Genomic DNA, 114,835 nt, shown 5'->3' on the forward strand with positions numbered 1-114,835 from the left:
CGCGCGGCTGGCCCGAGAGCACACCCGCTCTCACTCTGGGCACCCTGGCGCCCGACGACGCGGTCGCCCTGCTGTGCGCCCTGGTCCTCGGGGACATCACGCCCAGCCCTCGCCAGGTGGCCCAAGCCCACGCGCTGGCCACCACCCTGGGACATCTGCCGCTGGCCCTGAAGCAGGCCGGCGCCTACCTGGCCCAGAACCCCGGCATCACGATCGACGCCTACCACCGCACCCTGGGCACCCATCTCGGCAAGGGCGCCGACGGCCTCGACGACCAGCACACCATCACCGGCATCTGGCAGGTGACCCTCCAGACCCTGGCGCAGCGCAATCCCCTGGCGGTGGACGTCCTGTACACGGCGGCGTGGCTCGCGCCCGACGACATCCCCCACGCCCTGCTCCTCCCGCCCTCCACCACCCCCGAGGCCCTCGCCCGGGCACTCGGCACCGTGGCCGCCTACAGCATGGCCGCCGTCGGCGACACCACCATCAGCGTCCACCGCCTCGTCCAGACCGTCCTGCGCACCCCCACCCGCGCGCGCCTGTCGCTCCGCGCGGACCGCCGCCCCCGAGCAGGACGCAAACGAGCCGAACAAGCCGTCCTGCGCGCCCTCACCCCGCTCCCCGGCCAGGACGCCGCCTCAGCAGCACAGTGGGACGCTCTCATCCCCCACCTGATCGCCCTCGCCGCCACCACCCCGCCCGGACACCGCGACGACCCACTCGGCGACCGGTACGACGCCGCCGCTCAGCGCATGCACGAACAGGGGCACTCGGCCCGCACCATTCCCCTGTACGAGGCCATGCTCCAGCACCGCAGGCGCGTACTCGGCAAGACTCACCCCGACACCCTGCTCAGCCAGAGCGACCTCGCCGCAGCCTACGAGCAGGCAGGGGATCTACGACGGGCCATCCCGCTGCACGAGATCACACTCGCCCAACATGAACGGACCCTCGGCGACACCCACGCCGACACCCTGATCAGCCGAAGCAGCCTCGCCCTCGCCTACCAGGCGGCGGGGAATCTGGGGCAGGCCATCCTCCTGCACGAGACGACTCTCGCCCAGTGCGAACGGTTCCTCGGCGATACCGATCCCGCCACCCTCACCTGCCGGAGCAACCTCGCCACCGCCTACCTGGAGGCAGGGGATCTACAACGCGCCATCCTCCTGCAGGAGACAGTCCTCGACCAGTGCGAAGAAGTCCTCGGCGACATGGATTTCCGTACGCTGGCCAGCCGGAGCGACCTCGCTGCCGCCTACCTGGTGGCAGGAGATCTGGGACGCGCCATCCCCCTGCACGAGACTGTCCTCGCCCAGTGCGAAGAAAGCCTCAGCGACAACCACCCCAACACCCTGGTCAGCCGGAGCAACCTCGCCACCGCCTACCTGGAGGCGGGGGATCTACAACGCGCCATCCCCCTGCACAAGACCACACTCGCCCAACGCGAACGGATCCTCGGCGACACCCACCCCGACACCCTGCACAGCCGCAGCAACCTCGCCTGGGCCCACCATGCGGCGGGAGACCTGAGGTTGGCCATCTCCCTGCACGAGACCACACTCGCCCAACGCGAACGGATCCTCGGCGACACCCACCCCCACACCCTGGCCAGCCGGAGTGACCTCGCCACCGCCTACCTGGAGGCGGGGGATCTGCGACGCGCCATCCCTCTGCACGAGACCACACTCGCCCAACGCGAACAGATCCTCGGCGACACCCACCCCGAGACGCTGCGAAGCCGGAGCAACCTCGCCGCCGCCTACCTGGAGGCGGGGGATCTGCTGCGGGCCGTCCCGCTGGGCGAGGCGGTGCACGCCCTGCGCGAACGGATTCTCGGCGACACCCACCCCGACACGCTGGTCAGTCTGGGCAACCTCGCCGGGATCTACCTCACGGCGGGAGATCCGGGGCGGGCTATCCCCCTGTATGAGACGGCTCTCGCCCGACGCGAACGGACCCACGGCCACACGCACCCCTCTACGCTGGACGGCCACAACTCCCTCGCCTGGGCCTATGTAACGTCAGGAAACCTCGAACGGGGCCTCCCGCTGGCCGAGGCCACCCTCGCCCAGTTCGAACGCGTCCTCGGTGAGACTCATCCCGACACCCTGAGGAGCCGCGACACCCTCGCCTGGGCTTACGTCACGGCAGGAAACCGCGAACGGGGCATCCCGCTGGCCGTGGCGTGCCTCGCCCAACGCGAACAGATCCTCGGCGACACCCACCCCGAGACACTGCACAGCCGCACCACCCTCGCCTACGCCTACCGGGCGGCGGGCGACCTGGGCCGGGCGGTCCCGCTGTACGAGACGACCCTCGCCCAGCGCCAGCAGCTCCTCGGCGACACCCACCCCGACACCCTGCACAGCCGCGACCAACTGGCCCTGGCCTACATGACCGCGGGGACTCCGGAACGGGCCGTCCCGCTGTACGAGACGACCGTCGCCCAGCGCGAGCGGATCCTCGGCGACACCCACCCCGACACCCTGAACAGCCGCGTCAGCCTGGCACACGCCAGGCGAGCCGTGGCGCGGCGAGCAGCCGGGAAGCCTCCGGCCAAACCGGACCTCCGGCACCCCAAGGGCACCGACTGACCAGCACCTCGGCGGCGGCCCACCGGACGAGCTGCCCCATGGCCGACGAACACCGATAAGCTGATCTTCATGGCGGCAGAAGCGATCGGATACCCGGCCGGCGTGGCATGCCCGGCCTGCGGCGGCACCGAGGTGCGCCCGGTGGAACAGGCGCGCACCGGCAAGGGCGCGACACGGCACGACCTGTACGGTCGGCTGGCCCCGGGCCCCGACAAGGGCGGCGACGCGTGGGTGCACTTCGCCGAGGGCATGGTGCTGACCGGCATCGGCGTCGCGCTCGCGGCCACGGGAGTCGGCCAGGACAAGCCGCTCTACACGGTCGGCGGCGCCGTGCTGGCCCTGGTCTGTCTGGTCGGCACGTTCTTCGTGGTGCGCGACGACCGGCGGGACAAGGCCGCCGCCGAGGCCGGGGCGGGACGCGCCGACCGGGTGTGGCGGCCCGCGCACTACTGCCACCGCTGCACCGCGGTGTTCTGCCCGGGCGGCAGCCCCTGGCCGGGGGTGCTGAGCCCGGAGCAGTTCAAGAAACTGGTGTGGACGGAGGCGGGTTACGCCGACCGGCTCCAGCCCGGCGACAAGGCGAAGGACGCCCAGCTGCCGCCCGGCCTGGTGCCGTGGCGCCCGTAGCCGACGGTCCGTCAGGCAGTCGGTCAGACCGCCAGGACGTCCCTGGCCCGCACCGCCTCCCCCGAGGCCAGCGACCGGTTCGCCGCCAGCCCCGTCACCAGTGAGCGGGCACCCGCGGTGGCGTCGGCGGCGCGGCCGAGGGGGTCCGCCGTCGGCGAGGGCGGTCCGAAGAGGTCGTCCAGCATGCGTACGTCGCCGCCCCCGTGGCCGCCCTCGCCCGTCGGCACCTTGAGCTCGCGGGGGCGTTCCCAGTGGCGGCGCAGCAGGAGTTCGGTGCGGCCGGCGTCCTGGTCGGTCTCGGCGCCGTGCAGGGCGCTCTGGGTGCCGGGGCGGGACCAGGTGGTCTCCTCGACGAGGAGTTCGAGGCGGCCCTCGCTGCCGTTGAAGGCGATCCGGTAGCCCTCCCAGGGCGCGTACGCCGTGAGGTGGTACGTCAGGGTGGCGCCGGAGTCGTAGCGCACCAGGACCGCCATGTCGTCCTCGATGGTGACGCCCGGTGCGAAGACGTTGCGGTCGCGGTGGTAGCCGTCCTCGGACTCGGCGTCCAGGTAGAGGGACCTGAGCAGCGGCTCGTCGGCGAGGTGCAGGGCGAAGGGGTCGCCCTGGGCGGCCGGGGAGCCGTGGGCGCGGTCGTAGGGGCGGGCAAGGCCCCGGCGGCGGCCGGCCTCGTCGCCGTAGAAGAACAGTCCGCCCTGGGCGTAGACGGTGTCGGGCGCAGCGTCCAGCCACCAGTTGACGAGGTCGAAGTGGTGGGTGGACTTGTGCACGAGCAGGCCGCCGGAGTTCGCCTTCTCGCGGTGCCAGCGGCGGAAGTAGTCGGCGCCGTGCCGCAGGTCCAGCAGCCACTCGAAGTGCACGGACCCGATCTCGCCGATCTCTCCGGCGGCGAGGAGTTCCCGTACGGCCGAATGGACCGGGTTGTAGCGGTAGTTGAACGCCACGCGCAACGAACGCCCGGTGCGGCGGCGGGCGTCGAGGATCCGCCGGGCGCGCTCCGCGTCGGTGGTCATCGGCTTCTCGGTGACGACGTCGCAGCCCGCTTCCAGGGCCCGCACGATGTAGTCGTCGTGGGTGCGGTCCACCGTGCAGACGACGACCAGGTCGACGCGCTCGCGGCGGAGCATCGCGTCGAAGTCCTCGGCCCCGTACACGAGGACCCGTCCGGCGGGTGCGATCCAGTCGTTGTGCACGGCCATGCGGTGCCGGTTGACGTCGCAGAAGCCCACGAGTTCGGCCCGGTCGGCGTGCGGTCCGGTGAGGGCCCGGGTGTACAGCCGGGCACGGGAGCCGAGGCCTACCACGGCGCAGCGGCGTCGGGGCGCGGTGTCCAAGGTCATGCGGAGCCTTTCGTTCCGATGATGTGCGCACAGGTCTTGTCGTGACATCCGGACGTCTCTAGGGTCCCAGAGGGGCACAAGCGCTTTCTAGAGGGCTTCCCAGAGGGCTTTCCAGAGTCGGGAGAGAGGTGACCGCATGCCCGGAAGCAGGACGAGGAGGTCCTGTGTCACGGCGGTCGTGCTCGCACTGTGCGCGGTGCTGGCCGGCTGTTCGGGCGGGGCCGGATCGAGCGGTACGGACGGCAAGGTGGTGCTGCGGTACAGCTGGTGGGGCAATCCGGACCGGGCGGCCAGGACCGAGGAGGCGGTCGCGCTCTTCGAGCGAGAGCACCCCGGCATCGAGGTGCAGACCTCCTTCTCCGGTTACGACACCTACAAGCAGAAGCTCGCCACCCAGGCGGCCGGCGGTGACGCCCCGGACGTCATGCAGCTCGACTACCGCATGATCGACCAGTACGCCTCCGGCGGTGTGCTGTACGACCTCGGCCGGCTCGGCTCGGTGCTGCGGACGGACGAGATCGACCCGGGGCTGCTGGCCTCGGGTACGGTCGACGGAAAACTGTATGCGGTCGCCCAGGGACGGGGCACCGAGGCCATCGTCTACGACGCCGAGCGCTGGAAGGCCACCGGTATACCGTTGCCCGGCGACAGTTGGACGTGGACCGAATGGGCCGACACCATGCGCGCCCTCGCCGAGAAGACGGGCCGGCCCGCCGCCACCGACCCCGGCCAGAGCGAGGACGCCTTCGAGGTGTGGCTGCGCGGCCGCGGGAAGGCCCTCTACACCGAGGACGGCGGACTCGGCTTCACCGCCGACGATCTGACCGAGTGGTGGACCTTCACCGACAAGCTCCGCCGCGAGGGCGTCGTCTCGCCGGCCGAGCAGACCACCCAGCTCGACGGCACCGTCGAGAACACCCCGCTCGGGCGCGGCAAGGCCATCGTCGACATCAACTGGGACGCGCCCGCCAGCGGTTTCGTCCCGCTGGTCGGCGAGGGCGTGACACTCGCGCCGATGCCGACCGGCGAGGACGGCACGCCCGGCCAGTACTTCAAACCGTCGATGTTCATGGGCGTCGCCGCCGACACCGGCCACCCGGAAGCCGCCGCCCAACTCGTCGACTTCATGCTCAACGACCCCGCCGCCGCGAAGGTCCTCGGCGCCACCCGCAGCCTCCCGGTGAACGCCTCCCTCCGCGAGGAGATCGCCCCGGACCTCACGGACTTCGACAAGGTCATCTACGACTACCAGGCCACCGTCGAGGGCGAACTCGACGCCCCGCCGCAGGCGCCCCCGTCGGGCGACAGCGCCCTGCAGACCACCTTCCAGCGCGACTACGACCAGGTGTCGTACGAGCGGATGTCACCGCGCGAGGCGGCCGAGAACTACCTCACCGAGGCGAGGGCGGAGCTGAGGTCATGACCACCACAGAGGCGGCAACCACCGCCGCACCTGCCGGACGGACCACCGCCACCGGCACCCCGCGCAGGCGCCGACGCGAGGGCGCCGCCTGGGTGTTCCTCTCCCCCTGGGTGCTCGGCGCCGCCGGCCTGACCCTGCTCCCGATGGCCGTCTCGCTCTACCTCTCCTTCACCGACTACGACCTGTTCAACCCGCCGAGCTGGGTGGGCCTGCGCAACTACACCCAGATGTTCACCGAGGACCCGCGCTACTGGCGCTCGGTGGCCGCGACGCTGACGTACGTCGTCATCGCCGTACCCCTCCAGCTCGCCCTGGCCCTCGCGGTGGCGCTGGCGCTGAAGTCGGTGCGGCGCGGCCGGGGCTTCTACCGCTCGGCGTTCTACGCGCCGTCGCTGCTCGGCGCCTCGATGTCCATCGCCCTGGTGTGGCGGGCCATCTTCAACGACGGCGGCACGGTCGACAACCTGCTGGGCACCGGCGGCTGGGTGAACAAGCCCGGCTGGGCGCTGCTCGCGGTGGCGCTGCTGACGGTGTGGCAGTTCGGCGCGCCGATGGTGATCTTCCTCGCCGGACTGCTGCAGATCCCGGGCGAGCTGTACGAGGCGGCGGCGGTGGACGGGGCGAGCCGGTGGCGGCAGTTCCTGCACATCACCGTGCCGATGCTGTCCCCCGTGCTGTTCTTCAACCTGGTCCTGCAGACCATCCAGGCCTTCCAGGTCTTCACCCCGGCCTTCGCGGTCAGCGCGGGCAAGGGCGGCCCGGCCGACTCGACGCTCTTCTACACGCTCTACCTCTACGACCGCGGCTTCGTCGCCTCCCACATGGGATACGCCTCCGCGATGGCGTGGGTGCTGCTGATCGTCATCGGCGTGGTCACCGCCGTGCTGTTCCGCACCTCGCGCTCGTGGGTCTTCTACGCCGCCGACACCGATGGAGGAGCCCGATGACCACGGCAACTCCCGCCGCGCGCAGGGCGATTCCCTGGCGGCGCGTGGCCCTGCACGCCGGCTGTCTGGCCGCGCTGCTGGTGATGCTGTATCCGCTGGCCTGGCTGCTGGCCACCTCGCTCAAGCCGGCCGACGAGGTGATCGCCAGTCTGCGGCTGCTGCCGAGCCGCCTGGAGTGGGCGAACTACGACACCGCCCTGGACGGCGTCAACGACGTCTCCGTGGCACGGCTGCTGTCCAACTCGCTGCTGATCGCGGGCGGCGCGGTGGTCGGCAACGTGCTGTCGTGCTCGCTCGCCGCGTACGCCTTCGCCCGGCTGCGGTTCCGCTTCCGCGGACCGCTGTTCGCGTTCATGATCGCCACGATCATGCTGCCGCACCACGCGGTGCTGATCCCGCAGTACATCATCTTCAACCAGCTCGGCATGGTGAACACCTACTGGCCGCTGGTCCTGCCCAAGTTCCTGGCCACGGAGGCGTTCTTCGTCTTCCTCATCGTGCAGTTCATGCGCGGGCTGCCGCGCGAGCTGGAGGAGGCGGCCCGGATCGACGGCTGCGGCCCGTTCCGCAGCTTCTTCCTCGTCGTCCTGCCGCTGACCCGGCCCGCCCTGATCACCACCGCGATCTTCACCTTCATCTGGACCTGGAACGACTTCTTCACCCAGCTCATCTACCTGTTCTCGCCGGAGAAGTTCACGCTGACGCTGGCGCTGCGGGCGTTCGTGGACGCCTCCAGCCAGTCCTCGTTCGGCCCGATGTTCGCGATGTCGGTGATCGCGCTGCTGCCGATCGTGCTGTTCTTCCTCGCCTTCCAGCGGTTCCTGGTGGAGGGCATGGCGAGTTCGGGGGTGAAGGGATGAGCGCCGGGCGGACGACCCGCGAGCCGGGTGAGCTGTTCGGCCCCCGGGCGACCCTCTTCGCGGACGTGCTGAGCGTGGGCCTGGCCACCGCCGTCGCCTGTCTGCCCCTGGTGACCGCCCCGGCCGCGCTGTCCACGGCCTGCGCGGTGCTGCGCGGGGTGCGCGAGGCACGGCCCGCCACGGCCGGACGGTACGCGGCCCTGCTGTGGCGGCGGCTGCGGGCCGGGGACCTGGTCGCGGGTGCGCTGGCCCTCGCGGGCGGGCTGCTGCTGGCCGCCGATCTGGCGCTGGCGGGCGCCGGGTTGCCGGGCGCTCCGCTGTTCGCGGTGGTCGCCGGGGCGATCGGCGCGGGCGCCGCGGTGGTGGGCCTGCGGGCCTGCGCCCGGCCCGAGTCGGTGACCGACTGGCCCGCCGCGGTGCGCGCCGCCGCCCGGGACGCCGTACGTGACCTCGGCGGCAGCGCCCTCGTCCTGCTGGCGCTGGCGGCTGCCGTGCTGTGCGGCTGGATGCTGCTGCCGCTGGCCTTCCTCGCACCGGGACCGCTGGCCCTGGCCTTGACCGCCGTGGACGTGCGGCGGCTGTGACAGCCGTGAACGTACGGCAGCCCTGAGCGCCATGGACGTACGGCGGCCCTGACCGCCGTAGACCCACTACGCACGAGACGTACGAGACGTACGACGTTACGAGACGCACGAGACGTTCGACAGGAGACCGCGTGATCGCCCGCAGAACCTTCCTCGCCTCCACCGCCACGGCCACCGCGGCCGGCGGGATCGCCGCGCGGCCCGCCGCCGCCGAACCCCGTACCGACGACGCGTTCCTCGCCCTGCTGACCGAGGCCGCCGACGCGCGGGTCGCCGGGTTGCTGAGGACGTACGGGGAGACCATCACCGATCTGCGCGATCGCGGCCGGGCACGGGCCGCCGCCCGTGCGCTGCGCACGTTCACCTCGGTATACGTTCATCGGGATTCCGCATACCATCACGCCCCCGCCCTGCTCGGCCCGCTCCGGGAACTCGCCGACACGCTCGCCGAGGAGCAGTACGACGACGGCCTCTACGACCAGGGCGCGGTGCACTCGCCGCCGGACACGGCGTTCTCCGTCGTCGACCTGAACATCGCATACAGTCTGCTGGATCAGGACGACCACCGGCCCACCGAGGCCGTACGCGAGGTCGTCGAGGGTGTCCTGCGCAAGGCGGGCCCCGGCCTCGCGACCGGCGGGGTGCACACCGCCAACCACCGCTGGCTGGTCTGCTCGGCGCTCTCCCGTGTCCACGACCGCTGGCCCGACCCGTCCTACGCCCGCCGGATCGACGCCTGGCTGGCCGAGGGCATCGATCTGCTGCCCGGCGGCGAGTACAGCGAGCGCAGCCCCACCTACTCGGCGGTGGTGACCAACCCGGCGCTGCTGACACTGGCCCGCCATCACGGCCGTACCGACCTGTACGCGGCCGTCCGGGCCAACCTGAAGGCCACGCTGCACGTCATCGAGCCCAACGGCGAGATCGAGTCGGTGCACTCGCGGCGGCAGGACCAGACGGCGCTGCGGTACCTGCCCGAATTCTGGCTCCAGTACCGGGAGATGGCGATCCGCGACGGCGACGGCCGGTTCGCGGCGGTGGCGGCGCTGCTGCACGAGCGCGGCACGGACCAGACGTTCGGCGAGACCCCGCTCGGCGACCGGCTCGCGGAGGTGCTGGACCGGCCCGAGCTGGCCCGCCCGCTGCCCCGGCCGAGCGCCCTGCCCGAGCGCTACGTGCACCACGACACCGACTGCCGGCTGGTGCGGGTGCGGCGCGGCACGCACACCGCGACCGTCTTCGGCGGCACCGACTTCCCCGAGGTGCGCGCCATCTCCTCCGGCCTGTCCACCAACCCCACGTTCTTCAAGATGCGCCGGGGCGCGGCGATCCTGGACTCGGTGCGGCTGTCCCCGCAGTTCTTCTCCACCGGCCACTTCCGGGCCGAGTCCCTGGAGCGGACGGACCGCGGGTGGCGGCTGTTCGCCGAGGTGCGGGCCGCGTTCCACCAGCCGCTGCCGCCCCAGCACCGCAGGCCCGACGGGGACTATCCGCTCACGAACGACGGACGCTTCTGGTCGGCGATGGACTTCCCGCACCGGCCGAAGGAGTGGCGGACCCTGCGCACCGAGGTGCTGGTGCGCGAAGCCGGCGACGGGCGCTGGGAGCTGGACTTCGACGTGTCCCAGTCCGCGGTGCCGCTCGCCCTGGAGCTGTGCTTCCGGCGCGGCGGCACCCTCACCGGCGACGGGCTGGAGCCGGTCGCGGGCCAACCGGACACCTACCAGCTGGTCAGCGGGGAGGCCGCGTACACCGTGGGCGAGGACCGGATCGTGTTCGGCCCCGGCAACGGCAAGGGCGGCAAGCAGCCGCCGGTCGTCGAGCCGGGCGAGCGCTACACCTGGATGAACGGCTCCCTCACCCCGGACGGCGTCCGGGTGCTCGTCACCGGCCGTTCCCCGCTGACGTACCGGCTCACCCTCCGCTGATCCGATCGGCCCCGTCCCGGTTGCGGGCCTCCCGGGCCGGCCGTCCGATGGAGCCGGGTACGAGTCGCAGGGAGGCAGCATGCCGGGACGGCGGTACAGCCGGGGGGTCGCTGTCGTGGCGGTCCTGGCCGCCGTCGGCGGCTGCGGCTCCCTGGCGGAACGCCGGGACGCCGTCACCGCCGAGGTCACCCGGTTCGAGCGGCTGCTCGCCGCCGGACGGTACGCCCCCCTGTGCGCCGCCCTCGCCCCCGCCACCCGGGAGGAACTGGAACAGACCGCCAAGGCCCCCTGTGTACGGGCGCTCGGCGAGGAGAAGCCGGCCGCGGGCGGCGCGGTGCGGCGGGTGGACGTCTACGGCGGGCAGGCCCGGGTGGTGCTGGAGCACGACACCGTCTTCCTGTCCCACTTCCCCACCGGCTGGAAGGTGACCGCGGCCGGGTGCGTGCCACGGCCCCAGCGGCCGTACCAGTGCGCGGTCAAGGGCGGGTGAGGATCGTGAGGACGCTCTTCGCCACCACCCTGATCGTCATCGCGGCCGGGCTGGCGTACTTCCTGGCACTGGGGCTGATGAACCGGTGAACCGCGTCGCGCGCTTCCTGCGCCACAACAGCCTCGGACTGGCCTTCCTGACCGGCTTCCTGATCACCTTGGCCGGTCAGGCGGTCTCCGGGCACGCCGACTTCAACAACCAGCTCCGCTCCGATGGCCTGGCGACCGTGAGCTTCGCCGCCTACATCGCCTCCTCGGACTTCGCCGTGGACGTCACCGAGAACTGGCAGTCGGAGTACTTGCAGTTCTTCCTCTACATCTTCGGCACCGTCTGGCTGCTCCAGCGCGGCTCCCCGGAGTCGAAGGAGCTGCACAAGGCGGGGACCGAGTCCGACAAGGACCAGATGGTCGGCGAGCACGCGCGGGACGACTCGCCGCGCTGGGCCCGGGACAAGGGCTGGCGCGGGCTGCTCTACTCCCGCTCCCTCGGCATCGTCATGGGGACGATCTTCCTGGTGTCCTGGCTGGCCCAGTCGGTCACCGGCGTCGTCGCCTACGACGAGCAACGGCTGCGGCAGCTGGAGGCGCCCATCTCGTGGGGGGCGTACCTCACCTCCGCGGACTTCTGGAACCGCACCCTGCAGAACTGGCAGTCCGAGCTGCTGGCGGTCGCCTCGATGGCGATCCTCTCCATCTACCTGCGCCAGCGCGGCTCCCCCGAGTCGAAACCGGTGGGCGCGGCCCACCACGCCACCGGCGTGGAGGGCTGACCGGCACGATTGGGCCGTGTCCCGCCCGGGCACTCGACCGGCCGTGACCGCGCCACGACGGATTCTGCTCACCGGGTGGTTCAGCTTCCGGGACGGGGAGGCGACCGCCGGGGACGTGCTGGCGCTCGCCCGGGTCGAGGAGGTGCTCGAGCGGGCGGGGTGGGCGTACGACGTCGTCTGGAGCCCCGGTTTCCGGCCCGCGGCACCGCATCTGGACGAGGTGCGGGCCGAGCGGTACTCCCATCTGGTGTTCGTGTGCGGTCCGTTGCACGGTCCGCAGATCGAGCGGCTGCACCGGCGGTTCGCGCACTGTGTGCGGATCGCGGTGGGCACGTCCGTGCTCGACCCCGGCGCGCCGGCCGTCACCGGGTTCCACCGGGTGCTGGCCCGGGACGCGCCGGGCGCCGGGCCGACCACCGATCTGGCGGCGCGCGCACCGGCAGCACCGGCCCGGCCCGTGGTCGGGGTGATCCTCACCCACGGGCAGCACGAGTACGGGCCGCAGCGGCGGCACGACCTGGTGGCCGAGCGGGTGACCCGCTGGCTGGTCGGCAAGGACTGTGCGCGCCTGGAACTGGAGACCCGGCTCGACACGCGCGACTGGCGGCTGTGCGCGACGCCCGCGCAGCTGGACGCGATCCTCGCCCGGCTGGACCTCGTCGTCACCGACCGGCTGCACGGCCTGGTGCTGGCGCTGCGCGCGGGCACCCCCGCGCTGGCCGTCGACCCGGTCGCGGGCGGCGCCAAGGTCACCGCCCAGGCCCACGCCTGCGGCTGGCCCGCGCTGCTGCCCGCCGAGGGGGTCGACGCCGGTGGGTTGGACCGGTGGTGGGAGTGGTGTCTGGGTGCGGGGCGGGAGGAGGCTCGGCGGGTGCGGCGGGAGTTCGCGGCGGGCGGTGTACGAGATGCCGCCGACGATCTGCTGTATGCAATCGACGGTCGCCGGCAGACCGCGTAACGGGGTGGTGCAGACGGTTCGCTGTATGCACTCCTCGGCATCCACTCGGCGGTCGCTTGTACGCGGTGCTCGTATGCGTTCGACGGTGTTCCGGCTGCTGTGTCGCTGGACGGAGCTGAGCGTTTGCCGCGCGGAGCCTCGGGGACCGCAGCCGCGGCCCGCGCACCGAACGCGGCCGTGGCCCCAAGGGCGAACGCCCGGAGGGCGGCGACTGAACGAGGGCCGACCGGGCGTCGGCCCTCGCTTCGCTCAAGCTCCCCCACTCAGCTCCCCCTACGGCTCCCCGTAGCTTCTGTCCGGCGCCAGCGCCCGGGCCACGGCCGCGAGATCGGGCACGACCCGTACGCTGGCCTCCGTCGTCTCCTCCTCCGGGCGCGTCCGCCGCGTCGTCGGTACGAGAAGGGCCTGGGCGCCCGCCCGGTGCGCGGCCTCGGCGTCGGCGGCGCTGTCGCAGACGAGGGCGCAGGCGGCGGGGTGGGTGCACAGCCGTCCGGCAGCCCACAGCAGCAGGGTCGGTTCGGGGGCACAGCAGTGGCAGTCCTCGTCGGGGGCGTGCGGGCAGACCGCCCAGACGTCGAAGGGGCCGAGGAGTTCGTCGACGCGGGTGTCGACCCGGCGTGTCTCGGCCTCGGTGAGCGGCCCGCGCAGGGTGAGGACGCCGGTGCGCAGGCCGTGCCGGCGCAGATGCCACAGGGTCTCGGCGGCGCCGCGCACCGGGCGGACGTCGTCGGGGGACCGGGGGGCGTCCTCGACGAGTACACCGTCGCGGTTGAAGAGCACGGCCCGGACGCGGGTCATCCGGCCACCTCCCGCCAGGGCGGCGCGTCGCGGTGCCGCCAGCTTCCGGCGAGCCGGTGCCAGGTGGCGGCGGGCGGGATGAGCACGCTGGTGACGAGCAGGGTCGTGACCTCCTCCGGGATGCGCGGTCCGGGGGCGATGCGCGCCCGGGCCAACGCGGCGGTGCCCGCGGCCCAGCCGAGCCCGGCGGCCAGGGCGGCCTCGCGATGTCGGGCCACGGCGAGCGCGCAGGCGGTGGTACCGGTGGCGGTGACGGCGAGCGACGCGGCGGGGCGGCTGGGCGGGGCGACCGCCCGGTGCCACCAGCGGGGGCCGTGCAGCCGCCGCATCAGGGCGTCGTCGGCGTGGCGGCGCTGGGCGCGCAGCGAGGCCCAGCGGTCGGCCGGGGGCACGGGCATCCGGCTGGTGCGGCGGCCCTGCCGGATGCGCAGCCCGGCGTCGAGCAGCCGTAGCGCGAGGTCGATGTCGGCGCGGTGGGCGCTGCGGAAGCGTTCGTCGAAGCCGCGGGCCTGTTTGAGGGCGTCGGTGCGGTAGGCCATGTCGGCGGTGCTCCAGCGCGCACGGGCCCGGGCGGCGGTCTCGCGCTCGGCCTCGGTGGGGGCGCGTCCGCCGGGCAGGGGTACGGCGATGACGCCCTGGCTGCCGGCGATGTCGGGGGCGTCCGCGGCGAGGTCGCGGTCGAGCTGGGCGCACCAGTGCGGGCCGGGCTGGACGTCCTCGGCGAGGAAGACGGCCCACGGGGTGGTGACCGCGCGCAGGCCGGTGTTGCGGGCGGCGGCGGGGCCGCGGCCCCCTCCGGCGAGCACGGTGGCGCGCGGGCGCAGGTCGCCGAGGACGTGCAAGGGGTGGTCGAGGGAGCCGGGTTCGGGGTGGGGCCGGTCGTCGACGAGGACGATCTGCCGCGGTTTCGGTCCGATGGAGGCGGCGAGCGCGCCGAGGCAGTCGGCGAGGGAGTCGCGGGCGAGGGTGGGGATCACCACGGCGTAGGCGGTCATGCGCGCCCCCTTCCGGCGTCGGCTCCCCTGGCGCGAACCGCTCGCGAACCGCTCGTGAACCGCTTACGGAACTGCTCGCGAACTGCTCGCGAAGTGCTCTTCCGCGGGTGCCAACGTGCGGCCGGATCAAACGCCGGAGCGGGCTCCGGGTAGGCCAGAGGCACTATAAACCGCGCGTATACACGCGATGTATAGTCCCGGCATGCCTTCTGCGACCAAGAAGATGAAAAGACGGGGGACCGGGTTCCGAACGGCGGCGATCGCCTCCGCGGCCCTCTCGCTCACGCTCGTGCTGACGGGGTGCACGAGCCTCGACACCACCGCCCCGAGCAGCGTCCGCGCCCAGGCCGCGGCCGGCGCCCAGGCGGCCGGTTTCGGCACCGTGGACTGCCGCCGGGCCAAGTGCATCGCGCTCACCTTCGACGCGGGCCCCAGCGAGCACTCCGCCCGCCTGCTCGACATCCTGAAGGACAAGCGGGTCCCCGCGACCTTCTTCCTGCTCGGCAAGCGGCACATCGAGAAGTACCCGGAGCTGGTGAAGCGGATGGCCGACGAGGGCCACGAGGTCGCCAGCCACACCTGGGACCACAAGATCCTCACCAGCCTCGGCGAGGACGAGATACGCGAGGAGCTGGAGCGCCCGAACGAGGCGATAGAGCGCCTGACCGGCCGCCGCCCGACCCTCATGCGCCCGCCCCAGGGCCGTACCGACGACACCGTGCACGAGATCTGCCGCGAGCTCGGGCTCGCCGAGGTGCTGTGGACCGTGACGGCGAAGGACTACACCACGAACGACTCCGCGCTGATCGAGAAGCGGGTGCTGGAGCAGGCCGGCCGCGACGGGATCATCCTGCTGCACGACATCTACGACGGGACCGTGCCGGCCGTTCCCGGGATCATCGACGCGCTGAAGGAGCGGGGGTACGTCTTCGTGACCGTGCCGCAGCTGCTGGCGCCCGGGAAGGCGGAGCCGGGAAAGGTCTACCGCTAGGGAGCGTCGGCGTCGGCGCCTCCCGCCGGTGGCGAGCGACATGCTGCCTCATGTGGCAGGTTGGCGTAGGTGGGCGTACACCGCTGAGGCCCCGCGGGTCACAGCAGGCGATACGGGAGTCGACCAGAACCAGGACTGCCACATGAACGCGCAACCGCCCCGGCGCCCGCTGTGGCGCTCGGAAGCCGCCCGAGGCACGGTGACCCGAGCGGAGCTGTTCCTTGATCTGGTGTTCGTGTTTGTCATCACCCGGGTGACTCACGAGGTGGAAGCGCATCCCGGCGCCGAAGGGCTCCTGCGCGCCCTGCTGCCCCTGGTGGTCCTGTGGTGGATCTTCCTGGGCTTCGGATGGCTCACCAACGCGGTACGGCCCGACGCCGTCGAAGTGCGGCTCGTCCTGACGCTGGCCATGGTCGCCTTCTTCGTCCTGGGCCTCGACCTGCCCTTCGCCTTCGACAGGAGCGGCCTCGCCTTCCCCCTCGCCTATCTGGCGGTCGTCCTCATCCACTGCCTGCTCTACCTCACCTCCAGCGAACCCTCCGCACGCCGCGCCATCCGCTTCAGCTTCCCCTTCAACACGGCGGCGGGACTGCTCATCCTGCTGGCGCTGTACGTACCGCCCGGCTGGTCCTGGGTGTGCTGGGGCATCGCCGTCCCCGTCCTCTACCTGCAGCCGGTCCTCGTCCGCATGCAGGGCTTCGTGGTCGAACCCCACCACTTCGTGGAGCGGTACGGACTGATCCTCCTGATCGTCCTCGGCGAATCCCTTGTCGCCATCGGCATCGGAGCAGGCGGACAAGCCGTCGACGCGCGGCTGGCCGTCGGTGTCGCCCTCGGCATCGCGCTCGCCGCCGGCATCTGGTGGGTGTACTTCGACGAGGACGAGGACCGCGTCGCCACGGCCCTGGAACGAGCCGGCCTGGCACGGCGGCAGACGATGGCCTGGCTGTTCGGGATCGTCCTCCTCGTCATGGTCATCGGCATCGTGCTGATCGCCGCGGGCATCACCGACGCGCTCCACCACTTCGGCGGTCACGCGCACGCGTGGTGGCTCGGCTGCGGAACCGCTCTCTTCCTGCTGGGGCACGCGGCTCTGAGGGCCGTGTTCGGTACCGGGCGAGTCAGAGACCGGCTGATCGGCGCCACCGCCGCGGTCCCCCTGGGCTGGGCCACCTCGTTCGCCGGCTGGGCGCCCATGGCCGCCATGACCGCCGTCCTGGGGACCGTCGCGGCGGTCGACCGCCTCACCACGAAAGCCCCTGAGCCGCCGGGCGACGTCGACACGGGCGCCCAGCCCGGCTAGACGCTCCGTGGCCGACGGGGCGCCGTCCTCTCCGCGACCTTCTTGGCCGGCTGCTTCTGGTCGGCGGCCTTTTCGGCGGAGGTCTTCTTCGGTATCCCGCGCACGTCGCGGGCAGCCTTCGCGCGGGCCACGGACTCCTGAAGGGCTGCCACCAGGTCCGGCGCCGGGGAGGGCTCCGGTGGCTCGGCGAGCTCACGGCCGGCGATCTTCGCGTCCACGAGTTGTTCAAGGGCGTGACCGTAGTCGTCGTGGACGTCGCCGATGTCGATGCCGGTGAGTTCCCGGATCAGCACCTCTGCCAGCTCGAGCTCCTGGTCGGTGACCGGCGTGCAGGGTGCGAGGTCTCCGGGGTCGCGCAGCTCGTCCCGCCAGAGGAGCGTCTGAAGGACGAGCATGCCGTGGCGGGGGCGGAGCAGCGCCAGGCGCTCCCGGCCGCACAGGGCGACCTCGGCCACCGCGACATCGCCGGTACGGGCGAGTGCCTCGACGAGCAGGGCGTACGCGCGGTCGGCCCCCGGTCCGGGACCCGCGTAGTACGGCCGTCCGTAACTGATCGGGTCGATGTCCTCGTAGGGCACGAAGCCGAGCACGTCGACGATCCGCGTTGTGGGCAGCGGCAGACGGGCCAGGTCCTCCTCCGTGAGCGGCACCGTGCGCCCGTCCGCCAGGGCGAACCCTTTGCCGACCTGTTCACGGGGGATTTCCCGGTTCTCGGCCTCGCAGAAGCAGCGCTGCTCGACGCGGCTGCCGTCTTCGATGTGGATTTCGTGAAGGTGCACAGGATGCTCCTCCGTGGCCGCGTACAGCCTGATCGGCAGCGCGACCAACCCGAACCGGATCATCCCGGACCACGTGGCCTCCACACCTCCAGCGTCATCCACCGGCAGGTGACGCGCATCCCGGTCGCGCGCACCCCGGAGAAGGGTGCCGGCAGCGCTCGGCTCCCCGCGGGAGCGGGAGCGGAGCGCTGCGCAGGCGGCGAGGTCGCGTCACGCGACGGCGGTCCCCTCGAGTTCGACCATCTGGCCGGGGATCGCCAGCCGTGTCACCCCGAGCATCGTGGTGGCCGGGGAGACCCCGGCGGCGCCCAGCCGCGACGCCAGCACGCCGTAGTGCGAGAACAGCAGATCGACGTCGGTGGTGTAGACGTTGAGCCGGACGAGGTTCGCGAGAGACATGCCGGCCTCGCCGAGCACGGCCTCCAGGTTGTCGAGGCTCAACGCCAACTGTGCGGCCATGTCACCGTCGTGCCGGGGCTTGCCGTCATCGCCCATCGCGGTCTGTCCGGAGCAGTACAGGGTCCGGGTGTGCCCGGAGACGAGCTCACCCTGGTTGAACCCCATCTCCACCGACCACGTCACCGGGTTGACCGCCGTTCGTTCCACTGCCACATCAGCTCCATCGGATTCATCGGGAGTACGTACGTCCATCGGCGCGGTGGTCGCCATCGCCCCGACGTCCGACGAGCCTTCCAACACATCACGACACCCTTGGTCATGTATTCGATAAGGTCCTCGCATGCGCGCCGATCGGCTGGTCTCGCTGGTGCTGCTGCTGCGTCAGCGCGGTCGGCTGACCGCGGAGACGCTCGCCCGCGAGCTGGAGGTGTCCACCCGTACCGTGCTGCGCGACATCGAGGCGCTGTCCGCAGCCGGCGTCCCGGTCTACTCCGAACGCGGCCGGCACGGCGGGTTCGCGTTGCTGCCCGGTTTCCGGACCGAGCTCACCGGACTGAACCACGACGAGGCCCTTGCCCTGCTGACCGCCGGATCGGCGCGCGGCGAGCAGGTGTTCGGCCTCGGCTCGGCGCTCGCTTCGGCCATGCGCAAGGTGGTTGACGCGCTGCCCGAAGACCATCGGGTCAGCGCGAGCGACGCGGCGCAGCGACTTCTCGTCGAGCCGGAGACCGACCTGCTCTCACGTCGGCCGGTCACCGAGGAGGTGCCCGGCGCGACCATGCTCGAGATCCGGCGCGCGGTGCTCGCCGGACACAGACTGCGCATGCACTACGCGGCCACGGGCCAGACGGCACAGTGGCGCACGGTGGACCCGATCGGCCTGGTCACCGTACGGGAGCGGGGCTACTTGCTGGCCACGAGATCCGGTGCGGACCGCACCTACCGGCTGTCGCGGGTGCTGGCCGCCGAGGAACTCCCCGAACCGGCACAGCGACCGGACCGGGTCGATCTGGACCGGGTCTGGCGGGAACGCTGCGCGCGGTTTCTGTCCAGCGACCACATCGCCGTGCTGATACGGGTGACCCCGGGGCGGCGGGAGGATCTGCTGAGCATGGCGGTAGCCGTCCGCGCCGCGGAACGCGAAGCAGACGGCCGGCTGCGGCTGGAGGTGACGTTCCAGGATCTACGGCACGCCGAGTGGGCCCTGTGGCAGCTCGGCACGGACGCGGAGGCCTTGGCCCCGGGGGCGTTGCGCACTTCCCTGCGCGAGCGCGCCGCCGCGATGGCCGCCCGCTACGGAGACGCGTCCTGAGGGGCAGTCAGGGCACCTCGACTCCACCGTCTGCCGCTGGCCGCCGGGCGGCTCCCTAAGATCGTCCCGTGGTCACCTTCACCCTGGAGCGCACGGCACCGCTCCCCCTGCCCGAGGCCTGGCGCCGGCTCACCGAGTGGCCGCGGCACGCGGACGCCGTACCGCTGACCCGCGTTCGGGTGCTGACTCCCCCGCCCAGCGGGGTCGGGACGGTCTTCGTGGCCCGTTCGGGCCTCGGCCCGCTCGCGGTCGACGACCGGATGGAGGTCACGGTGTGGCAGCCGCCGGGCGAGGACACGCCCGGCCGGTGCCGGCTGGAGAAGCGCGGCCGGGTCGTCCTCGGCTGGGCGGAGCTGGAGGTCCGGCCGGGCCCCGGCGGGCGGGCGCGGGTGATCTGGCGGGAGGAGCTGGGCGTACGGCTGCTGCCCGCCCTCTTCGACCGGCCACTGGAGGGGGCGGCGCGGGCGGTGTTCGGGCGGGCGGTGAACCGGCTGCTGCGGCAGCCGTGACGCGACCAGGCGGGTGACGCCCCGTCAGGCCACGGAGCCGATCCGCCCAGTCAGGCCACAGAGCCGATCCGCCCCGTCAGGCCACCGAGCCGATCCGTCCCGCCGGGGCCGACGGCGTGTCGTGGTGGATCGGGGTGTGCGCGCCGGTGAGCGAGACGCCGCTGCCGCCGCGCCGGTTCGCGACGATCTCGGCGGCGATGGACAGGGCCGTCTCCTCGGGCGTCCGGGCCCCCAGGTCCAGGCCGATCGGGGAGCGCAGCCGGGCCAGTTCCAGCTCGGTCACGCCGACCTCGCGCAGCCGCTCGTTGCGCTCCAGGTGGGTGCGGCGCGAGCCCATGGCGCCGACGTACGCCACGGGCAGCCGCAGGGCGAGCCGGAGCAGCGGGACGTCGAACTTGGCATCGTGGGTGAGGACGCACAGGACCGTGCGCGCGTCCACCTCCGTGCGCTCCAGGTAGGTGTGGGGCCATTCGACGACGATCTCGTCGGCCTCCGGGAAGCGGGCCTTCGTGGCGAAGACGGGGCGGGCGTCGCACACCGTCACGTGGTAGTTCAGAAACTTGCCGACCCGTACCAGGGCCGACGCGAAGTCGATCGCGCCGAAGACGATCATGCGGGGCGCGGGGACGGAGGACTCGATCAGCAGCGTGAGCGGTGCTCCGCAGCGTGAGCCCTGCTCTCCGATCTCCAGGGTGCCGGTGCGGCCGGCGTCCAGGAAGGCGGCCGTCTCGCCGACGACCGTGCGGTCCAGTTCGGGGTGGGCGCCGAAGCCGCCGTCGTACGAGCCGTCCGGGCGCACCAGGAGCGCGCGGCCCCGCAGCTCGGCCGGTCCCGCCACGATCCGCGCCACCGCGGCGGCCTCGCCGCGCGAGGCGGCGGCGAGCGCGGCGGCCACCACCGGCCGGACGGGGTCGCCCGCCCGGACCGGGGTGACGAGGATGTCGATGATGCCGCCGCAGGTCAGGCCGACCGCGAAGGCGTCCTCGTCGCTGTAGCCGAAGCGCTCCAGGACCGTCTCGCCGTCCTCCAGCGCCTGTTGGCACAGCTCGTAGACCGCCCCCTCCACACAGCCGCCGGAGACCGACCCGATCGCCGTGCCGTCGGCGTCGACCGCGAGGGCGGCGCCGGGCTGGCGCGGGGCGCTCCCGCCGACCGCCACCACGGTGGCCACGGCGAAGTCGCGTCCCTGCTCGACCCACCGGTGCAGCTCTTCGGCGATGTCCAGCATCTGTCGGTCTCCTTAACAGCGGTGTGGGGAGGGCGGTGGGGGGCGGCTAGTGCACGCCCAGCCATCCCTCGATGGGGTTGAGGGCGAAGAACACCACGAAGATCGCCGTCAGCGCCCACATGAAGGCGCCGACCTCCCGCACCTTGCCCTGGGCGGTCTTGATGGCGACGTAGGCGATGACGCCGGCGGCGACACCCGCGGTGATGGAGTACGTGAACGGCATGATCACGACGGTCAGGAAGACCGGGATCGCGGTGGCGCGGTCGGCCCAGTCCACATGGCGGGCGTTCATCATCATCATGGCGCCGATGACCACCAGGGCGGCCGCGGCGACCTCGCCCGGCACGATCGCCGTCAGCGGGGTGAAGAACAGGCAGGCCGCGAAGAACAGGCCGGTGACGACCGAGGAGAGCCCCGTTCGCGCACCCTCGCCGACGCCCGTCGCCGACTCGACGAACACGGTCTGGCCGGAGGCGCCGGAGACGCCGCCGATCGCGCCGCCCGCGCCGTCGATGAACAGCGCCTTGGACAGGCCCGGCATCCGGCCCTTGTCGTCGGCCAGCTTGGCCTCGGTGCCGACGCCGATGATGGTCGCCATCGCGTCGAAGAACCCGGCGAGCACCAGCGTGAAGACGATCATTCCGACGGTCATCGCGCCGACTTCGCCCCAGCCGCCGAACTCGACGTTGCCGAAGATCGAGAAGTCGGGCATGGAGACCGCGCTGCCGCGCAGTTCGGGCGCTCCGCCGGCCCACTGCTTGGGGTCGATGACACCGGCCGCGTTGAGGATCACGGCGAGCAGGGTGCCGCCGGCGATGCCGATCAGGATGGCGCCGGGGATCCCGCGCGCCTGGAGCATGAAGATGCCGAGCAGGGTGACGGCGAACAGCAGGACCGGCCAGCCGGCGAGTTCACCGGCGGGGCCCAGGGTGACCGGGGTCCCTTCGCCCTGGTGGACGAAGCCCGCCTTGTAGAAGCCGATCAGGGCGACGAACAGGCCGATGCCCATGGTGATGGCGTGCTTGAGGGCGAGCGGGATGGCGTTCATGATCATCTCGCGCAGGCCGGTGACGACCAGCAGCATGATGACCACGCCGTACATCACGCACATGCCCATCGCCTGCGGCCAGGTCATCTGCGGGGCGACCTGGGAGGCGAGTACTCCGGAGACGGAGAGGCCCGCGGCGAGCGCGAGGGGGACCTTGCCGACGAAACCCATCAGCAGTGTGGTGAGGGCCGCCGCGAACGCGGTCGCGGTGATCAGCGCCTTCTGGCCGAGCGTGTCCCCCGCCGCGTCCTTGCCGGACAGGATCAGGGGGTTGAGGAGGAGGATGTACGCCATCGCCATGAAGGTGGTGATGCCGCCGCGCACCTCACGCGCGACCGTGGATCCTCTGTGGGATATGTGAAAGTACCGGTCGAGCCAAGAGCGTCCGGCCGGAACGCGGGTTCCCGCACCCGCGTCCTCCGCGACGGTCTTCGGCTCCAGTGACTGCTGGGTCATGTGGGCCTACTCCCAAGGTTCAAAGGGGCACCCGCCGGCCGCCGTCGGCGACGGGCGGGATTTGGGAAGGTGCTTCGGCCGCACGACCCGGGGGACGGCCCGAGACGAACGATTCAGTCGTGTTGTTCCAAGTGCCGCGAGCGGTGCGGTGCTTGTGGGGTACTCCGGGCGGCGCGGGGAGGCTGTGACGTTCCTGTGCGCCGCCCGGAGGGTCTTACGCGGTGCCGGTGAGGTGCTCGGGGCGGACCGGCGTCCGGTTGAGCTCGAGCCCGGTCGCGTTCCGGATCGCCGCGAGGACGGCCGGGGTCGACGACAGGGTGGGGGCCTCGCCGATGCCGCGCAGCCCGTACGGGGCGTGCTCGTCGGCGAGTTCGAGCACGTCGACCGGGATGGTCGGCGTGTCGAGGATGGTGGGGATCAGATAGTCCGTGAAGGAGGGGTTCTTCACCTTCGCCGTCTTCGGATCGACGACGATCTCCTCCATCACCGCGACGCCGAGACCCTGCGTGGTGCCGCCCTGGATCTGGCCGATCACGGACAGCGGGTTGAGCGCCTTGCCGACGTCCTGGGCGCAGGCCAGCTCGATCACCTTGACCAGGCCGAGTTCGGTGTCGACCTCGACGACCGCGCGGTGGGCGGCGAAGGAGTACTGGACGTGGCCGAAGCCCTGGCCGGTGCGCAGGTCGAAGGGCTCGGTCGGCCGGTGCCGCCACTCCTCCTCCAGCTCCACGGCGTCGTCCTCGAGGACGTCCACCAGGTCGGCGAGGACCTCGCCGCCGTCGGTGACGACCTTGCCGCCCTCCAGCAGCAGCTCCGCCGTCGCCCACGCGGGGTGGTAGGAGCCGAACTTGCGGCGCCCGATCTCCAGGACCCGCTCGCGCACCAGCTCGCAGGCGTTCTTCACGGCGCCGCCGGTGACGTACGTCTGCCGGGAGGCGGACGTCGAACCGGCGCTGCCCACCTGCGTGTCGGCCGGGTGGATGGTCACCTGGGCGACGCCCAGCTCGGTGCGGGCGATCTGCGCGTGGACGGTGACGCCGCCCTGGCCGACCTCCGCCATCGCGGTGTGCACGGTGACCACGGGCTCGCCGTTGATCACCTCGATGCGCACCTTGGCGGTGGAGTAGTCGTCGAAGCCCTCGGAGAAGCCGACGTTCTTGATGCCGACCGCGTAGCCGACACCCCGTACGACGCCTTCCCCGTGCGTGGTGTTGGACAGACCGCCCGGCAGCTGCCGTACGTCCGCGCCCTCGCTGGACTCCCACTGGCGCTCCGGCGGCATCGGCATCGCCTTGACGCGGCGCAGCAGTTCGGCGACCGGGGCCGGGGAGTCGACGGGCTGGCCCGTCGGCATGATGGTCCCCTGCTCCATGGCGTTGAGCTGCCGGAACTCCACCGGGTCCATGCCCAGCTTCGCCGCCAGCTTGTCCATCTGCGCCTCGTAGGCGAAGCACGCCTGGACCGCGCCGAAGCCGCGCATCGCACCGCAGGGCGGGTTGTTGGTGTAGAGGGCGATGGCCTCGATGTCGACGTCGTCGATGACATACGGGCCGACCGACAGGGACGAGGCGTTGCCGACGACCGCCGGGGAGGCGGAGGCGTACGCGCCGCCGTCCAGGACGATCCTGCACTTCATGTGCGTGAGCTTGCCGTCCTTGGTGGCACCGTGCTCGTAGTAGAGCTTGGCCGGGTGGCGGTGGACGTGCCCGAAGAAGGACTCGAACCGGTTGTAGACGATCTTCACGGGCTTGCCGGTGCGCAGCGCCAGCAGGCAGGCGTGGATCTGCATCGACAGGTCCTCGCGGCCGCCGAACGCGCCGCCGACGCCGGCCAGCGTCATCCGCACCTTCTCCTCGGGCAGGCCGAGGACGGGCGCGATCTGGCGCAGGTCGGAGTGGAGCCACTGGGTGGCGATGTAGAGGTGGACGCCGCCGTCCTCCTCGGGGACGGCGAGGCCGGACTCGGGGCCGAGGAAGGCCTGGTCCTGCATGCCGAAGGTGTACTCGCCCTCGACGATCACGTCGGCCCGCCTGCGGGCCTCCTCCACGTTCCCGCGGATGATCGGCTGGCGGTGGACGATGTTCGGGTGCGGGACGTGACCGGAGTGGTGGTCGTCGCGGTTCTCGTGGACGAGGATCGCGTCCGGGGCGAGCGCGGAGGCCTCGTCGGTGATGACGGGCAGCTCCTTGTACTCGACCTTGATCTTCGCGGCGGCGCGGCGGGCGGTCTCCGGGTGGTCGGCGGCGACGAGCGCGACCGGCTCGCCGTGGTGGCGTACCTTGCCGTGCGCGAGGACCGGGGTGTCCTGGATCTCCAGGCCGTAGTTCTTCACCTCGGTCGGCAGGTCGTCGTACGTCAGCACGGCGTAGACGCCCGGCATGGCCAGCGCCTCGGCGGTGTCGATCGACACGATCTCGGCGTGGGCGACGGTGGAGCGCAGGATCTGGCCCCAGAGCATGTCCTCGTGCCACATGTCGGACGAGTACGCGAACTCGCCGGTGACCTTCAGGGTGCCGTCGGGGCGGAGCGTGGACTCGCCGATGCCGCCCTTGGTCTGGGAGCCCTGGGTGATCTTGGTGGGTGCGCCGTTGGTCGGCATGGTCAGACCCCCTCTGACTGCCGGGCGGCCGCCAGGCGGACCGCGTCCATGATCTTCTCGTAACCGGTGCAGCGGCACAGGTTGCCCGACAGGGCCTCGCGGATGTCCGCGTCGGTCGGGTTCGGGTTGCGCTCCAGCATCTCGTCGGCGGCGACGAGCAGGCCGGGGGTGCAGAAGCCGCACTGGACGGCGCCGGCGTCGATGAACGCCTGCTGGATCGGGGAGAGCTCGGTGCCCTCGCCGGTCTGGGAGTCGGCGGGCTTGGACTCCCACCGCTTGGCCGCGTCCAGCGAGGTGCCGCAGGCGCCGCTCGCGCAGCCGCCCTCGGCGCGCTCCTTGGCGTAGTCCGCCAGGCCCTCGACGGTGACGACCTCACGGCCCTCCACCTGGCCGGCGGCGACCAGACAGGAGCAGACCGGCACGCCGTCGAGTCTGACCGTGCAGGAGCCGCATTCGCCCTGCTCACAGGCGTTCTTGGAGCCGGGAAGGCCCAGGCGCTCACGCAGGACGTAGAGCAGGCTCTCGCCCTCCCAGACGTCGTCGGCTTCCTGCGGACGTCCGTTGACGGTGAAGTTGACGCGCATTACGCAGCTCCCTCCGAAGCGCGGCGGGCGCCGCGGTACGACTCCCAGGTCCAGGTGAGTGTCCGGCGGGCCATCACGCCGACCGCGTGGCGGCGGTAGCTCGCGGTGCCCCGGACGTCGTCGATCGGGTTGCAGGCGGCCGAGCACAGCTCCGCGAACTGCTTGGCGACCGACGGGGTGATGATCTTGCCGTTGTCCCAGAAGCCGCCCTCCTCCAGCGCGGCGTTCAGGAACTCCTCGGCGGCCTTCGCCCGGATCGGGGTGGGGGCGGCCGAGCCGATGCCGGTGCGGACCGTGCGGGTCTCGGGGTGCAGGGCGAGCCCGAACGCGCACACGGCGATGACCATGGCGTTGCGGGTGCCGACCTTCGAGTACTGCTGCGGGCCGTCCGCCTTCTTGATGTGGACGGCGCGGATCAGCTCGTCGGGGGCGAGCGCGTTGCGCTTGACGCCGGTGTAGAACTCGTCGATCGGGATACGGCGGCTGCCGCGCACCGACGCGACCTCGACCTCGGCGCCCGCCGCGAGCAGCGCGGGGTGGGCGTCACCGGCCGGGGAGGCCGTGCCGAGGTTGCCGCCGACGCCGCCGCGGTTGCGGATCTGCGGGGAGGCGACCGTGTGCGACGCGAGGGCCAGGCCCGGCAGCTCGGCCCGCAGATTCTCCATGATCTTGGTGTACGGGACGGAGGCACCCAGGCGCACGGAGTCCTCGCCGACCTCCCATTCGGTCAGCTCGCCGATGCGGTTGAGGTCGAGGAGGTACTCGGGCCGGCGGTGGTCGAAGTTGATCTCGACCATCACATCGGTGCCACCCGCAATCGGCACAGCGGTGGGGTGCTCTGCCTTCGCGGCGAGCGCCTCCTCCCAACTGGCGGGGCGAAGGAAGTCCATGACCGGCTCTCTTCATCGTCTCGTGGGTCGTACAGATTGAGCCAATCCGTGTGCGGCGGGCCCGGCTCGTTCATGTGCTGTTAACGCGGAGTGGAGCCAGTACACAGCGCCGTACTCCAGCGGGGTCAGTCGCAGAAACCATGAAGGAGTTGGCTGGCCAGGGTGGTCATCTTGTAGATTCGTATGAACGGAGGTCCTCAGTAACCCCTCTGTTTTCCTCTGGAAACGTCCGGCCCGTCCGCGTGACCTGGGACACCTCCGAGGAGACGGCGAGCAACCGCACCGGACGACCATGTGTCGGCCCGTCGAACAGCCCGCGCACCAAATCCACCAAGACCATCAGTTTCATCGTAGGTTTCGAGACAAAGAACGGCGGCGACGAGAATGCGGCTGCGCGCACTGCTGGACACCGACGCGCTGGGCCTCAGGCTGCTCGGCGGCGAGGACGAGCTGGACCGCACCGTGCGGGGCGTGATGACCACCGACCTCCGGGACCCCAGCCGCTACCTCTCGGGCGGCGAGCTGGTCCTGACCGGTCTCGCCTGGCGCCGGGACGCCGCCGACTCGGAGCCCTTCGTGCGCATCCTGGTCCAGGCCGGTGTCGCCGCCCTCGCCGCGGGCGAGGCCGAGCTGGGCGACGTCCCCGAGGACCTGGTGCAGGCCTGCGCCAAGCACCGCCTGCCGCTGTTCGCGGTGCACGAGTCGGTGGCCTTCGCGACGATCACCGAGCACGTCGTCCGGCAGGTGTCCGGCGAGCGCGCCGGCGACCTCGCGGCCGTCGTCGACCGGCACCGGCGGATGATGACCTCCGGCCCCGCGGGCGGCGGCCCCGACGTGGTGCTGGACCTGCTCGGCTCCGACCTGGACCTGCGCGCCTGGGTGCTGTCGCCGACCGGACGGCTGATCGCCGGGCCCAAGGTCGCCGGGCCCGGGCTGCCCGCCGAACTGTGCGCGAAGCTCGCCGCCGAGCACCTGGCCGCCGCCCGCACCGGCCGGCGCGGCCCGCACCGGGTGCTGGTCGGCTCGGCGACGTACTCGCTCTTCCCGATCCGCAGCAGCGGACGCTCCCCGCGGGCCTCCCGGGACGTGCGCGAGACCGTGCTGTCGGACTGGGTGCTCGCCGTGGAGGCGGACGCCGGGGACTGGGCCGAGGAACGGCTCGACCTGCTGCACGGCGTCACCCAGCTGATCGCGGTCGAACGCGACCGCCGGGACGCCGCGCGCACCGTGCGCCGGCGGCTCGCCCAGGAGGTGCTGGAGCTGGTGCAGACCGGCGCCGCGCCCGCCGAGATCGCCGCCCGGCTGCGGGTGGCCGCCCCGGTGCTGCTGCCCGGCCTGGGCGCGGCCCCGCACTGGCAGGTCGTGGTCGCCCGGGTCGAGTGGGACGGCGGGGAGATCGAGCCGGGCCCGGTCGCCCAGTCGCTGCTCGAGGAGATCCTGGTCGACCCGCTGGCGACCGGGCCGGAGCCCTCGGACCGCATCGCCGTCGCCCACACCGGCGACGAGGCGATCGCCCTGGTCCCGCTGCCCGCCGTCTCCGCCGAGCACGACGGCTCCGAGACCGGCGTCCTCGCCGACGCGCTGCTGACGGCCGTACGCGAGCCGCTGTCCGCCGGTCTCGACGGCGACGGGCGGGTCACGCTCGGCGTCAGCGCGGCCGTGCACTCCGCCGAGGGGCTGCGCGGCGCGCTGGAGGAGGCCCGGCACGCCCGCCGGGTGGCGGCGGCGCGGACCGGCCGGGTGTGCGCGGCGGGCCACCAGGAGCTGGCCTCGCACGTCCTGCTGCTCCCCTTCGTCCCGGACGACGTCCGCCGCGCCTTCACCGCCCGTCTGCTGGACCCCCTGCGCGACTACGACCGCCGCCACCGCGCGGAGCTGATCCCGACCCTGGAGGCGTTCCTGGAGTGCGACGGCTCCTGGACGCGCTGTGCGACGCGGCTGCACCTGCACGTCAACACGCTGCGGTACCGGGTGGGCCGGATCGAGCAGTTGACGGGCCGTGACCTGTCCCGCCTGGAGGACAAGCTGGACTTCTTCCTGGCGCTGCGGATGAGCTGAGGAACAGCCGGGTACGGGCCGCGTACGAGCCGAAACCTCGGCGGGCCCGGAGTCCCACGACTTTGTGAAATCCTTCACCCACCCTCTTGGCCGGGCCGGGCGATCCGTGCTGAGATGCCGCCACCACTCAACAGCTCGATGGCGTGCTCGGGGAGGGCGAGGTGGCGTATACCGCCATGTCTGGTAACGGAACGACCGACGGTGACGATCCACTCCAGACCGCGGTATGGCGGCTGCGCTCGCGGGCCTGCTGGGCCGACGCGGCCGCCCTGCTCCAACCGGTCACCGCGGCCGCCGCGTTGCAGCGGGCCGCGCTGCTGGTGGAACGCTGTCTGTACACCGAGCGGGGCTGGGAGGAGGCCGAGGACGCGCTGCGCACCGCGGAGGCGCTGGCCCACGGCGACGACGAACGGGGCGCGGCCGCTTGTGAACGCGGGTACTTGGCGTACGCCGCCACCCTTCTCGGGGTGCGGGACCGCGCCGACGAGGCGCGCGCCGCGCTCGGCCGGGCGGCGGCGCTGATCCCTCCGGGCGCACCGGCCCGGGCCCTGCTGGACTTCCGCCGGGGCCTGCTGGCGGAGAACCTCACCCGCTCCCCCCAGGCCGCCCGCGCGGCGTACCGCCGCGCCCACGCGAGCGCCACGACCCACTCCGACGCCCTCCTGCTCTCCTTCACCTGGCGCCACCTCGCCGGACTCGCCCTGCGCGACGGCGAGTTGGCCGAGGCGCGGCACGGCTTCGCCGAGTCCCTGCGGATCCGCGAGGAACTGGGCTATCTGGTGGGCACGGCCCCGGCGCTGGTGTCCCTGGCGGACACGGAGACGGAACCGGAGGCGTCACGGCTGCGGGAGGAGGCGCGCCGGCTGTTCCAGCTGCTGGGGGGCGTACCGACGTGGCTGGCCCGCCATCTGGCACCGCCGGAGGCGGGGGCGGCGACTGCTTAGGGCTCCGCCCAAGCAGCCGAGGGTGGGCGCTGGGGGTACCCCCTGCTCGAAGAGCTTGGGGGAGGCACCCCGTCAGCGCCGGGCCGCGCGTCCCACCCCTGCCCGGCGTCGACGCCGGTTCACGCCCCACCGCCGGGAAAGTGCTCCCCCACCAACACCCGCACAGCCTCCGCGTCCCCCGCGATCAACGCGTCCAGCAACCCCACATGCTGGGCCGCGTCGGCCATCAGCTCCGTACGGCTACGACCCCCGGCCACCCCCGCCGGCGGCCACTGCACCCGCCGATGCAGATCATCGGCGATCCGCACCAGCTGCCCATTGCCCGCGAGCCCCAGCACGGCCCGATGGAACGCCCGATCCGCCTCGGCGTACGTGACCCTGCACCCGGACGCCGCCGCCCGCACCGTCGCCTCCGCCAGCGGCCGCAGCTCGGCCCACCGCGCGGCGGGCACCGTGCGGGCGAGCCGCAGCAGTACGGGCACCTCGATCAGCGCCCGCACCTCGGCCAGCTCCGCCAGCTCCCCCGCGTCCCGCTCGACGACCCGGAAGCCCCGGTTGGGGACGACCTCGACGGCCCCTTCCAGCGCGAGCTGCTGCATGGCCTCGCGGACCGGCGTCGCCGAGACCCCGAACCGCTCGCCGAGGGCGGGCGCGGAGTACACCTCGCCGGGCCGCAGCTCCCCGGTGACCAGGGCGGAGCGCAGCGCCTGGAGGATCTGCCCGCGCACGGACGACCGCTGCACGACGGGACGGGGCGGCTCCGGGGTCGCGGGCCGCGCCTGCGGAATCGGTTGTTCACTGTGCGTGTGCTCACCCCGCGCCGCCGCGCCGGCCGCACCCCCGCCGGCCGTGTCCCCGCCGGCCGCCGAGGCCCGCGCCTGCGGCGGCACCCGGGTGGCGGCCGCCTCACCGCTGCCCGCCGGAGGGCCGGAAGCTCCGGGGTCCGTCCCGGCGGAGCCGTGCGCGGCCTGCTTCACGGGTGCCTCCTGACGGGCTTGTCGTCCGTTGTCGTCGGTTGTCGGTGGTTGGGGAGATTACGGCGGGTTGTTACTCGTCCGTCAAGCACCATAGGCGCACCCGGCGGTAGTTCAAACTTCCGATCGATTGGGTAAGGTAAGGCTTACCTCTCGACCTGGCTCTACTCGACCCCGAAGGGGCGGTCCCGGTATGCCTGTGCCGTCTTCGGCCGTCGCGGACGCGTACGCCCGCCTCACCGACGTCTTTCCGGGGCTCACCGTGACCGAACTGGGAATCGAGGACCCGGCCCCCCGGGGCGGCGGATGGGTCGCCGCCGCCTCGCTCGCGGAGGGCGGAGCCGGCCTCGACGCCTTTCTGGCCTGGGACGACGCCCAGATCGTCCGGGACTACGGCCAGCAGGCCCGCCCGGACGTGGTCGGCAGCTTCGGCCTGCACCGGTACGCCTGGCCCGCCTGCCTGCTGATCACCGTCCCATGGTTCCTGCACCGGCGGGTCCCCCGCTACCCCGTGACGCATGTCTCGTACGACCGCTCGACTCCCGGCCTCTCCATCGGCCGTATGGCCGTGCGGCCGGCCGGCTTCGCCTGCCTGCCCGGCGACCCGGCCGCCGCGCTGCCCGGCGCCCGGGTGGTCGCCGGCGAGGAGGCGCTGCGCGCCGAGGTGCGGGCGGCGGTCGCCGAGCATCTGGAACCGGTCCTCGGCGGCTTCGGCCCGCGGATGCGCCGGCGCGGCCGCGCGCTGTGGGGCATGGCGACCGACGAGGTCGTCGAGGGGCTGTGGTACGTCGCCCATCTGCTGGGCGAGCAGGAGCGGGCGCGGCGCGAGCTGGAGCTGCTGCTGCCGGGGGCGACCAGGCCGTACGTCGGCTCGGCGGCCTTCCGCGAGCTGACCGGCCCGGACGGCGAGTCGCTGCCCACCCGTGACCGGGCGAGCTGCTGCATGTTCTACACCCTGCGCCCCGAGGACACCTGCGCCACCTGCCCGCGCACCTGCGACGCGGACCGGATCGCCAAGCTGACCGCCGCGGCGGCGGGCTGATCCACCGTCACTTCCGCCCCACAAGCACATTCGCGCCGCCGGAACTTTCCACGGAACCGCCCGCACGGGTGGTCTTGTTCGAACTCAACTACCGCCTGCCAGACGGCAGTTCGAGCATATCGTCGTCCTGGGTATCCCCTTCCCCCTCCTTGGCGGCCTCTTGCCGCGAAACCCCCTGAGGTTCCGCGGGTCTGGGCCACTATGGCGGGCGTCGTTACGCCCTATCCCAATGCAAGGGAACCCCCAGATGAGACTGACCGAGATATCGCTGAACTGGCTGCTTCCGGGCGCCGTACTGCTCCTGGGCATGCTGGCGGCGGTGGCGGTGCTCGCGCGCGGCAAGCGGGCCGCGGGGAAGGACTCGAGCGCCGACGACTCGTGGGAGCGCAACGAGGAACGCCGCAGACGCAAAGAGGCCATCTACGGCACCGTCTCCTACGTCCTCCTCTTCTGCTGCGCCGCGGTCGCGGCGGCGCTCTCCTTCCACGGCCTGGTCGGCTTCGGCGAGCAGAACCTCGGCCTCTCCGGCGGCTGGCAGTACCTGGTGCCGTTCGGTCTGGACGGCGCCGCGATGTTCTGCTCCGTGCTCGCGGTGCGCGAGGCCAGCCACGGTGACGCGGCGCTCGGCTCCCGGATACTCGTGTGGACCTTCGCCTTCGCCGCCGCCTGGTTCAACTGGGTGCACGCACCCCGCGGTGCCGGTCACGCCGGCGCCCCCCACTTCTTCGCGGGCATGTCCCTGTCGGCCGCGGTCCTCTTCGACCGCGCCCTCAAGCAGACCCGCCGGGCCGCCCTGCGCGAGCAGGGACTGGTGCCCAGACCGCTGCCGCAGATCCGGGTCGTGCGCTGGCTGCGGGCCCCGCGCGAGACGTACAAGGCCTGGTCCCTGATGCTCCTGGAGGGCGTGCGCAGCCTCGACGAGGCGGTCGAGGAGGTGCGCGAGGACAAGCGCCAGAAGGAGCAGGAGCGGATGCGCCGCCGCGACAAGGAGCGCCTGGAGCGCGCCCAGCTGAAGGCGATCAGCCGGGGCCACCGCGGCTTCGTCGGCCGGGGCGGCGGACGGCAGGTGGAACTGCCGTCGGTGGAGCAGGGCTCCGAGATGGTCACCGCGGAGCCTGCCATATCCGCGCCGGAGCAACTGCCGGTACGCGCCCGGCCCTCCCTGCAGCCGGTCCGCAGCGGATCCGCTGACCGGATCACCGTGGACCTCACCGCGGAGGACGACACGATGGCCCTGCCGCGCCTCGACTCCCTGGAGCGCAAGCTCAAGGACCTGGAGCAGCAGTTCGGCTAGCCCGGACCGGGGACCGGGCGACGAGGGGACGGGGTGCGGCCACGACGGGCCGCACCCCGTCCCGTTCCGTTCACGCCGCGTCCGCGTCCAGTTCGAACCAGACGGACTTGCCCACCGCGTGCGGCCGTACGCCCCACGCGGCGGCCAGCGACTCCACCAGCACCAGCCCCCGGCCGTGCGTGCCGTCGTCGGTGTCCGGGCGGCGCAGCCGGGGCCGACGGGCCACGAAGTCCCGTACCTCCACGCGCAGTCCGCGCGGTCCCATGGTGGCTGTCAGGATCGCCTCGTCGTCGGTGTGGACCAGCGCGTTGGTGACGAGTTCGCTGGTCAGCAGCTCCGCCACCGCCGAGCAGTCCGGACTCCCCCAGTGCCGGAGCAGTTCGCGCAGCGCCCGGCGGGCCTCCGGGACCGCCCGCAGGTCCGCCCGCCCGAGTCTGCGCCTCAGTTGCGGCGCCGGTATCCGCTCCGCGGCGCCGTCGGCCTCGTCCTCCACCGTCCCTGTCGACAGAGCCCCGACCGTGCCGGGCCCGCCTCCCCGTGCCTGCCTCTTCATCTCCCCCGCCCGCGTGCCGATGTCGGTTCGGTTCCCCTCCTGCTCGAACACGTTCACGGGGATCCTTGCCCGGTCGGCAGCGGGCCAGTCATGCCGGATCGCCGACGCCCAGGTGTTCGGCCACGGCCGGGGCGGCCTGGAGCGGCCGGAGCGGGCACGGCCGGCGCGTACGGCGCGTCGGGCCCCGGAGCCGACCGGTGGAGATCGGCTCACCTGTCTATTGCGGACTGCCGCTCCGGCCGTAACCGGCCAAGAGGTGAGGCGGGTGGTTCCTCGGCGGCGGCATATCTGCAACCGTTCCCGCCCCGGAACGGCCCGGGCGAAAGTGGCCGGAATACGACGGTCCCGGCGCCCGCCGTCCCGACCCCCGTGGCGGGAGGGCGGTCACCGGGACCGCGGGCGGTGGTCCGCCGGATCAGTAGAGCTTGTTCACGGCGGTGGCCGTCGTCTTCTTGAAGGCGGGCACCGGAGCGTCCCCGAAGTCGCCCAGCTGCGACCACTCCACGACGGTCACCGTCCGCCCGTCGCGTCCCACCGACAGCAGACGGATGTCCGTCGCGCCCCAGGACGTCTCGGTGTGCAGGCCGTGGACGCGGGCGCCCTCCTCGACCCGTATGCCGCCGTAGTTCCGGTAGGCGGCCTCGACCTCGGGGTCGCGCTGCTCGATGCGGGCCGCGCAGGACCGGATCTCCTGGTTCATCAGGTCGGCCAGCGCCTTCGCCTGGGCCGTCGTGCCGGTGACGATGGTCAGCTGGCGGGCGCTGGTGTCGAGGTCGGTGTGGAACGGGCGGTAGCGGGAGTCGTAGCCCGGGAACACCTCGTCCAGGCAGAGCCGCAGCTCGTCCGGCACCCCGTCGGTGACCTCCCCGGCGGTCCAGGACGAGGAGGGGTGCGGCGGCAGGTCGGCGGCCGAGAGGAACGCGGGCGCGGTCACCGCTCCGGCGGGGGCGGCGAGTGCGGTGAGGCCGGTGAGTGCGGCGACGGCGAGTGCGGTGAGCGCGCCGGCTCGGGTGCGGATGGGCATGGGTCTCCCCGTGTGCGAGTGCATGAGTGTGGACTGCCGCCCTCCGCCGGCTGGTCGGACCGGCCCTCGGGGCGACACCAAGAGCATCGGCGGGGCACGGCGGCGGGCGCAACCGGGGACGCAGGATCCGTCGGCATGGAACCATCCCACCCCCTCTGACGTGCAGATACATGGAGTGCCTGGGATGCCGTCCCGGGCCCGCGAGCGCACCGGGGGAAAGGTGTCCGGACAGGACGACGACGTCGCGGAGTTCGCGACGCTGCTGAGAGAGCTGAAGGGGCGTACGGACCGCAGTTACGGTGCGCTCGCCCGCCGCCTGAACATGAACACCTCGACGCTGCACCGCTACTGCGCGGGCGACGCGGTCCCGCAGGACTTCGCGCCCGTGGAGCGGTTCGCCGCGCTGTGCGGGGCGACGCCCGAGGAGCGCGTGGAACTGCACCGCCGCTGGCTGGCGGCGCTGGCGGCCCGGCAGCGGCCCCGCCCGGAGGCGGCCGCGCGGACGAACGCCCCGGCGCCGGAGATAGAAACAGAAACAGAAACAGAACCGACTCCACCCCCGGTGCCGGAGGAAGCACCGGTCCCGGCCCCTGTCCCCTGGTACCGCCGCCGTCTCGCCGTCACCGCCGCCGTCGCCTGCGCCTTCCTCGCCACGGTGGGCAGCCTCGCCGCGCTGCCCACCGACCGCCGCTCCGCCACCGAGGCGGCCCCGTCGTCCCGTACGACGGCCACGACGCCCGCGCCCCGGACGTCGAGCGGCCCCTCGACGTCCACGGAGACCCGGCCCCCTGACGGAGCCTCGACGACCCCGTCACCCACCACGCCGACGAAGAAGCCCGCCGCCCCCGGCACCACACCCACCGAACGCACCACCCCCACCCCACACCCCGCCCCCGCCGTCCCCCTCGCCTGGACCGCCGACTCCCAGGTCTGGGCGCAGGGCTGCGGCCACGACTACGTCGTCGGCAAGCCGCCCGCCCAGGTGCCGCCGCCCCCGGCCCCGCAGGACGCCGGGACCTGGGCGGCGACGCAGGGCGCGGTGCACGGCAGGGAGACGAACGTACGGATCTCCGTGCAGGGCCTGTCCTCCACGGCCGTGGTCCTGGAGGCGCTGCGGGTACGGGTGGCCGGGCGGGCCGAGCCCGCGCCGGGCAACGCGTACGCCATGGACCAGGGCTGCGGCGGCGCGCTCACACCGCGGCACTTCGCGGTGGACCTGGACAAGGACCGGCCGATCGCCCGCTCGGTCGCCGGGAACGACGCGGGCACGCCGATCCCGGCCGTCCGGCTGCCGTACCGGGTGTCCGCCGAGGACCCGGAGGTGCTGCTGGTCACCGCGCGGACGGCGGGCTGCGACTGCCGCTGGTGGCTGGAGCTGGACTGGTCGTCGCAGGGCCGCACCGGCACGGTCCGCGTCGACGACCACGGCCGCCCGTTCCGCACCAGCGCCATCGAGGGCCTGCCCCGCTACACGTACGACACCTCGGCCCGCGCGTGGGCGCCGTACGACTAGGGCCGGGGCACGTTGCGGAGGTTGGAGCGGGCCATCTGGAGCATCCGGCCGACCCCGCCGTCCAGCACGATCTTGGACGCGGAGAGCGCGAACCCGGTCACCATCTCGGCCTTGATCTTCGGCGGGATGGACAGGGCGTTGGGGTCGGTGACGACGTCGACGAGGGCGGGGCCCTTGTGCTTGAAGGCGTCCTTGAGGGCGCCGGCGAGCTGCTTGGGCTTCTCGACGCGGACGCCGTAGGCACCGCAGGCGCGGGCGACGGCGGCGAAGTCGGGGTTCTTGTTGGTGGTGCCGTACGAGGGCAGTCCGGCGACCATCATCTCCAGCTCCACCATGCCCAGCGAGGAGTTGTTGAACAGGACGACCTTCACCGGCAGGTCGTACTGGACGAGCGTGAGGAAGTCGCCCATGAGCATGGCGAATCCGCCGTCGCCGGCCATCGCCACCACCTGGCGGCGGCGGTCGGTGAACTGCGCGCCGATCGCCATCGGCAGCGCGTTCGCCATGGAGCCGTGGGAGAAGGAGCCGATGACGCGGCGGCGGCCGTTGGGCGAGATGTAGCGGGCCGCCCAGACGTTGCACATGCCGGTGTCGACCGTGAACACCGCGTCGTCGTCGGCGACTTCGTCGAGGACGGCGGCCACGTACTCCGGGTGGATCGGGATGTGCTTGTCCACCTTGCGGGTGTACGCCTTGACCACGCCCTCCAGCGCGTCCGCGTGCTTCTTCAGCATCTTGTCGAGGAAGCGCCGGTTCTCTTTCGTCTTCACCCGGGGGATGAGACAGCGCAGGGTCTCCTTCACATCGCCCCACACGGCGAGGTCCAGCTTGGAGCGGCGGCCGAGGTGTTCGGGGCGTACATCGACCTGGGCGATGGCGACGTCGTCGGGCAGGAAGGCGTTGTACGGGAAGTCGGTGCCGAGCAGGAGGAGCAGGTCGCACTCGTGGGTGGCCTCGTAGGCGGCGCCGTAGCCGAGCAGCCCGCTCATCCCGACGTCGAACGGATTGTCGTACTGGATGTGCTCCTTGCCGCGCAGGGCGTGCCCCACCGGTGACTTGATCTTCTCCGCGAACTCCATCACCTCGGCGTGCGCGCCCGCGGTGCCGCTGCCGCAGAACAGGGTGACCTTCTCGGCCCGGTCGATCAGGTCGACCAGCTTGTCGATCTCCTCGTCGCCGGGGCGGACCGTGGGCCGGGCGGTGACGAGGGCGGTCTCGGCGACCCGGTCGGGGGCCGGTTCGGCTGCGATGTCGCCGGGGAGCGAGACGACGCTGACGCCGGAGCGGCCGACCGCGTTCTGGATGGCGGTCTGCAGCAGCCGGGGCATCTGCCGCGGGCTGGAGATCAGCTCGCTGTAGTGGCTGCACTCGCGGAACAGCCGGTCGGGGTGGGTCTCCTGGAAGTAGCCGAGGCCGATCTCGCCGGACGGGATGTGCGAGGCGAGGGCGAGGACGGGGGCCATGGACCGGTGGGCGTCGTACAGGCCGTTGATGAGGTGGAGGTTGCCGGGGCCGCAGGAGCCCGCGCAGGCGGTCAGCTTCCCGGTGATCTGGGCCTCGGCGCCGGCCGCGAAGGCGGCGGTCTCCTCGTGCCGGACATGGATCCACTCGAGGGCGGAGTTGCGGCGGACCGCGTCGACGACGGGGTTGAGGCTGTCGCCGACGACGCCGTACAGGCGTTTCACGCCGGCGCGGGCGAGGATGTCGACGAACTGTTCGGCGACGTTCTGCTTGGCCATGGATCCCTGCGCCCCTTCGTTGTGCGGCACGTCCGGTGAGGCCCCTCGATCCATGAATCCACACAGTGCGCGGTTACGCCTCCCAAACGGCGGCCGCCGTACGGTCGTCGGCGTACCCCTTCACCCGGACCTGGGCGTCGGCGAGGAACGCGGCGAGGCCGGGTGGTTCCCGGTGCGACCACCGTTCGGTGAGGTGGGCGGGGAGTTCGGGTTCGCCGCGCAGGGGCTCGGCGAGGCCCTCGGTGCACATCAGCAGGACATCACCCGGTCGGGCGACGGAGGCGCGGAAGCGGAAGGGTTCGCGGGGCGGTTCGGGGAGCGGGTCGTACGGGCTCGGGGGTGTGGGGATGCCCAGGTCCATGGTGAGCCGGTCGCCCTCCGCGGTCTCGGGCGGCGGCGAGCCGAAGCCGACGACGGGCTCGCCGACGACCTCGGTGACCTGCGGTTCGATGTCCTGCCAGGCGCCGTCGCGGAGCCGGAAGAGACCGCCCGCGCCGACGCCGAAGAAGACCCGGGTCCGGCACTCGGGGTCGGCGGGCAGCAGCAGACAGCGCAGGGTGGCGGCGTACTCCTCGGGGCGCAGGCCCTGGTCGGCGGCGCCGGCCCGGAGTCTGCCGAGGCTGCGGTCGGTCAGCCGGTGCAGGCCCGACTTCAGGTCGCCGCGGCGCCCCGCGCGGATGTCCTCCACGAGCCGGGCGTGGCTGCGGCCGACGGCTCTGCCGATCCACTGACACACCTCGGCGGCGGCGCGGTGGGCGCGCGGGGTCGCCCGCGCCCCGGTGGCCATCGCGACCAGCAGCAGCGCCTGTTCCCCGGTGCCGAAACGGGCGGTGAGCAGCGCGTCGCGGCGCGGTTCGCCGCGGTACCGGGCGGAGTCGCCGCGCAGGGAGGCGGCGCGCAGGGTGCAGGTGCCGTAGCGGGCGCCGTCGAGCACCGTGTCGGGGACGAGATCGCCGAGGTCGTCGGGGTCGGCGGTGGGGAGGGCGGTGGGCTCGGGGTCGTAGGTCGGGGGGCCGGAGCCTACGTACGCGAGCGGGGTGGGGGGTATCGCAGGGGTGCTCGCCCGGCCGGCGGGGGGCGAGGAAGACGCGGGGGGCCTGGGCGCCGTGGGCGACGTGGCGGACCTGGGGAGCGGGGGTGGCGCGGTGCTTCCGGTCGCCGAGGCGGTGGGTCCCCCGGGTGGCGGAGTGGCCTTCTCGGGCGGCGGAGTGGCGGCCTCGGGCCGCGGACCGGGTGCCTCGGGCCGGGGACCGGCCGATTCCGGCCGCGGAATGGGCCCGCCGCGTGGTGCCGGTACGCGGGGCGGGGGCGCGGGCGGGCCGCCGGTCACCGCGCCGGACGCGGAGGCGAACCTGTCGTCCAGCGAGTCCGGCGTGGGCGTGGGGCCCGTGTCGTCGACGGAGTCGTCGTACAATTCCCCCCACCAGTCGTCGGAGTGACCGGTGGGCCTTCCCCCCTGCTGGCTCATGCCGGTAATTGTCCACGGCGGGGGCCGGAAGAAAACGGGGCATCAGGAAAATCCGGTACGCCGTGACGCGTGGGTCGGCGTGTCGGGCGACGCGTCGAACAGCGGTACGGGCGGCGGGCGATGGTGGCCGCCGAGCGGTTCCACCCCCCACGGGAGAACCGCCCGGCGACGGCACGAGACCCGGCCCCGTCCGCGCCGGTGACCCCACCTTCGCAGAGGCCCAGGGCGTACGGCGATGATGTTCGGCGGCGGGTTTGCGCCGTGGCTGTTTTCCGCCACCCGTGGACACCGCGGGACCGGCCGAATGGGGAGGGGCGGAGTCTGGTGCTGGCAGCGATAGGGCTGGACGAGCGGCATGAGTCGGCGTACCGCGCGCTGGTCGCGGTCGGCGCGGCCGACGTGTCCGATCTGGCGCGCCGGCTGGCGCTCGGCGAGCAGGACACCGAGCGGGCGCTTCGCCGACTGGAGCGGCACGGGCTCGCCGCCCAGTCCTCGGGCCGCCCCGGCCGCTGGGTGGCCGCCCCGCCGGGGGTGGCGCTGGGCGCGCTGCTCGCCCAGCGGCGGCACGAACTGGAGAAGGCGGAGCTGACCGCGGCGCTGCTCGCCGAGGAGTACCGGGCGGCGGCCGCCGAGCCGGCCGTGCACGACCTGGTCGAGGTGGTGATCGGCGCGGCGGCGGTCACCCAGCGCTTCCTCCAGTTGCAGCTGGGGGCGAGCGAGGAGGTGTGCGCGCTGGTCACCGGCCGTCCGGTGGCCGTCACCGGGATGGAGAACGACGCCGAGGAGCAGGCCGCCGCCCGCGGGGTGCGCTACCGCGTGGTCGTCGAGCGGGCCGTGCTCGACCAGCCGTACGGCATCACCGAGCTGACCGCCGCGCTCAGCCGCGACGAGCAGGTGCGGGTGGTGGACCGGGTGCCGACGAAACTGGTCGTCGCCGACGGCTCGCTGGCCCTGGTGCCGCTGACCCGTCCCACCGCCGAGCCCGCCGCGCTCGTCGTGCACGCGAGCGGGCTGCTGGAGCTGCTGTCCGGGCTGTTCGAGTCGGTGTGGCGGCAGGCGCTGCCGCTGCGGCTCGGCGCGTCCGGCGTCACCGAGCGGGGCCCGGACGGCCCCGACGGCACGGATCTGGAGATCCTGTCGCTGCTGCTGGCCGGGCTGACCGACGCGAGCGTCGCCAAACAGCTGGACCTGGGCCTGCGGACCGTACAGCGCCGGGTGAAGCGGCTGATGGAGCTGACCGGGGTGACGACCCGGATGCAGCTGGGCTGGCACGCCTGCGAACGGGGCTGGGTGGCGCGCGAGCGGCCGTGACGCCGGGGGTGCCGTGCCGCACGCGGGACTGCGCGGCGCGGCGGGCTCCGGCACCCTGGGCTCATGGGAGTGTGGGAGCTCCTGCTGGTCGGCGTGGTCATTCTGTTCGGCCTGTGCGGAGTGCTGCTGCCCGGCGTGCCGGGGTCGTGGCTGGTGTGGGCCGCGGTGATGTGGTGGGCCCTGAAGGATCCGCAGCCGGTGACCTGGTGGGTGCTGGTGAGCGCCACGGGCGCGCTGTTCCTCTCGCAGGTGGTGCGCTGGGCGCTGCCGCCGCGACGGCTGCGGGCGGGCGGGGGCACGCCCCGGATGGCGGTGTACGCCGGGGTGGGCGCGCTGCTCGGCTTCTTCCTGCTGCCGGTGCTGGGCGCGATCCCCGGCTTCATGGCCGGCATCTACCTCTCCGAGCGGCTGCGCCTGGGCCGGGCGGGCGAGGCGCGGGCGGCCCTGCGATCGGCGATGCGTTCGGGCGGGTGGAGTGTGCTGGCGGAGCTGTTCACCTGCCTGCTGATCGCGGGGGCGTGGCTGGGCGCGGTGCTCTGGGGCTGACCCTGCCCCCGTCGCCCGTACGGGCGCCTTGGTCCGTGCGACCTAGGGCCTCCCGCTGCTGACCGGTCCGCACGATCTGGGCCCGTACTTCGGCGAGGAGCTGCTCCGCATCCATCCGCGGTGGATCCACAGCTGGGTCTGGACGACGCCCCGACGCCCGGACGCCGCGCGCCCAGACGCCTAGATACGCACGCCCTCCAGCGTGAGCAGCCATACCTTGCGGTCGAGCCCGCCCGCGTATCCGGTGAGGGATCCGTCGGCGCCGATCACCCGGTGGCAGGGGCGGACGATCAGCAGGGGGTTGGCCCCGATCGCACCGCCGACGGCGCGTACGGCGGCCCGGGGCGCACCGATCCGGGCGGCGATCTCGCCGTACGTCGTGGTCGCCCCGTAGGGGATGGTCTCGAGCGCCGCCCAGACCCGCTCGCGGAAGGCGGTGCCGTGCGTGCGCAGGGGCAGGTGGAACTCCTTCAGCTCGCCGGCGAAGTACGCGGCGAGCTGTCCGGCCGCCTCGCGGAAGGGGCCGGCGTCCTCCCGCCCGCCCTCCCCGACCGTCCGGCCGCCCTTCTGGCCGGGCACGGACAGCGAGGTCAGGGCGCCGTCCGGGTCGGCGGTGAGCAGGAGCCGGCCGACGGGGCTGTCGAGGTGCGTCCAGTACGTGTTCACGTCTTACTCCCACTCCCCTGCTGCGCGCAGGTGTCGCGTGGCGTACGAGCGCCAGGGGCGCCAGGTGTCGGGGATGTCCGCGCCGGGCGGGGCGACGTCCGGGTCGCCGAGGGCGCGGGTGCGGATGACGGCGACGGTCGCGGCGTCCAGGCCGGGCAGCGCACTGAGCGCCGCCTGCGCGTCGTCACGGTCGGCGCCGGGGTCCAGCCGTACGGCGCCGTCGGCGAGGGCGGCGGCGAGGGCGCCGAGCGGGCCGTCGGGCTCGGCCTCGGCGAGGACGGCCGGTTCGGGGAAGAGGTCGGTGAGGCCGCCGCAGGGCGCGTCGAGCGTCTTGCCGTACCGCCGCACCAGATCCTCGGCGGCCGTCCGGCCCACCAGCGCCCGCACCGCCAGTTCCTCCGGGTCCGCGGCGCCCGGCGACCGCAGCCCAGGGCGGGCCGCGACCAGCGGACCGAGCCGCGGGTCGGCGCCCAGCCGCTCGTCGACGGCGAACGGATCGGCGTCGAGGTCGAACAGCCGCCGCAGGCGCTGCACGGCGGTGGTCAGATCGCGGAGGTCGGTCAGGTGCAGCCGGGCGTCGAGCCAGCCGCCCGGGTGGGCGACGCCGCTGCCCGGGCGTCCGCGCCCCGCCCGCTCCTCGACCGCGACGATCCCCGTGCCGTACGGCAGCCTGAGGGTGCGGCGGTAGAGGCGCTCGCCGGGCGGGCCCGTCACCTCCTCGACGCCGGGGACCGCCTCTCGCTGCAGGAGGTCGAAGACGGGGGCGGCCTGGTAGGGGCCGCGGTGGGCGAGGCGGAGGGGGATGCCGGCGGTCGGGGTCCCCGGGCGGCGGGCGGTGTGGCCGCCCGATCGCGGCGCGGCGGCGCGCAGGGCGCTCGGGGTCATGGCGTACACCTCGCGGATCGTGTCGTTGAACTGCCGCACGCTGGCGAAGCCGGACGCGAACGCGATCTCGGTGACCGGCAGCCCGGTGGTCTGGAGCAGGACGCGCGCGGTGTGCGCCCGCTGCGCCCGGGCGAGCGCGACCGGGCCCGCGCCCAGCTCGGCGGTGAGCTGCCGCTGGACCTGCCGCGCGCTGTACCCCAGCCGCGCGGCGAGTCCCGCGACACCCTCCCGGTCGACCACGCCGTCGCCGATCAGCCGCATGGCCCGGCCGACGACGTCCGCCCGGACGTTCCAGTCGGCCGAGCCGGGCACGGCATCCGGACGGCACCGCCGGCAGGCCCGGAAGCCGGAGCCCTGCGCGGCGGCGGCCGTCGCGAAGAACCGCACGTTGCGCCGCTTCGGCGTCACCGCCGGGCAGCTCGGCCGGCAGTAGATCCCGGTGGTCTCGACGGCGAAGAAGAACGCCCCGTCGAACCGGGCGTCCCGGCTGCGTACGGCCTCGTACCTGGTGTCCTCGTCCATCACGGAGTCCTTCATGGAATCCCTCACGGGATCCAGTCTCCGCCGGGGCGGGAGGTACGGCTGGCGGAAATCGGACACCGAGCCCGGCGTCGGGCGCCGAGCCCGGTGTCGGACGCCAAGCCCGGTGTCGGGCGCCGAGCCCGGTGTCGGGCGCCTTACCGCCACCCCCTCCGCTTGGCCTCCATCGCCGCCCGGCCCTCCGCGCCCTTGCGCTTCCAGTCCCGGCGCAGCTCGGCGCGGACCCGGGCGTCGGTCTTGGCGACGATCCACTGGTTCTCGCGCTTGAGCTTGCGGTAGCTGTCCAGCCGGCGGCCCGGCAGCTCGCCCGAGTCGACGGCGGCGAGCACCGCGCAGCCCGGCTCCGCCTCATGGGCGCAGTCGTGGAACCGGCAGTCCTCGGCCAGTTCCTCGATCTCGGAGAACACCTGTCCGACGCCGGTCTCGGCGTCGTAGAGGCCCACGCCCCGCAGTCCGGGCGTGTCGATGAGCACTCCGCCGCCCGGCAGGGCGAGCAGATTGCGGGTGGTGGTGGTGTGCCGGCCCTTGCCGTCGACGTCCCGGGCGGCCTGTACGGCCATGACGTCCTCGCCCTTGAGGGCGTTGGCGAGGGTGGACTTCCCCGCGCCGGACTGGCCGAGCAGCACGGACGTGCCGGTGCCGAGGACGGCGGTGAGCACGTCCACCCCGTCCCCGTCGTGCGCGCTGACGGTGAGCACCGGGACGCCCGGCGCGCTGGTCTCCACGTCCTGGACGAGGTGCGCCAGCGTCACCGGGTCCGGGACGAGGTCCGCCTTGGTGAGCACGACCACGGGCTGCGCCCCGGACTCCCAGGCGAGCGCCAGGAAGCGTTCGATCCGGCCGAGGTCGAGCTCGACGGCGAGCGAGACGGCGACGACGGCCTGGTCGACGTTGGCCGCGAGGATCTGCCCGTCGGACCGCTTGGAGGAGGTGGACCGCACGAACGCGGTCCGCCGCGGCAGATAGGCGCGTACGTACCGCGGGGTGCCCGCGGGGTCGACGGCGACCCAGTCGCCGGTGCAGACGACCCGCATCGGGTCGTGCGGGGTGACGAACGCGGTGTCCGCGCGGATCACGCCGTCGGCGGTGACCACGTCGCACTGCCCGCGGTCGACCCGTACGACCCGTCCGGGCAGCAGCCCTTCGCCGGCGTACGGGGTGAACTCGTCCGCCCAGGCGGCGTCCCAGCCGTAGGGGGTGAGGGCGGAGAAAGAGGAGGAAAGCGAGGTGGAAGTCAAGGGTGACCCTTCACAAGGGCGGCCCCGGCGCGGTGTGAGGTCGTCAGCCGGCGGCCACGGAGGTGGACCTGACGGATTCCTGGATGCGGGCAGCGCCCATCGCAATGACAGCCATCGGTCGACACCTCCTCGTCCACACTCGTTCGTTCACACGCATCACGGTGATGCGCCGCCACTGTAGCCCGCGGGCGCGGCGGCGCGTCAACGCAATTTGGGGATCAGGCCGTGGTGCACTCCCGCCCGTTCAGCTCGAAGTCGTGGCCCGGTGCGTTCTTCCCCCGCCAAGAGGCGAGGAAGCCGAAGGAGAAGGTGCCGTCGGCGGGGACCGCCTTGTTGTAGTGGGCGGCGCGGGCGGTGACGCGGGCGCCGTCCTGGGTGTGGGTGGCATCCCACATCTGGTTCACCCGCTGGCCGTCGGGGAACGTCCAGGCGACGCGCCAGTCGTCGAGGGCGCGGTCGGTGCGGACGGTGACCCCGGCCTGGAAGCCGTCGGGCCACTGGCCGACGAGTTCGTAGGTGACGTGGCAGGCGGGGGGTTCGGTCCGGCCGGGGTCCGGTGCGGGGGCGGCCGGGGCGGTGGAGGTGGCGGTGCCCTGGGGTTCGGGGTCGGGGGCGGTGTCCCGGCGGTCCGGCTCGCCGGACGTACCGGCGGCGGTGGCGGACGGGCTCCGCGGGGCCGTCGTACGGGGTGCCGGGGCGGCGGACCGGGAGGCGGGCGGAGACGGCGGGGACGGGCGGGGGTCGGCGACCGGCTGGCGGTCGGCGGTGTCGCCGGGCGGGGCGGCGACGCGGCCGCCGGTGCCGTCGAAGGGCATCAGGGTGACGGCGAGCGCCAGCACGGAGACCAGGACGGCGGCGACGAGGAGGCCGTTGCGCAGCACGCGCGGCTGGTGCCGGCCGCTCTCCTCCGGATCGTGGTCGGGCACGTCCGGGCGGCCCGCGCCGAGCCGTACCTCGGCCGCGCGGCGGCGGCGCTCCAGATAGGCGAGGCCGCCCCAGCCGATCACGCCGCCGGCGAGGGCGGCGGGCAGTCCGCCGCCGGGCAGCCGCAGACAGGCAGCGGCCTCGGCGCAGTCGACACAGCGGGCGAGGTGCCGGGACAGGTCGTCGGGGGTCTCGGTGACCGGGGTGCGGGTGACCGCGTCGAGCAGACGGGCGTAGCGGCCGCACTCCGCGTCGAGCGGTGCGTCGAGGTGGGCGCGGCGGCAGCGGTCCCGGAACAGGCGGCGCACCTCGGCGAGTTCGGCGGCGACGCCGGCCGGGTCGAGGCCGAGCCGCCGGGCCACCACGGGCAGCGGCAGCGCCTCCACCTCGGCCAGCCAGAGCAGGGCCGCGTCCGCTTCCTGCATGTCGCGCAGGGCGCGCAGGGCGAGGGGCCGGCGCGCCGGGGGGCCGGTGTAGCGGGCGGCCTTGTCGGAGGTGAGCCACAGCCGCAGGTCGGGGTCGAGGCGGTGGCCCTCCCCGGCGGTCTCCCAGGCGGCGGCCGTGGTGCGGACGGCGGTCAGCAGCAGCGGGATGCGGGGTAGCCGGGGCGGGCGGCGGCCGGTGCCGCGCGGCAGGGCGGAGTCGGTGCCGCGCGCTTCGCGGATCCCCCGGGCGAACGCCTCACGGGCGAGCCGGGTGGCCGCGGCGGATCCGGAGGTGCACAGGTCGGCGTAGGAGAGGACCGTGTCCCAGCACTCGGTGAACAGCGCCGCCTCGGTGGCGTCCTGGGGGGTCGGCAGGTCGGGCATGTGTCTCCTGCGTGCACATGCGAGGTCAACTCACCACAGGGGAAAGGGGAGTTGTGGGGAACCTCGGGGGCGGGCACGACCCTTTCACGGCTCCCCCACAACTGACAAGCGCTGTCCCTGGGTTCACTGTCCGGCAGTGCCCCGTTCACTGTCCCGCAGTGACCGGCTCCTCCGCCACCGATTCCTGCGCGGGCAGGCTGTCCATGAACGAGCTGACCGAGAAGACGGCGCGGCCGGGGCCGGGCGGGCCGTAGCCGGGCGGGGAGGTCAGGCCGAACTCGTCCATGGTGGCGCGGTAGGCCTCCAGCAGCCGGATGTGGTACTCGAGCGGCGCGCCCTGGGGGTTGGCCTTGCCGAGCGGGGTGGTGGGCTCCGGGCACCAGGTGGTGAAGCGGGGCGTGATGCCGTGCGACATGAAGAAGCGCAGGCCCTCTGTGGTCGACGCGATCGCCTCGTCGACCGTCGTGAAGCCGAACGGCTCGGCCATCTCCACGCCGGCCACGAAGTTGGGGATGACGTTGCGGGCGCCGAAGACGTCCGCCGAGTCGAGGATCCGCCGGTGCCATTCGTCGCGGCCCACGTAGCGCTCCTTGCCGGGGCAGTACAGCTCGAACAGGCGGCGGTCCCACACCTCGTAGTTGGGGTGGTAGATCTGCACGCCGTAGTCCTTGAACCGCTGGACGTCGGCCTTGGGCAGCGCCTGGGCGACGACCTTGCCGATCCAGCGGCCGGGGAAGCGCTCCTCGATGGCCTTGGCGTAGTGGCCGTAGAAGTCGGCCTCGTCACGGCCCGCGACGGTCTTGGTGATGGCGCCGCCGGTGAGAGTGTAGGCGGTGGACGCCTTCTGGGTATCGTACCGGTCGATGATCTCCAGGGCCTCGAGGACCTCCTCGACGTCCTTGACTCCTGTATACGGTCGACCGGCGGCCTTGTGCTGGCGCCAGTTGTGGTTGATGTCGCAGTACTGGCACTCCTCCTTGGCGCCGAAGTACTGGCAGACCCGGAAGACGGTGAGGTAGATCAGGTAACCCCACTGGATGGTGGGGGCCACCTCCATGACGGACTTCCCGTTGGAAAGGGTGTGGCGGTAGTACTCGGGCATCGGCGGCACGCCGACGTCGGCGATGCGCTTGCCGTCGAGGTAGAGACCGAGGACACCGTCCTCGTTCGCGGCGACCCGGTACGGCGAGGACGGGTTCACCCGGACGGACACGACGGTCCGGCGCAGGTCGTACGGCCCTCCGGTGAGGATGATCTCCTCCGGCGGGCGGCGCAGCGCGGCCTCGCCCAGCTCGGGCAGGGTGCCGTGGTCGAAGGAGAAGATGAAGTACGACTTCGGCTTCACCTCCCCGGCCTCGTTGTCGCTGAGCGCGGACGGGTCGAAGGCCACACCCCCGCGCAGCAGGTCCTCTTTGAAGACCGCCTCCCGCGGCACATGCGGGAAGCGCTCCATCAGATCCTCGACGAGCGCGGTGCGGCTGCCCATCCGTGTCTCCTCCCTGCGGCGTCTTCGTGGTGCGGCGTGCGACTTCTCACGGTATGCCTCATGGCTTCGGGGATGTGCAGCCGGGTCCGCCAGCCTCGACATTTCGGACCGCTTTCGTCTGATTCGTCAGATTCTTCAATCCTCCTCCGCCGCGTAGTACCAGAACTCCACCTCGGCCAGGTTGCACCGCCCGTTGTGCCCGTCGTACAGCCGCAGGCGCGGGAAGACGGCGGTCTCGGCGAGCGTGGCCTCGTACCAGGTGCCCTCGGTGGTGGCGCCGACGGTGTGCAGGTCGGTCCAGGTGGCGCCGCCGTCCGCCGAGCCGCGCAGCACGGTGCCCGCGGCCCGGCTCGCGTACCCGGCGCGGGGCAGGATCCGCACCCCGTCGACGCGCAGCGGGGCCGACGCGCCCGCGTCGATGTCGATCCAGCTCTCGGCGGCGAGAGTATCGGTGTACGTCGCCGGGTCGCCGTCGAAGGCCTTCCAGGCGTTGGAGGCGGTGGTGCCACGGCCCGGCCACTCGATGGTGGACGCGGCGACCATGGCCGCGGTGACCGGGGTGCGGCGCAGCAGTGTCTCTCGGGAGACGAGCAGTTCGTATGCGGTGTACACCTGGTCGATGCGGGTGTCGTCGTCCGTTCCGGTGGCCTGCTCGATCTGGTCGAGTTCGGCGGTGAAGGCGGCGTGGCTGCGCTTGGTCCACTCGGCCGGGTCGACGGCGTGGGCACGGGCCAGCACCCGTGCCAGCGTCTCGGCCTCGGCGACGGCGACTCCTGAGGTGCGGGTGCCGCCGCCGGCGAGCGTGGCGGTGACGCGGTAGTGGCGTCGGCCGTGACGGAGTCCCTGGTCGCCGTAGGCATACGACCGTATACCGTCGACCAGCTCCTCCCACCGCTCCCCGTCCGTCGAGCGGGACACCGTGAACGCCACCGCGTCCTCCGGCTTGTTCCAGCGGACGCTCACCGTGTCGGCGTCCCGCGCGAGGTGGACCAGCACCGCTCCGGCGGGCAGGGGCGACACCGCGACCCTGGTGAACTCGCCGTCGCCGGTGGCCGCGAGGCCCGCGTGGACCGCGTACGGCAGTGGCGTGAACAGCGAGGCGACCGTCGTCCAAACCTCGCCGTCCGCCGACACCTGACCGTGCACCCGGTGGGTGGCGAGGTCGCGGACCAGGCGCAGATACGGGGTCGCGGCGAGGGTGTGGCCATCGAGGTGCCGGGCGACCGGCGAGCGAATGTCGTCCTGCCAGTCGTGGCGGCTGTCGCGGGTGCGGTTGTGGAAGACCAGCCGGCCCTCCGCGTCCGCGCCGAAGTACAGGTGCCGGGTGTCGGCCGTGAGCCGGTCCCGCAGCATCAGTCCGGTCAGCGGCCCGCGCGCCCGGTCGACGCGGGCGGTCAGGGTGAAACCGCCGGGCACCGGGCGGCTGACGAAGTGCAGCTGGTCGTCGATGTCCCGGGCATCCACCCGGTAGTCGTCGCCTTCACCGAGCCCGTCGCCGCGCGCCCCCAGGATCCGCACCACCGGCCCGCGCACCAGGCTGCTGCCCGGCAGCGCCCCGGCCAGCGCGTCGTCCCGCCAGCCGGAGCCGCGCAGCCCCGGCGACTCGGGCGCGGCAAGCCGGGCCCGCAGGGCGTGCGAGGGCCAGCCGCGGCCGTGGGCGTTGACGGCGGTGACCGTGTAGTAGTACGTCTCGCCGAACGCGGCCGAGCGATCCGTGAAGTGGCGGCCCGTCACCCGCTCGGCGACGACCTCGTACGGCCCCTTGCGCCGGATCGCCCGCCGGACCTCGTAGTGCTCGGCGCCCGCCGTGGTCTGCCAGGTGACGGTGAGGGCGCCGTCTCCAGGCAGGACATGCGCGAAGTCGACGTGCGCGGGCCCCCGTTCGCCGGTCCCGTCGTCATCGAGCCGCAGCACCAGGCCCGTCTTCGGCGGTACGGTCACCCGGCCGTCGCGCACCGGCAGCCGGTCGCCGCTCACCAGGTCGAGCACGTCGGCGCCCGCCGACGGCACCTCCACCTCGTGGGAGCGCTCGTTGCCGTAGGCGGCGCGGGTGGTGTTGAAGACGAAGAGGTAGCGGCCCCAGCGGGCGGTCAGCAGGTCCGGGTAGCCGGAGTAGGGGTGGTCGGCCTCGAAGTTCTCGCGGCGGACCGTGCCGACGCCGGGCTGGTGGGTGATCGGGGCGATCTCCCCGGCGAGAGACTGCGGGGCGTCGGCGCCGCCGATCTGCTGGTCCTCCATGAAGTCGACGTCGATGTTGTCCATGCGGGCCCAGTAGTCCTCGAACGCGAACCGCCCGTTGGTGGCGATCTGCACGATGTGGTCTCGGTCCGGCAGCCGGACGTGGAGGCGGCCGTTGCGGGCGAAGCCGCGCTGGCGTTCGTTGAGGTGGCCCCACAGGTGCAGGTCGCCGTCGCGCAGCGACACGAACATGCAGTCCACGTCGACCCAGGCGAACCGCTGGTAGGCGCGGGTGTTCACGTCCAGGGCGGTCAGTTCGGCGGGGGTGTAGTAGGCGAAGTCAGTGTGCGGGTGGACGATCCCGGCCGGCGTCTGCTCCTTCAGCCAGGCCCAAGTCCCGCCGAGTTCGAGGTCGTACTTGTTTTTCGCGGCGACGGCGGAGAACGTGCCGAAGTACTGCCCGTCGGCGATCTGCTGCTGGGCGAGACCGACCGCCTGCCGGGCGTGCTCGCGGGTGGCGCGCCACTCCTCGCCGGCGTACCGGTCCGGGTGCTCGGCGATGTGGCGGGCCAGGGAGACGTAGTGCAGCAGCTTGCCCTCGGAGATGCGCAGCACATAGCCGGGGAAGCCCGGGTAGTTGGTGTTGCGTTCGTCGATGACCATCTCCATGCGCATGGTGCGCTTGAGGTTGTCGTCGAGGTCGGTCATCCGGGCGTGCGAGCGGGCGTGTAGATTGCGCAGCGCCAGCTCCAGGATGCGGTCGTTGAGCGGCTCGTCGCCCGCGTGGCCCCAGGTGCGGTGGAACCATTCGGGGAGGTAGTTGGTGGCCTCGCCGTAGTTGGCGACGTAGCCGTTCTCGCGGGTGTGTCCGGCCTCGGTGACGGTGGTGTGGTGGCGGCCGAGGGGGAGGCGGCGTACGACGTTGCCGTCCCGGTCGAGCTTGGAGCGGGCGAGGCCCTTGATGACGTAGCGGATGTAGTCGGCGGTCCAGCGGGCAGTGGTGTCGTGCTGGAAGAGGGAGTGGAAGAGGTCCAGGTCCTTCCCGTCCGGGCCGACTAGCACCTCCTCTCCGAGGAACGGCTCCCAGCCCAGCGCCTCGCCCGCGATGCGATGGCTGCGCGCCCTGCCCTCGTAGAACCGCGAGCCGATCACCCGCAGGCCCTCGTGGGCCTCCCAGGCGCCCTCGTAGGTGTACATCACCTGGTTGTAGATGTACGACAGCCGGGAGCGGGCGTAGTCGAAGTTGGCCTTGAGGACCCGCTCCCAGGCGGCGCGCCGGGTCAGCGGGCCGCCGTCGAAGTCGACGTCCTTCAGGGAGGTCTCGCCCTCCTCCGTGCCGGTGGTGAACGGCTCGTCGAGGAACGCCTCGAAGGCCTCGCTGCCGTAGACATCATTGTCGGCGATGACGTTCTCGACCAGGTAGAGGGCTTGGCCGAGCGCGCCGTAGTAGCCGCCCCAGTCCCCCTGGTGGCCGCCCCGGGCGAGGAGTGTGGTGTTGCCGTAGTAGTCCTTGGTGTGGTTGTCGACGCACTTGAAGACGCGCAGGAGGGCGGCGCGGCGCTTGGCGGGCGTCCGGCCCGGGCACCAGTCGGCGCGGGCCAAGGCGCCCGCGTAGAAGAAGAGTTCCTCGACGTAGCGGACGATCGACAGTTTGGCGGCGGGCGAGGCGTCGACCTTGGCGGACAAGTCGTGGAACAGCTTGACCTGGCTCGCCACGTAGCCGTCGACGAGCGCCTGCTGCCGGTCGGCGGGGAGGGCGGGGACGGTGTCGGTAGGCGGGGTGAAGTCCGCCTGCGGGTCGCCGGTGAGGTCGAGGTGGGCGCCAGTGTGGGTGTAGGCGCGGTGGTAGCCGCGGGAGTCGGCGGTGACCTGGCCGCTGAAGGCGCTGTCGTAGGTGCGCAGGGTGATCTCGGCCTCGGCGCGGCCGTGGGTGTGCTCCAGGGGCAGCATGATCGTGGCGTAGAAGAACCGGCCGGGCAGCGGGCGGCTGGTGCCGGTGTTCAGGGCCTCGTAGTCGCCGGAGCGGCGGTAGCCGATCTGCTCGCCGTTGATGTACGCGATCGTCTTGTACGCCGAGCTGTCGCCGCCCCAGAACTTGACGGTGAGGTAGGTCTGCCGCACCGGGTCGACGGCGAGGGTGAAGCGCAGGTCGCCGCCCTTGATACCGGGCGTGGCGAGGGGCTTGGACACGCGGGCGCGGTCGCCGAAGTGGCCGTCGACGACCGCGGTGTCAGGGCCGTGGAAGGCGTGCAGGGTCTCCGAGTCGGGATCGCCGAAGTCGATGACGTCGAGCCGTCCGGCGTCCGCCGCGCCGACGGCCCCGGGCCCGGCGGCGACCTGCGCGACGGCCGTCGTCGGGGACCAGCCGGTCAGCGCGAGCGCGCCGGTGCCGGCGGCGGCCGTTGCCAGGACGGATCTTCTGGAGACGGGCATGCGGGGACCTCGCAGTCGGGGCAGGAGGAGGAAGGCGGGGCGGAAGGCCTGCGGATAGTAAACGTTCTCTACGACGCTAGTGCGGTCCATCTTGGATGGGCAAGATACCTGCAGGGCATATCCCCTCGCTGTTTCAGTAACCGTTCTCTACCCGCCGCCCGTTACCGGGACTCTTCGCAGAAAGCCCCGGCGTTCACGCCGGGGATGAATGCATCTCAAGGCTGCTCTGACGTGCACCATGAAGCGGACATTTTTGCTGCTCGATGTACTGGCGGACGATCGCCAACGGCGCCCCGCCGCACGACGCGAAGAGGTACGAGGGTGACCACAGGCGCCCGTGCGTGATGGCCCGGTTGATCCGGCCGGTGGACTCCTGCCGCAGCCGGCGAGCGGAGACGCCCTTCAGGCTGTTGACCAGCTTGGAGACGGCGACCTTGGGCGGGTAGTGCACCAGGAGAGTAGGGTCTTTCGTCATGCAGCTCCGCTACAACTACCGGGCCTATCCGGACGCCTCCCAGCGCCGTGCGCTGGCGAAGGCGTTCGGGTGCGCCCGCGTGGTGTGGAACGACTGCCTGCGCGACCGGAAGGAAGCACACTCGGCCGGGCTGCCGTATGTGACGTCTGCCGAGCTGTCCCGGCTTCGCATCACCCAGGCCAAGCGCACCGCCGAGCGCGCCTGGCTCGCCGACGTGTCGGCGGTCGTCCTGCAACAGTCCCTACGGGACCTCGATGCCGCCTACAAGAACTTCTTCGACAGCCTCAAGGGCAAGCGGCAGGGCCGCAAGGTCGGCCCTCCCCGCTACAAGTCGAAGAAGGACACCCGGCAGTCCATCCGCCTCAACACCAACGCCTTCTCCCTCCAGGACGACGGCACGGTGTACGTGGCCAAGGTCGGCAGCCTCAAGGTCAAGTGGTCCCGCCGGCTTCCGGCCGCGCCCACGTCCCTGACCGTCATCATGGACAGCTCCGGCCGGTACTTCCTCAGCTTCGTCGTGGACACCGAGCCGGACATCCTCCCCGAGGCGGACACCGACGCCGGGATCGATCTGGGCCTGTCCGCGTTCGCGGTCCTCTCAGACGGGACGAAGATCAGCGCCCCGCGTTTCCTGCGCCGGGCCGAGAAGAAGCTCAAGCGTCTTCAGCGGGAGCTGTCCCGCAAGGCCAAGGGATCGAAGAACCGGGACAAGGCCCGTGTCAAGGTCGCACGCCAGCACGCCAAGGTCGCCGACAAGCGGCGGGACTGGCACCACAAGGCTTCCACACAGATCATTCGCGACAACCAAGCGGTGTACGTGGAAGACCTCGCGGTGTCCGGCCTCGCCCGTACCCGGCTCGCCAAGTCCGTGTACGACGCGGGATGGTCCGCGTTCGTCGACATGCTGGAGTACAAGGCGGCTCTGCACGGCCGCACCTTCGCCAAGGTGGATCGTGCTTTCCCGTCCTCGCAGGTCTGCTCGGCCTGCGGATTCCGGGACGGCCCGAAACCCCTCCACGTCCGGGAGTGGACGTGCGGCGCGTGCGGCGCCGTGCACAACCGCGACCACAACGCAGCCCGCAACGTCCTCTTCGAAGGACGCCGTATCGTCGCCGCCGGACGGGCGGAGACGCTAAACGCCTGTGGAGCGCCGGTAAGACGGGCACACGTGCCCGCACAGCGCGGTGAAGCAGGAAGCCCCCGGAAGGGTCAGACGACCCAGGCCGGAATCCCTGGACTTTGAGACCAGGGAGCACGTCAAACTGCCTCGTTCGCGATTTTCCCCCGGGGAGGGAGCACCGCATGACCGAGACCGTACCCGTGACCGACGAGACCGCACCGGTGACCAACTGGGCGGGCAACATCACCTACACCGCCAAGGAACTGCACCGCCCCCGCTCCCTGGACGCGCTGCGGGCGCTCGTCGCGGAGAGCGCGCGGGTGCGGGTGCTGGGCAGCGGGCACTCGTTCAACGAGATCGCCGAGCCGGGCCCCGAGGGCGTGCTGCTGTCCCTGGCCGACCTGCCGCCCGCGATCGACGTGGACACCGCCGCCCGTACGGTGCGGGTCTCGGGCGGTGTCCGGTACGCGGAGCTGGCTCGCGCGGTGCACCGGCACGGGCTGGCGCTGCCGAACATGGCCTCGCTGCCGCATATCTCGGTGGCCGGTTCGGTGGCGACCGGTACGCACGGGTCGGGGATGGCCAACGGTCCGCTCGCGGCGGCCGTGCGGGAGGTCGAGCTGGTCGTCGCCGACGGGACGACCGTGCGGATGGCTCGAGGCGCCGACCAGGGCGTGGGGTTCGAGGGAGCGGTCACCGCGCTGGGGGCGCTCGGGGTCGTCACCGCGCTCACGCTCGATCTGGAGCCGGCGTTCGAGGTGGAGCAGTACGTGTTCACCGAACTGCCACTGGCGGGGCTGGATCTGGCGGGTTTCGAGGCGGTGATGGGGGCGGCGTACAGCGTCAGCCTGTTCACCGACTGGGGTGCGCCCGGCTTCCGGCAGGTGTGGGTGAAGCGGCGGACCGATCAGCCGTACGCCGGGTTCGACCGGGCCGCGCCCGCGACCGAGGCGATGCATCCGGTGCCGGGGATGCCGGCCGTGAACTGCACCGCGCAGTTCGGGGTGGCGGGGCCGTGGCACGAGCGGTTGCCGCACTTCCGGGCGGAGTTCACGCCGAGCAGCGGGGACGAGCTGCAGTCGGAGTATCTGCTGCCGCGGGAGGCCGGGGTCGATGCGCTGTATGCGATCGACGGGATCCGGGATGCGGTCGCCGGCGTACTGCAGACCTGCGAGATCCGTACGGTCGCCGCCGACGAGCAGTGGCTGAGTCCCGCATACGGGCGGGACTCGGTGGCGCTGCACTTCACCTGGGTCGCCGATACGGCGGCCGTGCTGCCGGTGGTCCGGCAGGTGGAGCGAGCACTGGACGGCTTCGGCGCGCGGCCGCACTGGGGCAAGGTCTTCACGACACCGCCGGCGGTCCTGCGGGAACGGTATCCGCGGCTCGGCGACTTCCGGGCGCTCGCCCGGGCGCTGGATCCCGAGGGCAAGTTCGCCAACGCCTTCGTGCGGCACGTCCTGGACGACTGACCCGACGAGGCCCGACTTTATAAAGCCCCTTTCCTAACCCCTTGTCGAAAGTCCACGTTCCCCATAGCCTTGCGGCCGCGCCGGTGCCGACGTGCCCGGTTCCGCACGAGCCGAAGGGACGGGGGACACATCTGGTGAAGCGCACATCACGCGACATCCGCACCGCGAACCGCTACGAGGTGCTGCGCCAGATCATCGCCGAGTCCCCCACCTCCCGGCAGGAGCTGGCCGCCGCCACCGGGCTGAGCCTCGCCACGGTCGCCACCCTCGTCGGCGAGCTGCTCGACCTCGGGATGATCACCGAGGTCGGGTTCGAGGACTCGGCGGGCGGGCGCCCCCGGGGCCTCGTCGCCGTCAACGCGTCGGGGGGCGCGTTGATCGGGGTGGACATCGCGGAGACCTACGTCCATGTCGAGCTCTTCGACCTGGCGCTGAACGTACTGGCCCGCGCCGACGAGGACATGCGGCCCGGCGAGAGCCGCCCCGAGCAGGTGGTCGGCCATGTCGCGGCGGCCGTCGGCGCGGTGGTCGCGCAGGCCGGCGTCGAGGGTGCCCGGGTGCTGGGCGTCGGGGTGAGCGTGCCGGGGCAGGTGGACCGGGACACCGGGGTCGCGGAGTACGCGCCCAACTGGGACTGGCACGACGTGCCCCTGCTCGATCTGCTCACCGAGCACATCGCCTACCCCCTCTACCTGGACAACCCGCTGCGCGCCTGCGCGGTCGCCGAGCTGTGGTTCGGGGCCGCGCGCGGGCGCGGCGACGCGGTGGTGGTGAACCTGGGCACCGGGGTCGGTGCCGGGCTGGTGCTGGGCGGCGGGCTGCATCGGGGGGTCAGCAACAGCGCCGGCGAGTGGGGGCACACCACGCTCGTCCTGGACGGCCGGCTGTGCCACTGCGGCAACCACGGCTGCGTGGAGACGTATGTCGGCGCGCCCGGGATCATGCTGAACCTGCGGGAGCTGAGTCCCCGCAGCGCCCTGCTGCACCCCGAGGACCAGACCGCGACCGTGGACGCGCTGGCGCGGGGGGTCGCCGCGGGCGATCCGGTGGCGGTGAAGGTGGTCCGGGACACCGCCCGCTATCTCGGCGCGGGCATCGCCGACCTGGTCAATCTCTTCAACCCCGAAGTGGTCGTGCTCAGCAGCTGGGTCGCGGCCACGCTCGGCGAGCCGTTGCTCGCCGAGGTGCGCGAGGCCGTCGCCCGGCACGCGCTGCGGCGGCCGCTGGCCGCCACCGAGATCGTCCTCTCCCCGATCCCCACCGACCCGGTGTGCCTGGGCGCGGCGACGTTCGCGCTGGAGGGCGCGCTGCAGTCGGTCGGGCAGAGGGCCGTACGACGCAGCACCACCCCCGCAAGGAGCCGTACCGCACCGCCTTCATGACGACGGAAGGGATGCACGTTGCGCACCAGCAGATCGATCCTCGGGACGGCCGCGGCCGCGCTGGCCGTCACCGGAGCCCTGATATCCGCACCTCCATCGACCGCCGCCGAGTCCGCGGCCGCCGCCGAGGTCTCCCCCCACGCCGCTCAGACCATCGACAACATCGGCGCGTCCGGGGCCTGGTGGGTCAACGACCTGAAGAACTTCGACCCCGAGGTCCAGGCCCGGGTCGGCAAGCTGCTGTTCTCCAAGGACGGCCTGGACCTCAGCGCCTACCGCTACAACATCGGCGGAGGCGGCACCGGCGTGACCTACGCGCCCCGCGCCCCCGAGGACTTCCGCGACGACGACGGCACGTACGACTGGAGCAGGGACAAGGCGGGCCGTACGTTTCTGAACTACGCCGCCGAGTACGGCGTGGAGGACCTGATCGGCTTCGTCAACAGCGCGCCCGCCGAGTGGAAGACCAACGGCAAGAGCTGCGGCGGCCATCTGAAGACGGAGCACGAGCGGGACTTCGCGAAGTACATCGCCGACGTCACCGACCACTTCGCGAAGCGGGGCGTCAGGCTCGACTACATCAGCCCCTTCAATGAGCCGACGAACAGCTTCGACTCCTGCGGCCAGGAGGGCATGCTCGTCGACGTGCCGCAGCGCGACGACATCGTGCGGGCGCTCGGCGCCGAGCAGCAGGCCCGGAAGCAGAAGACCGGCATCATCGCCGACGAGTCCACCAGCACGGTGAAGTTCAACGACGAGGTTCCCCGCTGGATCTCGGAGCCGGGCACGGCCCAGTACGTCGACAAGCTGGCCCACCACACCTACGACAACCCGTCCGACGCCAACCGGGCGAAGGTCTACGAGACTTCGAAGTCCGTCGGGAAGACGTCCTGGTCCACCGAGATCTGCTGCTTCGGCAAGGGCGGCACCGGATGGGCACAGGAGTACGACCCGACTATCGACGGCGGTCTGAACCTGTCGCGGATCGTGTACAAGGACTTCGCGACCGCCCACGACTCGGCGTTCCACTGGTGGGTCGCCCTGTCGGAGATGATCGGCACCGACCCGTACGCGAGGAACGACCAGGGCTGGAACGACGGCCTGATCTACTACGACCCGGACTACGCGACGAACGGCAACCAGACGCTGTACTTCACCAAGCGCTATTACGCGCTCGGCCAGTACAGCAAGTTCGTGAAGCCGGGCGCGGTGATGCACAACGTGACCGGCGTGCCGGACGGCGTCGAGGTCAGCGCCTATGACCGCAAAGGCAAGTGGGTCGTGGTCGTCAACAACCACAACACCACGGACACCGCGCTGAACCTGCGCTTCAACAGCAAGACGCCGCTGCGCGCGACCAAGGCGGTGCGCACCTCGGCCACCGAGGACTGGGCCTCCGTCGGCAAGCCCTCCGTGAGCGGCGGCACGGTCTCCTCGACGCTCCCCGCCCGCTCCATCACGACGTACGTCCTCGACCAGAAGGGCGACGGCGCATCGGCGGTCACCGGGGCCTGGCAGGGCAAGCACTCCGGCAAGTGCCTGACGGCGGACGCCTCGGGGGCCGCGATCGCCACCTGCACGGGCGGGGCCGAGCAGTCGTGGTCGTACGACGCCGAGGGCGGCCTGAAGGGCGCCAACGGGTATCTGACGGCGGGGAGTTCGGGCCTGACGACCAGCGCCGGGTTCACCGGTGAGGCGGGTCAGCGCTGGCTGCTGAACGCCAACGGACAGATCGTCAGCGAGGCCTCCGGGAAGTGTCTGGACGTCAGCGGGCAGGCGACCGCGGACGGCAGCAGGGTGATCCTCTACAGCTGCACCGGTGGCACCAACCAGGCCTGGTTCCGGCGGTAGTTCATCCCCGGTTCATCCCCTGGGGAGGGTGGCGGGCGCCGCTGACGCGGGGTCCCGCCACCCTGCCACGTTCGGCATTCCGAACCTGACGCAACGTTTCGAACAGACTTCGTCCAACCCCTTGCCGAAGCCTTAGCCGAAGGTTAGCGTCCGGCACCGACCGCAGCCGCACTCAGAGACAAGGACGTCAGCATGCCGGCATTCAGCAACACCTCCTGGGACCGCCGATCCGTCCTGCGGGCCGCGATGGGCCTGGCCGCCGCCGGCGGGCTGGCCGCGTGCGGCGGCAACAACGGCCGGGGCGGCGGCGCCGGTTCGGGCAAGAACCTGGTGCAGTACTTCCACGCGTACGGCGAGGCCGGTACCGAGCAGGCCATCAAGCGGTACGCGAAGGCGTACAAGGAAGCCAACGTCACCACGCAGTGGATCACCGGCGAGAACTTCGAGAGCAAGCTGTTCTCGGCGCTGCTCACGGACAACGCCCCGGACCTGTTCGAGTTCCACCCGCAGATCCAGCTCGTGCGCAGCGGTCAGGTGGCCGATCTGACCGACATCGTCGAGCCGGTGAAGGACGACTTCAACCAGGCCGACATCGCCTCGCACACGGTCGACGGCAAGATATACGGCATCCGGATGATCGACGACCCGCAGTTCTTCTTCTACCGGAAGTCGATGTTCGAGAAGGCCGGTGTCGACGTCCCGACCACCCTCGACGAGCTGATCGAAGTCGCGGCCAAGCTCACCACGGACAAGGTCAAGGGCGTCTTCCTCGGCAACGAACTGGACGCGGTCGTCCGGCCGTTGATCTGGGCGGCCGGCGCCGACACCCTCGACGACAAGAACCAGATCGCCTACCACACCGACGGGGTCAAGGAGGGCCTGGTCAAGCTGCGCAAGCTGTTCACCAGCGGCGACCTGCTGCTCGGCGCCCCGACCGACTTCTGGGACCCGTCCGCGCTCAACCAGGGCCTGACCGCGATCCAGTGGTGCGGCATGTGGGCGATGCCGCAGATGCAGCAGGCGCTCGGCGACGACCTCGGCATCTTCCCCTTCCCGAAGGTGACGGACGCCGGCAAGCCGTCGGTCTACAACGGCGGCTGGTCGATGTTCGTCAACGCCAAGGGCAAGAACGTCGACGCGGCCAAGGAGTACGTGAAGTGGCTGTGGATCGACCAGAAGGAGTACCAGGAGGACTGGTCGCTCTCCTACGGCTTCCACGTCCCGCCGCGCACCTCGATCGCCGAGTCCGCCGACAAGCTGAAGTCGGGGCTGCCCGCCGAGGGCGTCAAGCTGTTCAACGAGTACGGCCACTTCGACAACATCGGCTTCACCCAGGCCATGATCGACGCGATCGAGGACGTCGTCGCCGACTGCGTCCGCGCGAGCGGCGACCCGGAGGCCGCACTGGACAAGGCCGACGGCAAGGTCAACCGCGAGCTGAAGAAGCTCTTCGGATAGGCCGGCGGACAGGAATCCACGTCATGTCGACCACCACCACGCGCGACCTCAAGGGCCCCGCCCCGGCGTCCACGGCCTCCCCGGCCCGGCCGCGGCGGGGGCTGCGGGGCAGCAGCACCTTCAACTTCTGGCTCTTCACCAGCCCGTTCCTCATCGGGCTCGCGGTCTTCGTCTACATCCCCATCGGCTGGAGCCTCTGGCTCTCCTTCTTCGACGCCCGGTTCACGGTCACGCCGAGCGAGTTCATCGGCTTCGACAACTACCGGTACATGCTGACGCACGACGACTTCATGGGGTCGCTCGTCACCTTCACCGTCTTCGCCGCGTTCATCGTGCCCACCACCTGGGCGTTCTCGCTGGGTCTGGCCCTGATGGTGAACCGGCTGCGGTTCATGCGGGCCTTCTTCCGGTCGGTGTTCTTCCTGCCGACGGCGGTGAGCTATGTCGCCGCCTCCCTCATCTGGAAGATGTCGATCTTCAGCGGGGTCCGCTTCGGGCTGATGAACACCGTCCTCGGCTGGTTCGGCATCGACAACATCGCCTGGCTGGCCAGCCCCGATCCGCCGTGGTACTGGCTGGTCCTGGTCACCGTCCGGCTGTGGCTCCAGGCCGGCTTCTTCATGATCCTGTTCCTGGCGGCCCTGCAGAACATCCCGCAGGAGCTGTACGAGGCCGCCGCCATCGACGGGGCGAAGCCGGGCTGGCAGACCTTCCGGTACATCACCCTGCCCCAGCTGCGGGCCACCTCGACGGCCGTGATCCTGCTGCTGCTGGTGCAGGCGTACCAGGCCTTCGACGAGTTCTTCAATCTGCTGTCGAACGCCACCTGGGGCCGTCCGCCGCTGGTCGAGCTGTACTACGTCGCCCTCGGCGAGAACCAGGACTACGGCGCCGGCAGCGCGGGCGCGGTGCTCCTGACGCTGCTGATCTGCGTCGTCACCCTGCTCCAGGGCAAGTTCATGGGCTTCGGAAGGGGTGAGGAGTCCAAGTGACCACCACGACTCCCGGACTGGACAAGCCGGCTGCCGGACCGGTCGGGCCGCGGCGCGGACGGCGCGGCGGCGTGATGGGCTCCGCCGGGCTCTATGTCGCGACCTCCGTCGCCGCCCTGCTCTTCCTCGTCCCCTTCTATCTGATCGTCCGCAACGCCCTGATGACGGACCCGGAGATCACGGGCGAGGAGTGGAAGTTCTTCCCCACCGACATCCAGTGGGGCAACATCACCGAGCCGTTCGACGATCCCACGGTCGACTTCGCCCGCTCCCTGTGGAACTCGACGGTCGTCGGCATCCTGCATACGGTCGGCACGCTGCTGGTCTGCTCGCTCGCCGGATACGGTCTGGCCCGCATCCCGTACAGGCACGCCAACAAGGTCTTCTACGCCGTTCTGGCGACCCTGATGGTCCCGACCGCCGTCACCTTCGTGCCCAGCTTCGTGCTGGTGTCGTCACTCGGCTGGGTGGACACCTACCGCGGTCTGATCATCCCGGGCCTGTTCAGTGGTTTCACCTGTTTCCTGTTCCGGCAGTACTTCCTGGGATTCCCCAAGGAGCTGGAGGAGGCGGCGCGGGTGGACGGGCTCGGCTACTGGGGCGCGTACTGGCGGATCGTCGTGCCGAACTCGCTGAACTTCTTCGCGGCGATGGCGACGATCACGTTCATCAGCGGCTGGAACTCCTTCCTGTGGCCCCTGGTCATCGGCCAGGACCCGAGCGCGTGGACCGTCCAGGTGGCGCTCTCCTCGTACATGACCAACCAGACCGTCAACTTCCATCTGATCTTCATGGCCACGGCCATTTCCATCCTGCCCCTGGTGTTCGTGTTCCTCTTCCTCCAGCGCTGGCTGGTCCAGGGGATCGCGCAGACCGGCATCAAGGGCTGACGCTCTCTTCTCGAGACCTGGAGACCGATGTCTTTCCGCACCACCCCCACCGCCATCGACTATGTGGAGGACGTCTCGCCGGGCCGCGGCACTCTGCCGCCCCGCGCTTGGTACGCGTCCTCCGAGGCGCAGTCCCTTTCCCTGAACGGTACTTGGCAGTTCCGGCTGTCCGCGACCGCGGACGCCGAGGACGACGCGTTCGCCCAGCCCGGGTACGACGCCGGGGGCTGGGCGGAGGTCGCGGTCCCGGGCCACTGGGTGCTCCAGGGCCATGGCGCCCCCATCTACACCAACCACCTCTACCCCTTCCCGGTCGATCCGCCGCACGTCCCGACCGAGAACCCGACCGGCGACCATCTGCGCGTCTTCGACCTGCCGGCGGACTGGCCGGCGGACGGCGGTGCGGTGCTGCGCTTCGACGGGGTGGAGTCCTGCGCCCGGGTCTGGCTGAACGGCACGGAGCTGGGCGAGTTCAAGGGGTCGCGGCTGCCGCACGAGTTCGCGGTCGGCCATCTACTGAAAACTGCAGGCAATGTACTGGCGGTCCGTGTCCACCAGTGGTCGGCCGGTTCCTACCTGGAGGACCAGGACCAGTGGTGGCTGCCGGGCATCTTCCGGGATGTCACCCTGCTGCACCGCCCCGAGGGCGCCGCGGGCGACTTCTTCGTGCACGCCTCCTACGACCATGTGAGCGGCGAGGGCACCCTGCGCGTCGACTCCGAGGTCGCCGGCCGGGTCACCGTCCCTGAGCTGGGCCTCGACATCGCGACCGGCGAGGCGGTCACGGTCCCGGTGGAGCCGTGGACGGCGGAGACGCCCCGGCTGTACGACGGGGTGCTGGCCACGCCGGGCGAGCAGGTGCCGCTTCGGATCGGCTTCCGGACCGTCGTCCTGGAGGACGGTCTGATCAAGGTCAACGGCAGGCCGGTCCTGTTCAAGGGCGTCAACCGCCACGAGTGGCACGCCGAGCGGGGGCGCGCCCTCGACCTGGAGACCATGCGCGAGGACGTGCTGCTGATGAAGCGGCACAACGTCAACGCGGTGCGCACCTCGCACTATCCGCCGCACCCGGCGTTCCTGGACCTGTGCGACGAGTACGGGCTGTGGGTGATCGACGAGTGCGATCTGGAGACCCACGGCTTCGTGGAGCAGTCCTGGCGGGACAATCCCGTCGACGACGACCGCTGGACCCCGGCCCTGCTGGACCGCGCCGCCCGCATGGTGGAGCGGGACAAGAACCACCCGTCGGTGGTCATCTGGTCCCTCGGCAACGAGGCGGGCACCGGGCGCGGCCTGACCGCCATGGCGGAGTGGATCCACGGCCGGGACGGCTCGCGGCTGGTGCACTACGAGGGTGACCTCGACTGCCGTGACACGGACATGTACTCGCGGATGTACGCCTTCCACGACGAGGTCGAGAAGATCGGCCGCGGCCTGGACGGCGGCACCCTGAAGCGCCGCGCCCTCCCCTTCATCCTGTGCGAGTACGCGCACGCCATGGGCAACGGCCCCGGCGGACTCGCGGACTACCAGCGGCTGTTCGAGTCGTACGACCGGCTCCAGGGCGGCTTCGTCTGGGAGTGGATCGACCACGGCATCAAGCACCCGGCGCTGGGTTTCGCCTACGGCGGTGACTTCGGCGAGGAACTGCACGACGGCAACTTCGTCTGCGACGGACTGGTGTTCCCCGACCGCAGGCCGTCGCCGGGGCTGACCGAGTTCAAGAAGGTGATCGAGCCGGTCCGGATCGAGGGCGACGGCGGGGACGGCACCGTACGGGTGACGAACAGGTACGACTTCGCGGATCTGTCCGCGCTCGCCTTCGAGTGGTCGTACCAGGTCGACGGAGAGACGGTCGAGGCCGGACCGCTGTCCGTGCCCGCGCTGGCGCCGGGCGAGTCGGCGGAGGTGAAGCTGCCGCGCCCGCCGGCCGACGCTCCCGCCGGTGCGGAGACGCAGTGGACGGTCCGGGCGCTCCTGGCCGAGGCGACGGCGTGGGGAGCCAAGGACCATGTGGTCGCGTGGGGCCAACTGCCGGTCGGCGGACCGGTGGTGCCGTCGGTGGCGGCGAGCGAACGGCCCGCGGCGAGCGAGCGGCTGGTGTATCTGGGCCCGGCCTCCTTCGACCTGCGCACCGGTGCGCTGCGCACGCTCGGCGGGGTGGAGGTGACCGGTCTGCGGCTGGACGTGTGGCGGGCGCCCACCGACAACGACAACGGGGCACCCTGGCAGCCGGACGCCCGCTACGGCCTGCTGTGGCGCCGGCTGGGCCTGCACCGGATGCGGCACCGGCTGGACGGTGTGGAGCTGGGCGACGACGCGCTGACGGTGCGGACGCGGGTGGCGCCGGCGGCCGTCGACATCGGACTGCATACCGTATATCGCTGGACGTCGGACGGCGACCGGCTACGGCTGACCGTCTCCGTGACGCCCGAGGGCGACTGGACGGTGCCGCTGCCGAGGCTCGGCGTCCGGTTCGGGCTCGCGCGGGCGGACGAGGTGACGTGGTTCGGCGGCGGGCCGGGCGAGGCGTATCCGGACACCGGTATGGCGTCGATGGTCGGCCGTTGGCGGTCGACTGTCGACGATCTGCAGACGCCATACGTCCGCCCCCAGGAGAACGGCGCCCGTGCCGACGTCCGCTGGGCGGAGCTGGGCGGCCTGCGGATCGAGGGCGACCCGGCGTTCTGGTTCAGCGCCCGGCGCTGGACGAACGAGCAGCTGGACGCCGCGCAGCACCTCACCGACCTGACGCCCGGCGACACGGTGTGGGTGAACCTCGACCACGGGCAGATGGGCATCGGCTCCCAGTCCTGCGGCCCCGGCGCGCTGCCGCAGTACCACCTGCGCGCCGAGCCGGCCACCTTCTCCTTCGTCTTCTCGGAGGCACGGAGCTGACGCGGCGGCCGGCCGGTCCCCGCGCGGGTGACCGGCCGGCCGCTTCCGCCGCACCCGGCGTCAGGGACACCACCAAGCGGGTCGGGTCAGGACCGGGGTCGGTGCCGCGTCAGTGGTCGGCGCAGCACGGTGTGGGATCCGGCACCTCGAACGGGGTGAGCCGGCCGCCCGCGGCGGGCATGGCGGTCAGCACCAGTTCGCCCCGCTGCCACTGGGGGCGGACATGGTCCCGGGTCACCAGCAGCGTCCGCGGGTCGGGGTCCCCGGCGGCGCCCAGCACGCTGACCCGGTCGATCGCGGAGCGGGACAGCAGCTCCGCGACCGTGAGCGTGCCGGTGAGGCCGGCGGCGCCCGGGTAGAGCACCGCGCGGCCCACCGCGTCGGGGGCGCCGTCCGTCACCTCGTACCCCTGGGCGAGCAGGCGCTCGCGGGGTGCCGGGACCGGTGTGGCGAGGGAGAGGGCCACGCGCGGCCGGCCGTCCCGCAGCAGGTGCGTGCAGCCGAAGATGCCCTCGGGGAGGGCGAGTTCGGCGGCGAGCGTCCGCAGCAGGTGGTCGGCCGCGCGCAGGTCCGTCAGGCCCGGGTCCACGGTGAGGACGTACGGCGGGGTGACGTACGGCGGGGTCATGACGGCAGGACCCACACCGGGTTGGAGTAGAACCACAGGTCGCGCCACGGGTCGGCGTCGCCGACGATGTCGATCGCCGGGCCCGCCGGGTCGACGGCCGCGCCCATCGGTCCCACGGCGGTGCGGTTGCCGTCGGTGCCGCGCAGCCGGACGTAGACCGGGCGGTCGACCTGGCCGAGGTCGTAGGTGAGGCGGACCGTGCCGGTCGACTTGTTCACCTCGTACGACTTCACGACCTTGGCGGTGGGGGCGGTGAAGGTGTCCCTGTCCTTCGCCTCGCCGGTGACGTCGCCCTGGATGACGTCGACCCGGGCCAGGTGGGGCACGAATCCGGCCCAGTTGGGGCCGCCGGCCAGGGCCACGTCCGCGGTGAGGGTGACCCGGGTGCCCTTCTTCACGTGCAGGGCGCCGCCGAGCGTTGCCCAGCGGCCGCCGCCGGCGAGCCGGACGTCGAGGGCGCTGATCAGCTGGCCGTGGTCGACCCAGATCCGGCCGGCGCGGATGCCGTCCATGACGGCCGCATACGAAAAACCGTCTGCACCGACGTGGGTGCGGCTGTACTGGCCGGGCCAGTAGTCGCCCTGCGTGATGTCGATCCTGCCGCCGTAGACGGGATCCTCGTAGCGGCCGTTGGCGTTGAAGTCGCCGCCCGGGCCGCGGACGGCGGTGTCGCCGTAGACCTGGTGGGAGTCGGAGTTGGCGGTGATCCACCAGGGCTTGCCCTCGGCGAGCAGGCTGTCCCACAGGCCGCCGACGGTGGCGGTCATCCAGTCGAAGCCGCCCCAGGTGCGGTAGGACTCGGGCGGGTAGCCGGCGAAGGAGTTGGCGCTGGGGTTGTTGTCGTAGATGCCGCGGGCGCGGGCCATGCCGAGCGGCGCGGGCAGGCCGGCGGCCTGGTGGCCGGGGGCGCCCTCGAAGCCGACGGCGATCTGGTGGCCGGGGTCGGTGGCGTCGCGCCAGGCGCGGATCTCGTGCGGGGAGTCGACGCCGCGCCGCGCGGGGTGGTTGGCGAGCATCAGGGCGTCCTTGACCTTGCGGCGCTGGACCTGCTCGGCGAGGAAGTTCAGGCCCGCGATGGCGAGGGCCTCGTTGGCGGGCGTGGAGTCGCCGGCGCCCTTGACCCCGCCGTCGTAGTCGGCCTCGAACTGCTTGAGGACGGCGACCTCGTTCTTGCCGGGGTGCACGAAGACGGTGCCGTGCTCGGCGGCCGGGATGTTCCACTCCAGGCCCTGGAAGACGAGGGTGTCCTCGTAGGCCGCGCGGGCCTCCCGGATGTCGGGGTTGACCTTCTCCACACCGATACGGGCGTGGGTGGCGCTGCCGTGGTCGGTGATGACCAGCCAGTCCATGCCGTGCCGGGCGCCCTGCCGGACCTGGTCGACGACGCGGTACTTGCCGTCGCTGCTGTACTGGGTGTGGATGTGGTGGTCGCCGGCGAGCCACAGGAAGCCGTCCCGCTTGCGGCCCGCGGAGGCGGCGTACGCGGGCGACGCCTGCGGGGTGAGCACGCTCCCGGCGGCCAGGCCCGCGCCGAGCAGTCCGGCGCGGCGCAACAGCGAGCGGCGGGACTGCTGTTCGGGGGTCAGGGCCTCGTCGGGCACGGAGGTGTCGAAGGCGGCGGGCAGGGCCGCGTGGTCGTGCGCGTGGTCGTGGTGATGGTGGTGATGCCCGTGGCCGTGGCCGTGGTGGTGGGCGTGGCCCATGGTGTGCCTCCTCGATGCCGCTGCCTTCCGCGGCCGCCTTCGTGGGCGCGCTGCTGCGCCGCGTGAGGAGGATCGAGGTGGAAGATGAATGTTGAACGACTCAGGGGTGAGCATCAGGAGTCCCGGACACGGCCGCTCGTCCCGCCGTTCACAGCTTCCCCAACTCCCCTTGTACGTCAGTGGCGTTGACGAAGAAGCTGAGCACTGCTCACTTCTGCTCCCCCTCCCCTGGAGACGCCCTCGCCATGAGAAGACTGCTCGGCGCCCTCACCGCCGCCGCCCTGGCCGCGACCGGACTCGTCACCGCCGGTTCCACCCCCGCCGCGGCGGCGAGCACCGGCTCGTTCACCGTGCTGACGTACAACATCGCGGGCCTCCCCCTCGGCCTCGGCGACAGCGACCCGGAGACCAACACACCGCTGATCGGCCGGCGGCTCGGCCCGTACGACATCGTCAACGTCCAGGAGGACTTCAACTACCACGCCTCGCTCTACGCCCACGACACCCACCCGTACCGGACGGCGACCAGCGGCGGAGCGGGCATCGGCGACGGCCTCAACACCCTCTCCGACCACCCCTTCGAGGACTTCCAGCGGGTCGACTGGAAGGACTGCACCGGCACCGACTGCCTGACCCCGAAGGGCTTCACACTCGCCCGGGTCCGGCTCGCCGAGGGCGTCTTCGTGGACCTCTACAACGTGCACACCAACGCGGATGTGACCGACGCGGCGCTGGCCGCCCGCCGCGCCAACATCGAGCAGCTGTCGGACTTCGTCCAGGCCAACTCCGCGGGCAACGCGGTGATCGTCATGGGCGACACGAACACGCGGTACACCCGCACCGGTGACAACATCCGCACGCTGATCGGCGAGAACGGCCTCAAGGACCCCTGGGTGGACCTGGTCAAGGGCGGCACTTCCCCGGCCCAGGGCAGCGACGCGCTGGTCTGCGACGCTGCGGCACCGACGAACGACTGCGAGGTGGTCGACAAGGTCCTGTATCGAGGAAGCGACCTCGTCACCCTCGACGCCACTCACTACAACAACGAGTGGGCGTCCTTCCTCCGCTCCGACGGCGAGCACCTCTCCGACCACTTCCCGCACACGGTCGGCTTCTCCTACACCGTCAACCCGTCCCTCAAGGCGAGCGACTTCTTCGGCGGCCCGCACGGCACCGCCTTCAACGACGCCGACGACCTGCCGGCCACCCCGTCGCCCCGCACGCTGACCCTGCGCGGCGGCGCCCGCCTGGACGCCGTGTCGCTGACGCACGACGGCGGTACGGTCCTGTCCCACGGCGGTGCGGGCGGCACGGCGACGACGCTGACGCTCGGGTCGGGTGAGCACCTCACGTCCGTGAAACTGACGCGGGGCCAGAAGGACGGCCGGACACGGATCTTCTCGGCGGCGTTCACCACGGACAAGGGCCGCACGCTCTCCGCCGGTACGCCGACGACGGACACGGCCACCTTCACGGCACCGTCCGGCTGGCGGATCGTCGGCTTCACCGGCCGCTCGGGCGACGAGATCGACAAGCTGGGCGTGGTGTACGCACCGATCGGCTGACTGAGCCGATCTCAGCGGACCTCAGCGGACCTCAGTTGAGCCACCATCGGTTCGCCGCCCAGGCGAGCGCGTAGCCGAAGCCGTTGACCGCCCAGTGCAGGGCCGCCGGTGCCAGCAGGCTGCCGGAGCGGCGTCGCAGCTCGCACAGGACCGCCCCGGCGGCGGCCATGGCCAGGACCGCCGCCGTGACGGCCGGTACGACGCCCGCCGGACCGCCGCCGAAGAACTCGGCGGCGGCGGTGTTGGAGCGGGTGAGCCCGCGCGAGGGCATGATGTGCCACAGGCCGAAGAGCAGCGACGAGACGGTGGTGGCCCACGCCGTTCCGTGCCGTCGCCGGATCATGGCCCACAGCACACCGCGGAAGGCGGTCTCCTCCAGCAGCACGGTGCCGAACGGCACCCGTACCAGCGCCCGGCCGAGCACCTCCTCCGGGGACAGGCCGACGGCCCTGGCATCCCGGAACACGTCCCGGCCGGCCGGAACGGCGAGGAGCAGCAGAAGGACGACGAGGACGGCACCGGCGAGTACGGGCGCCCATCGCAGCCCCCGCCGCAGACCGGTCGAGTCGAGCCCCAGATCGGCCCGGGTGAGGCCGTCCCAACGGGCGATGAGCAGCAGGACGGCCGTCGCGGCGACGCAGACGAGGACGTACGCGACGGGTCCCCGCAGCAGCCAGTTGTTGAGCGCGTTCGCGGCGACCAGGACGGCGACGACACAGACGATCCACATCGTCACCCCAGGATTCCAGTCCGGGAGTCCGTCCGCTTCCGATGGGGACTAGGCTTCTTCCTAGAGCTACTAGGCTAGCCTTCAGCACGGAGAGGGAGGTGCCCCATGCCCAGAGCCGGCCTCACGACCGACCGCCTCGTCGCAGCCGCCGTCGAACTCGCCGACGAGGCCGGGTTCGAGAACGTGACCCTGTCCGCGCTGGCGCGCCGGTTCGGGGTGAAGGACGCGAGTCTCTACTCGCACGTCAAGAACCTCCAGGACCTGCGCACCCGGATGGCCCTGCGGGCCGGCGGGGAGCTGATCGACCGCATCGCGGCGGCCGTCGCCGGCCGCGCCGGCAAGGACGCGCTGGCCGCGTTCGCGAACGCCTACCGGGCGTACGCGCTGGAGCACCCGGGCAGGTACGCGGCCACCCAGACCCGCGTCGACCAGTCCGCGATCGCCGACTCCCCGGCCCTGCGCCGCACCGCCGAGATCACCTACGGCATGCTGCGCGCCTACGGCCTGGACGAACCCGACCTGACCGACGCCGTGCGCCTGCTGCGCGCCACCTTCCACGGCTACTGCGTCCTGGAGGCCGGCGGCGGTTTCGGCGCACCCCGCGACGTACAGCGGTCCTGGGACCGCGCCGTCGACGCCCTGCACACGGCCCTGACCCACTGGCCGCGCGAGGAGAAGAGCGAGGAGAAGAGCGACACCCATGAGTGACCACGACGTGTGCGGCGACGGGCCCGTGCTGCTCGTCCTCCCCGGCGGCGCCGGGCACCCGATGGGCCTCGGCCCGCTCACCGAGCGCCTCGCCGAACGCTTCACGGTGGTGACGTACGACCCGCTCGGCCTCGCCCACGGACGGCTCGGCCGGCCGGTCGGCGACCAGCGGGTCGAGGCGTGGAGCGACGGCGCCCGGGACGTGCTGGAGGCGGTGCTCCCCGACGGCGAGTCCGCCTACGTCCTCGGCACCAGCTCCGGCGGCATCGCCGCGCTCGACCTGCTCGCCCGGCACCCCCGGCGGCTGCGGCACGTCGTCGCGCACGAGCCGCCGTGTGTGGCCGCGCTGCCCGACGGGGCGCGGCGGCGGGCGGAGTTCCGGGAGGTGTACGACACCTACCGCGCCGCGGGACCGGCGGCCGCCGCGGTGCGGCTCACGGCCGTGCTGGAGGAGCGGGCGCCGGACCCCCTGCCGGACGGGCAACCCCTCTCCCCCGCCGAGGAGCTGGTCCAGCCGATAGCCCTGTTCCTGGCGCACGTCCTGGTCCCGTTCACCTCCTACGTCCCGGAGCCGACGCCACCGGCCGCCGCCCGGCTCACCCTGGCGGCGGGCGAAGACTCACGCGGCCGACTCCTGTACCGCACCGCCGAGTTCCTCGCCGAGCGGTCCGGAGGCGGGTTCGCCGAGCTGCCCGGCGGTCACCTCGGGACGATCGAGCACCCGGTCGTGTTCGCCGACCGGGTCGCGGAGATCTTCGGGGTGCCGGCACCGGGCTGACCGCTCAACGCCCGTACCTCGCCGTACGACGGTCCGGTGCCGCCCGGCCGCCGTCCCGCGCGGATCTCGGTGAGCGCGTCCACGGCCGCGCCGAGCGCCCGCCGGTAGAGCAGCGAGCCGAGACTGATCCGGCGTACGCCCACGTCGGCGAGGTGGGCGACGGCGGGTCCGTCGGGCGCGTACAGGATGTTGAGGGGGGTGTCGTCGAGGTCGCGGACCAGGGCGGCGATCTCGGCGGGGTCGGTGAGGCCGGGGACGAACACGCCGTCGGCGCCGGCCCGCCGGTAGGTTTCCAGACGGCGTCTGGTGTCCTCGCGGTCGCCGTCGCCCAGCCAGTACGTGTCCGTGCGGGCGTTGACGAACAGGCCCGGTGCCGCCGCCTTCACCGCCGCGATCTTCTCGGCGTGCAGGGCGGGCGAGCCCAGTCCGTCCTCCAGGTTGATCCCCGCGGCGCCCACGACGGCCAGCTGCCGGGCGAACTCCCCCACCTCCCCCGGGTCGTCGCTGAACCCGCTCTCCGCGTCCACCGACAGCAGACACGGCTCCGACCCGAGGGCGAGGGCCAGGCGCAGGGTCTCCTCGCGAGTCGCCGCCGTACCGTCCGGCACTCCGGCCGCCGCCGCGACACCGAGGCTCGTGGTGCCGATCGCGGGGAACCCCTGCGCGGCGAACAGCCGGGCCGAGGCGTGGTCCCAGGCGGTGGGCAGGAGCAGAGGGTCGTCGGTGTGGTGGAGTTCGGCGAAGGCGGTCATACGGGAACGGTAGGCCCGGATCCGTTCGGCACCGGCCGAAGTGTGGCGCCGGGCCTACCGGGCGACTACGGCCGCCGCTCCAGCATCCAGTGCATCCCCTCGACGGGCAGGCCCGGATGGCGGGCGGCGGTCTGCGCGGTGTCGGGGTCCCGCAGCAGCCGGACCAGGACATGCGCCGGCAGCCGTGGGTGTCGAGCGGCCGCATGGCGGACGCCGTCGCGCGGGCACATCCTGCCCGACGCCCTCACAGGGGCCTGACGTCCACCCCGTCGGCGTCCAGCCGGACCCGCAGCGCGGGGCCTCCGCTCCAGCGCACCTCCAGCTCCCCGGTGCCGTCGTCCGCCCGCACGGTCACCGCGTCGGCGAGCGGTGCGGGGTCCGGTTCGCCGGTGAGACGGGCCAGGGCGACGAAGAGGGTGCCGCCGACGCCGGTGACGCCCGCGAGCGCGTCGGACAGGCCGACGACGGGGACCAGTTCGGCGCGCGGGCCGTCCTCCGCCGAGGTGCGGGCCCACCCGGTGACCCGCACCGGCGTGCCGGGTGCCGCGTCCGTCACCAGGTACGCCCGCACCTCGGCGGCCCCGTGCGCGAGCACGGCACTGGACACCCGCGCTCCCCCGCCCGCCGTGTGCCGCGACGCCGCCCAGCCGTCGCCCACGCCCAGCGGCACGATGTCCGTACGGCTCGCGTCACCGCCGACGATCACGCTGTTGTCGTACGACGCGTCGGGCCGGGTCGCGGTCGAGTAGGCGAGGCGCGTGTAGTGCGGGTCGTAGCGGACGTCCTCACTGCCGTGGTTGTGGAGCCGGACCACGCCGTCCGAACGGGTCGACTGAAGCAGCCAGTTGGGCGGGCCGACGGGGGTGACGGCGTCCTCGCGCTCTGCCGGTCCCGGCTGCTCGGCGGCCGTCCACACGGCGTGGTCCGCCGGCAGAAGCAGTCCGAGGAAGCCCTTGCTCGCCCAGTAGGGGGAGGCCGGTCCGGAGTAGCCCTGGAGGACGGCCGGATCGGGCCCGTGCCAGCCGAGGGTGAGCAGGCCGCGCTCGTCGACCGCGCCCCGGTCGAGGAAGTACTTGAGGGCGCCGGAGGCCAGCCGCCGGGTCTCGCCGGGCGGGAGCGGCGTATGGCCGGTCAGGGCGCCGAGCCAGAGGGGGGCGGTGGTGGCGAAGCGGTAGGTGAGGGAGCGGCCCTGGTAGAGGGGGGCGCCGTCGGCACCGAAGAGACGGGCGTAGTCGGCGAGGTGTTCCGACAGCCGTCGACCGTATACATCCAACAGCTCACTGTCGCCCGCCAGCCACGCATGCACTACCGGATACAGGTGCATCGCCCAGCCGTTGTAGTAGTCGAACTTCCGGCCGTCCCCGTCCGTGTACCAGCCGTCGCCGAGATACCACTTCTCGATGCGCTCCAGCCCGCGCTCGATCGCCGCCCGGGACGCCGCCGTCTCGTACCCGATCTCCTCGAGGAACCCGCCGACGGTCACCGGGAACAACTCCCAGTTGCACGGCCACGCCTCCGCGTCGACCGCGTCCGTCAGCCAGTCCACCGCGCGCTGCCGCACCGCGTCGTCCAGCCGGTCCCACAGCAGCGGCCGGGTCAGCCGCAGCGCGAGCGCGATCGACGCCGCCTCGACCAGCGGCTGGGTACGGCTCTCCACCCGCGGCCAGACCCCCGCGGTGCCGGCCGCGAGCCCGTCGGCGTAGCGCTGCAACGCGGTCTCGTCACGACGGAAGGCCGCCAGGAGCAGGGTGCGGGCGTACCCCTCCAGACCGTCGGAGAGCCGGCCGGACCAGCTCTCCCGGTCGCCGGGAAGGTGGTAGAGCGCGAAGTCCTCGGTGGCGTACGGCTCCACCGCCGCGAGCAGCGCGTCGGCCGCCGCCTCCCAGTGGGCGCGGGTGTAGCCGGTGTACGGGCTGAGGGTGCGGTCCTCGGGAGGCAGCTGCATCGGTCCTCTTTCTCTCCTGCTCGGTCCGGGCCACGGGTCCGCCATGCCAGCAACCGCTTTCATGCACCCGCCGGAGCATGCTCTCCGCTCCGCGGACGACATGACAACCTCCTACGCGCCGGGACGCAACTTCCCGGACCTCGATCCGCTTCGGGCGCTGCGCCGCGCACTCGGCTGACCGCCGCTAGTGCTGTGACCGTAAGGGGTGACCGGGCCTTGTGGCTGCCCAGGCGGCGGCGACCAAGGGTCGGTGGAGATCGGTGCGCCGGATGCACGCGGCGATGGTGAGTTCGCCGGGGCTGGACGGGGTCGGGGCGGCATGGAGCCGGTGCCGGATGCTGCAGTGCTGCAGGACGAGGTCGGGGATGATGCCTGTGCCGTAGTCGAGGGCTACCAGGGTGAGCAGGGCTTCGTGTCCGTCGGCCTCTGCGGCTATGCGGGGTGTGATGCCGAGGCGGCGGAACCACCGGTTGGCGATGTCTCGGACCAGGCCCTGTCTGGGGAGTACGAACGGCTCGTCCGGAGCCGGAAGCTGCGCGTTTGATGGCGGTGGGTCGGCTCGGACGAGGACGAGGGGGGTGCGGGCGACGGTGCGGGTGAGGAGGGTGGCCGGAACTCGGGAGGGCAGGGCCGCAACGGCGAGGTCGGCCTCGCCGTCGTCGAGGAGTGCGAGGGCGGCTGCGGCGTCACCGGTCCGCACTGAGATCCGCACCCGGGGATGGGCGTCTCGCAGAGGTGCGAGCAGGTCAGGTAGCAGGCTCTGACAGGCTGTGACAGAGGCGAACACCCGGAGCTGCCCGCTGAGTTGGTCCCTTGTGAGGTCGTTGTCGCGGTAGCGGTCCCACAGCTCCAGGGCTTCGGTCGCGTAGCGGCGGAAGCGGTGGCCGTGCTCGGTCAGTGCGACGCCGTGTGGGCCTCGGTCCAGTAGCCGGTGCCCGGTGGCGGTCTCCAGGCGCTGCACGGTCCGGGACAACGTAGCGGGACTGACGTGGCAGTCAGCCGCGGTCCGGGTGAAGCTCAGAGTTGAGGCGAGATGGAGGAAGAGCCGGTACTGGTCGTGGTCCTGCATCTTTCACCTTCCGGAACGCCATGCTTCGGATGTTGCTGTTGCCGCTGGATCTGCCCGGACCCTACAAACGGGTCATGCCACGAAGCGACAGCACCCGCCCACGCCCCGCATGGTTCTTCCGTGAGTACGAGCCCGTCGGCATCGACTTGGGCAGCCCGGCCGCGGTTGCCGCCTACGACCGCAACCAGGGCACCGACCCGGACACCGACGACGCGCTGCTGGACCGCCTCGGCGTCGTTGCGGGCACCCGCCTGGTCGACCTGGCCTGCGGCACCGGCTCGCTGGTGGTCCAGGCGGCAAGACGCGGGGCCGAGGCCCACGGCGTCGACGTCTCGGAGGAGATGCTCGCCTTCGCCCAGGCCCGGGCGAAGCGGGCCGGTGCCGGCGCACACTGGCACCGGGCGGGATTCTTGGACTACGCCCACCGGGCGGGGCCCGCGGACGTGGTGACCACCAAGTCGGCCCTGCACCAGCTGCCGGACTTCTGGAAGCAGCAGGCACTCCTCAACGCGGCCGGCATGCTGCGGCCGGGAGGCACCTTCTACCTGTGGGATGTCATCTTCAGTTTCGAGCCCGCCGACGCCGCGAAGCATCTGCAGCGGTGGATCGACACCGCAGGACGCCCCGAGGGCCGGGGCTTCACCCGGGCGGACTTCGAGGCGCATGTGCGGGAGGAGTTCTCCACATACGCCTGGGTCCTGGAGGGCATGCTGGAGCGGGCCGGCTTCGACGTCGTCTCGCGTGCGTCCCGTACGCCGACGCACGGTGAGTTCCTCTGCCGCCGCCGGTAGCTGCCTCGCTCCCGGCACGACCACCGGGCGGTGTCTTCGACGAGCCCGGTGATCACGGGCTGGGGCGTTCGCGTGGCGGGTTCACGACCAAGCTGCACTGGGCTGTCGAGCAGGGGCAGAAGCCCATGTCGATCGTGGTGACGGCAGGGCAGCGGGGGGAATCGCCGCAGTTCGAACGGGTGCTGGAGGAGGTCCGTGTGCCCCGCACAGGGCCGGGTCGGCCGCGCGTCTGCCCCGACCGCGTGCGGGCTGCCGTGGCCACCAGGTACGACAAACTCGCGGTCCGCCAGGAGGCTACCGTCCTCGTTGCCGCCATCAACGAGTGGTTGCGAGGTACTGGTCTGACGACAACTCGAACACCCGGACTCGCCGACCGCCGGTGGGATTGACGGTCTCACGGACCGGATGCATTCCCAGTTTGGTCATGATCCGTTCGGAGGCGTCGTTGCCCACTTGAGTGATGCTGACGATCCGCTCCAGCCCCCGCTCTTCGAACCCGAACCGTACAGCGGCCGCAGCGGCCTCGGTGGCCAAGCCCTGCCCCCAGTGGGAACGTCCCAGCCGCCAGCCGATCTCAACCGCCGGCAGTACCTCCGGCAAGTAGTTGGGCACCGAAAGGCCGGTGAACCCGGCAAGCTCGCCAGTGGACCGGATCTCCACGGCGAACAGGCCGAAGCCCTGTGACTCCCACTCGGTCTCCCATGCCTGGATCCCATCGCGGGTCTGCTGTTCGTCACGGACGCTCCCGTCACGGATCCACCGCATGACCTCGGGGTCGGCATTGATGGCAGCCATGGACGCAACGTCTTCCTCGCGCCAGCGACGCAGAATCAAACGGGGAGTCTCAAGCGTGACCATCCAATCATTCTGGATCATCAAATGGGCTCTCCGCCATCTTGTCGATGGTGCCGCCGACAATGCACGAACTGGCGTGGACCCTCGCGCACGCGGAACCTGGCGCCGGCGGAGACAGCGGGGATCACCCCGGGCGGGCCACCCCCACCGACAAACCCGGCACGCCCTCGAAAGGCTGATCAGATCACCGGCGGCCCAGCCTCGATCCGGCGCATTACCGGGGGCAGGTGATCCAGATCGGGGCCCGTCTGGACCTGCCGCTCGTCCCACCAGGTGGCGCCGGCGTCACGCAGCGGACCGATCACGTCCTTGGCCGTCACGGCATCCGAGGACGTGGCACCGCCAAGCACGAACTCAAAGGGCCGCTCGGCCCCGCCCATACGGTGCTTGCGCACATAACCGACAAGCTCCCGTACCTCTGCCACATCGGGCACGTGCCCATGCCGGGCAGTCTCGAAAAGAGGCACCGCGCCGTCCCACCGCGCTGCCCGCCGCATCGGCGGGCGTCGCGGCCAGAACCCGCCGATCCACACCGGCGGACCAGGCGTACCCGCACGCGCCCGGCCACCGATCAGCAGCCTGGCTGTCCGGTCTGGCCGCCGAGACGACGCCGCAGCCACGCCGTCTCCGCAGGCGTCAGGTTCGGGTCGGCCAGCTTGGCCTCGACCACCTCCCGGATACATCCCGCGGGCTCGGTCTGGCAGCCCTTGCGCATGCTGTGGACCAGCAGGCTCCGCCCCAGGCGGGCGGCCATGCCGGGAATCTCGGCGCTGCCGACCGTCACCATGGTCATCGCCACATCCGCAGCGGGATCACCAGCGCCCGCGTTGCGCCAGTCGATCACCACCGGGCCGCGCCGGGTCAGAAGCACGTTGCCCGGGTGCAGGTCCAGATGCAGCACCCGGTCGTCACCTGCCGTCGAGAACCGCTGAGGCAGCCACGTCGGCGCCGACAACGCATGCAACCGGTCGTGGAGGTGGCCCAGTGTCCGGCCGATGGAGCCGACCCGCCACGGCTGCCGGGCCAGCACATCCAGCATCGTCGGCCCGTTCAGCCGCTCCAGAATCATGTCGGGACCCGTGACCTCGTACACCTTCGGCACGGGATAGCCACAGGTCGCCAGATGCGTCATCAACCGCGCTTCCAACTCCGTTGGGCCCCCGTCCCGATAACGCCGTCGGGCGTCTTGTCATAGCGAGTGGCCAGACCGCGCCACTCCTTGATCTTGTTTATGCAGCGCTCGACGGTGTTGCGGTCCTTGTAGAGGTCGGCGTCGTGCGTGACGGGACGGCCGCCGCGCGAGCCCTTCTTCCTACGGTTGGCGGTCTGGTCGGCTTTCTCCGGGATGACGCTCCTGATCCGGCGTCGGTGCAGGTAGGTGCGGCTGGCGCGGGAGGAGTACGCCTTGTCGCCGGCGATCGCGTCCGGGCGGGTGCGGGGCCGGCCCGCCGGACCGCGGACCTTGATCCGCTCGACGACCGGGATGAAGCGGGGACTGTCGGCGGCCTGCCCGGGCGTGAGCAAGAAGGACAACGGCCGACAGCGGCGCTCGGCCGCAAGGTGGGTCTTGGTGGTCAGCCCGCCGCGCGAGCGCCCCAGCTCGGCCGCGCGAAGCCGGGCCCGGCGGCAGGCGCACGCGGCGGCGTTGCTCGCGAGTCGCGTCGTCCGTCTCGTCGGCCGGGTCGGGCGCCGCCAATAAGGCTTCGTTTTGCCCCTTTTATGGAGCCCTTTTCCCTCCGCGACGGCCTTCTCCAGATTCCGCAGCAACTCCGGGTCGACGACCATCCCGGCCGCGTGGTGGTGCGCGCGGGCCACCGTGGAGTCCACGCTGACCAGGCTGAGGTCGACCTGCCCCCGCGTTGCGGCCTTGGCGATCATCCCGTCCATCAATGCCTGAAAGGTTCCAGCCGCCACCCACAGCTGGAACCGACCGTAGACGGTCACACCGCAGTTCTACCGGGCCGTGATCGCCCGGCGTCGGCGATCTGAACTCGGAACAGTCCCAGTGGCTACCCGTGACCATCGCTCGCGGTTCTTGGCCAAGCGACCTGCTCCTATGGTCAAATCCCACCCCTGTTGCGTAAGGTCCGTTTTGGACTATCACCTATTACCATTCAGGGGGACGGGCGGCGATGCCGGACACCAGGATCAGTGAGCTCGTGTGGATGTGGATCAACGGCTGGGTCGTCTCCCGCGGCAGCTCGGACCCGGTCGACGAGTCGTGGGGGTGGACGATCGACGTCGGGCAGCCCAAGCACGTCGCCCGGCACGTTCTGCCGGAGCCCTCTGAGGCCGATGTGCGCAAGATCGTCGCCGCGACGAGCGCGCCCGGGACGTGGCTGAAGCTGTTCGCCGAGGACCAGGCGGTCCTGCCCTGGGTCGGGCCGGGCTGGCGGCGCGACAGTCCCGGCTTTCTGATGACCTGTCACCTAGTACCGGAGAGCCCTGAGGTGCCGGCCGGTTACACGCTCACCAGCTGGACCCGGGGCGGCGTCAGCCGAGTACTGGTCCGCACGCGTGCCGGGCACTTCGCCGCCCGTGGACAGATCGCCCAGGTAGGCGACCATGTCGTGGTCGACCAGGTCGAGACCGCCGCCGAGCACCGGCGCAAGGGCCTCGGCGGCCTGGTGATGCGCACGCTGCAGAGCGCCGCGTACGAGGCCGGTGCAAGGACTGGCCTCCTGGTCGGCACGCCCGAGGGTCGGGCGCTTTACTCCTCGCTGGGCTGGACCATGCGCTCCCCGATGACGAGCCTCTGGTACGAGCCATCGGATGCCGCCCAGTGAGCTAGAACAGGCCCTAGGATCCCCGACCCGAGGTCGGACCGACAGCAGGGCCGACCCATCGGGCTCCGCATCCAAGCGAAGCCCGACTGCTGCCACGGCCACCGCCTGGGGACACGCACACCAAGCGTGACCGCGTCGAGCAGATCCACCCCCAGCCCCAACTCGGCTGACTCGGTGGTCACATGTCTCGCTCAGGGGCCAAGTCCGGACTCAATGACCGCCACGGAGTTCGAGGCGTAGTGGTGCTTGGTTCAAGGAGCGAGGCAACCCGTGCCAGGGACCTCGGCAGGCACTCCGGGGCTGGCCAAGTCAACCAGGCCCGTGACTTCCTGAACTGCGCAGTCCACGGTGGCCACGGGGTCCGGAACGGCACTGGCGGGCATGGCGAGGGCCCCGAGGAAGGCGGCGGTTCCGAGGGCGAGGGCAGCGATTCGACGCATGGCGAATTCCTTTCAGCGACGACTTGTTGGCGGTGACTCGGCGGATGGTTCGAGTCGCCGCATCGCTGCCCGGCCCAGCAGGCGCTCACGCGCTCATCACACGGACGAGTGGCACCGAAACGATTCCCCGTCCCTTGAGGCTTGAGGGTTAGGGTCGTGGCTGATCATTGCCACTCAGGAGGGGCTTCGAGGATGAGCGGGATAGTGACGGCAGTCAGCAGCAACGGCGAGTACTCGTTCACCAAGCCGAACCGGGACACCATCACGCTGCTCGCCGGGCTCGGTGTGGAGGGTGACGTACATGCCGGCGTGACGGTCAAGCACCGCTCACGCGTCGCGCAGGACCCCACCCGGCCGAACCTGCGCCAGGTGCACCTCATCCATGAAGAGCTCTTCGCCGAGGTCGGTGCAGAGGGATTCAAGGTGATGCCCGGTGACCTCGGCGAGAACATCACCACCCGTGGCATCGATCTGCTCGGCTTGCCGGTCGGCACGCTGCTGCGCATCGGCGACGATGCAGTGCTGGAGGTGACCGGCCTGCGCAATCCCTGCGTGCAGATCGACAACTTCCAGGACGGGCTGCTGAAGCAGGTCGTCGGCCGCGATGAGGCCGGGAACATCGTACGCAAGGCCGGAATCATGAGCATCGTGAAGAAGGGCGGCGCGGTGCGCCCGGGCGACACGATCAAGGCGGAGCTTCCCAGCGGGCCTCACCGACCCCTGGAGCAGGTCTGACGTCTCTCCATGGGGCGGGCCGTGACGCGCGTCGCGGTTCCCGCAGTGCGGGCCGCATGAGGTCGACACCGGCCCAGTGGCAGATGACGAGGCTGCCGCACGCGCGCCGACCCGTTGAACACGTCAACCCGCGGCCCGATCCTGGGGCGCCCAGGTTCCGGTCAGGGCGCCCCAGGAGTTCAGCCCGCCCGGACCAGGCCCTCCGGCACCAGGTGCTGGGCGAGGAGTTCGTCGCGGACCAGGGCCGCGTAGACAGTGGCGCCGTGGACGGAGGTGTGCGTGTTGTCGCGCTTCTCGTTGTAGAGGTACAGCGCCTTGGAGGCCTCCACGCCGAGTGACTCGACCACCGCCTTGGTCTTCGCCGTGAGGTCGATCAGCGGCACGCCCCGATCCGCGGCGACCGAGCGGATCACCGCCGGGTGGTCGACGCCGAGGCCGTTCACCAGCAGGGCGGTGTTGTTGTTCAGCGTGCCGTCCGGGTTGAACCAGCGGCGCACGATCGGAGTCACGAGGACCGGTTCGCCGCCCGACTGGCGGACGCCGTCCACCAAGGCCTCGAGGTTGGCCCGGTAGGTCGGCCCGTCCGTCGTCTTGTCGTTGTGGGCGAGTTGGATGAGGACCAGGTCGCCGGGGCGGATGCGCGGCTGGACGGTGGCCCACAGCTGCGGGTTCTGCCGGTAGGTGACCGTGCTCTCGCCGGAGTCGGCGTGGTTGGCGACGGACAGGCCCTTGCGGAGGTACTGCGGGAGTTCCTGGCCCCAGCCGGCGTACGGGTCGCCGGGCTGGTCGCAGACCGTGGAGTCGCCGATGAGGAAGATCTGGCGGGTGTGGCGGGTGGTCGGGGTGACGCGGATGTCGGCCAGGGCGGGGGCCGAGCCGCCGAGGAAGAGGTCCAGGCCTGCCGTGCCGGCGGGGCCGGTGGGCTCGCCCTCGGGCGTGCGGACGTCCACCGTGAAGCTGCGGGCCACGCGCTCGCCGGCCGGGGCGGCGGTCTCGGGGAGCAGGGCGCGCCGGGTCTCGCCGGTGATGCGGGTGCTGGACGCGGTCTCGCCGCCGAGGAGGACCTTCACGTCGTAGGTGCCGGGCGGGACGTCGAAGTGGCAGGCGGCGGCGGTGCAGTTCTCGATGCCGAGCGGGCGCGGCCCGCTCTCGGCGTGGGCGGGCACGGCGGACAGCGCGGTGCCCAAGGTCGCCGCCACCAGCGCGGCGATACTGAAACGTCTCATTCCCGGCTCCTCGATCACGACGACGTGGTCTGGCGGTGGACCGTACCGCATCCGGCAAGCGCTTTCTAGCCCTCGGGAAAATTTCCTACAAGTCACAACCTTCTTGCGGGGAAAGCCCTTTCGGAAAATCGATTCAACTGTCAACCTGCCAGTCACCCGCAACCCCCACACCTCCCGAAGGAGGCACCCCCATGTCCGGATCCGCGCACCGACCGGTCGGACGCCGCGGCTTCGTCCTCGGCACCGCGGCCGCCGCCGGCACGGCGGCCCTCGGCGGCCCGCTGGCCCCTTCCGCGTCCGCGGCGGCCTTCGGCTGGAGCGACGACGGCAGCAACTACGTGGTCGACACCGGCGCCCAACTGGTCTTCAAGGTCAGCAAGTCCAACGGCGATCTGACCTCGCTGGTCTACCGGGGCACGGAATACCAGGGCTACGGCGGCCGGAACTCGCACATCGAGTCCGGCCTCGGCAGCTCCACCGTGACGCTCCAGCAGTCCGGGTCGACGATCCTGATCTCGGTCACGTACGGCACGCTGCGGCACTACTACGCGGCCCGCAGCGGCGAGAACAACATCTACCTGTGGACCAACAAGGCCGACGACTCGGTCTCGGCGACCCGGTTCATCCTGCGCGTGAAGGCGGGGCTGTTCCTCAACGACGAGCCCGACTCGTACACCTACGCGCCGACCGTCATCGAGGCCTCGGACGTGTTCGCCAAGTCCGACGGCCAGACCCGCTCCAAGCACTACTCGAAGCTGCGGGTCATGGACTACGACTACGTCGGCTGGAGCAGTGGCAGCGTGGGCCTGTGGATCGTGCGCAGCAACCACGAGAAGGCTTCCGGGGGACCCTTCTATCGGTCTCTGCTGCGGCATCAGAGCGCCGATGGCGGTGGTCTGTACGAGATCCTGTACTACGGCCAGAACCAGACGGAAGCCCAGCGCTTCGGCCTCCAGGGCCCGTACGTCATCGCCCTCACGGACGGCGGCGCGCCGTCGTCGTCGTTGTTCCCGGGGACGCTCACCACTCCGTGGGCGGATTCGCTCGGCATCGCCGGGTACGTCGGCGCGAGCGGGCGGGGCCGGGTGGCCGGCGTGGGGATCACCGGGCGGAACACGGCGTATCCGTACACGGTGGGGCTGGCCAACGCGGCGGCGCAGTACTGGGGTGCGGCGCGGTCGACGGACGGCTACTTCTCGATCGGCGGTGTACTGCCGGGCACATACACGCTGACTGTCCACAAAGACGAGTTGGCCGTATACAGCACACAGGTGACGGTATCCGCCGGAGCGACGACCACCCTCAACACCATCTCCATACCGTCGACCAACGACCCGGCCAACGCGAGCGCCATCTGGCGCATCGGCGAGTGGACCGGCACGCCGAAGGGCTTCAAGAACGCGGACCTGATGACGTACGCCCATCCCGCCGACGTCCGTGCCGCCCCCTGGACCGGCAACGTCGTCATCGGCAGCGGCACGGAGACGTCGGCCTTCCCCTGCTACCTCTGGAAGGACGTCAACAGCGGCATCGTCGTCTACTTCCGGCTGACCGCCGCACAGGCCGCCGCCGCGCACACCCTGCGCATCGGGGTGACGACGGCGTACGCCAACGGCCGGCCGCAGATCGTCGTCAACGACACCTGGACGTCGGCGATCCCCTCACCGCCCACCCAGCCGGACACGCGGTCGCTGACCAACGGCTCGTACCGGGGGAACAACCACACGTTCACCTACAGCGTCCCGGCGAGCGCCTGGCTGACGGACACCAGCCAGTACAACACGCTGAAGATCAACGTGGTGAGCGGTTCGGGGACCACCTCCTATCTCAGCGCGGGCACGGCGATCGACGCGATCGACCTGCTGGCCTGAGGGTTCCACGGGCTCTACGGGTTCTCATGTCCCGCGCGTCCACTGCTGGTTCGTTCCTCCGTTGCAGGTGTACGTGATGATCGCGGCGGAGTTGGCGGTGGACGCGCCGTTCACGTCCAGGCACTCGCCGGTGGCGCGGGACTTGACGTTCACGTAGGAGCCGGTGGTGGTGAGCGACCACTGCTGGGCGGTCGACGAGGCGTTGCAGTTCTCCTGCGTCACCGTGCTCGCGTTCTCCTGCACACACAGGGAGCTGTGCCGGGCGATCAGTTGGTGGTAGCCGCCGCCGACGGACTTGAACCAGTACTTCTGGTTGCCGCCGCCGTTGCAGTCGTACTGCTTGATCTGCGCGCCCGCCCACTGGGACTGGTTGGTGACGTCCGCGCAGCGGCCGGAGTGCCGGGCGATCAGCGTGTTGTACGTGGCGCTGGTGCCGGTGACCGTCCCGGTGGCCGTGTCGACGGTGATCTCCGGGGACCAGGACATGGACATCGAGGTCGAGGTCGGGAAGGTCAGCGGCAGCCAGACATAGCGGGAGTCGTTGACCGTGCCGCCGAAGGAGTTGCCCCAGCGGTCGCCGAGATACAGGTAGGACGTGGCCGAGGATCCCTGCACCGGTAGAACGTATGCGGTCTGCGATCCGTAGGCGACCGCATCCCCCACATTGGACATCGTCGACCACGGACCGCCGAGGCTCGTCGCCGTGGCGTACTGCTGCTGGTTGGGGCTCCAGCCGGTCGCGCCGGACGTCAGCATGAAGTAGACGCCGTTCCGCTTGAACAGGGCCGGCGCCTCGCGGTGCCCGCCCGGCCACGGGTTGGCGACCAGGCCGGCGACGCCGGTGTAGTCGGCGGTGAGCCGGTAGATGTGCAGGTCGTAGTTCTCGCGGGCGGCGGAGACCATGTAGCCGGTGCCATCGGTGTCGACGAAGACCGTGATGTCCCGGGACATGTGCTGGCCGAGCGGGCGGAAGCTGCCCCGCCAGGTGTAGTCGCCGTCGACGGTGTCGGAGACGGCCACGGCCGCGCGGGCCTCGCTGTAGTCGGAGCCGTTCTCCTTGTGCATCCACATGACGAACTTGCCGGTGGAGGCGTTGTACATCACCTTCGGCCGCTCGATGTTGGCGACGGCCAGCTCGGGGTGGGTGGCCTGGGTCAGGACGTGGTTCCTGAACTCCCAGTTCTTCAGGTCGGTGGAGCGGTAGGCGTCGACGTAGCGGAAGGTGTTGTCGGCATTGCGGTGTTCGCCGAACCAGTAGTAGTACGAGCCGACCTTGATGATGCCGCCGCCGTGGGCGTGCACGGGGTTGCCCGAGGTGTCGGTGAACCGGGTTCCGTTGGTGATGGTCTGCGGTGCGGCCTGGGCGGGCCCGGCGGTGGCGAGGGAGCCGAGCAGGGTGAGACAGAGGGCGAGGAGGACCGCGTGGGCGCGTCTCATCGGGCGTCTCATCTCAGTCCTCCGCCCCTGCCGGAGTGTCGGCGACCGGGATCCCGAAGTCCGGGGTGCCGTCCGGCTTCCAGCCGAGCTTCTGGATGCGGGTGTGCCGGTTGGGGTCGTTCAGCGGATCGCCGACGATCTCCTTGTACTGACGGGCGTGGTAGACGAGGACGTCGGTACGGCCGTCCTCGGCGACGGTGAAGCAGTTGTGGCCGGGGCCGTACTGCTTGGTGGTGTCGTTGCTGGTGAAGACGGGGGTCGGGGACTTCGACCAGCTCGCCGGGTTCATCAGGTCGCTGTCGGCGTCGGCGGTCAGCAGGCCGACGCAGTAGTGGTGATCGGTGGCGCTGGCGGAGTAGGTCATGAAGACGCGGCCGTTGCGCTGGAGGACATACGGACCCTCGTTGACCTTGTAGCCGATGCACTCCCAGTCGAACTCCGGGGTGGTCAGGCGTATCTGAGGTCCGGTCAGCGTCCACGGGTTCGCCATCTTCGACAGCCACAGCGCGGTGTTGTTGTCCATGCCGGGCTCGTGCTGGGCCCAGGCGAGGTAGCGGGTGCCGCGGTGGGTGAAGGTGGTGGCGTCCAGGGAGAAGGTCTCCCAGGCGGTCTTGATCTGGCCCTTCTCGACCCAGGTGCCGCGGAGGGGGTTGGGGTGGGAGTTCTCGAGCACCCAGATGCGGATCCGCCATACGTCCTCCGCGGGGGCGGCGGCGAAGTAGATGTACCACTTGCCGTCGACGCGGTGCAGCTCCGGCGCCCAGATGTGCGCGCCCATGTCACCGGAGGGGTGGGCCCGCCAGATGACGGACTCGGCGGCGGTGGACAGTCCGTTCAGGGTGCGCGAGCGGCGCAGGATGATCCGGTCGTACTCGGGGGCGGTGGCGGTGAAGTAGTAGAAGCCGTCGGTGTGCCGGTTGATGTGCGGGTCGGCGCGGTTGAGGACCAGGGGGTTCACGTACGGGGCTGCCTTCGGGGAGGTCGTGGCGGGGGCCGCCGTCGCCGTGGCGGGGGCGGCGGCCAGGGCGCCCGCGGCGAGAGCGGCGCCCTTCAGGACGAGTCGGCGGTTGGGGGCCGGGTGGGAGGTGGGGGGAAGGTCGTCGGCGCGGCTCATGCGGACTGCCTCTCGATCACTCGGGGTTCGAGATTTCGGACACCATCTGCTATTCCGAACGCGCACAAGGTAAGGGCGTGTTAGGGAGAGGTCAACGGGGCCGACAGGACGAAACGCGCGAGCGGTGCCGTGAGGTGCGCTGCCGCTGGTGCGAGCCCGCCGGTAACGGCGTCACCAGGGATGGTCAGCGCCGGTGCACCGAGAGCGGCGCCCTGCCATCGGCTGCGGGCCGGTGGCAGGGCGCTCGCTGTTCACGTGATCACGTGCCGTGGTCGGCGTCGGGTCACCACTGGGCGATGAGCGGCGTGTCCGGTTCGTGCTGCCGCCAGGCTTCGGTGAGGCGGGTGAGGCGGGCGGGGGCGGCGATGCCGCGCACGGTCGCGATCTTGCCGTCGGTGATGTCGAACGTCACGGAGCCGACGATCCGGTCGCCGACCACGGCGAGGATGGCGGGGGTGCCGTTGACGAGCGCGTAGTGGATGGCGGGCGTGCCGCCGGCGAATCGCCGTTTCGCGGCTGTGGGCCGGAAGCCGGCCCGTGCGATGGCGGCGACGCGCCGCGGAGTGTCGAACCGCAGCAGCGTCTCGGCCAGGCCGGCGCCGTCGGAGATGGCGGTCACGTCGTCGGTGAGCAGCGCGACCAGCCGTTCGGTGCGGCCCGAGGTGGCAGCGGCGAGGAATTCCTCGACGACCCTGCGGGCGGACGCGGGGTCGACTTCGCCGCCGTCGCGGCGGCGCGCGGCGGTGACGCGGCGCCGGGCCCGGTGGAGGTGCTGCTGGCTTGCCGACTCGGTGATGTCGAGGATCTCGGCGATCTCGGCGTGGCTGTGGGAGAACGCTTCGCGCAGGATGTAGACGGCCCGCTCGACGGGCGACAGGCGCTCCATGAGCGTCAGCACGGCCAGCGAGACCGATTCGCGCTGCTCGAACGTGTCGGCCGGGCCGAGCATCGGGTCGCCGGCGAGGAGCGGTTCGGGCAGCCAGGCGCCGACGGTGCGTTCGCGGCGGGCCTGTGCCGAACGGAGCCGGTCGAGGCACAGGTTGGTGACGACCTTGGTCAGCCATGCTTCCGGCACCTTGATCAGCTGCCGGTCGGCGGACTGCCAGTGCAGGAACGCGTCCTGCACGGCATCTTCGGCGTCGGTGGCCGAGCCCAGCAGCCGGTATGCCAGCGAGGCCAGCCGGTTCCGGCTGGCCTCGAACCGACTGGTGTCGAAGCGATCAGTAGCGGTGCTGTCCACGCGGAACACCCTAGACGGCTACGCGACCGCCTCGACGGCGAACGCATCCGGCGACGCGGTCACGTGGCGCTTGCGCTTGGGCAGGCCGAAGGTCGGATGCGAGACGCCCCACAGCGACATCTTGAGAATGCCCGCCTTGATCCGCGCGGCCTTCCGGCCGCCCACATACTTCGGCTTGGCCCGCGCTTCGTCGTCGACCGTCTGCAGGATCCCGTCCTGCCGCCCGAGGCTGATGTGATTGCCCAGGTAGACCTGCTTGATGTCGGCGACCTTGCGGCCGGTCAGGCGTCCGGCGATCGCCTCCGCGGCCTGCCGGCCGGTGGACCCGGCCGAGGCGCAGGACATCGGCAGCGGCCGGCCGTTTTCGCCGAGGGCGTAGGCACTGTCGCCGGCGGCGTAGACGTTCGGGTGCGAGACCGACCGCATGGTGCGGTCGACGACGATCCGGCCGTGCTCGGTGACCTCCAGCCCGCTGGCGGCGGCGATGGGGTGGACCGCGAACCCGGCCGTCCACACGGTCACGTCGGACGCCACGATGGTGCCGTCGGCGCACAACGCCCGTGTCGCTTCCACGGCTTCGACGCTGGTGTGCTCCAGGACGGTGATGCCCAGCCGGTCGCAGGCCTGGCGCAGGTGGCCGCGGGCTCCGGCGGAGAGCCGGGCGCCCAGCTCGCCGCGGGCGACCAGCGTCACCGACAGACCGGGCCGGGATTCGGCGATCTCGGTGGCGGTCTCGATGCCGGTCAGCCCGTCGCCGACGACCAGCACACTCCCGCCTTCGCCCCGCTTGTCCAGGCTGTCCAGGCGCTCGCGCAGGCGCAGCGCCGAGGGCCGGCCGGCGACGTCGAAGGCGTGCTCGGCCACGCCGGGGACGCCGCTGTCGGCGACGTGGCTGCCGAGCGCGTAGAGAAGCGTGTCGTAGCCGAGCTCGCCGCCGCCGTCGGCGTCGGCCACGGCGACGACCTGGCGCTCGGGGTCGACGGCGGTGACACGGGCCAGGCGCAGCCGTATCCCCGTGCCCGCGAAGACGTCGGCGAGCTTCGGAGCCTCGATCTCCTGGCCGGCCGCGAGCTGGTGCAGCCGCAGCCGCTGGACGAAGTCCGGCTCGGCGTTGACCACGGTGATCTCGGTGTCCTCCGGGGACAGCCGGCGGGCCAGGTTCCCGGCCGCGTAGGCCCCGGCGTAGCCGGCGCCGAGGACGACGATGCGGTGCTTCATGTGTCGCTCCTGTCGGTTCGCTTGCTCCTGGTGAGTGAGCGGGACAGCGCCCCGATTGCTGACAGGAACTGCTTGTGACGTGAGTCACAGAGTGGCAGGATCACCGCGCCGTGGGTCATGGACAGGAGTCCTGGGCCGCCGAAGGCCGCTCTCACCTGCGCCATCGACTAGCGTCGTGACATGACCAGCGACACCCCCGCACCCCCGCCCTCCCGCACCCCCTCCCTCGCGGACGCGCTCGCCGCCGGGACCGTCGTGCTGGACGGCGGCATGTCCAACCAGCTGGAGTCCTCCGGGTACGACCTGAGCGACGAGCTGTGGTCGGCGCGGCTGCTCGCCGAGCGGCCCGAGGCGATCACCGAGGCGCACCTCGCCTACGTCGAGGCGGGCGCGAACGTGGCCATCACCGCCAGCTACCAGGCCACTTTCGAGGGCTTCGCCAAACGCGGTATCGGTCACGAGCGGGCGGCCGAACTGATCGCGCTGAGCGTCGAGTTGGCACGGGAGGCGGCCCGGCGGGCGCACGCCGGGGGCGTCACCCGGCCGCTGTGGGTCGCGGCGTCGGTCGGGCCGTACGGGGCGATGCTCGCGGACGGGTCGGAGTACCGGGGTCGCTACGGGCTCTCGGTCGACGAGCTGGAACGGTTCCACCGGCCGCGCCTGGAGGTGCTGGCCGCGGCGGCACCCGACGTGCTGGCGCTGGAGACGGTGCCGGACACCGACGAGGCGGCGGCGCTGCTGCGGGCGGTGCGCGGGCTCGGGGTGCCGGCCTGGCTGTCGTACACGGTCGACGGTGGACACACGCGTGCCGGCCAGCCGTTGGAGGAGGCGTTCGCGCTCGCCGCGGAGGTGGACGAGGTGATCGCGGTGGGCGTCAACTGCTGCGCCCCGCGCGACGTGGACGCGGCGGTCGCGACGGCGGCCCGGGTGACCGGCAAGCCGGTCGTCGTCTACCCGAACAGCGGCGAGGCCTGGGACGCCGAGGCCCGCGCCTGGAACGGCCGCGCCACCTTCACCGCCGCGCAGGTCGAGGGGTGGCGGGCGGCCGGGGCACGGCTGATCGGCGGCTGCTGCCGGGTGGGGCCCGAGGGCATCGCCTCGATCGCGGAGACGCTGCGGGCGGGGTGAGAGCCGGGACGGTTCCACGCCCGACGGCGTGAGCGTGCGGCCGCTCCCCCGCCCGCTCCGGCGCGCCGGTCGTCGTCCCCGCACTACCGCCGCACCCGTCTCCTCGCCCCTGCCCGGCGCTGCTAGCCTCCACCGCACCGGGAACCGGTTTCCGCCGTGTTCCCGCAGTTCCCGGGGTGGTTGCCGGGGCAGGGGGGAAAGGGGCGAGCGGGTATGACGAGGAAGAGCGGGAGCGTAAGCCGCAGCACGATCCGGGATGTGGCGGCGCGGGCCGGGGTGTCCGCGTCGACGGTGTCGCGTGTGCTGGGCGGGGAGTATCCGGTGAGTTCGGCGACCCGCACCCGGGTGCTGCGGGCGGTGCGCGACCTGGACTACGTCGCCGACGCCCGCGCCAAGGCGGTGGCCGGCGCCGGAACGCCGTCCCTCGCGTTCGTGTTGGAGGACATCACCGGCCCGTCGTTCGCGCACATGGCCCACGGTGTGGAGCGGGAGGCGGCCCGGCACGGGCATCTGTGCCTGGTGTGCAGCACGGAGGGCGACGTACAGCACGAGTTGGACTTCGTGGAGATGATGCGGGCTCAGCGCGCGGCGGCGGTGATCCTGGTGGGCGGCGGCGCGGACACCCCCGCGTACCGGGAGCGCACCCGGCGGATGGCGGACTCGCTGGCGTCGGCGGGCTCCCGGCTGGTGCTGTGCGGTCGGCCGCCGCTCGGGCCGGGGGCGCCGGTGACGGTCATCGAGTACGACAACGAGGGCGGCGCCCACGCCCTGGTGGCGCACGTGCTCGCGCAGGGCCACCGGCGGATCCTCTTCCTCGGCGGCAAGCCGGACCACACCACGGCGCTGGGCCGGGAGCGCGGCTATCTCGCCGCCCACCGGGCGCGCGGCGTGGAGCCCGACCCGGCGCTGCTGCTGCACGGCGACTTCACCCGCGACTCGGGGCACCGGCTGATGCGCCGGGCCCTCGCGGACGGGCTGGAGTTCACCGCCGTCGTGGCCGCCACCGACATGGTCGCGGCGGGCGCGCTCACCGCCCTGCACGAGGCGGGCCTGGACGTGCCCCGGGACGTCTCGCTGGCCGGCTACGACGACATCCCCTTCGCCCGCGATCTGCACCCGGCGCTGACGACGGTTCACGTGCCCTACGAGGAACTGGGCCGCCTCGCCGTCCGCACCGCGCTGGGGCGCAGCCCGGAGACGCCCGACGAGCATCTGCTCCTGGGCACGCATGTCGTCGTACGGAACTCGGTGGCGCCGCTGGGTCAGACGCGCTGACCCGCGCCTTCGCGCCGTCCGCCGTCGTCAGTGGGCCCTGCCGGTGCCTCGGCACGAGCGGCAGGTGACCGACTGCCACGTATGCGACGGGCGCTGCACGGTCTGCCGCTTCCCGCCGGGGTACGTGACCTCGGTCCGCCATTTCGTCTCGGTCGTGGAGGTGACGCCCCTGCCTCGGCACGTCCGGCATGTGCCCGGCGGGAGCGGCCGGGTGTGCGCGTATATCGCGACGGCGATGACGGCCATCACCGCGAGTAGGACCAGTCCAGCTGCCATGTGCCGGGTGTAGCTCGCCTTTCGGCCGCCGGTAAGTCCCGGGCGTTGGGCGCCTGCGGCGTGAAGGGGGCGCATGGGAAGCACTTGGCGCTTGTCGCGTGGGCCGGGGTCCACCCCCGATTTCTCTCCCGGATCTTGTCCGGGCCCGGGCCCCTCCCTATCCTCTCCAGGACAGCAACCGGTTTCCATCCGTGTCCGGCGCCAGGGGACGACGGGAGACATCGGGCAGACAACGGGAGTCCCGCACCCATGAGCACCGGTCCGATCCGCCCCACCGCCCGTGCCCGCACCGCCCTGCGCCCACCGGCCGCCGCGCGGATCACCGGCGGATTCTGGGCGGCCCGTCGGCGGACCAACGCCGAGGCGAGCATTCCGCAGGGCCCCGAACGGCTGGAGAGCGCCGGGAACCTGGCGAACCTGCGGGCCGCCGCCGCGGGCGAGGGCGCCTTCACCGGCGACTTCCCGTTCCAGGACTCCGATGTGCACAAGTGGCTGGAGGCGGCCTCCTGGCAGCTCGCCGACGAGCCCGGCGACAAGGAACTGGCCCGCGACATCGACGAGTTGAGCCGCCTGCTGGCCGACGCCCAGGACGCCGACGGCTATCTCCAGACGTACTACCAGGTCGCCCACCCCGACCGGCGGTGGCGGGAGCTGGGCTGGGGCCACGAGCTGTACTGCGCCGGCCATCTCCTCCAGGCCGGCATCGCCCACCACCGGGCCACCGGGCGGTTCGATCTGCTCGCCGTGGCCGTGCGGTTCGCGACGCACGTCGACGCGGTGTTCGGCCCGGACAAGGCGATCGACGGGGTGTGCGGCCATCCGGAGATCGAGACCGCGCTGGTGGAGCTGTACCGGGAGACGGGCGAGAGGCGCTGGCTGGACCTCGCCGCGTACTTCGTCGACCGGCGCGGCCACAGCCTGCTCGACCCGGACGTCAACCCGCATCTGGGCAGCGCCTACTGGCAGGACCACACGCCGGTGCGCGGGGCGACGTCGGTCGCCGGGCACGCCGTACGGCAGCTGTATCTGATGGCCGGGGTCACGGATCTGGCGTCGGAGACGGGCGACGGTGAACTGTATGCGGTCGCCGAGCGACTGTGGGACGCGATGGTGTCGGCGAAGACCTATCTGACCGGCGGGGTGGGCGCCCGGCACGAGGGCGAGGCGTTCGGCGAGCCGTACGAACTGCCGCCGGACCGGGCCTACGCGGAGACCTGCGCGGCGATCGCGTCCATCCAGTGGTCGTGGCGGATGGCGTTGCTGACCGGCGAGGCCAAGTACTCCGACCTGATCGAACGCACCCTCTACAACGGCTTCCTGTCCGGTGTCGGCCTCGACGGCGACAGCTGGCTGTACGTCAATCCGCTCCAGGTGCGTGAGGAGTACGAGGGCGCGAACGAGGCCGACAAGGCGGCCCGCCGCACCCCCTGGTTCCGCTGCGCCTGCTGCCCGCCCAATGTGATGCGGCTGCTCGCCTCGCTCCCCCACTACCTGGCGAGCGGCGACGCGCAGGGCCTGCAGCTGCACCAGTACGCGACCGGCGTCTACGAGGCGGGCGGCGGCCGGGTCCGGGTGGAGACCGACTACCCGTGGGACGGACGGATCGCGGTCACGGTGGAGGAGGCGCCGGCCGACGCCGACTGGACGCTGTCGCTCCGCATCCCCTCCTGGTGCCCCGACTTCACCGCCTCCGCCCCCGACGGGGAGACGCCGACCGAGACCGCCCCCGGCTGGCTGCGGCTGCGCCGCCGCTGGCGGCCGGGCGACACGCTCACCCTCGACCTGGACCTGATGCCCCGGCTGACCAGGCCCGATCCGCGGGTGGACGCGGTACGCGGCTGTGTGGCGATCGAGTACGGTCCGCTGGTCTACTGCCTGGAGGGCGTCGACCAGGAGCCCGGCGTCCGGTTCGACGAGCTGACGCTGCCGTACGGCGCCCATCTCGCCGTCGAGCGCCGGCCGGAACTGCTGGGCGGGGTGTCGGTCATCAGTGCCGACGGTCGCCGCCGGAGCGACGGAGCAGACGCACGACTGACCGCGGTTCCGTACTGCGTGTGGGCGAACCGTCGACCGGGACCGATGCGGGTGTGGATTCCGGAGGCGTAGCGGCGGGGGCAACGGTCCACACGGCGAGTTCGGCATCCCGTGGGCCGTATGCTGTATACGGTTCACCGTCGCCGAAAGTCCGTACGGGGTGTGCGGGATCCCAGGGCTCCCAGCCGGGGTTCCCGTCGGTGGCGAACCGCACCCAGGCGGTGTGCATCGCGTCGGCCAGCTCCTGCGGGGCGCCCTCGCCGGCCAGCTTGGCCGACTCCGGCACATCGCCGCTGTCGAAGACGAAGCCCAGCTCCAGGGCGTGGCAGGCGCCGAGGCCGGGCAGCCGGGAGGGCCAGGCGAACTCGTAGACGTACGACGTTCCGGGGCGGGCGTCGGCCAGGCGGTGCAGGGGGCGGCGCAGCAGGTGGTCGGTGACCATCTGGCCGACGATCTCGGCGGTGCCGGCCTCGGGGCGCAGGGCGCGGTAGCCGCGGGGCACCTCGTGACCGGTGCGGCAGCGGGCCATGGCACCGGCGAGGGCCACGGGGCCGAGCCGGTCGACGCGCTCCAGCAGGCCGCCGGGAACCAGCCAGAGGCGGTACTCGTCCCTGGTCCAGCCCAGGAGCAGTTCGGCCCCGGTCGCGGCCTCGCCCTCGACCAGTGCCTGCAGCGGGTCGCGGGGCACGAGGTCGCCGTCGACGACGATCCCGAAGGCCGGACCGCCGAGGACGGGGCTGCTGAGCCGGCCGACCTCGGCCTGGGTGCGCAGCAGCAGCTCCCGGTCGACGGCGGCGAAGGCCTCGGCCGTCGCGGGGATCCTCAGCCGGGCGGCCATCCGGCGCACCATGCGCCGTACCTTGTCCCGTTCGGCGGCCTCCGGCGCCCCGCTCTGCAGGACGGCCCGCCGGAACAGGCCCTGGGCCTGCGGGGCGGCGATCAGGGCGCCGATGCTGATGGCGCCGGCGGACTGCCCGGCCAGGGTGATCCGGTCGGGGTCGCCGCCGAACGCCTCGATCGCCTCGTGCACCCAGCGCAGGGCGGCGAGCTGGTCGCGCAGGCCGGGGTTGGCGGGGGCGTCCGGGAACAGTCCGTAGCCCTCGACGCCCAGCCGGTAGTTGATCGACACACAGACGACGCCGTCCCGGGCGAAGGTGTGTCCGTCGTACACCGGCACGCTGGAGGAGCCCCTGGTCAGGGCTCCGCCGTGCAGCCAGACGAGAACCGGGAGCCGGGCCCCGGGGCCCGGCTCAGGTGTCCACACGTTGAGGTTGAGACAGTCGTCGCCGGGCACGACCGGGTCGGACAGGTACTGCGCGAAGGCTTCGGAGTAGGGCGGTTTCGGCGGGGTCGGCCCGAAGGCGAGCGCGTCCCGGACCCCGGTCCAGGGCTCGGGCGGGACGGGCGGCCGGAAGCGGTGCGGACCGAAGGGGGGTGCCGCGTAGGGAATGCCCCGGAACACGGCGACGCCGCGTTCGTATCCGCCGCGTACGGCCCCGTACGGCGTGTGGACCACGGGGCCTGTCCGGTCTGTCAGGTCTCCTGCCGTCATCCGCCACCAGCTCCTCGCGCGCTAGCCGCTCGTTCACATCAGAGCATCGCATCGCGCGGATGTATTCCGGTGGAGGGTGACGGTAGGCGGTATACGGCATGCACACGGGTGGCGCATACCGTATACCGTATTCCGAAGGCGGAATGCTCCTACTTCGCGTACATCAGCGTCCCGAACCCGAGCTGGTCGAAGCCGCCGCTGGTGGAGCCGTAGTCACCGCCGCCGCCCTCGGGGGCGACCGAGAAGCACATCTGGGCGATGTACTTGTCGTCGAGGTACAGGCGCCGGTTGTAGTGGTAGTGGAGCATGGCCCAGACCGGGCGGACCTGGCCGCGGGAGCCGGATCCGATGACCGTCTGCGACTGCTGGGCGCAGTTCTGGCCGCTGCCCCAGGTGTAGGTGGTGAAGGGCACGTTCATGCCCAGGTTGTACTTGGCGACGTACTGGGCGGCCTTCATGAAGCGGCGGCCGTCGTAGGAGTACAGGTCGTCGCCCTGGTTCCAGGCCATCTCGCACAGGGCGCCCATCTGGCCCATGCCCATGACGGTGTGCCCCTGGTCCCGGCCGGACTCCTGCCACTGGCCGAGGTCGTAGCCCTCGACGTTCGGGTACAGGAAGGGGACCGCGCGGCGTATGGAGCCGTTGCCGCCTCCGTTCTCGAAGTAGTCGACGGCCTGGTCGTACTTGGCGCCGTCGTCGCACAGGATCCCGATGGCCATGATCGAGGCCATGTTGCACAGGTCCCAGTTGGCCCAGTAGTTGGTGATGCAGGCGTCGTTGTGCTCGCGGAGGAACCGGTCGTTGAGCGGGTAGAAGACGTTGAGCATCATCGTCTTGAACCGGTTGAGGTCGAACCCGGCGTATCCGCGCATGAGCTCGGCGACGTTCGCGAACTGCCAGCCGTAGAGGCCGGCGGCCAGATACCGGTCGGCATTGCCGGTGATCTCGGTGAGCGTGGACGACCAGGCGTTGAGGATACGGACGGCGCAGTCGCCGTTCGCGGCGGTGCCGCCCACGTGCCAGCGCAGCGCGTTCTGGTAGGCGGCGTGGATGTCGTTGTAGAGCTGGGGGTAGTTCTGGCCGTCGCCGCCGCGGATGATCGTGGCCGTGGGGCGGGGCGTCCAGGTGGACTGGGAGTGGGAGTTGGCGGTCAGCCGGTTCCAGCCGGACAGCCAGGGGTTGGTGCCTTCGGCGACCCTGACCTTGGCGCGGTTGATGTCACCCCAGTTGTGCAGCATGCCGGGGTGGGTGAAGGTCGCGGGGGCCGCGTCGGCCGTGCTGCCCGTCAGCACGGCCGCGGACCCGCCGACGGCGAGGGCGGCGGTGAGACCGCCGGCGGTCTTCAGCAGACCGCGGCGGCTCAACTCTGGTGTGTGGAGGTGCCTGTGGGGGGAAGTGCGGCTCATTCGTGCATCTCCATTCCGTGGAGGATCTACATGGGGGTGATGCTCACCTCGTCGAACTCGGTGGTGCAGCGGACCTGGGGGTTGCGTGAGCAGACCACGAGGCCCACGTGGTAGGGGGCGTCACCGAAGCCGGGGATCGATCCCTCGGCGAGGGGGGTCCAGGTGGCGCCGTCATCGGTGGACAGGGCTGCGGTGAAGGCGGTCCCGACGCGCTTCAGTCGCAGCAGGGAGGGAAGGGTGGCTGCCCCGTTCCCGGTGAAGGTGGACCTTCCGGCCACGGTCGTGCGCAGCATGAGCTGCGCGGTGGTCCCGCCGGAGACGATCGCTCCGGCGGCCTGGTCGAACGGCGACAGCGACTTGGCCATGAGCAGCCCCACCCGGTCGGCGCTCGCGCCCGTGCGGGAGACCAGCCGGGCGGTGATCACACAGTCGCCGGTGACGGTCCGCCGTACGAACTGTCCCGTCATGCCCTGGTTGTTGACGGTGAGGTCGAGGCCCGCGCCGCGCACGGTGAAGGTGCCGTCGGCGTACGAGGTGCTGCCGGGCGTGCGGATCGCCACCACGCCGAAGGTGCCGAAGGCCCGGTCGTCGAGGACGGGGTCGCCGAGGTCGCCGTGGGTCCAGGGGGCGGGCGGGGGTGTGCCGACGGTGAGGGCGAGGGTGCCGGAGGCGGTGCCGGCCGCGTTGGCGGCGGTGGTCGTGACGGTGAACTCGCCCGTCCCGGTGGGGGTTCCGGTGATCAGGCCGGTACGCCGGTCCAGGCGCAGGCCGTCGGGGAGGCCGTCGGCGGTGAAGCGGACGGGCTCGTGGGCGGCGCGCAGGAGATGCCGGAAGGGGGCGCCCTGGTTGGCGAACGCGACGGCCGCCGAGGTGAGCCGGGGTGCCGAAGGCGTCGGCATGGCCGCGCGCGCCGCGGGTGAGAGCGGGCCGCGTCCGCCGCAGTTCGTCTTGGCGACGGCGTAGTGGTACGTCGTGCCGGGGGTGCCGGTGGCGTCTGTATACCGGATACGAGTGCCGAAGCCGACCGGGCCGACGCCGGCCGCGAGCGTCATGTACGGCCCGTCGGCGGCGGTGGCGCGGAGCACCTTGTAGCGGGCGGCGAGGTCGGGGTCGGTCCAGCTCAGCTCGACGGCGTCCGGGCCGGTGCGGGCGGTGAGGTCGGTGGGGGTGTGGGTGGGGCGCGGGGTGGTCCACTCGCCCTGGCCCGAGGCGGTGACGAGGCTGACGTTGTCGAAGGCGCCGGTGCCGGTCTCGGCGTAGGGCTGGTCGACGCCGAGGCAGGAGGTGAGGACGAGACCGGCGTATGCGGTGTGCGGTATACCGTCGACCTCGCTCGTGCCGACGACTGTCCACTGCATACCGTCTGCCGAGATCGCCCCGGTGAACCGCCGCCCCTTCCGCGTCACCCGCACCCAGTAGGGCGCCCGCAGCCGGTAGCCGTCCCCCGCGCCCTCGACGTACGGCGCCTCCAGCGGCGTCGCGGACTCCGGCAGCGCACCGAGGTCGGAGAGCGGGAAGGCGGCGTTCACGGTGATCGCCCGCTGCTGGGAGGGCGGTACGGGGGTGGAGCCGGTCGCCTGGATCTCCGCGCCCTGCTCCGGCCGTACGGTCCACACCCCGCTCCAGGTGTGCAGGGGCAGCCCCTGGATCAGCATCGAGGCGTGCGCGGCGTCCTCGTCGAGGGAGCCCCGGACGGTCACGCCGAGCTTGGAGTACTGGGAGCTGACCGGCCAGACGATCCGCGCCGTGACCGTGCCGTCGCCGCGCAGCGGCAGATGGGCGATGCGGTACGTGTCGGCGGTGCCGCTCGCCTCCAGCAGAAACCGCTCGCCGTCGAAGACCGCCGAGCCGGGGATCCGCACCTCGCCGAGGTCCTGGGTGGACCAGGGTTCGGGGAGACCCGCGGTGAGAGCGGTCGGGAGCGAATCCGGGCCGGTGCCCCGAGAGTTGGTGGCGCTGACCGTGTAGTGGTACGTCCGTCCGGCGCGTACGCCGGTGTCCCTGTACACCGGCTTGTCGACGCCGGAGGCGATCTCCTCGTACGGCCCCTCCGGGCGGGTGGCCCGGCGCACGGTGTACGTCGTCGCCCACGCGGCCGGCAGCCAGGTCACGGTGACGGCGTCGCCGTCGGCGGTCGCGGTGACCCCGGCGGGGGCCGTCGGCGCGGTGGGAGAGGCGGCCGTCGTCCCGGCGTGGGTGACGGTGCCCCAGCCCGGGTGGTCCTCCTGGTAGCCCTCGATCACGCGCGTCCCGCCGGTGCCCCGGAAGACGACCTTCTCGGTGTGGGGGGCGGGCTTGCCGAGCCGGCCGGCGTAGTGCGCGTACGCCATCTCCCACAGGGGACGCCACACCGCGCGCTGCCGATCGCTGACGGCCGTCTTGAGGTACTTGCCCGTGCGGTCGAGGTCGGGGGTGAAGGGGACGGAGTCGTCACCGAGGTTGTAGCGGGCGAAGTACTCGAAGTTGGCGAGGATGCGGTCGTCCGCGAAGGCGTAGAGGTCCACGCCCTGCTTCCAGGCGACCTCGGCCGCGTCGGCGAGCAGTCCCACGGCGAGCTGCTCGTGGGCCTGGTCGCGGCCGGACTCCTGGCCCTGGCCGGCGGCGGTGACGATGCGGTGCAGCACCGAGCCGTTGCCCGAGCCGGCGGCCGCGAAGCGCAGGGCGTCCTCGAACATCACCCGGTTGTCGCAGAACACGGCGACGGCGAGGATGGTGCGCAGCGCCGCGACGTCCCAGTTGCCGTTGGCGTAGAGGCAGTACCCGGACAGCGCGGGGTACCAGACGTCGGTGAAGGAGCGCTCGCAGCGCCGTACCGACTCCTCGGGCCAGCCGTCGTAGCCGCTGTGCCGCAGGATCTCCGCGGCGTTGACGAGCTTGAAGCCCTGGATACCGGCGCCGAGTTGGCCGTCGGCGCCGGTGATGCCGGTGAGGGAGGCGACCCAGGCGTCCAGGATGTCGCGGGCCTTGTCGGCGTGGCGTACGTCGCCGGTGATCGCCCACATGAGGGCGTTCTGGTAGGCGGCGGCCGCGTCGGTGACGGCCTGGGCGGTGTTGTCGGTGGGGCCGCGGCCCCAGGTGGTGATCTGGCCGGTGTTGCGGACGACGTAGCCGTGCTGGGACCGGAAGTCGGCGGCCAGGGCGGCGAAGCCGGCGGCGATCGGTGCCCGGCCCTCCGCCACCGCGGACCGCATCCGGTCCAGGTCGGCGCGGGAGTGGAGGAGGCCGGGGTGCGCGAAGGAGAACGCCGCGTCGACGGTGTGGGCCCACGCGGGCGTGGCGGCGAGGGCGGACAGCAGTCCGCCGCCGGCCACGCCGGCGAGTCCCGCCGCGCCGAGGAAGGTCCGTCTGCTGAGGGCTTGCACGGTATGACTCCTGGCTCAGGGGTGCTGCACGGTGATCGAGAGGGCCTTGGTGGCCGTGCCCACGGTGTTCGTGGCGGAGACGGTGACGGTGTAGGTTCCGGGCACCTGCGGGATGCCGGAGATCAGGCCCGTCTTGTCGTCGAACTCCAGGCCCTTCGGCAGGCCCTCGGCGCCGAACGAGGTCGGCAGCGCGGTCGCGGTGACCAGGTGGTTGAAGACCTGCCGGGCGGTGGCCGTCGCCTCCCCCGCACTGGTGATCTCGGGCGTCACCGTGGCGGCCGCCGTGGCCGCGTCCAGGAAGCGGAGGCCCTGCACGTGCTCGTTGGCGAACGCCGGCACCATGTCGGTGGTCAGGTACCAGCCGGGCTTGCGCATCTTGTCGTGGATGACCGTGCCGTTGACGGTCAGGTTCTGGAAGGTGAGGTTCTTGATGGGGCGGTCCGCGTCGTAGCCGGTCAGGATCGCCATGCCGGCGTGCGTGCCGTCGTAGCTGAGGTTCCGGACGTAGACGTCCTCGATGCCCCGGCCGGGCGCGGCGTTGTACCGGTTGGCCATGACCCGCATGTTGATCAGCTGGCCCCAGGTGAAGTCCTCCACGCGGACGTCCTGGATGCGGACGCCCCGGATCAGGTTGCGGTCGCCCGGGTTGAGCGCGAAGCAACCCTGGTAGAGGACCTGCGGCTCGCGGTGCTGGAGGACGTCGATGTTGCTGAAGACGATGTTCTCGATCGTCTCGGGGTTGTCCGGGTTTCCGTGGGTGCCCATGTTCACTGGGTGGGCGACGTCGGCCCACAGGGTGGAGTCGCGGACGGTGACGTTGCGGCAGTCGCCGTAGTAGTCCCAGCGGTGGGCGTAGATGGCGATGCAGTCGTCGCTGTTGCGCATCCACACGCCCTCGATCAGGACGTCCTCGCTGCTGAACACGTCGATGCCGTCGCCCCACTGACCGGAGCTGTAGGAGCGCAGGTTGCGGACGGTGACCTGCTTCGACTGGCCGATGGTGCAGGAGTAGCCGGACTTCGGGTTGAGGACGAGGATGCCGTCGATCTCGATGTTCCTGGAGAACTGCACCAGCGTGGCGGCGTCCGAGTCCCAGATGATGCCCCGGCCGAGCAGCCGGGCGTTCTCGACGCGGACGAACTCCACACGGGCCTTGAGCACCGCGCCGCCGGCGAGGTACACGGTCTTGCCGCTGGGGACCTTCACCACGCCGCCCGAGGGGGTGTGGAGGCCGGGACCGAAGTAGATGACGTCCGGGTCGTCCTGCTCCGGCCGCGTCTTCTCGATCGGATTGGCGTGCAGCTGCAGGTTTCCGTAGATGTCGCCGTCGATCTCGATCGAGAGGTTGCGCGGCTCGGTGAGGCTGAAGGTGAGGGTGTCGCCGCCGAGTTCAGGCCGGATGCCATACGACAGGGGCCGGATCCGCGCGGCGGGGATGGTTCCCTTCGACCAGGTGACCTGCACCTCCACGGTGCCGGAGAAGTCCAGGCTCGCGACCGAGGTGGGGCGGATGACGCCGCCGCCGGTCTTCTCGTTGATGGTCTTCGTGGTGGCGCGCAGGACGGGCACCGGCTTCCACTGGCCGCCGGGCGTGCGGGCCTTGACCACGAAGGTGGTGTTGACCGGCAGTGTGCCCGGCACGGGGTGGATCACCAGCCGGTCGGCGGCCTCGGGTCTGTCGTCCGCCGCCGCGGCGCTGCCGGCTGCCGTGCCGATCAGCGTGTAGGCGGTCGCCGCGGCGCCCGCGGCCTGCAGGACGGTGCGCCGGCTCAGGCCGGAGCCCTGGGTGTCGTTCATGGTGAAGGTCCTTAGGAAAGAGATACGACAGAGAGGGGTGTGGTGGTCATTTGAGGCCGGTCGTGGACACGCCGGTGACGAAGCCGCGCTGGGCGACGAGGAAGATCAGCAGGATGGGGACGACGTACATCACGGACGCCGCGGCCTGGAGGTTGGCGACGGGCGTGCCCGCGTCGGTGACGTAGGTGGTCATGACGGCGACGGCGAGCGTGGTGCGGTCGGTGGACAGCAGCAGCATCGGGGCGATGAAGTCGCCCCAGGTCCAGGTGAAGGCGATGATGAAGCTCGCGGTGAGGGCGGGCCAGGACTGCGGCAGGAAGATCCGCCAGAAGATGCCGGCGTAGCCGCAGCCGTCGACGATGGCGGCCTCCTCCAGTTCGCGCGGCAGGCCGGCGAAGAACTGCCGGAAGAGGAAGACCAGGTAGGGCGCGGCGGACAGGCCCCACAGCACCCAGGGCCAGTAGGTGTCGACCATGCCGAGCCGGGCGAAGATCAGATAGGTCGGGAAGAGGGTGACCATCTGCGGCAGCATCATCGAGCCGAGCAGGATGCCGAACAGGACCTTCTTGCCGGGAGCGGTGAGGCGGGCGAAGCCGAAGCCGACCCAGGCGGAGCTGAGGGTGACGAGCGTGGCGTAGATCAGGGCGATGATCAGGGAGTTGCGGGCGTAGCCGGTGAAGTCGATGAGCTGGAAGGCGTCGGTGAAGTTGTGCCACTGGAAGGTCTCGGGCAGCCAGCGCACCGGCGATTCGGCGAGTTCGGCGGGGGTTTTCAGGCCGGCGATGACGAGCCAGCCGAAGGGGCCGAGGAAGAGGCCGGTGACGGCGACGAGGACGGTGTAGAGGACGAGGCGGTTGACGCGTACCTTCACGCGGGTCCCGGACGCCGAGGAGCCCAAGGATGTCGGGGCGGTCGAGGGCAGGCTGCTGGCGGTCACTTCTTCGCCTCCGGGTCGACGTTGTAGAACACCACGCCGGACGTGGCCTTGAAGATGAGTCCGGTCACGATGAGGATCAGGACGAAGAGCACCCACAGCAGCGCGGACGCGTAGCCGTACCGGCCCACGGCGAAGTACTGCGCGAACACGTGCATCATGTAGAGGTAGTTGGACCGGGGCAGGTTGGTGATCCCGGCCGGGGTGGCGTCCGCGGCGAGCAGCAGCGGCATGATGGTCTGCACGGAGGCGATCACTCCGGTGACCGTCTGGAAGAGCAGCACCGGGGACAGCAGGGGCACGGTGATGCTGCGGAAGGCGCGCCAGGCGCTCGCGCCGTCGATCCGGGCCGCCTCGTGGAGTTCTCGGGGCACGTCCTGGAGCCCCGCCAGCGAGATGATCATGATGTTGCCGGCGCTCCAGAGCACGGTCATCAGCAGGACGTAGCGGGCGTAGGGGTCGTTGAGCCAGCCGAGGGCGTCGATGCCGAAGAGGTTCAGGGCGCCGTTGGCGGCGCCGGAGTTGGTGTCGAAGAGCTGCTTGAAGGCGATGCCCGCGCCGACCGGGGGCACCACCGCGGGCAGATAGAGCAGGGTGCGGAACAGGCCGCGGGCCTTCAGCGGCCGGTTGACCAGGACCGCGAGCCCCAGCCCCGCGACGATGGACAGCGGGACGGACGTCACCGCGAACAGTCCGGCGCGGCTGAGGGATTCCCAGGTGACGGGGTCGCCCAGCAGCTCGCGGTAGTTGCCGAGGCCGACGAAGCGCCAGTTCGGGGAGATGCCGTCGAAGGTGGTGAAGCTCAGCCACAGGGCGTACCCCATCGGCACGATGGTCAGCAGCAGGAAGCCGGTGATCCACGGGGAGGCGAAGAGGTAGAACGCGCGGTGTCTGCGGGCGTCGAGGGAGTGGCGGCGGGGCCGGGACGCGAGGCGGGCTCGGCCGGCGGCGGCCGGGGTGCCGGGCCGCCGGGCCGGGTCCGTGGCCGAGGGGATCTGCTCGACGGTCATCCCACCTGCTCCTTACCGCGCTTGAGCTGCTCGTTCATGGCCGCGTTCAGACGTCCGGCGAGGGTGTCGACGGACATCCCGCCGCGGATCGCGTCGGGGACGAGCCCGTTGAAGAGGGCGTCGAGGCCTTCCGATTTGGCGTACGGGGTGAAGGAGACCACCGAGAAGTGCGCCAGCTCGGCCTCCTGCACGGCGAGCACCCGTTTCTGGTGTTCGTCGGCGGCGGGCATCAGCGGGCGCAGCGACTTCAGGGTGGGGATGCCCCAGCCGCCCGCGGCGCGCGCCTTGGCCGGGGCCTCGGCGAAGAACCACTCGAAGACCCGCCAGGCGGCGTCCTTGTTGCGGGCCTTCGCCGGCATCCACAGCCCGGTGCCGCCCTGGCAGGAGCTGAGGCGCGGGCCGCCGTCGAAGACGGGCGCGGGGGCGAGCCGGGACACCTTCGCCACCTTCGGGTCGGTGTTGATCAGGCCGCCGAGCCAGTAGCCGCTGTTCGACATGGCCATGCGGCTCGCCATGTAGGTGGGGCCGTCCCAGGCGTTGGGGTCGGGCTCCACCGGGCTGGGCCCGACCCGGGCCTTGCAGTAGTCGATGTACCAGGTCAGGGCCCGGCGGGCCTCGGGGGTGGTGAAGTCGACGCGGGCGAAGTCGTCGTGGAAGAGGCTGCCGCCGGCGGCGGCGGTCAGGTTGGTCAGCAGGATCGCCCTGTTGAGGCCCTGGTAACTGCCGCCGAAGACGGTGGTCTGGCCGTTCTTGCGGCGGGTGAGCCGTCTGGCCTTCTCCAGCCATTCCTCGTACGTCACCGGCTCGCGCTCGCCGGGGAGTTCGACACCGGCCTCGTCGAAGTGCCCGGTGTTGTACCAGTACATGGCGTCCTGGGAGAAGTCCTTGGCCATGCCGTAGCGCGGGCCCTTGCCCTGGGTGGTGCCGTCGTAGCGCCAGACGTCGTTGACGGGGTCGAGGTCGTCGGACCTGAGGAGGGTGCTGCGGGCGAAGTAGGGGTCCAGGTTCTCGGCGACGCCGCGGGCGGCGAAGTACGGCGCGTCGACCGCGCCGACGCCGCGGACCAGGTCGGGAGGGGTGCCGTTGGTGAGCATCGCGATCAGCTTGGTGATGTCGTACTTCACCGTGACGACCCGGATGCCAAGCTCCTTCCGGGCCTGTTTCAGCAGCTCAGGGGCGATGTCGTCGGGGTTGACCATCAGGGTGACGGTCTCGCCGGAGCCGCCGCTCACGCCGGTGGACACCTGGAGGGCGCAGCCGCCGAGCGCCGGGGCACCGGCCAGGGCGCCGCCCGCCGACATGGCGAGAAACCGGCGACGACTGGGGGGAGCACCGGCGTGGGAGCGCATGGACGCCTCACCTTCTGATTCGGGGGAACGTGTGCGGGGAAACGTGCCGACGATCGGCGGCAGTAACGAGTAGCAACCGGTTGCCATGACCGAGTGGCCGCAGCTTCTTCCTGTCCGGAAAGCACGTCAAGGGGCCGCGCGGACTTTCGAAAACTCCGGGACCGGGGGGCGCGTGGCCCGGGCCGTGGAATCGCAGCTGGTGGGCCGCCACTGCGGGGCCGTTCGCGGGGGCCGCGGGAGTCGGCCGCGGCCTGCGGCGATCAGTTCGCCCGAAGCAGCAACCGGTTGCTGCGACAGCCCGCCATCGCCCCCGTCCTTCCGACGCCCGTCCCCCACCCCCGATTCGAAAACTTTGCGGATCACCTGCCCCCTCCGGGCGATTGACCCTCGCTCCACCGCAGATCTACGGTAGAAGACGCTTTCAGAAAACGTTTCCCCCTTCTTCGCACGTCAGGAGAGTCATGCCCAGCGCCCAGTTGCCCAGGGCCGTGTTCGCCATGGATCCGGTGCACCTTCCGCTGCTCTTCCCCGACCCGCTCATGGCCCGGCTGCGGCGTACCGCCGAGCTCGATCCCGCGCTGGTCGTACGGGACTTCACCGATCCGACCGCCACCGACGCGCTCAAGCGGGCCGACGTTCTGATCACCGGCTGGGGCTGCCCCCGCCTCGACGAGCACACCCTGGCCGCCGTGCCCGGGCTGCGCGCGGTGCTGCACGCGGCGGGCTCGGTGCGCTCGCTGGTCGGCGACGCCCTGTGGCAGCGCGGCGTGACCGTCTCCAGCGCGGTCACCGGAAACGCGGTTCCGGTCGCCGAGTACACCCTGGCGATGATCCTCCTGGCCGGGAAGGACGCCTTCGCGCAGCGCGAGCGCTATCGCGTCACGCACGCCTACCCGCCGCCCGCCGAGACCGCCGCCATCGGCAACCTGGGCCGCCGCGTCGGCGTCATCGGCGCCTCGCGGGTGGGCCGCCGGCTGCTGGAGCTGCTGCGGCCGTACGACTTCGAGATCCTGCTGTACGACCCGTACGTGGACGCCGCCGAGGCGGCCGTGCTCGGTGCCCGCTCGGTCTCCCTGGAGGAGCTGCTGCGCGGCAGCGACATCGTCACGCTGCACGCCCCGGACATCCCCGAGACGCATCACATGCTGGACCGGGCCGGGCTCGCCCTGATCCGCGACGGCGGCGTGCTGATCAACACCTCGCGGGGAGCCCTGGTCGACCAGGACGCCCTCACCGAGGAGCTGGTGTCGGGCCGGCTCAGCGCGGTCCTCGACGTCACGGAACCCGAGCCGCTGCCCGCCGGTTCCCCGCTCTACACCCTCCCCAACGTGTTCCTCACCCCGCACATCGCGGGCTCCCTCGGCAACGAGCTGGAGCGGCTGGGGCGGATCGTCGTGGAGGAGCTGGAGCGGTTCGCGCAGGGCCTGCCGCCGGCCCACGAGGTGCGGCGCGCGGACCTGGCCCGGGTGGCCTGACGCCGCCTCGGGTCCGCCTCGGCTCAGCCGAAGCACGGTTGTCCACAGGCCGTTCGACCTGGAGTAACGATGGGATACGGTTTCATGGCCCGCAGCACCGGCACCGGGCGGCGGGGCCCCCGGCACCCCGGCGGCCGGGCCCCGACGGCGACGAAGGAGCCCCAACGGTGAGTCAGCGCAAGGCGGCCGGCGACGCAGGCCGGGCCACCATCCGGGACGTGGCCGAGCGCGCCGGCGTCTCGGTGGCGAGCGTGTCGCGCGTCCTGTCCGGCAACTACCCGGTCTCGGAGGAGCTGCGCCGCCGGGTGATGAAGGTCGTACGGGACCTGGACTACGTCACCAACGCGCACGCCCGTTCGCTGGCGGGCGGCGGGACGCCGACGGTGGCGATCCTCATCAACAACATCACCGGCGCCGCGTTCGCCCATGTCGCCAAGGGCGTCGAGGGCGCGGCCACGCTGCGCGGCTGGCTCTCCCTGGTCGGCACCACGGGCGACGATCCCGAACGGGAGCTGGCCCTGGTGAACCTGATGCGCCAGCAGGGCGTCGCCGCGGTGGTGCTGCTGGGCGGGGCGTACGACTACGACGAGTACCAGCTGCGCATGGCCCGCTTCGCCCGCTCCCTGGACGCGGCCGGCTCGCATCTCGTGCTGGTCGGCCGCCCGCCGCTCCAGGGCGACGGCGTACCGGCCACGACGGTCGACTACGACAACGAGTCCGGCGCCTACGCGATGGCCAGCCATCTGCTCTCGGCCGGGCACCGCAGAATCCTGGTGCTGCCGGGGCACGCCGAGCTGACCACCGCGCAGGGCAGGTTGCGGGGCGCACAGCGCGCCTTCGAGGCCTACGGGGTGCCGTTCGACCCGGGCATGGTGCGGCACGGCCCGTACGACTACGAGCACGGCTACCGGGCCGTCGAGACGGCGCTGCGCGAGAAGGCCGACTTCACCGCCGTGCTCGCCGGAACGGACGTGGTCGCGGCGGGCGCCATGCAGGCGCTGCGCGCGGCCGGACTGCGGGTGCCGGAGGACGTGTCGATCGTCGGGTACGACGACATCCCGCTGGCCTCCCAGCTGACCCCGCAACTGACCACGGTGCACGTGCCGTACGAGGAGATGGGCCGGGTCGCGCTGCGCGCGGTCGCGGACCGGCGGGAGGGCGGCGCGGGGCGGCGCGGGGGCGGCGACGGGGAGCATCTGGTGCTGGGCACCCATGTCGTCGTACGGCAGTCCGTACGGCCGCCGGCCCCGCGTGGCTGAGCTGCTGCGGAGATCCTTTTCGTAACCGGTTACTCGGCCATGACCGGAGCGCGCACACCTCCCGCGGCACGACCCGGCGGCCGCTTCCAACCAGCTCTGACCTGTGCTGTCGCTCAGTGAACGGGGACGTATCGGCCCCTGCCACGGCGCGCGCTCCTGACCTGTCGACAGGAACAATTTCCAGCCCGCCTCTTGCTCTGGGCGGACCGCTCGTCCTACCGTCCACAGCAACCGGTTACTACAGCTTCCGCCTGGCCCTTCCCCCACTCGCCGAGCCGCCGCCTACGGCCGCCGCTTCCTGGCCAGTACGAGCCGCCGTCCTCTCGCTCGAAGACGCCTACTTCCCTAAGGATCACGGTCAGATGAACTTCACCAGCCCTCGGAGAAGGTTCGCCCGCGCCGCCGTCGCGGGCCTCGCGCTCACCGGTCTGCTCGCCGCCTGCGGCGGATCCGGCTCCGACTCGGACTCCGGGGACTCCTCGGGCTCCGGTCCGGTCACCCTGCCCTTCTGGGGCTGGGCCAACGGGCAGGAGGCGGTCGTGAAGGCGTTCAACGCCAGTCACAAGGACGTCAAGCTCAAGTACACGAAGGTCACGGACCAGCTGACCATGCAGAAGCAGCTGACCAACGCGGTGAAGGCGGGCAACGCGCCCTGCCTGGTGCAGAACACCGCCGAGTACGTGACCAGCTGGGTGGCGCAGGGCGCGCTCGCCGACATCACCGAGTACGTCGGCTCCAGCGAGGACAAGTTCAACCCGGGTTCGTGGTCCGGCGCGCAGGTGCAGGGCAAGATGTACGGCGTCCCGACCAGCTCGGCGCCGAACTTCACCATCTACCGCACCGACATCTTCGACAAGTACGGCCTCGAACCCCCGGCGACCTGGGACGACTTCATCGCCGCGGGCAAGGAGCTGAAGAAGCACGGCATCAAGATCACCAACTACGCCGGGGAGGACCCGAGCACCCTGGAGGTGCTCGCCATGCAGGCCGGCGCGCACTGGTACACCATCGACGGCAACGCCTGGAAGGTGAACTTCCAGGACGAGGGCACGCTGAAGGCCGCGAAGGTGATCCAGGAGGTCATCGACAACGACCTCAACGCCACCCTGTCCTTCGCCGACTACGCCGCCGTGCAGCGCAGCTTCGACGACGGCGACACCGCGACCCGGCAGATCTCCACCTGGCAGATGGCCGGCATGGTGCAGAACTTCACCAAGTCCTTCGGCAAGTGGGCGCTCTCACCGTGGCCGACGTTCGAGGGCGAGGCGCCGAAGACGCCCGCGGGCACCAACCTCACCGGCAGCGTGACCCTGGTGACCGAACAGTGTGAGCACAAGGAGCAGGCCGCCGAGGCGGCGCTGTGGATGTCCACGGACACCGGCGCGGTGAAGACGATGGCGAGCCCGGAGACCGGCAACGGAGTGATGCCGGCGCTGGCCGACAGCGACAGCTACGTCGCCGAGTCGATCTCCGAGAAGCTGCTCGGGAAGAACTACCAGCCCGCGCAGAAGATCGTGAAGGACAGCCTGTCCACCGTCACCACGGACTGGACCTACGGGCCGAACTGGACGGCGATGTTCACCGAGCTGCAGGCCGGCTGGGCGAAGGTGATCAGCAAGGAGCAGAAGGTCACCGATCTGCTGGCGCACATGCAGAAGTGGACGGTCGACGACCTGAAGTCCCGCGGCATCAGCGTCAAGGGCTGAGGCAACCACCGATGATTCGCTCTCTGCGCTGGAAGGGTGCCGCCTTCACGGTGCCCTTCCAGCTCGGCTTCGTCTTCCTGTACCTGCTGCCCATCGGCTACGCCGTCCACCAGTCGCTCTTCGTCGAGCGGCAGTCGGGGCTCGGTCTGGGCGGCTCGACCCGTGAGTTCGCCGGGCTGGCCAACTACCGCGAGGGCCTGACCGACGCGGCGTTCCTGGGCTCGATCCTGCGCGTGGTGCTGTTCGCCTGTGTGCAGATCCCGGTGATGCTGCTGATCAGCCTGGTGCTGGCGCTGTTCCTGGACGCGGTGACCGCGCGGGCGGCGAGCCGGTTCCGGATCATGCTGCTCGTGCCGTACATGATCCCCGGCGTGGTCGCGGCGATCGTGTGGATCAACCTGTACAGCCCGGAGGTCGGCCCGCTGACCCCGCTCGGCGAACTCCTCGGCTTCGACTGGAACTTCTTCGCGCCGTCGATGGTGTGGCCGTCCATCGGCAATCTGCTGACCTGGCACGGCATCGGCTACAACATGGTGATCATCTACGCGGCGCTCCAGGGCGTGCCCCGGGAGCTGTTCGAGGCGGCCCGGCTGGACGGCGCCTCGGAGGTGCGGATCGCGCGCAGCATCAAGATTCCGTATGTGCGCGGGGCGCTGGTGCTGACCGGTCTGCTGTCGATCATCCAGATGCTGCAGATCTTCAACGAGCCCGCGCTGTTCCGGAACGTCACCCCGCAGACGGTGAACGACAGCTTCACCCCGATCATGATCATCTACAACCAGGCGTTCAACGCCGGCGACTACCACTACGCCGCGGCCCTGTCGGTGCTGCTCGCCCTCGTCCTCGGCGTGGCCTCCTTCCTCTTCTACCGGCTGACCTCGAGGGAGGCGGACTGAATGACGCTCACTGAAAACCGCGGACAGTATGCAGGCGACCGTACGAAGTCGTCCGCGCCGCGCGCCGTCCGCCGCCGTACGACCCCGGATCCGGCCGCCCGCTCGCGCGGCGGGCAGCGCTTCCTCCTGGTCGGCCTCATACTGGCGACCGCATACAGTCTGTTCCCGGTGTGGTGGCTGATCGTCGCCGCCACCAAGGACCGCACCGCGCTCTACCAGAGCAACGGCCTGTGGTTCTCCGGCATGCACCTGTGGGACAACCTGCACCAGCTGTTCACCTACCAGGACGGCATCTTCCTGCGCTGGACCGCCAACTCCCTGCTGTACGCGGGCGTCGGCTCCCTCGGCGGCACGCTGATCGCCCTCGCCACCGGCTACGGCCTGGCCCGCTTCGACTTCCCGGGTCGCAGTCTGGTCTTCGCCTGCGTGGTGGGCTCGTTCCTCATCCCGATCGCCCTGCTGACGCTGCCGCTGTATCTGTTGTTCTCGGAGATCGGCCTGGTCGACACCCCGTGGGCGATGCTGATCCCCTGTCTGATCAACCCGTTCAGCGTCTATCTGGCCAAGGTGTACACCGAGTCGACGATCCCCTTCGAACTGCTGGAGGCGGCCCGCATCGACGGCGCCGGCGAGCTGCGGATCTTCTTCAGCATCGTGCTGCGGATGATGACCACGGGCGGGGCGACGGTGTTCCTGCTGGCCTTCGTCAACACCTGGAACGCCTTCTTCCTGCCGCTGACCGTGCTGCGCGGCGAGGAGAACTGGACACTCAACCTGGGCCTGTACAACTGGTCGGGCAAGCGTCTCGAGTCGGGCGTCGACCTGACCGGTCTGGTGCTGACGGGCGCGCTGCTGTCCATCGTCCCGATGGCGATCATGATGGTCGCGATGCGCCGGTACTGGCGGACGGGCGTCACCCTGGGAGCCCTCAAGTGACCCGGCTGCGCAATCCGGTGATCCGGGGTTTCGCACCGGATCCGTCGCTGGTCCGGGCCGGCGACTGGTACTACGTGGCGACCAGTTCCTTCGAGTGGTTCCCCACGATCCCGATCCACCGCTCGCGGGACCTCGCGCACTGGGAGTACGCGGGCCATGTCCGGGGCGCGGTCCCCGGCGGCTCGCTGGCCGGGGTCCCCGACTCGGGCGGCGTCTGGGCGCCCTCGCTGAGCTGGGACGGGGAGCGCTTCTGGGTGGTCTACGCGATCGTCCGCTCGGTGGGCACGCCGTACTTCGACCTCGACACGTACGTCAGTACGGCCACGGAGGTGGACGGTGCGTGGACGGCGCCGCGCCGGGTGGCGAGCCACGGCTTCGACCCGGCGCTGTTCCACGAGGACGGCCGCCTGTGGCTGCTCAACCTCCAGAACGACCACCGCCCGGGCGGCAGCCGCTTCGCCGGGATCGTGCTGACCGAGCTGGACCGGAACACCCTGACCGCCGTCGGCGACACCCACCTCCTGCTCCAGCGCGAACGGCTCGTCGAGGGGCCGAAGCTGGTGCGGCACGGCGGCTGGTACCACCTGGTCCTCGCCGAGGGCGGCACGGGCTTCGAGCACGGGGTGCTGACGGCCCGCAGCCGCACCATCACCGGCCCGTACGAGCCGGCCGACCGCCCGCTGCTGACCTCCCGGGACGATCCGTCGCTGCCGCTGCAGAAGGCCGGGCACGCCGAGTTCGCGCGGACACCGGACGGCGACTGGGTGCTGAGCCACCTCGCGGCCCGCCCTGTGCACACCCCCGCCGGACCGCGCTGCACTCTCGGCCGTGAGACGGCGATCCAGGCGCTGACCTGGGACGCGGAAGGGTGGCCGCGGCTGCGGCACGGGGGCCGGCATCCGGCGGTCGAGGTCGACGTACCGACACCCCTCCCTCCTGACGTACCGACAAGCCCCCAACCCGACGTACCGACAAAGCACCATCCCGACATATCGCCTGCCACCGATCCCGCCGACCCGCTCGGCTGGCCGTGGAGCACCCTGCGCGAACCCCCGGATCCCTCCTGGGCGGACACCACCAGCCGCCCGGGCTGGATCCGGCTGCGCGGGCGGCACGGTCCCGAGTCGCGCTGGGCGCACAGTCTGCTCGCCCGGCGGATCACGGAGCACCGGGCGGAGGCGGAGGTGACGGTGGAGGCCCGGCCGCGGACCTTCACGCAGGCGGCCGGGCTGGTACTGCGGTACGACGGCCTGTCCTATCTGAGCCTCGATCTGACCTGGGCGGAGCCCTCGGGCGAGGAGCAGCGCGGGCAGCAGTGGCGGGGAGCGGGGCGTACCGTGCTCAGCCTGGTGGAGCGCGACGAGGAGGGCACGCGCGAGGTCGCGGTCGTGGAGGCGGGGACGCGGGTCACGCTGGGGGTGACCGTCGACGGGGCCGAGGCGCGGTTCTGGCACCTGCGCGACGGGGTCCGTACGCCGGTCGGCCCGCCGCTCGATTTCGGCAAGCTGTCCGACGATCACGGGTCGCGGCTGCGGTTCACCGGCGCGATGGCGGGCATCCACGCCCGGGATCTCGTGGACGCCTCCTTCACGGCCGACTTCCGGGGATTCCGGCTGGTCTGCACCCCGGACTGACGGCCTTCGCGTCGCGCCTCCGGCCGAGGCGTCCGGCGTTTCGAAAGTTCAGACAGTCGCACTCCCCCGATTCCGCGTCTTCACGTCTCCTTGTCGCACGCCTAGGGTAGGAAGCGCTTTCTATACGGTCGTGGCGACGACCCGGGAGCAGAGTGCTGGTCGCAACTTTCGAGGGCCCTCGGGCGGGCCGGAGGGGTGGTTCCGATGGGCCGAACGGCACGTGCGAGCGCGGCGGCCGGTCCGACGCTGGCGGTGGTGGCCCGGGAGGCGGGCGTGTCCGTGCCGACCGCGTCCAAGGTGGTGAACGGCCGTGAGGACGTGGCGCCCGAGACGCGCCGCCGGGTCACCGAGGCGCTGGACCGGCTCGGTTATGTGCGCAGACCGCGCTTCGACGCGGCGAAGACCCCGGGCATGGTGGACCTCGTCGTGCACTCCCTGGACAGCTCCTGGTCGGGGGCCGTGCTGCACGGGGTGGAGGAGGCGGCGCACGACGCCGGTCTGGACGTCGTCGTCTCGGCGGCGCTCGCCCGCGGCGGCCGGGCCGGGCGCCCCGGGCGCGGCTGGCTGGACAAGCTCACCGCGCGCGGCTCGGCCGGGGTGCTGTTCAACCTGGCCGAGCTGACCGAGACCCAGTACGCCTGGCTGGAGCAGCACCGCATCCCGTTCGTGATGATCGACCCGGTGCTCGAACCGCCGCCCGGTGTGGTGTCGGTGGGCGCGGCGAACTGGCAGGGCGGGGTGACGGCGACCGAGCATCTCCTCTCCCTCGGTCATGAGCGGATCGCCGTGATCACCGGCCGCCGGCGCACGATGTGCAGCGGGGCACGGCTGGCCGGCTACCGTTCGGCGCTCGCCTCGGCGGGCCTGCCGCAGCGGCCCGAGTACATCCGGCAGGCCGGGTTCGACGAGGCCGTCGCCCGCCGTCACATGCGGGAGCTGCTCGATCTGCCCGAGCCGCCGACGGCGGTCTTCGTCTGCTCGGACCGGATGGCGCTGGGGGTGTACGACGCGCTGGCCGAGCGGGGGCTGCGGGTGCCGGACGACATGAGCGTCGTCGGCTTCGACGACCTCCCCGAGGCGCGCTGGACCAGCCCGGCCCTGACCACGGTCCGCCAACCGCTGTCGGAGATGGCGGCGACGGCCCTGCGGCTGCTGGTCCGGATGATGGACGGCGAACGCCCCGAGAGCACCCGCACGGAACTCTCCACCCGCCTGGTGCTCCGCGACAGCACGGCTCCGCCGCGCGGCTGAGCGCCTCGGGTCAGGAGGCGAGCCCCGCCGCCCAGGCGATCCCGCCGCGCAGGTGCTCCCGGAAGTCCGGGTCGTCGTACGCCTCGGCGGTATGACCGAGGGCGGTGTAGAAGACGCGTCCGGACCCTTGGCCGCGGCACCACACGAGGGGATGGTCGGCGCCCATCCCGCCGCCCTCGTACGAGGATTCGTCGGCGGACACCAGGACGCGAACGGTGCCGCGCGGGTTGGTGCGGAAGTCGTACCACTCGTCGGTGAAGTCCCAGACGGCGGGAAGATGCCGGGTGGCCGGATGCGTACGGTCCTCCACGATCGCCTTGCCGGGCTGATGGGCGGGGTGCCGGTCGAACCAGGCGCCCAGCATCCGCCCGTAGAACGGCCAGCCGTACTCCGTGCAGGCGGCGGCGTGGACGCCCACGAACCCGCCGCCCGCCTCGACATACGCGGCGAGCCGCTCCCGCCCGGCCGGGGTCAGTACGTCACCGCTGGTGGAGAGGAAGACGGCGGCGGCGTACCCGTCCAGCGGCGCTTCGAGGGCCGCCGGGTCCTCGGTGTGGTCGACCTCGAACTCCCCCAGTGCGCGTACGGCGGCGACGGCGGCCGGGATGGAGTCGTGGCGGTAGGCGGTGGTGCGCGTGAAGACGAGCAGTCGCGGTGCCATGCGCACGACCCTATGCGGGCGGCGGGACGCGTCCCAGGGATGGCGGCCGACGCGAAAGTTTCGCCCCTCGCGGCGGGTTCAGCCGCCCGCGTCGACGTCGTTGTCGGGTGCCCCGTCGCCCTCCGGAGGCAGATCCCCGCGCTCCACGGGTTCGGTACCTCCCTCGCCCTCCGGCAGCAGGGCGTCGAGTTCCTCGGCGGTGGGACGGTGGGCGTCGAGCGCGGCCTCGCGCAGGACGTCACGGCCGACGCCGGGGCCGGCGCCGACCCGCACGACATGGCCGTCCTTGGGGACGGCGTACTCGCGTTGGTCGCCGGAGCTGCGGTACCAGGCGTCACCGTCCTTCCGGCACTCGGTCCGCCCTCCTGAGGAGTCGCCGACGGGCTGTCCGGGGCAGGTGGCGGCGGTCATCTCGGTGCGGTCGACACGGAGTTGGAGCCGGCCGCCGGTGGACCGGGAGACGTAGACGGCGGAGAATCCGTCGCCGCCGTACACCCCGACGGACTGCTGGGCCACGGTGAAGCCGTCGGCGTCGAGGGCGTAGACGTGCTCGGGCGCGATGCCCAACGCACGGGCGCGGGTGGCGACTTCGCCCGGGTCGGCGGCCTTGCCCTGGTCGCCACAGCCGGCGATGAGCAGCGCGGACAGCGGCAGTGAGGCGTACGTCAGAGCACGCGGCAGACGGATCATGCCCTCCATCTTCCCGCACAGATGTTCCATAGCCGGGCG

90 protein-coding genes and 4 pseudogenes (1 of these 94 running past the window's edge) are annotated in these 114,835 nt (G+C 71.8%); 47 read left to right on the forward strand and 47 right to left on the reverse strand.

All coding sequences use genetic code 11. From position 1 onward, the window contains the following. Both ACZ42A_RS20010 and ACZ42A_RS20015 read left to right on the forward strand, forming a co-directional pair. A protein-coding gene (locus ACZ42A_RS20010) for a tetratricopeptide repeat protein (RefSeq protein WP_468528564.1) crosses the window boundary here: on the forward strand, positions 1–2,597 show its 3' portion. 601 nt of this gene lie to the left of the window's left edge; 2,597 of the gene's 3,198 nt are visible here — the last part of the coding sequence; its start codon lies off the left edge, out of view; it ends in the stop codon at positions 2,595–2,597. Positions 2,598–2,666: 69 nt separating this feature from the next. Beyond that, on the forward strand, positions 2,667–3,224 hold the full coding sequence (locus tag ACZ42A_RS20015; protein ID WP_468528565.1) for a hypothetical protein: 558 nt from the start codon (positions 2,667–2,669) through the stop codon (positions 3,222–3,224). 23 nt (positions 3,225–3,247) lie between these two features. Here ACZ42A_RS20015 and ACZ42A_RS20020 read toward each other — a convergent pair whose 3' ends face one another. Beyond that, on the reverse strand, positions 3,248–4,561 hold the full coding sequence (locus ACZ42A_RS20020; protein WP_468528566.1) for a Gfo/Idh/MocA family protein: 1,314 nt from the start codon (positions 4,559–4,561) through the stop codon (positions 3,248–3,250). 136 nt (positions 4,562–4,697) lie between these two features. Here ACZ42A_RS20020 and ACZ42A_RS20025 point away from each other — a divergent pair, with 136 nt between their 5' ends. The 8 genes from ACZ42A_RS20025 to ACZ42A_RS20060 all read left to right on the forward strand — a co-directional run bounded on the left by ACZ42A_RS20025 (position 4,698) and on the right by ACZ42A_RS20060 (position 12,520). Then, complete coding sequence (locus ACZ42A_RS20025) at positions 4,698–5,984, forward strand: ABC transporter substrate-binding protein (protein WP_468528567.1); 1,287 nt, start codon at positions 4,698–4,700, stop codon at positions 5,982–5,984. Further along, complete coding sequence (locus ACZ42A_RS20030) at positions 5,981–6,931, forward strand: carbohydrate ABC transporter permease (RefSeq protein ID WP_468528568.1); 951 nt, start codon at positions 5,981–5,983, stop codon at positions 6,929–6,931. Before ACZ42A_RS20025 ends, ACZ42A_RS20030 begins: the two co-directional genes overlap by 4 nt. Further along, on the forward strand, positions 6,928–7,791 hold the full coding sequence (locus tag ACZ42A_RS20035; protein WP_468528569.1) for a carbohydrate ABC transporter permease: 864 nt from the start codon (positions 6,928–6,930) through the stop codon (positions 7,789–7,791). The genes ACZ42A_RS20030 and ACZ42A_RS20035 overlap by 4 nt, the downstream gene beginning before the upstream one ends. Beyond that, the gene (locus tag ACZ42A_RS20040; RefSeq protein WP_468528570.1) at positions 7,788–8,375 is read left to right on the forward strand and encodes a hypothetical protein; all 588 of its coding nucleotides are present in this window, start codon (positions 7,788–7,790) and stop codon (positions 8,373–8,375) included. Before ACZ42A_RS20035 ends, ACZ42A_RS20040 begins: the two co-directional genes overlap by 4 nt. A gap of 131 nt (positions 8,376–8,506) precedes the next feature. Then, on the forward strand, positions 8,507–10,303 hold the full coding sequence (locus ACZ42A_RS20045) for a hypothetical protein (protein WP_468528571.1): 1,797 nt from the start codon (positions 8,507–8,509) through the stop codon (positions 10,301–10,303). A 79-nt stretch (positions 10,304–10,382) separates the two neighbouring features. Then, a complete protein-coding gene (locus tag ACZ42A_RS20050; RefSeq protein ID WP_468528572.1) occupies positions 10,383–10,793 on the forward strand; it encodes a hypothetical protein in 411 nt (136 codons plus the stop codon). Between the two features lie 85 nt (positions 10,794–10,878). Beyond that, on the forward strand, positions 10,879–11,562 hold the full coding sequence (locus tag ACZ42A_RS20055) for a DUF6766 family protein (protein ID WP_468528573.1): 684 nt from the start codon (positions 10,879–10,881) through the stop codon (positions 11,560–11,562). A gap of 43 nt (positions 11,563–11,605) precedes the next feature. Next, on the forward strand, positions 11,606–12,520 hold the full coding sequence (locus tag ACZ42A_RS20060; RefSeq protein WP_468528574.1) for a polysaccharide pyruvyl transferase family protein: 915 nt from the start codon (positions 11,606–11,608) through the stop codon (positions 12,518–12,520). Between the two features lie 273 nt (positions 12,521–12,793). Here the strand turns inward: ACZ42A_RS20060 and ACZ42A_RS20065 are convergent, their stop codons facing one another. Together ACZ42A_RS20065 and ACZ42A_RS20070 are read right to left on the reverse strand one after the other, a co-directional pair. After that, a complete protein-coding gene (locus ACZ42A_RS20065) occupies positions 12,794–13,318 on the reverse strand; it encodes an HAD-IIIA family hydrolase (RefSeq protein ID WP_468528575.1) in 525 nt (174 codons plus the stop codon). Continuing rightward, positions 13,315–14,313, reverse strand: a complete 999-nt coding sequence (locus ACZ42A_RS20070) for a glycosyltransferase family 2 protein (RefSeq protein WP_468528576.1) — start codon at positions 14,311–14,313, stop codon at positions 13,315–13,317. The genes ACZ42A_RS20065 and ACZ42A_RS20070 overlap by 4 nt, the downstream gene beginning before the upstream one ends. A 223-nt stretch (positions 14,314–14,536) precedes the next feature. On the opposite strand from ACZ42A_RS20070, the gene ACZ42A_RS20075 reads away from it, so the two are divergent. Together ACZ42A_RS20075 and ACZ42A_RS20080 are read left to right on the forward strand one after the other, a co-directional pair. Then, complete coding sequence (locus ACZ42A_RS20075; protein WP_468528776.1) at positions 14,537–15,304, forward strand: polysaccharide deacetylase family protein; 768 nt, start codon at positions 14,537–14,539, stop codon at positions 15,302–15,304. A 142-nt stretch (positions 15,305–15,446) separates the two neighbouring features. Continuing rightward, positions 15,447–16,607: a low temperature requirement protein A gene (locus ACZ42A_RS20080; protein ID WP_468528577.1), complete on the forward strand. Its 1,161-nt coding sequence runs from the start codon at positions 15,447–15,449 to the stop codon at positions 16,605–16,607. Here the strand turns inward: ACZ42A_RS20080 and ku are convergent. Together ku and ACZ42A_RS20090 are read right to left on the reverse strand one after the other, a co-directional pair. Continuing rightward, complete coding sequence (gene ku / locus ACZ42A_RS20085; RefSeq protein WP_468528578.1) at positions 16,604–17,488, reverse strand: non-homologous end joining protein Ku; 885 nt, start codon at positions 17,486–17,488, stop codon at positions 16,604–16,606. The genes ACZ42A_RS20080 and ku overlap by 4 nt on opposite strands. 108 nt (positions 17,489–17,596) lie before the next feature. Further along, positions 17,597–17,992 carry a RidA family protein gene (locus tag ACZ42A_RS20090; RefSeq protein WP_468528777.1) on the reverse strand — a complete coding sequence of 132 codons (396 nt, stop codon included), beginning with the start codon at positions 17,990–17,992 and terminating at the stop codon, positions 17,597–17,599. 133 nt (positions 17,993–18,125) lie between these two features. Between ACZ42A_RS20090 and ACZ42A_RS20095 the strand changes: the two genes are divergently transcribed. Then, complete coding sequence (locus tag ACZ42A_RS20095; RefSeq protein ID WP_468528579.1) at positions 18,126–19,097, forward strand: helix-turn-helix transcriptional regulator; 972 nt, start codon at positions 18,126–18,128, stop codon at positions 19,095–19,097. A gap of 68 nt (positions 19,098–19,165) precedes the next feature. Continuing rightward, on the forward strand, positions 19,166–19,606 hold the full coding sequence (locus ACZ42A_RS20100) for an SRPBCC family protein (RefSeq protein ID WP_468528580.1): 441 nt from the start codon (positions 19,166–19,168) through the stop codon (positions 19,604–19,606). A 76-nt stretch (positions 19,607–19,682) separates the two neighbouring features. Here the strand turns inward: ACZ42A_RS20100 and ACZ42A_RS20105 are convergent, their stop codons facing one another. From ACZ42A_RS20105 to ACZ42A_RS20125, 5 genes are all read right to left on the reverse strand, one after another. Next, a complete protein-coding gene (locus ACZ42A_RS20105; protein ID WP_468528581.1) occupies positions 19,683–20,834 on the reverse strand; it encodes an XdhC family protein in 1,152 nt (383 codons plus the stop codon). Between the two features lie 46 nt (positions 20,835–20,880). Next, positions 20,881–22,338: an NCS2 family permease gene (locus tag ACZ42A_RS20110; RefSeq protein WP_468528582.1), complete on the reverse strand. Its 1,458-nt coding sequence runs from the start codon at positions 22,336–22,338 to the stop codon at positions 20,881–20,883. A 214-nt stretch (positions 22,339–22,552) separates the two neighbouring features. Further along, a complete protein-coding gene (gene pucD, locus ACZ42A_RS20115) occupies positions 22,553–24,937 on the reverse strand; it encodes a xanthine dehydrogenase subunit D (protein ID WP_468528583.1) in 2,385 nt (794 codons plus the stop codon). Positions 24,938–24,939: 2 nt separating this feature from the next. Continuing rightward, complete coding sequence (locus ACZ42A_RS20120; protein WP_468528584.1) at positions 24,940–25,521, reverse strand: (2Fe-2S)-binding protein; 582 nt, start codon at positions 25,519–25,521, stop codon at positions 24,940–24,942. After that, positions 25,521–26,411, reverse strand: a complete 891-nt coding sequence (locus ACZ42A_RS20125) for an FAD binding domain-containing protein (protein WP_468528585.1) — start codon at positions 26,409–26,411, stop codon at positions 25,521–25,523. Before ACZ42A_RS20125 ends, ACZ42A_RS20120 begins: the two co-directional genes overlap by 1 nt. A 384-nt stretch (positions 26,412–26,795) precedes the next feature. Between ACZ42A_RS20125 and ACZ42A_RS20130 the strand changes: the two genes are divergently transcribed. Both ACZ42A_RS20130 and ACZ42A_RS20135 read left to right on the forward strand, forming a co-directional pair. Next, on the forward strand, positions 26,796–28,469 hold the full coding sequence (locus ACZ42A_RS20130) for a PucR family transcriptional regulator (RefSeq protein ID WP_468528586.1): 1,674 nt from the start codon (positions 26,796–26,798) through the stop codon (positions 28,467–28,469). A 176-nt stretch (positions 28,470–28,645) separates the two neighbouring features. Further along, positions 28,646–29,413 (forward strand): hypothetical protein, encoded by a 768-nt coding sequence (locus ACZ42A_RS20135; RefSeq protein WP_468528587.1) that lies wholly within the window; start codon positions 28,646–28,648, stop codon positions 29,411–29,413. Between the two features lie 119 nt (positions 29,414–29,532). On the opposite strand, the gene ACZ42A_RS20140 is transcribed toward ACZ42A_RS20135, so the two are convergent. After that, positions 29,533–30,390: a GntR family transcriptional regulator gene (locus ACZ42A_RS20140; protein WP_468528588.1), complete on the reverse strand. Its 858-nt coding sequence runs from the start codon at positions 30,388–30,390 to the stop codon at positions 29,533–29,535. 190 nt (positions 30,391–30,580) lie between these two features. Between ACZ42A_RS20140 and ACZ42A_RS20145 the strand changes: the two genes are divergently transcribed. Both ACZ42A_RS20145 and ACZ42A_RS20150 read left to right on the forward strand, forming a co-directional pair. Continuing rightward, positions 30,581–31,429 carry a (2Fe-2S)-binding protein gene (locus ACZ42A_RS20145; protein WP_468528589.1) on the forward strand — a complete coding sequence of 283 codons (849 nt, stop codon included), beginning with the start codon at positions 30,581–30,583 and terminating at the stop codon, positions 31,427–31,429. 247 nt (positions 31,430–31,676) lie between these two features. Further along, positions 31,677–32,723 (forward strand): DUF2637 domain-containing protein, encoded by a 1,047-nt coding sequence (locus ACZ42A_RS20150; protein WP_468528590.1) that lies wholly within the window; start codon positions 31,677–31,679, stop codon positions 32,721–32,723. A gap of 70 nt (positions 32,724–32,793) precedes the next feature. Here ACZ42A_RS20150 and ACZ42A_RS20155 read toward each other — a convergent pair whose 3' ends face one another. Continuing rightward, the gene (locus ACZ42A_RS20155; RefSeq protein ID WP_468528778.1) at positions 32,794–33,276 is read right to left on the reverse strand and encodes an ATP-binding protein; all 483 of its coding nucleotides are present in this window, start codon (positions 33,274–33,276) and stop codon (positions 32,794–32,796) included. Positions 33,277–33,691: 415 nt separating this feature from the next. Next, on the reverse strand, positions 33,692–34,300 hold the full coding sequence (locus ACZ42A_RS20160; RefSeq protein WP_468528591.1) for a J domain-containing protein: 609 nt from the start codon (positions 34,298–34,300) through the stop codon (positions 33,692–33,694). A 184-nt stretch (positions 34,301–34,484) separates the two neighbouring features. On the opposite strand from ACZ42A_RS20160, the gene ACZ42A_RS20165 reads away from it, so the two are divergent. After that, positions 34,485–35,813, forward strand: coding sequence for a helix-turn-helix domain-containing protein (locus ACZ42A_RS20165; protein ID WP_468528592.1), 1,329 nt, complete (start codon positions 34,485–34,487; stop codon positions 35,811–35,813). Here the strand turns inward: ACZ42A_RS20165 and ACZ42A_RS20170 are convergent. Together ACZ42A_RS20170 and ACZ42A_RS20175 are read right to left on the reverse strand one after the other, a co-directional pair. After that, on the reverse strand, positions 35,810–37,552 hold the full coding sequence (locus ACZ42A_RS20170) for a pyruvate dehydrogenase (protein ID WP_468528593.1): 1,743 nt from the start codon (positions 37,550–37,552) through the stop codon (positions 35,810–35,812). The two genes, ACZ42A_RS20165 and ACZ42A_RS20170, sit on opposite strands and share 4 nt — an antisense overlap. 73 nt (positions 37,553–37,625) lie before the next feature. Next, a complete protein-coding gene (locus ACZ42A_RS20175) occupies positions 37,626–39,020 on the reverse strand; it encodes a PP2C family serine/threonine-protein phosphatase (RefSeq protein ID WP_468528594.1) in 1,395 nt (464 codons plus the stop codon). 324 nt (positions 39,021–39,344) lie between these two features. Between ACZ42A_RS20175 and ACZ42A_RS20180 the strand changes: the two genes are divergently transcribed. Beyond that, positions 39,345–40,331, forward strand: a complete 987-nt coding sequence (locus ACZ42A_RS20180) for a helix-turn-helix domain-containing protein (RefSeq protein ID WP_468528595.1) — start codon at positions 39,345–39,347, stop codon at positions 40,329–40,331. Positions 40,332–40,394: 63 nt separating this feature from the next. Next, entirely contained in the window at positions 40,395–40,877 is a 483-nt protein-coding gene (locus ACZ42A_RS20185; RefSeq protein WP_468528596.1) for a DUF456 domain-containing protein, read from the forward strand. A 180-nt stretch (positions 40,878–41,057) separates the two neighbouring features. Here ACZ42A_RS20185 and ACZ42A_RS20190 read toward each other — a convergent pair whose 3' ends face one another. The 7 genes and pseudogenes from ACZ42A_RS20190 to tnpA all read right to left on the reverse strand — a co-directional run. Continuing rightward, positions 41,058–41,543 (reverse strand): methylated-DNA--[protein]-cysteine S-methyltransferase, encoded by a 486-nt coding sequence (locus tag ACZ42A_RS20190; protein WP_468528597.1) that lies wholly within the window; start codon positions 41,541–41,543, stop codon positions 41,058–41,060. A gap of 3 nt (positions 41,544–41,546) precedes the next feature. After that, positions 41,547–42,950: a DNA-3-methyladenine glycosylase 2 family protein gene (locus tag ACZ42A_RS20195; RefSeq protein WP_468528779.1), complete on the reverse strand. Its 1,404-nt coding sequence runs from the start codon at positions 42,948–42,950 to the stop codon at positions 41,547–41,549. A gap of 155 nt (positions 42,951–43,105) precedes the next feature. After that, positions 43,106–44,206, reverse strand: a complete 1,101-nt coding sequence (gene rsgA, locus ACZ42A_RS20200) for a ribosome small subunit-dependent GTPase A (RefSeq protein WP_468528598.1) — start codon at positions 44,204–44,206, stop codon at positions 43,106–43,108. A 218-nt stretch (positions 44,207–44,424) separates the two neighbouring features. Continuing rightward, complete coding sequence (locus ACZ42A_RS20205; protein ID WP_468528599.1) at positions 44,425–45,939, reverse strand: cellulose-binding domain-containing protein; 1,515 nt, start codon at positions 45,937–45,939, stop codon at positions 44,425–44,427. Positions 45,940–46,084: 145 nt separating this feature from the next. Next, positions 46,085–47,425 (reverse strand): radical SAM protein, encoded by a 1,341-nt coding sequence (locus ACZ42A_RS20210; RefSeq protein ID WP_468528600.1) that lies wholly within the window; start codon positions 47,423–47,425, stop codon positions 46,085–46,087. A 135-nt stretch (positions 47,426–47,560) separates the two neighbouring features. Then, on the reverse strand, positions 47,561–52,036 hold the full coding sequence (locus tag ACZ42A_RS20215; RefSeq protein WP_468528601.1) for a discoidin domain-containing protein: 4,476 nt from the start codon (positions 52,034–52,036) through the stop codon (positions 47,561–47,563). A 193-nt stretch (positions 52,037–52,229) separates the two neighbouring features. Continuing rightward, a pseudogene (tnpA, locus tag ACZ42A_RS20220) lies at positions 52,230–52,493 on the reverse strand (IS200/IS605 family transposase); the annotation flags it as partial. A 16-nt stretch (positions 52,494–52,509) separates the two neighbouring features. On the opposite strand from tnpA, the gene ACZ42A_RS20225 reads away from it, so the two are divergent. From ACZ42A_RS20225 to ACZ42A_RS20260, 8 genes are all read left to right on the forward strand, one after another. Beyond that, entirely contained in the window at positions 52,510–53,754 is a 1,245-nt protein-coding gene (locus tag ACZ42A_RS20225) for an RNA-guided endonuclease InsQ/TnpB family protein (RefSeq protein ID WP_468528602.1), read from the forward strand. Positions 53,755–53,813: 59 nt separating this feature from the next. Further along, positions 53,814–55,103 carry an FAD-binding protein gene (locus ACZ42A_RS20230; protein WP_468528603.1) on the forward strand — a complete coding sequence of 430 codons (1,290 nt, stop codon included), beginning with the start codon at positions 53,814–53,816 and terminating at the stop codon, positions 55,101–55,103. A gap of 134 nt (positions 55,104–55,237) precedes the next feature. After that, positions 55,238–56,485 carry an ROK family transcriptional regulator gene (locus ACZ42A_RS20235; protein ID WP_468528604.1) on the forward strand — a complete coding sequence of 416 codons (1,248 nt, stop codon included), beginning with the start codon at positions 55,238–55,240 and terminating at the stop codon, positions 56,483–56,485. An 18-nt stretch (positions 56,486–56,503) separates the two neighbouring features. Beyond that, complete coding sequence (locus tag ACZ42A_RS20240; protein ID WP_468528605.1) at positions 56,504–58,336, forward strand: glycoside hydrolase; 1,833 nt, start codon at positions 56,504–56,506, stop codon at positions 58,334–58,336. A gap of 192 nt (positions 58,337–58,528) precedes the next feature. Beyond that, entirely contained in the window at positions 58,529–59,794 is a 1,266-nt protein-coding gene (locus ACZ42A_RS20245) for an ABC transporter substrate-binding protein (RefSeq protein WP_468528606.1), read from the forward strand. Positions 59,795–59,817: 23 nt separating this feature from the next. Next, positions 59,818–60,786 (forward strand): carbohydrate ABC transporter permease, encoded by a 969-nt coding sequence (locus ACZ42A_RS20250; protein WP_468528607.1) that lies wholly within the window; start codon positions 59,818–59,820, stop codon positions 60,784–60,786. After that, the gene (locus tag ACZ42A_RS20255) at positions 60,783–61,676 is read left to right on the forward strand and encodes a carbohydrate ABC transporter permease (RefSeq protein ID WP_468528608.1); all 894 of its coding nucleotides are present in this window, start codon (positions 60,783–60,785) and stop codon (positions 61,674–61,676) included. Before ACZ42A_RS20250 ends, ACZ42A_RS20255 begins: the two co-directional genes overlap by 4 nt. 27 nt (positions 61,677–61,703) lie before the next feature. After that, on the forward strand, positions 61,704–64,574 hold the full coding sequence (locus ACZ42A_RS20260; protein WP_468528609.1) for a glycoside hydrolase family 2 TIM barrel-domain containing protein: 2,871 nt from the start codon (positions 61,704–61,706) through the stop codon (positions 64,572–64,574). 109 nt (positions 64,575–64,683) lie between these two features. Here the strand turns inward: ACZ42A_RS20260 and ACZ42A_RS20265 are convergent, their stop codons facing one another. Both ACZ42A_RS20265 and ACZ42A_RS20270 read right to left on the reverse strand, forming a co-directional pair. Then, a complete protein-coding gene (locus tag ACZ42A_RS20265) occupies positions 64,684–65,202 on the reverse strand; it encodes a hypothetical protein (RefSeq protein ID WP_468528610.1) in 519 nt (172 codons plus the stop codon). Next, positions 65,199–66,905, reverse strand: a complete 1,707-nt coding sequence (locus tag ACZ42A_RS20270; protein ID WP_468528611.1) for a PHP domain-containing protein — start codon at positions 66,903–66,905, stop codon at positions 65,199–65,201. The genes ACZ42A_RS20265 and ACZ42A_RS20270 overlap by 4 nt, the downstream gene beginning before the upstream one ends. A gap of 245 nt (positions 66,906–67,150) precedes the next feature. Here ACZ42A_RS20270 and ACZ42A_RS20275 point away from each other — a divergent pair, with 245 nt between their 5' ends. Continuing rightward, the gene (locus tag ACZ42A_RS20275) at positions 67,151–68,470 is read left to right on the forward strand and encodes a jacalin-like lectin (RefSeq protein WP_468528612.1); all 1,320 of its coding nucleotides are present in this window, start codon (positions 67,151–67,153) and stop codon (positions 68,468–68,470) included. 31 nt (positions 68,471–68,501) lie between these two features. On the opposite strand, the gene ACZ42A_RS20280 is transcribed toward ACZ42A_RS20275, so the two are convergent. Continuing rightward, a complete protein-coding gene (locus tag ACZ42A_RS20280; protein WP_468528780.1) occupies positions 68,502–69,200 on the reverse strand; it encodes a lysostaphin resistance A-like protein in 699 nt (232 codons plus the stop codon). A 105-nt stretch (positions 69,201–69,305) separates the two neighbouring features. Here ACZ42A_RS20280 and ACZ42A_RS20285 point away from each other — a divergent pair, with 105 nt between their 5' ends. Together ACZ42A_RS20285 and ACZ42A_RS20290 are read left to right on the forward strand one after the other, a co-directional pair. Further along, the gene (locus tag ACZ42A_RS20285) at positions 69,306–69,908 is read left to right on the forward strand and encodes a TetR/AcrR family transcriptional regulator (RefSeq protein ID WP_468528613.1); all 603 of its coding nucleotides are present in this window, start codon (positions 69,306–69,308) and stop codon (positions 69,906–69,908) included. Next, a complete protein-coding gene (locus ACZ42A_RS20290) occupies positions 69,901–70,686 on the forward strand; it encodes an alpha/beta fold hydrolase (RefSeq protein WP_468528614.1) in 786 nt (261 codons plus the stop codon). Before ACZ42A_RS20285 ends, ACZ42A_RS20290 begins: the two co-directional genes overlap by 8 nt. On the opposite strand, the gene ACZ42A_RS20295 is transcribed toward ACZ42A_RS20290, so the two are convergent. The 4 genes from ACZ42A_RS20295 to ilvY form a co-directional block, all read right to left on the reverse strand. Further along, on the reverse strand, positions 70,608–71,438 hold the full coding sequence (locus ACZ42A_RS20295; protein WP_468528615.1) for an isocitrate lyase/PEP mutase family protein: 831 nt from the start codon (positions 71,436–71,438) through the stop codon (positions 70,608–70,610). The genes ACZ42A_RS20290 and ACZ42A_RS20295 overlap by 79 nt on opposite strands. Before the next feature lie 65 nt (positions 71,439–71,503). Next, positions 71,504–71,668, reverse strand: coding sequence for a hypothetical protein (locus ACZ42A_RS20300; RefSeq protein ID WP_468528616.1), 165 nt, complete (start codon positions 71,666–71,668; stop codon positions 71,504–71,506). 14 nt (positions 71,669–71,682) lie between these two features. Continuing rightward, the gene (locus ACZ42A_RS20305; RefSeq protein ID WP_468528617.1) at positions 71,683–73,383 is read right to left on the reverse strand and encodes a DUF2264 domain-containing protein; all 1,701 of its coding nucleotides are present in this window, start codon (positions 73,381–73,383) and stop codon (positions 71,683–71,685) included. Positions 73,384–73,567: 184 nt separating this feature from the next. After that, positions 73,568–74,452, reverse strand: coding sequence for an HTH-type transcriptional activator IlvY (gene ilvY / locus ACZ42A_RS20310; RefSeq protein WP_468528618.1), 885 nt, complete (start codon positions 74,450–74,452; stop codon positions 73,568–73,570). A 74-nt stretch (positions 74,453–74,526) separates the two neighbouring features. Here ilvY and ACZ42A_RS20315 point away from each other — a divergent pair, with 74 nt between their 5' ends. Together ACZ42A_RS20315 and ACZ42A_RS20320 are read left to right on the forward strand one after the other, a co-directional pair. Continuing rightward, positions 74,527–75,243 carry a class I SAM-dependent methyltransferase gene (locus ACZ42A_RS20315; protein WP_468528619.1) on the forward strand — a complete coding sequence of 239 codons (717 nt, stop codon included), beginning with the start codon at positions 74,527–74,529 and terminating at the stop codon, positions 75,241–75,243. 8 nt (positions 75,244–75,251) lie between these two features. Further along, positions 75,252–75,572, forward strand: a pseudogene (locus ACZ42A_RS20320) (transposase family protein); the annotation flags it as partial. On the opposite strand, the gene ACZ42A_RS20325 reads toward ACZ42A_RS20320, so the two are convergent. The 4 genes and pseudogenes from ACZ42A_RS20325 to ACZ42A_RS20340 all read right to left on the reverse strand — a co-directional run. Next, a complete protein-coding gene (locus ACZ42A_RS20325; RefSeq protein ID WP_468528620.1) occupies positions 75,559–76,101 on the reverse strand; it encodes a GNAT family N-acetyltransferase in 543 nt (180 codons plus the stop codon). The pseudogene ACZ42A_RS20320 and the gene ACZ42A_RS20325 overlap by 14 nt on opposite strands. A 176-nt stretch (positions 76,102–76,277) precedes the next feature. After that, positions 76,278–76,643, reverse strand: a pseudogene (locus ACZ42A_RS20330) (LLM class flavin-dependent oxidoreductase); the annotation flags it as partial. A 26-nt stretch (positions 76,644–76,669) separates the two neighbouring features. Then, on the reverse strand, positions 76,670–77,230 hold the full coding sequence (locus tag ACZ42A_RS20335; RefSeq protein WP_468528621.1) for a phosphotransferase: 561 nt from the start codon (positions 77,228–77,230) through the stop codon (positions 76,670–76,672). Beyond that, a pseudogene (locus ACZ42A_RS20340) lies at positions 77,230–78,039 on the reverse strand (IS5 family transposase); the annotation flags it as partial. The pseudogene ACZ42A_RS20340 and the gene ACZ42A_RS20335, both read right to left, overlap by 1 nt. Before the next feature lie 191 nt (positions 78,040–78,230). On the opposite strand from ACZ42A_RS20340, the gene ACZ42A_RS20345 reads away from it, so the two are divergent. Together ACZ42A_RS20345 and ACZ42A_RS20350 are read left to right on the forward strand one after the other, a co-directional pair. Next, on the forward strand, positions 78,231–78,884 hold the full coding sequence (locus tag ACZ42A_RS20345; RefSeq protein ID WP_468528622.1) for a GNAT family N-acetyltransferase: 654 nt from the start codon (positions 78,231–78,233) through the stop codon (positions 78,882–78,884). A gap of 632 nt (positions 78,885–79,516) precedes the next feature. After that, entirely contained in the window at positions 79,517–80,059 is a 543-nt protein-coding gene (locus tag ACZ42A_RS20350) for an MOSC domain-containing protein (RefSeq protein ID WP_468528623.1), read from the forward strand. A gap of 179 nt (positions 80,060–80,238) precedes the next feature. On the opposite strand, the gene ACZ42A_RS20355 is transcribed toward ACZ42A_RS20350, so the two are convergent. After that, positions 80,239–81,285, reverse strand: a complete 1,047-nt coding sequence (locus ACZ42A_RS20355) for a rhamnogalacturonan acetylesterase (protein ID WP_468528624.1) — start codon at positions 81,283–81,285, stop codon at positions 80,239–80,241. Between the two features lie 191 nt (positions 81,286–81,476). Here ACZ42A_RS20355 and ACZ42A_RS20360 point away from each other — a divergent pair, with 191 nt between their 5' ends. Next, positions 81,477–83,156 carry a rhamnogalacturonan lyase B N-terminal domain-containing protein gene (locus ACZ42A_RS20360; protein WP_468528625.1) on the forward strand — a complete coding sequence of 560 codons (1,680 nt, stop codon included), beginning with the start codon at positions 81,477–81,479 and terminating at the stop codon, positions 83,154–83,156. A 24-nt stretch (positions 83,157–83,180) separates the two neighbouring features. Here the strand turns inward: ACZ42A_RS20360 and ACZ42A_RS20365 are convergent, their stop codons facing one another. The 4 genes from ACZ42A_RS20365 to ACZ42A_RS20380 all read right to left on the reverse strand — a co-directional run bounded on the left by ACZ42A_RS20365 (position 83,181) and on the right by ACZ42A_RS20380 (position 88,165). Continuing rightward, positions 83,181–84,593 carry a family 43 glycosylhydrolase gene (locus tag ACZ42A_RS20365; protein ID WP_468528626.1) on the reverse strand — a complete coding sequence of 471 codons (1,413 nt, stop codon included), beginning with the start codon at positions 84,591–84,593 and terminating at the stop codon, positions 83,181–83,183. Positions 84,594–84,606: 13 nt separating this feature from the next. After that, positions 84,607–85,707 (reverse strand): glycoside hydrolase family 43 protein, encoded by a 1,101-nt coding sequence (locus ACZ42A_RS20370; protein WP_468528627.1) that lies wholly within the window; start codon positions 85,705–85,707, stop codon positions 84,607–84,609. 283 nt (positions 85,708–85,990) lie between these two features. After that, positions 85,991–86,947 (reverse strand): sigma-70 family RNA polymerase sigma factor, encoded by a 957-nt coding sequence (locus ACZ42A_RS20375; protein ID WP_468528628.1) that lies wholly within the window; start codon positions 86,945–86,947, stop codon positions 85,991–85,993. Between the two features lie 18 nt (positions 86,948–86,965). Then, entirely contained in the window at positions 86,966–88,165 is a 1,200-nt protein-coding gene (locus ACZ42A_RS20380) for an NAD(P)/FAD-dependent oxidoreductase (protein ID WP_468528629.1), read from the reverse strand. Between the two features lie 180 nt (positions 88,166–88,345). Here ACZ42A_RS20380 and mmuM point away from each other — a divergent pair, with 180 nt between their 5' ends. From mmuM to ACZ42A_RS20395, 3 genes are all read left to right on the forward strand, one after another. Beyond that, positions 88,346–89,293 (forward strand): homocysteine S-methyltransferase, encoded by a 948-nt coding sequence (mmuM, locus tag ACZ42A_RS20385; protein WP_468528630.1) that lies wholly within the window; start codon positions 88,346–88,348, stop codon positions 89,291–89,293. 213 nt (positions 89,294–89,506) lie between these two features. Next, positions 89,507–90,568: a LacI family DNA-binding transcriptional regulator gene (locus ACZ42A_RS20390; RefSeq protein WP_468528631.1), complete on the forward strand. Its 1,062-nt coding sequence runs from the start codon at positions 89,507–89,509 to the stop codon at positions 90,566–90,568. A gap of 525 nt (positions 90,569–91,093) precedes the next feature. Continuing rightward, positions 91,094–92,950, forward strand: coding sequence for a glycoside hydrolase family 127 protein (locus ACZ42A_RS20395; RefSeq protein ID WP_468528632.1), 1,857 nt, complete (start codon positions 91,094–91,096; stop codon positions 92,948–92,950). On the opposite strand, the gene ACZ42A_RS20400 is transcribed toward ACZ42A_RS20395, so the two are convergent. The 7 genes from ACZ42A_RS20400 to ACZ42A_RS20430 form a co-directional block, all read right to left on the reverse strand. Next, positions 92,832–94,430, reverse strand: a complete 1,599-nt coding sequence (locus ACZ42A_RS20400; protein WP_468528633.1) for a carboxylesterase/lipase family protein — start codon at positions 94,428–94,430, stop codon at positions 92,832–92,834. The two genes, ACZ42A_RS20395 and ACZ42A_RS20400, sit on opposite strands and share 119 nt — an antisense overlap. 149 nt (positions 94,431–94,579) lie before the next feature. Continuing rightward, positions 94,580–95,836 (reverse strand): alginate lyase family protein, encoded by a 1,257-nt coding sequence (locus ACZ42A_RS20405; protein ID WP_468528634.1) that lies wholly within the window; start codon positions 95,834–95,836, stop codon positions 94,580–94,582. A gap of 26 nt (positions 95,837–95,862) precedes the next feature. Continuing rightward, entirely contained in the window at positions 95,863–99,198 is a 3,336-nt protein-coding gene (locus ACZ42A_RS20410) for a putative Ig domain-containing protein (RefSeq protein WP_468528635.1), read from the reverse strand. Between the two features lie 15 nt (positions 99,199–99,213). After that, positions 99,214–100,995, reverse strand: coding sequence for a putative Ig domain-containing protein (locus tag ACZ42A_RS20415; RefSeq protein ID WP_468528636.1), 1,782 nt, complete (start codon positions 100,993–100,995; stop codon positions 99,214–99,216). A gap of 46 nt (positions 100,996–101,041) precedes the next feature. Continuing rightward, the gene (locus tag ACZ42A_RS20420) at positions 101,042–101,932 is read right to left on the reverse strand and encodes a carbohydrate ABC transporter permease (protein ID WP_468528637.1); all 891 of its coding nucleotides are present in this window, start codon (positions 101,930–101,932) and stop codon (positions 101,042–101,044) included. After that, positions 101,929–102,939, reverse strand: coding sequence for a carbohydrate ABC transporter permease (locus ACZ42A_RS20425; protein WP_468528638.1), 1,011 nt, complete (start codon positions 102,937–102,939; stop codon positions 101,929–101,931). The genes ACZ42A_RS20420 and ACZ42A_RS20425 overlap by 4 nt, the downstream gene beginning before the upstream one ends. Then, positions 102,936–104,288, reverse strand: coding sequence for an ABC transporter substrate-binding protein (locus tag ACZ42A_RS20430; protein ID WP_468528639.1), 1,353 nt, complete (start codon positions 104,286–104,288; stop codon positions 102,936–102,938). The genes ACZ42A_RS20425 and ACZ42A_RS20430 overlap by 4 nt, the downstream gene beginning before the upstream one ends. Positions 104,289–104,749: 461 nt before the next feature. Between ACZ42A_RS20430 and ACZ42A_RS20435 the strand changes: the two genes are divergently transcribed. The 7 genes from ACZ42A_RS20435 to ACZ42A_RS20465 all read left to right on the forward strand — a co-directional run bounded on the left by ACZ42A_RS20435 (position 104,750) and on the right by ACZ42A_RS20465 (position 113,445). Further along, complete coding sequence (locus ACZ42A_RS20435; RefSeq protein WP_468528640.1) at positions 104,750–105,763, forward strand: hydroxyacid dehydrogenase; 1,014 nt, start codon at positions 104,750–104,752, stop codon at positions 105,761–105,763. A gap of 167 nt (positions 105,764–105,930) precedes the next feature. Further along, complete coding sequence (locus ACZ42A_RS20440; protein WP_468528641.1) at positions 105,931–107,022, forward strand: LacI family DNA-binding transcriptional regulator; 1,092 nt, start codon at positions 105,931–105,933, stop codon at positions 107,020–107,022. A gap of 362 nt (positions 107,023–107,384) precedes the next feature. Next, on the forward strand, positions 107,385–108,728 hold the full coding sequence (locus ACZ42A_RS20445) for an ABC transporter substrate-binding protein (protein ID WP_468528642.1): 1,344 nt from the start codon (positions 107,385–107,387) through the stop codon (positions 108,726–108,728). Between the two features lie 11 nt (positions 108,729–108,739). Continuing rightward, positions 108,740–109,624: a carbohydrate ABC transporter permease gene (locus tag ACZ42A_RS20450; RefSeq protein ID WP_468528643.1), complete on the forward strand. Its 885-nt coding sequence runs from the start codon at positions 108,740–108,742 to the stop codon at positions 109,622–109,624. Further along, complete coding sequence (locus ACZ42A_RS20455; protein WP_468528644.1) at positions 109,625–110,560, forward strand: carbohydrate ABC transporter permease; 936 nt, start codon at positions 109,625–109,627, stop codon at positions 110,558–110,560. It begins immediately after the preceding gene. Next, a complete protein-coding gene (locus ACZ42A_RS20460) occupies positions 110,557–112,194 on the forward strand; it encodes a glycoside hydrolase family 43 protein (protein WP_468528645.1) in 1,638 nt (545 codons plus the stop codon). The genes ACZ42A_RS20455 and ACZ42A_RS20460 overlap by 4 nt, the downstream gene beginning before the upstream one ends. 204 nt (positions 112,195–112,398) lie before the next feature. Then, positions 112,399–113,445 (forward strand): LacI family DNA-binding transcriptional regulator, encoded by a 1,047-nt coding sequence (locus tag ACZ42A_RS20465; protein ID WP_468528646.1) that lies wholly within the window; start codon positions 112,399–112,401, stop codon positions 113,443–113,445. Positions 113,446–113,455: 10 nt separating this feature from the next. Here the strand turns inward: ACZ42A_RS20465 and ACZ42A_RS20470 are convergent, their stop codons facing one another. After that, complete coding sequence (locus ACZ42A_RS20470) at positions 113,456–114,106, reverse strand: ThuA domain-containing protein (RefSeq protein WP_468528647.1); 651 nt, start codon at positions 114,104–114,106, stop codon at positions 113,456–113,458. A 78-nt stretch (positions 114,107–114,184) separates the two neighbouring features. Next, the gene (locus ACZ42A_RS20475; protein WP_468528648.1) at positions 114,185–114,796 is read right to left on the reverse strand and encodes a hypothetical protein; all 612 of its coding nucleotides are present in this window, start codon (positions 114,794–114,796) and stop codon (positions 114,185–114,187) included. Positions 114,797–114,835: the final 39 nt, after the last annotated feature.

It is taken from the genome of Streptomyces sp. NPDC030838, from assembly GCF_055572035.1.

What these genes read in the sequence shown, in the direction of transcription:
- ACZ42A_RS20225 (WP_468528602.1), top strand. Translation starts at nt 52,510, where the DNA reads ATGCAGCTCCGCTACAACTACCGGGCCTATCCGGACGCCTCCCAGCGC.
- ACZ42A_RS20305 (WP_468528617.1), bottom strand. Translation starts at nt 73,383, where the DNA reads ATGCAGCTGCCTCCCGAGGACCGCACCCTCAGCCCGTACACCGGCTAC.
- ACZ42A_RS20430 (WP_468528639.1), bottom strand. Translation starts at nt 104,288, where the DNA reads ATGCGCTCCCACGCCGGTGCTCCCCCCAGTCGTCGCCGGTTTCTCGCC.
- ACZ42A_RS20405 (WP_468528634.1), bottom strand. Translation starts at nt 95,836, where the DNA reads ATGAGCCGCACTTCCCCCCACAGGCACCTCCACACACCAGAGTTGAGC.
- ACZ42A_RS20425 (WP_468528638.1), bottom strand. Translation starts at nt 102,939, where the DNA reads ATGACCGTCGAGCAGATCCCCTCGGCCACGGACCCGGCCCGGCGGCCC.
- ACZ42A_RS20365 (WP_468528626.1), bottom strand. Translation starts at nt 84,593, where the DNA reads ATGAGACGCGCCCACGCGGTCCTCCTCGCCCTCTGTCTCACCCTGCTC.
- ACZ42A_RS20130 (WP_468528586.1), top strand. Translation starts at nt 26,796, where the DNA reads ATGCGGCTGCGCGCACTGCTGGACACCGACGCGCTGGGCCTCAGGCTG.
- ACZ42A_RS20415 (WP_468528636.1), bottom strand. Translation starts at nt 100,995, where the DNA reads ATGAACGACACCCAGGGCTCCGGCCTGAGCCGGCGCACCGTCCTGCAG.
- ACZ42A_RS20125 (WP_468528585.1), bottom strand. Translation starts at nt 26,411, where the DNA reads ATGGACTTCCTTCGCCCCGCCAGTTGGGAGGAGGCGCTCGCCGCGAAG.
- ACZ42A_RS20095 (WP_468528579.1), top strand. Translation starts at nt 18,126, where the DNA reads ATGCGCGCCGATCGGCTGGTCTCGCTGGTGCTGCTGCTGCGTCAGCGC.
- ACZ42A_RS20325 (WP_468528620.1), bottom strand. Translation starts at nt 76,101, where the DNA reads ATGGTCACGCTTGAGACTCCCCGTTTGATTCTGCGTCGCTGGCGCGAG.
- ACZ42A_RS20210 (WP_468528600.1), bottom strand. Translation starts at nt 47,425, where the DNA reads ATGGGCAGCCGCACCGCGCTCGTCGAGGATCTGATGGAGCGCTTCCCG.
- mmuM (WP_468528630.1), top strand. Translation starts at nt 88,346, where the DNA reads ATGACCAGCGACACCCCCGCACCCCCGCCCTCCCGCACCCCCTCCCTC.
- ACZ42A_RS20260 (WP_468528609.1), top strand. Translation starts at nt 61,704, where the DNA reads ATGTCTTTCCGCACCACCCCCACCGCCATCGACTATGTGGAGGACGTC.
- ACZ42A_RS20295 (WP_468528615.1), bottom strand. Translation starts at nt 71,438, where the DNA reads ATGACCGCCTTCGCCGAACTCCACCACACCGACGACCCTCTGCTCCTG.
- ACZ42A_RS20135 (WP_468528587.1), top strand. Translation starts at nt 28,646, where the DNA reads ATGTCTGGTAACGGAACGACCGACGGTGACGATCCACTCCAGACCGCG.
- ACZ42A_RS20315 (WP_468528619.1), top strand. Translation starts at nt 74,527, where the DNA reads ATGCCACGAAGCGACAGCACCCGCCCACGCCCCGCATGGTTCTTCCGT.
- ACZ42A_RS20335 (WP_468528621.1), bottom strand. Translation starts at nt 77,230, where the DNA reads ATGACGCATCTGGCGACCTGTGGCTATCCCGTGCCGAAGGTGTACGAG.
- ACZ42A_RS20350 (WP_468528623.1), top strand. Translation starts at nt 79,517, where the DNA reads ATGAGCGGGATAGTGACGGCAGTCAGCAGCAACGGCGAGTACTCGTTC.
- ACZ42A_RS20280 (WP_468528780.1), bottom strand. Translation starts at nt 69,200, where the DNA reads ATGTGGATCGTCTGTGTCGTCGCCGTCCTGGTCGCCGCGAACGCGCTC.
- ACZ42A_RS20250 (WP_468528607.1), top strand. Translation starts at nt 59,818, where the DNA reads ATGTCGACCACCACCACGCGCGACCTCAAGGGCCCCGCCCCGGCGTCC.
- ACZ42A_RS20450 (WP_468528643.1), top strand. Translation starts at nt 108,740, where the DNA reads ATGATTCGCTCTCTGCGCTGGAAGGGTGCCGCCTTCACGGTGCCCTTC.
- ACZ42A_RS20455 (WP_468528644.1), top strand. Translation starts at nt 109,625, where the DNA reads ATGACGCTCACTGAAAACCGCGGACAGTATGCAGGCGACCGTACGAAG.
- ACZ42A_RS20120 (WP_468528584.1), bottom strand. Translation starts at nt 25,521, where the DNA reads ATGCGCGTCAACTTCACCGTCAACGGACGTCCGCAGGAAGCCGACGAC.
- ACZ42A_RS20150 (WP_468528590.1), top strand. Translation starts at nt 31,677, where the DNA reads ATGAGACTGACCGAGATATCGCTGAACTGGCTGCTTCCGGGCGCCGTA.
- ACZ42A_RS20355 (WP_468528624.1), bottom strand. Translation starts at nt 81,285, where the DNA reads ATGAGACGTTTCAGTATCGCCGCGCTGGTGGCGGCGACCTTGGGCACC.
- ACZ42A_RS20360 (WP_468528625.1), top strand. Translation starts at nt 81,477, where the DNA reads ATGTCCGGATCCGCGCACCGACCGGTCGGACGCCGCGGCTTCGTCCTC.
- ACZ42A_RS20435 (WP_468528640.1), top strand. Translation starts at nt 104,750, where the DNA reads ATGCCCAGCGCCCAGTTGCCCAGGGCCGTGTTCGCCATGGATCCGGTG.
- ACZ42A_RS20345 (WP_468528622.1), top strand. Translation starts at nt 78,231, where the DNA reads ATGCCGGACACCAGGATCAGTGAGCTCGTGTGGATGTGGATCAACGGC.
- ACZ42A_RS20400 (WP_468528633.1), bottom strand. Translation starts at nt 94,430, where the DNA reads ATGACGGCAGGAGACCTGACAGACCGGACAGGCCCCGTGGTCCACACG.
- ACZ42A_RS20075 (WP_468528776.1), top strand. Translation starts at nt 14,537, where the DNA reads ATGAAAAGACGGGGGACCGGGTTCCGAACGGCGGCGATCGCCTCCGCG.
- ACZ42A_RS20030 (WP_468528568.1), top strand. Translation starts at nt 5,981, where the DNA reads ATGACCACCACAGAGGCGGCAACCACCGCCGCACCTGCCGGACGGACC.
- ACZ42A_RS20185 (WP_468528596.1), top strand. Translation starts at nt 40,395, where the DNA reads ATGGGAGTGTGGGAGCTCCTGCTGGTCGGCGTGGTCATTCTGTTCGGC.
- ACZ42A_RS20105 (WP_468528581.1), bottom strand. Translation starts at nt 20,834, where the DNA reads ATGCTGGACATCGCCGAAGAGCTGCACCGGTGGGTCGAGCAGGGACGC.
- ACZ42A_RS20285 (WP_468528613.1), top strand. Translation starts at nt 69,306, where the DNA reads ATGCCCAGAGCCGGCCTCACGACCGACCGCCTCGTCGCAGCCGCCGTC.
- ACZ42A_RS20230 (WP_468528603.1), top strand. Translation starts at nt 53,814, where the DNA reads ATGACCGAGACCGTACCCGTGACCGACGAGACCGCACCGGTGACCAAC.
- ACZ42A_RS20065 (WP_468528575.1), bottom strand. Translation starts at nt 13,318, where the DNA reads ATGACCCGCGTCCGGGCCGTGCTCTTCAACCGCGACGGTGTACTCGTC.
- ACZ42A_RS20035 (WP_468528569.1), top strand. Translation starts at nt 6,928, where the DNA reads ATGACCACGGCAACTCCCGCCGCGCGCAGGGCGATTCCCTGGCGGCGC.
- ilvY (WP_468528618.1), bottom strand. Translation starts at nt 74,452, where the DNA reads ATGCAGGACCACGACCAGTACCGGCTCTTCCTCCATCTCGCCTCAACT.
- ACZ42A_RS20015 (WP_468528565.1), top strand. Translation starts at nt 2,667, where the DNA reads ATGGCGGCAGAAGCGATCGGATACCCGGCCGGCGTGGCATGCCCGGCC.
- ACZ42A_RS20070 (WP_468528576.1), bottom strand. Translation starts at nt 14,313, where the DNA reads ATGACCGCCTACGCCGTGGTGATCCCCACCCTCGCCCGCGACTCCCTC.
- ACZ42A_RS20470 (WP_468528647.1), bottom strand. Translation starts at nt 114,106, where the DNA reads ATGGCACCGCGACTGCTCGTCTTCACGCGCACCACCGCCTACCGCCAC.
- ACZ42A_RS20445 (WP_468528642.1), top strand. Translation starts at nt 107,385, where the DNA reads ATGAACTTCACCAGCCCTCGGAGAAGGTTCGCCCGCGCCGCCGTCGCG.
- ACZ42A_RS20155 (WP_468528778.1), bottom strand. Translation starts at nt 33,276, where the DNA reads ATGAAGAGGCAGGCACGGGGAGGCGGGCCCGGCACGGTCGGGGCTCTG.
- pucD (WP_468528583.1), bottom strand. Translation starts at nt 24,937, where the DNA reads ATGCCGACCAACGGCGCACCCACCAAGATCACCCAGGGCTCCCAGACC.
- ACZ42A_RS20290 (WP_468528614.1), top strand. Translation starts at nt 69,901, where the DNA reads ATGAGTGACCACGACGTGTGCGGCGACGGGCCCGTGCTGCTCGTCCTC.
- ACZ42A_RS20145 (WP_468528589.1), top strand. Translation starts at nt 30,581, where the DNA reads ATGCCTGTGCCGTCTTCGGCCGTCGCGGACGCGTACGCCCGCCTCACC.
- ACZ42A_RS20380 (WP_468528629.1), bottom strand. Translation starts at nt 88,165, where the DNA reads ATGAAGCACCGCATCGTCGTCCTCGGCGCCGGCTACGCCGGGGCCTAC.
- ACZ42A_RS20050 (WP_468528572.1), top strand. Translation starts at nt 10,383, where the DNA reads ATGCCGGGACGGCGGTACAGCCGGGGGGTCGCTGTCGTGGCGGTCCTG.
- ACZ42A_RS20275 (WP_468528612.1), top strand. Translation starts at nt 67,151, where the DNA reads ATGAGAAGACTGCTCGGCGCCCTCACCGCCGCCGCCCTGGCCGCGACC.
- ACZ42A_RS20025 (WP_468528567.1), top strand. Translation starts at nt 4,698, where the DNA reads ATGCCCGGAAGCAGGACGAGGAGGTCCTGTGTCACGGCGGTCGTGCTC.
- ACZ42A_RS20270 (WP_468528611.1), bottom strand. Translation starts at nt 66,905, where the DNA reads ATGGGCCACGCCCACCACCACGGCCACGGCCACGGGCATCACCACCAT.
- ACZ42A_RS20370 (WP_468528627.1), bottom strand. Translation starts at nt 85,707, where the DNA reads ATGAGCCGCGCCGACGACCTTCCCCCCACCTCCCACCCGGCCCCCAAC.
- ACZ42A_RS20395 (WP_468528632.1), top strand. Translation starts at nt 91,094, where the DNA reads ATGAGCACCGGTCCGATCCGCCCCACCGCCCGTGCCCGCACCGCCCTG.
- ACZ42A_RS20020 (WP_468528566.1), bottom strand. Translation starts at nt 4,561, where the DNA reads ATGACCTTGGACACCGCGCCCCGACGCCGCTGCGCCGTGGTAGGCCTC.
- ACZ42A_RS20300 (WP_468528616.1), bottom strand. Translation starts at nt 71,668, where the DNA reads ATGTGCCCGCGCGACGGCGTCCGCCATGCGGCCGCTCGACACCCACGG.
- ACZ42A_RS20170 (WP_468528593.1), bottom strand. Translation starts at nt 37,552, where the DNA reads ATGGCCAAGCAGAACGTCGCCGAACAGTTCGTCGACATCCTCGCCCGC.
- ACZ42A_RS20080 (WP_468528577.1), top strand. Translation starts at nt 15,447, where the DNA reads ATGAACGCGCAACCGCCCCGGCGCCCGCTGTGGCGCTCGGAAGCCGCC.
- ACZ42A_RS20040 (WP_468528570.1), top strand. Translation starts at nt 7,788, where the DNA reads ATGAGCGCCGGGCGGACGACCCGCGAGCCGGGTGAGCTGTTCGGCCCC.
- ACZ42A_RS20160 (WP_468528591.1), bottom strand. Translation starts at nt 34,300, where the DNA reads ATGCCCATCCGCACCCGAGCCGGCGCGCTCACCGCACTCGCCGTCGCC.
- ACZ42A_RS20165 (WP_468528592.1), top strand. Translation starts at nt 34,485, where the DNA reads ATGCCGTCCCGGGCCCGCGAGCGCACCGGGGGAAAGGTGTCCGGACAG.
- ACZ42A_RS20110 (WP_468528582.1), bottom strand. Translation starts at nt 22,338, where the DNA reads ATGACCCAGCAGTCACTGGAGCCGAAGACCGTCGCGGAGGACGCGGGT.
- ACZ42A_RS20215 (WP_468528601.1), bottom strand. Translation starts at nt 52,036, where the DNA reads ATGCCCGTCTCCAGAAGATCCGTCCTGGCAACGGCCGCCGCCGGCACC.
- ACZ42A_RS20195 (WP_468528779.1), bottom strand. Translation starts at nt 42,950, where the DNA reads ATGGACGAGGACACCAGGTACGAGGCCGTACGCAGCCGGGACGCCCGG.
- ACZ42A_RS20465 (WP_468528646.1), top strand. Translation starts at nt 112,399, where the DNA reads ATGGGCCGAACGGCACGTGCGAGCGCGGCGGCCGGTCCGACGCTGGCG.
- ACZ42A_RS20390 (WP_468528631.1), top strand. Translation starts at nt 89,507, where the DNA reads ATGACGAGGAAGAGCGGGAGCGTAAGCCGCAGCACGATCCGGGATGTG.
- ACZ42A_RS20175 (WP_468528594.1), bottom strand. Translation starts at nt 39,020, where the DNA reads ATGAGCCAGCAGGGGGGAAGGCCCACCGGTCACTCCGACGACTGGTGG.
- ACZ42A_RS20475 (WP_468528648.1), bottom strand. Translation starts at nt 114,796, where the DNA reads ATGATCCGTCTGCCGCGTGCTCTGACGTACGCCTCACTGCCGCTGTCC.
- ACZ42A_RS20205 (WP_468528599.1), bottom strand. Translation starts at nt 45,939, where the DNA reads ATGCCCGACCTGCCGACCCCCCAGGACGCCACCGAGGCGGCGCTGTTC.
- ACZ42A_RS20265 (WP_468528610.1), bottom strand. Translation starts at nt 65,202, where the DNA reads ATGACCCCGCCGTACGTCACCCCGCCGTACGTCCTCACCGTGGACCCG.
- ACZ42A_RS20245 (WP_468528606.1), top strand. Translation starts at nt 58,529, where the DNA reads ATGCCGGCATTCAGCAACACCTCCTGGGACCGCCGATCCGTCCTGCGG.